Source organism: Streptomyces cinnabarinus (assembly GCF_027270315.1).
GTDB lineage: Bacteria > Actinomycetota > Actinomycetes > Streptomycetales > Streptomycetaceae > Streptomyces > Streptomyces cinnabarinus.
This window is the reverse complement of sequence record NZ_CP114413.1, coordinates 3,818,943-3,932,975: the sequence shown is the minus strand read 5'-3', so window position 1 is coordinate 3,932,975 and position 114,033 is coordinate 3,818,943. Positions and strand designations below refer to the sequence as shown.

Sequence of the window (114,033 nt, the reverse complement as noted above, 5' to 3'; positions counted from 1 at the left end):
GGGTGCGGGTGCGGGAGGAGGCCGGGGAGCGGCGCAAGGAGGCGATCGCCGCGGTGGCGGTGGAGGCGGGGCTGCCCAAGCGGGTCGTCTTCGACGCGGTGGTGGCGGCCAAGACCCGCTGACCTCGTCCGGCGGCACGTTGTGCCACGCCGGGGTAAAGGGGCACGGGCGTTTCGGCAAGGAACGTCCAAGGCGGAACCAACAGTGCACAGCACACGTGCTTTCGCCCGGATCGAGGAGTCCACTGGAAGTGAGGGGCGTACCCCGCCCCACCAGCGGACCATCTGGAGCCGGCATGAGCGAAATCGCAGGGCAGACCCGCCTCCGCAACGCGGCGACCCCCGTCGTCCACGAGTCGTATTCCTTCGCCTGCATGCGCTGCGGGCACGGCTGGGAACAGTCGTACGAGATCGAGCACCACACGGACGGCGAGGGGCAGGAGTTCGTCCTGTACGTGGCCGACGGTGAGATCGTCCCCTCCCCGCTGAGCCGGCCCACGTGCCACAACTGCGACGGCCATGTCGTACGGATCATGCGCGCGGGGCAGGTCTCGTCGGTGCGCGGCGCGGAGCGCGCCCACGGGCCGGCCGGGGAGCGGCACCACTGGCATCTGTCGGATCTGCTGCACCCGTTCCAGCGCAAGGCGGGCTGAGCCCGCTCGGCCGCGGGGAGGGCATGCCCCTTTCGTAGGATCGGGGCATGCCTTCCTCCAGCGAGAAGAACGCGGCGCCGCCGCTCCCGGAGCCGCTCCGGGTGCCCGTCGCCGACTCCCACACCCACCTCGACATGCAGTCCGGCACGGTGGCGGAAGGGCTCGCGAAGGCCGCGTCGGTCGGGGTGACGACGGTGGTGCAGGTCGGCTGTGACGTACGGGGCTCGCAGTGGGCCGCGGACACGGCCGCGGAGTTCGAGAACGTCCACGCCGCCGTCGCGCTGCACCCCAACGAGGCCCCGCGCATCGTCCTCGGCGATCCCGACGGCTGGTCCCGGCAGGGGGCGCGCGTGCCGGGCGGTGACGCCGGACTCGACGCGGCGCTCGCCGAGATCGACCGACTGGCCGCCCTGCCGCACGTGAAGGCCGTCGGTGAGACGGGCCTGGACTACTTCCGCACCGGCGACGAGGGCAAGGAGGCGCAGGAGCGCTCCTTCCGCGCCCACATCGAGATCGCCAAGCGGCACGGCAAGGCGCTGGTCATCCACGACCGCGACGCGCACGCCGATGTGCTGCGGGTGCTGAAGGAGGAGGGCGCGCCGGAGCGGACCGTCTTCCACTGCTACTCCGGCGACGCCGGGATGGCGGAGGTCTGCGCCCGCGCCGGATACTTCATGTCCTTCGCCGGCAACGTCACCTTCAAGAACGCCCAGGACCTGCGGGACGCGGTCGCCGTCGCCCCCCTGGAGCTGCTCCTGGTGGAGACCGACGCGCCCTTCCTCACCCCGGCGCCCTACCGCGGACGGCCCAACGCCCCGTATCTCATTCCGGTCACGGTGCGCGCGATGGCAGCCGTGCGCGGGATCGACGAGGACGCGCTGGCGACGGCCCTCGGCGCGAACACGGCGCGCGCCTTCGCCTACTGAGCGCCGGCCCAGCCTGCGCGCGCCCACCTTCCTACAACTGTGCGTAGTCGCGTCGCTTTGGAGAGTGACACTCGCTCCGCTAGGTTCTGGGGGCCCGATCGGGACCCCTCTGGCCCTCTGGAGCGTGGCGACGTGAGCAGCAACTCGCAGTACGAGACGTATGAGGCGCCACCGGCGTACGGCGGCCTCGACGCGCCCCCCGGGGATCTGCACAGCGCGGAGACGCTGGCGTACGGGCAGGTGTACACGGACACCTACCGCCCGGCGTACGAAGGGGACGACTGGCGCGCGCCGGACGAAGGGGCGCTCGCACCTGTCGTGCACGCCGGAGCGGGGCGGCGGGGCGCACGCCGTCGGAAGACGCGGTACGCGGGGAGTGCGGACGGTTCCATGCGCCGTCTGCTGCCGCAGGCGCTGGTCGTCGCCTTCCTCGCGGGCGGCACCTCCGCCTTCGTCGCCAAGGACAAGGCGATCGAGCTGAGCGTCGACGGCCGCCCGCGCACCCTGCACACCTTCGCCGACGACGTGAGCGAGCTGCTCGCGCAGGAAGGTGTGGAGCTGGGGGCGCACGACGTGGTTGCGCCCGCCCCCGGCACGGAGCTGAGCAGCGGGGACGAGATCGAGGTGCGCTACGGCCGCCCGGTGCGGCTCACGCTGGACGGGGAGCGCCACGAGGTGTGGACGACGGCGCGCACGGTGGACGAGGCGCTCGAAGAATGGGGAGTGCGTGCGGAGGGGGCGTACTTGTCCACCGCGCGCTCCCTGCGGATCGGGCGCGCCGGGCTCGCGCTCGATGTGCGCACCGAGCGCTCCGTGACGGTCATGGCGGACGGGCGCGCCCGCACGGTGCGCACGAACGCGGCGAGCGTGCGGGAGGTCGTCGCGGAGGCCGGGATCACCCTGCGCGGACAGGACACCACCTCCGTCCCGCTCGACAGCTTCCCGCGCGACGGACAGACGGTGACCGTGCTGCGGATCACCGGCACCAAGGAGGTCCGCGAGGAGGAGATCCCCTTCGGCGTGCGGCGGACCGAGGACCCGGCGCTGTTCCGGGGGACCGAGGTCGTCGAGCGGGCCGGGCAGCCGGGGCTGCGGCGGGACACGTACTCCCTGCGCACGGTCAACGGCGTGCGGCAGAAGCCGCGCCGGATCAGGACCGAGATCGTGCGCGAGCCGCGCACCCAGGTCGTCAAGGTCGGCACCAGGCCCATGCCGACGTCCGTGCGCGGCGCTGACGGACTGGACTGGCAGGGGCTCGCGGCGTGCGAGTCGGGCGGCCGGGCGGGCGCTGTGGACCCCTCGGGGACGTACGGCGGGCTGTATCAGTTCGACACCCGGACCTGGCGGAGCCTCGGCGGCAGCGGCCGCCCCCAGGACGCCCCGGCCGCGGAGCAGACGCTCCGCGCGAAGAAGCTGTACGTCCAGCGCGGGGCGAGCCCCTGGCCGCACTGCGGGGCCCGGCTGCACGGGTGAGCGTGGGTGGTACGCGCACCCCCGTACCCTTGTCCCGTGAGCACCAGCCCCACCCCCGACGCCCTTCTGGGCCCCGCCGACATCCGTGAGCTCGCGGACGTGCTCGGTGTGCGGCCCACCAAGCAGCGCGGTCAGAACTTCGTGATCGACGCGAACACCGTGCGCCGTATCGTCCGTACCGCGGACGTACGGCCCGACGACGTGGTCGTGGAGGTCGGGCCGGGGCTCGGTTCGCTCACGCTCGCGCTGCTGGAGGCGGCCGACCGGGTCACCGCCGTGGAGATCGACGACGTCCTCGCGGGCGCGCTGCCCGCCACCGTCGCCGCCCGGATGCCCGGGCGCGCCGACCGGTTCGCGCTCGTCCACTCCGACGCCATGCACGTCACCGAGCTGCCCGGCCCCGCGCCGACCGCGCTGGTGGCGAACCTGCCGTACAACGTCGCCGTACCCGTGCTGCTGCACATGCTCGCCACCTTCCCGAGCATCGAGCGCACCCTCGTCATGGTGCAGGCCGAGGTCGCCGACCGGCTGGCCGCGGCGCCCGGCTCGAAGGTGTACGGCGTGCCGTCGGTGAAGGCGAACTGGTACGCCGAGGTCAAGCGGGCCGGGGCCATCGGCCGCAATGTCTTCTGGCCGGCGCCGAACGTCGACAGCGGGCTGGTCTCGCTGGTCCGCCGCGCCGAGCCGCTCAAGACCACCGCCTCCCAGAAGGAGGTGTTCGCCGTGGTCGACGCCGCGTTCGCGCAGCGGCGCAAGACCCTGCGGGCCGCGCTGGCCGGGTGGGCCGGTTCCGCGCCGGCCGCGGAGGCGGCGCTCGTCGCGGCGGGGGTCTCGCCGCAGGCGCGCGGGGAGTCCCTGACGGTCGAGGAGTTCGCGCGGATCGCCGAGCACAAGGTCAGCGAGGAGAACAGCTAAGTGGCCGTCACCGTACGCGTCCCCGCCAAGGTCAACGTCCAGCTCGCGGTGGGCGCCGCCCGCCCCGACGGCTTCCACGACCTGGCCAACGTCTTCCTCGCGGTCGGCCTGTACGACGAGGTCACCGTCACCGCGTCCCCGGGCGGCCCGAAGGTCACCTGCGAGGGGCCGGACGCCGCTCAGGTCCCCCTCGACGGGACGAACCTCGCGGTCCGCGCGGCCGAGGCGCTCGCCACGCGCCACGGCCGTACGCCGGACGTCCACATCCACATCGCCAAGGACATCCCGGTCGCGGGCGGCATGGCGGGCGGCAGTGCGGACGGCGCGGGCGCCCTGCTGGCCTGCGACGCGCTGTGGGGCACCGGCGCCTCCCGTGACGAATTGCTCGACATCTGCGCCGAGCTGGGCAGCGATGTGCCGTTCAGCCTGGTCGGCGGGGCCGCGCTCGGCACCGGGCGGGGCGAGAAGCTGCGCGCGCTGGAGACCGGCGGGACCTTCCACTGGGTGTTCGCGATGGCCGCGCGCGGGCTGTCGACCCCGGCCGTGTTCCGTGAGTTCGACCGGCTGGCCGAGGGGCTGGACATCCCCGGGCCCGTCGCCTCCGAGGACCTCCTCGGCGCGCTCGCCGAGGGCGACCCGGACGCGCTCGCCGCGGCCGTCTCCAACGACCTGCAGCCCGCCGCGCTCTCCCTCTTCCCCGAACTGGCCGACACCCTCGCCGCGGGCCGGTCCGCCGGTGCGCTCACGGGGCTGGTCTCCGGCTCGGGCCCGACCACGGCCTTCCTCACGCGGGACCCCGAGTCGGCGGCGAAGGTGGCCGAGTCCCTGCGCTCCTCCGGCACCTGCCGCGCGGTGCGTGTGGCGTCGGGCCCCGCCCCGGGCGCCACGGTGGTCTCCGCGTAGGAACCGGCCCCCAAAAGCTCCCACCGACCGCGGTCCCGGGCAGCCGGTCCGTCGCCCCGCGCGCCCGACTACCCTGGAGGGTCGATCGATCCCCCTGGGCAGGAGAGAAATGGCCGTCAATCTGGTCAATGTCGAGAACGTCAGCAAGGTGTACGGCACCCGTGCCCTGCTCGACGGTGTCTCGCTCGGCGTCTCCGAGGGGGACCGGATCGGGGTCGTCGGCCGCAACGGCGACGGCAAGACCACCCTGATCCGGATGCTGGCCAGGCTGGAGGAGGCCGACACCGGCCGGGTCACGCACTCCGGCGGGCTGCGCATCGGCGTGCTCACCCAGCACGACTCCCTGGACTCGGCCGCCACCGTGCGGCACGAGGTCATCCGGGACATGGCCGACCACGAGTGGGCGGGCAACGCCAAGGTCAGGGACGTGCTGACCGGACTCTTCGGCGGCCTGGACCTGCCCGGCTTCCCGCAGGGCCTGGACACCGTCATCGGACCGCTCTCCGGCGGTGAGCGCCGCCGTATCGCGCTCGCCAAGCTGCTCATCGAGGAACAGGACCTGATCGTCCTCGACGAGCCGACCAACCACCTCGACGTCGAGGGCATCTCCTGGCTCGCCCAGCACCTGCGCGAGCGGCGCTCGGCGCTGGTGTGCGTGACCCACGACCGCTGGTTCCTGGACCAGGTCTGCACGCGGATGTGGGACGTGCAGCGCGGCGACGTCTTCGAGTACGAGGGCGGCTACTCCGACTACGTCTTCGCGCGGGCCGAGCGGGAGCGGATCGCCGCCACCGAGGAGACCAAGCGGCAGAACCTGGTCCGCAAGGAGCTGGCCTGGCTGCGCCGGGGTGCCCCCGCGCGGACGTCCAAGCCGCGCTTCCGCGTGGAGGCCGCCAACGAGCTGATCAAGGACGTGCCGCCGCCGCGGGACAGCAGCGAGCTGATGAAGTTCGCCTCCTCCCGGCTCGGCAAGACCGTCTTCGACCTGGAGGACGTGACCGTCCAGGCGGGCCCCAAGGTGCTGCTCAAGCACGTCACCTGGCAGCTCGGCCCCGGCGACCGGATCGGCCTGGTCGGCGTCAACGGCGCGGGCAAGACCTCCCTGCTGCGGGCCATGGCCGAGGCGGCCCGCACCGAGGGCGAGACCCAGCCCGCGGGCGGCCGGGTCGCCGTGGGCAAGACCGTCAAGCTCGCCTACCTCTCCCAGGAGGTCGCCGAACTCGACCCGGACATGCGGGTCCTGGAGGCCGTGCAGCAGGTCCGCGAGCGCGTCGACCTCGGCAAGGGGCGCGAGATGACGGCCGGACAGCTCTGCGAGACGTTCGGCTTCAACAAGGAGAAGCAGTGGACGCCGGTCGGCGACCTCTCCGGTGGTGAGCGCCGCCGCCTCCAGCTGCTCCGGCTGCTCATGGACGAGCCGAACGTCCTCTTCCTCGACGAGCCCACCAACGACCTCGACATCCAGACCCTCACCCAGCTGGAGGACCTCCTCGACGGCTGGCCCGGCTCGATGATCGTCATCTCCCACGACCGGTTCTTCGTCGAGCGGACCACGGACCGCGTCTTCGCCCTCCTGGGTGACGCCACCCTGCGGATGCTCCCGCGCGGGATCGACGAGTACATCGAGCGCCGCCACCGCATGGAGGAGGCGGTCGCCGCCGCGGCCCCCGCGGTGGAGAAGGCAGCGCCCGAGAAGAGCGCCGCCGACCAGCGGGCCGCCAAGAAGGAGTTGCAGAAGATCGAGCGCCAGCTCGACAAGGTCGCCGAGAAGGAGACCAAGCTGCACGCCCAAATCGCCGAGAACGCCACCGACTTCGCGAAAGTGGCGGAACTCGACGCCGAGCTGCGGGACTTGGCGGGGCAGCGCGAGGAGCTGGAGCTGCGCTGGCTCGAACTCGCGGAGGACGCGTAAGCGGCGTGAAGGGCGCGTGAAGGCGCGTAACGGCGGTATCACGGGCCGGTCGTCCCTTGGGAACAGGGGGTGACCGGCCCGGTGGGTTGTCGGTGCCGAGTGATAGAAAGAGCCGTCTGAGAACCGTCTGAGAACAACGGGTGTGGCGGAAACGCAGCGCCAGGGAGCGCGGCGCCACAGCAGTGCCACAGAGCGCGGCGCCACATCGGTCACAAGGGGGAAACCGCTGATGAGCCAGCCGCCCAACCAGCCGCCGAACGGCGGCTTCGGCGCGCCGCAGGACCCGCCGCCGCAGGGAGGTTTCGGCGCACCGCAGCCGCCGCAGCAGCCCCCGGCCCAGGCCCCGCAGCCCCCGGCCCAGCCGGCCCAGACACCCCCGCCGCCGCAGGGCGCGCCGCAGCCCGGCTACGGCTACCCGCAGCAGCCGCCCACCCCGGCCCCCGGCCCCTACGGCCAGCCCCAGCAGCCGGGCCCGTACGCCCAGCCCGGCCCCTACGGCACCCCGGCTCCCGGCCCTTACGGCCAGCCCCAGCAGCCCGGTCCGTACGGCCAGCAGCCCGGTTACGGCTACCCGCAGCAGCCGCAGTACCCGGGCGCGCCCACTCCGCCGCCCGGTGGTTCCCGCAACCCCTTCAAGGGCAAGCCCGCGCTCGTCGTCGGTGCCGCGGTGGCGGCGCTGCTGGTCATCGGCGGCACCGTGTTCGCGGTCACCAGTGGTGACGACGGCGGCGGCAAGAAGAAGAAGCCCGTCGCGCAGAAGAGCGACGACCCCAAGGCCTCCGAGGACCCGGTCAACCCGGGCGACGGCAGCGGTGACGGCGGCGACGACCCGGAGAACCTCAACGAGGGCCGCAAGGCCGGTGAGGCGAAGGTGCTCTGGTACAAGTCGGCGCCCGACGCGCCCGGTTCCGGCGCTGACGCGCCCGGACTGTGGATCACCGACAAGACGGCGGTGAAGGCGGCGTACAAGCAGGTCTTCGCCTACAACGTGGACGACGGCGCCCCGGCCTGGGACGCGATCACCTTCGAGCAGAAGATCTGCGCGGTCACCCCGCAGAAGACGGCCGACGACAAGGTCGTCGTCGCGTACATGAGCGGCAGCAGTGACAGCGCCGAGTGCAACCAGCTCCAGGAACTCGACCTGAACACCGGCGAGAAGGGCTGGACGGCCGAGGTCGCCGACGGCGAACTCTTCGACTCCACGCTCCAGATCGAGATGTCGATCACCGGCTCCACGCTGATGGTGGGCCGCTCGCAGTCCGGCACGGCGTACGACGTCACCTCCGGCAAGAAGATCTGGGACAAGAAGAAGTACGGCGACGCCTGCTTCCCGGCCGCCTTCGCGGGCGGCGAGAAGCTGATCGCCGTCTCGTCCTGCGGCGCGGGCGGCAACAACGAGCACGACGAGCTCCAGGAGCTCGACCCGAAGACCGGCAAGGTCAAGTGGACCTGGAAGCCCGACAAGGGCTGGCAGGTCGGCCGGGTCTACTCCCTGAACCCGGTCGTGGTCTACAGCACCAACGAGGACAAGGACGCGTGGAACATCTCCACGCTCGGCTCCGGCGGCACCATCGCCTCGCAGGTCGATGTCGACGAGAGCTTCACCCCGGAGTGCGGCTGGGCCGTCCTCCAGCGTGACCTCCAGGGCTGCCAGGGCGTGGCCTCCGACGGCAAGACCCTCTACCTGCCCACCGAGGCCACCACCGGCGCCAACGAGATCGTCGCGATCAGCCTTGCCAACGGCAAGGAGAAGTGGCGCGTGAAGTCCCCGGTGGAGGAGTCGATGCTGCCCCTGAAGATCGAGGGCGGCAAGCTCATCGCCTACGTCAAGCCCTCCTGGGAGGACGGCGGCCAGGTCGTGTCGATCCCGACCACGGGCAGCGGCCACACCCCGGTCAAGCTCCTCCAGCACCCGGCCGGCACCGCGGACATCGAGGACAGCTTCTACTCCGGGACCTACGACTGGGTCGACGGCCGGTTCTACCTGTCGACCACGCGACTGTCCGGCAACGACGAGACGAAGGAGAAGCTGATGCTCGCCTTCGGCAAGTGAGCCACTCGCCACTCGTCCGTCCCGTTCCGAGCCGTCCCCTTCCGAGGTAGCCACACCATGACCACGCCCCCTCCGCCGCCGCCCAACCAGCCCCCGCAGGGGGGCGGTTTCGGCCCACCGCAGGACGAGCCGCAGCAGCCGGTTCAGCCCCCTGCTCAGCCTCCCGCCCAGCAGCCCGGCTTCGGCGCGCCCCAACCCCCCGCCCCGCAGGGAGGTTTCGGCGCCCCCCAGGCCCCGCAGCAGCCCCCGACCCCGCCGCAGGGTTACGGCTACCCGCAGACGCCCCCGCAGGGCTACGGCTACCCCCAGGCACCCCAGCCGCAGCAGGGCTACGGCTACCCGGGCCAGCCGGGTCAGCCCCCCACCCCGCCCTATGGCCAGCAGCCCGGCTACGGCTACCCGCAGCCGACCATGCCGATGCAGCCGCAGGCGGGCGGCCCGTCCGGCGGCCGGAGGATCAACCCGCAGCTGGCCATCATCGTGGCCGCCGTCGTGGCCATCGCCCTGATCGTCGGCGGCGGCTTCTGGTACGCCTCCTCCTCCGACGACAAGGGCGGCAAGGACGACACCGCGAACTCCAGCGGCGGCACCGGCGGCGACAAGGGCGGCGACACCGGGGGCACCGGCGGTACCGGCGGCACGGGTGGCACCCAGTCCGGCAAGGCGACCGAGAAGGCCCCCGCCGACCCCAACTCCAAGGTCCTCTTCCAGGTGCCGGCCCCCGAGGTGAAGGACGACCGGACCATCCCCACCGTCGGCTCCTGGGTGACGGACAAGGTGTACGCCAAGAGCGGCGTCGCCGAGGTCGTCGGCTACGACCTCGACAAGGGCACCGAGCTGTGGACGATCAAGCTTCCCGGCCCGGTCTGCCAGGGCAGCAACCACACCACCGAGGACAACCGGACGGCGATCACCTACCAGCCGAAGATGCCCACCAAGGCCACGCCCTCCTACGGGTGCACCCAGGTCGCGGGCATCGACCTCGACACCGGCAAGAAGCTGTGGACCAAGACCGCGAAGAGCGGCACCGAGCCGATCAGCTTCGACAACGTCACGGTCAGCGCGAGCACCGTCGCGGTCGGCAGCACCAGCGGTGGCGCCGCCTTCGACATCGCCACCGGCGACCAGCTGTGGGCGCCGAAGCCCACCGACACCTGCTATGACGCCGGTTACGGGGGCGGCCCCAAGCTGGTGGCGGTGCGCAAGTGCGGCGGGTACGGCGAGCGTCAGCTGAGCATCCAGACCATCGACCCGAAGTCCGGGAAGGTGATCACGGAGTACAAGATGGCCAAGGGCATCGAGTACGCCAGCGTGGTCTCCACCGAGCCGCTGGTCGTGGCCGCCGACGTCGGTGACTCCGCCGGTGACGGCAGCGGTATCTCGGACTTCTTCTCCATCGACAACAAGACCGGCAAGCTGCGCACCCGGATCTCCGCGCCGGGCGAGCAGTACAACGCCAGCTGCGACGGCATCACCAAGGTCGAGGAGTGCCGCCTGCTCGCCGTCGGCAACGACAAGCTGTATCTGCCGACCGAGAAGCACGAGGGCACCGGCGAGTACAGCGACACCAACGAGATCGTTGCCTTCGACCTGGCCACCGGCAAGCAGACCGGCCAGCGGGCCGACGCCGGTGACGACTACGAGCTGGTCCCGCTGCGCATGGACGGCCCGAACCTGATCGCGTACAAGCGCGGCCCGTACGACAAGGGCGGCCAGGTCGTGTCCATCGACGGCGGCTCCTTCAAGGAGACGAAGCTGCTGGAGAACCCGGCCGACGAGGCGGTGATGGACGTGGAGCGCAGCATGCTCCCCGACTACGCCGAGATCCTGTACACCCAGGGCCGGCTGTTCATGTCCGACGTCTTCGCCAGTGAGCTCGGCAGCACCGGCGAGGAGGAGTACCTGGTGATCGCGTTCGGCGCGAAGTAGCCACTCGAACGCCTGTGTTCACGGCCCCGCCCCTGCTCAGGGGCGGGGCCGTTCACGTACCGCTCATCACCCTCGAATGAGAGGATTTTCGGCGATCCGGGGCACTTCTCTCCAGTAGGGGGAGCGCAACGTCGAACAAGCGTGTAGCTTCCGGGGGCATCCACGGGGGTGTGTCTGTGGATGTGTGGGGATCCATTGGGGGGACTGGGGGGTTGCTCGATGGGAGTTCGGCTCATGGTGGTCGACGACCACCGATTGCTCGCCGAGGCGCTGGCCTCGGCACTGAAACTGAGGGGGCACCGAGTGCTGGCAGCGGCGGCACCCGCCGCGGGGGCGGCGGAGCTGGTGATCACACGCGCACCGGAGGTGTGCCTGCTGGGAACGGCCACGCCGGCCGAACCGGGGATGTTCGACCCGGTGGTGAAGATCAAGCGGGAACGTCCGCAGGTCGCGGTGCTGGTCCTGGGCCCGGTGCCGAGCCCGCGCGGCATCGCGGCGGCGTTCGCTGCGGGGGCGTCGGGCTATGTCCGCCATGACGAGCGCATCGAGGGTGTGGAACGAGCCATCATGAAGGCGAGGGCGGGCGAGGCCGCGGTGGCCCCCCAACTGCTCCAAGGGGCCTTCAGCGAACTGCTCAACCCGGCGGCCCAGCCGGACGACGAGGGCCAGCGCCTGCTCCAGATGCTGACGCCCAGGGAGGTGGAGGTCCTGGTCCGGGTCGCCGACGGCGAGGACACCCGGCTGATCGCGGCGGGCATGGGCATCGCCCCTTCCACCGCCCGGACCCACGTCCAGCGGGTCCTGATGAAACTGGGCGTCGGCTCCCGCCTGGAGGCGGCGGCCCTGGCGGCGCGCACGGGGCTGCTGGACCGGGCGGGGCCGCTCGAACCGCGGGACCCGGAGTCCTGACAGTGCCGTGCACGAGGGGCCGGAGTCCCGCAGGACCCCGGCCCGTCGCTCGCGTCACCTCGGCTGCTCGTCCTCGGCCGTCGACGTCGTCGGGGCCGGCGGGGTCGGCGGCGGTGTGGGCCGCAGCTTCAGCCAGGCCAGGAAGAAGATGCCGAGCAGCAGCATGCCCAGGCCGGTCCAGAGGTTGATGTTGATGCCCTCGGCCTTGTCGAGGGTGGCGTCCGAGGGGTTGATCCCGGCGATCGTGACGATCACGCCGTAGACCACGAAGAGGCCGCCGATGATGCGGCGCAGGTCGAAGATGCGGGCCGCGGTGGCCGACTGGGCCTCCAGTTCGGTGACTTCCCGCTGGACGTCCTCTTCGGAGTATCCGTGGTGCTCAGACATGGTCTCTCCAGTCTCCCGCGAATCCGGGGATCAGAACGAGAACGGGATGTAGCAGGCGGCGGCGAGGATGATCGCTCCCCAGCCCAGCAGCGCGGGCCTGCGATACCAGGCGTCGTCGCCCTCGGCCGGTGCCTCGGCCATGCCGGGCGAGCGGGTGCCGTAGACCAGGCCCTGGAGTTCCGCCATCGGCTTCGGGGCGGTGAACATCGAGACGACGAACATGACCACCGCGCCCGCCACGAAGCCGACGATCGCGGAGACGAAGTTGGCGCCCTGGTCGGTGGGGATGTCGACGATGCCCTGCTTGTAGATCCAGAAGTAGTTGAGCATCGCGGCGACCGTGCCCGCGAGCAGGCCCCAGAAGCCGGACACCACCGAGGCCCGCTTCCAGAACATGCCGATGATGAAGACGACGAACATCGGCACGTTGAAGAAGGAGAACAGGGTCTGGAGGTAGCTCATGATGTTGGAGAAGGATGACGCCAGGAAGGCCGTGCCCACCGACGCGCAGACGCCGATCACCGTGATCAGCCGGCCGAATCCGACGTAGTAGGTGTCCTCGCGGTCCTTCACCACGTACCGCGCCCAGATGTCGTTCGTGAACACCGTGTTGAAGGACGACACGTTCGCCGCCATGCCGGCCATGAAGGCGGCCAGCAGGCCGGTCACCGCGATGCCGAGGACACCGTTGGGCAGGAGCTGTTCCATCAGGTAGGGGATGGCGTCGTTGTACTGGTAGCCCGACTCCTCGGTGCCGAAGCCGGGGACCAGCGCCGCCGCCGTCAGGCCCGGGAGCATCACCAGGAAGACGATGAAGATCTTCGGGTACGCGGCGATCAGGGGAGTGCGCTGGGCCGCCGACAGGTTCTTCGCCGACAGGGCGCGCTGGACCTCGGCGAAGTTGGTCGTCCAGTAGCCGAAGGACAGCACGAAACCCAGGCCCAGCACGATGGTCAGCCAGTTCGCGCCCAGCGGGTTGTCGCTGCCGATGCCCGTGCCGCCCCAGGCGGTGGTGAAGTCGGAGCCGTGGGTCTTCGTGAGGGAGTCCGTGAGGCCGTCCCAGCCGCCGACCTTCTTCATCCCGAGCACGACGAGCGGGATCAGGGCCGCGAGGATCACGAAGAACTGAAGGACCTCGTTGTAGATCGCCGAGGACAGGCCGCCGAGGGTGATGTACGCCAGCACGAAGGCGCCGGCCACCACGATCGCCACCCACTGCGGCCAGCCCAGCAGCGCCTCCACGACGATCGCGAGGGCGTACAGGTTCACACCGGAGATGAGGATCGCGGCGAAGGCGAACAGCGCAGAGCTCAACAGATGCGCCCATTTGTCGAAGCGCAGCAGCAGCATCTCGGGGACCGAGCGGACCTTCGACCCGTAGTAGAAGGGCATCATCACGAGGCCCAGGAAGACCATCGCCGGGATGGCGCCGATCCAGTACCAGTGCACGGTGTAGACGCCGTACTGCGCGCTGTTGGCGGCCATGCCCAGGATCTCGGTGGCGGCCAGGTTGGCGGAGATGAACGCGAGGCCGGTGATCCAGGCCGGCAGTGAGCGCCCGGAGAGAAAGAAGTCGAGGCTCGTCCTCACCGAGCGGCGGGCGGCGAAGCCGATGCCCAGGACGACGACGAAGTAGATGCCCAGGATCGTGTAGTCGAGCCAGTTGGTGGGGAGCCGTAGCTCAGCGGCGAAGTATGCGGCGTTTGTGCGGCTTTGCATCCCGTTATTGAACCCTTCCGGCGTTCAACTTTGTTTGATTCCGGCGTTGACCTGACTGTCGAGTTATGGTTACTTGTGTTTGGTTCTGTTTGAGTGAAGGAGTGCGGTGGTGAAGAAGACCTCGACCCGGCTGGCCGACGGTCGCGAGCTGATCTACTACGACCTGCGCGACGACACCGTGCGCGACGCGGTGGACCGGCGGCCTCTGGAACGCACCGTCACCACCTCCGAGGTCCGGCGGGATCCGCTGCTCGGTGACTCCGTCGCCATCGCCTCGCACCGGCAGGGCCGCACCTACCACCCCCCGGCCGACGAGTGCCCGCTGTGCCCCTCCGAGGGCGACCGGCTGAGCGAGATCCCGGACTCCTCGTACGACGTCGTGGTCTTCGAGAACCGCTTCCCCTCGCTGGCCGGTGACTCCGGCCGCTGTGAGGTCGTCTGCTTCACCTCCGACCACCACGCGGCCTTCGCCGACCTCACCGAGGAGCAGGCGCGGCTGGTGCTGGACGCGTGGACGGACCGCACCTCGGAGTTGTCCCATCTGCCCGCCGTGGAGCAGGTGTTCTGCTTCGAGAACCGCGGCGCCGAGATCGGCGTCACCCTCGGGCATCCGCACGGGCAGATCTACGCGTACCCCTTCACCACCCCGCGTACCGCGCTGATGCTGGGCCAACTCGCCCAGCACAAGGAGGCGACCGGCGGGGGGAACCTCTTCGACGCCGTCCTGGAGCGTGAACTCGCCGGCGAGCGGGTCGTCCTCACGAGTGAACACTGGGCCGCCTTCGTGCCCTACGCCGCGCACTGGCCCTACGAGGTCCACCTGTACCCGCGGCGCCGGGTGCCGGACCTGCTGGCCCTGGACGAGGCGGCGCGCTCAGAGTTCCCCCAGGTTTATCTGGAACTCTTGAAGCGCTTCGACCGGATCTTCGGTGACGGTGAGCCTCCGACGCCGTACATCTCCGCCTGGCACCAGGCGCCGTTCGGCGCGCTGGAGGACTTCGAGGGTGTGGCCCGTGAGGACTTCGCGCTCCACCTCGAGCTTTTCACCGTCCGCCGCACCTCCGGCAAGCTGAAGTTTCTCGCGGGTTCCGAGTCCGGCATGAGCGTGTTCATCAACGACGTGCCGCCGGAGCGCGCGGCCGAGCGACTGCGAGAGGTAGCGAGTTGATGAAGTACCTGGTGACGGGCGGGGCGGGTTACGTCGGCAGTGTGGTCTCCCAGCACCTGCTGGAGGCGGGGCACGAGGTGACCGTGCTCGACAACCTCTCCACCGGCTTCCGCGAGGGCGTCCCCGCGGGCGCCGCCTTCGTCGAGGGCGACATCCGCGACGCCGCCAAGTGGCTGGACGCCTCCTACGACGCGGTGCTGCACTTCGCCGCCTCCTCCCAGGTCGGCGAGTCGGTCGCGCGGCCCGAGAAGTACTGGGACAACAACGTCGGCGGCACCATGGCCCTGCTCGGCGCCATGCGCGAGGCCGGGGTCCGCAGCCTGGTCTTCTCCTCCACGGCCGCCACCTACGGCGAGCCCGAGCAGGTCCCGATCGTCGAGACCGCGCGGACCGAGCCCACCAACCCCTACGGCGCCACCAAGCTGGCCGTGGACCACATGATCACCGGCGAGGCGGCCGCCCACGGCCTGGCCGCGGTGTCGCTGCGCTACTTCAACGTGGCCGGTGCCTACGGCGAGTTCGGCGAGCGCCACGACCCCGAGTCGCACCTCATCCCGCTGGTCCTCCAGGTCGCCCAGGGCCGCCGGGACGCCATCTCGGTCTTCGGCGACGACTACCCGACGCCGGACGGCACCTGCGTGCGCGACTACATCCATGTCGCCGACCTGGCCGAGGCCCATCTGCTGGCCCTGGTGGCCGCCCAGCCCGGCGAGCACCTGATCTGCAACCTCGGCAACGGCAGCGGCTTCTCCGTGCGCGAGGTCATCGAGACGGTCCGCGAGGTGACCGGGCACCCGGTCCCCGAGGTCGTGGCCCCCCGCCGGGGCGGCGATCCGGCGGTCCTGGTGGCGTCCGCCGCCACGGCCCGCGAGAAGCTGGGCTGGAACCCGTCGCGCGCCGACCTCACGGGGATCGTCGCGGACGCCTGGGAGTTCGCGCAGAAGATCACAAGGGAGCAGTAGTGGGGCAGCAGGTGCGGGACGGTTTCGTCGAGCTCTACAAAACGGCGCCCGAAGGAGTCTGGTCGGCGCCCGGCCGCGTCAACCTCATCGGTGAGCACACCGACTACAACGACGGCTTCGTGATGCCCTTCGCGCTGCCGCACACGGCGGTCGCGGCCGTCTCCAGGCGCACAGACGGCGTCCTGCGCCTGCACTCGGCGGACGTCGCCGGCGGCGTGGTGGAGCTGCGCCTGGACGACCTCGTGCCGGGGACCGACCGGAAGTGGACGGCGTACCCGGCCGGTGTCGTCTGGGCCCTGCGCGAGGCCGGTCACCCGGTCACCGGCGCGGACGTCCACCTCGCCTCGACGGTCCCGGCGGGCGCGGGCCTGTCCTCCTCGGCGGCCCTGGAGGTCGTCGTCGCGCTGGCCCTGAACGACCTGTACGAACTCGGCCTCCAGCGCTGGCAGCTGGCCCGCCTGTGCCAGCGCGCCGAGAACGTCTACGTCGGCGCCCCCACCGGGATCATGGACCAGACCGCCTCCGCCTGCTGCGAGGAGGGCCACGCGCTCTTCCTCGACACCCGGGACCTGTCCCAGAAGCAGATCCCCTTCGACCTCGCGGCCGAGGGCATGCGCCTGCTGGTCGTGGACACCCGCGTCAAGCACGCCCACAACGAGGGCGAGTACGGCAAGCGCCGTGCGGGCTGTGAGCGCGGAGCGGCGCTGCTGGGCGTGGACGCGCTGAGGGACGTGCCGTACGACGGACTCGGCGCGGCGCTTCAGCGGCTCGGCGACGACGAGGAGGCGGTCCGGCTGGTCCGGCACGTCGTCACCGAGGACGAGCGGGTGGAGCGGGCCGTCGCCCTGCTGGAGGCGGGCGAGACCCGGGCGATCGGCCCGGTGCTGGTGGCGGGCCACGCCTCGCTGCGCGACGACTTCCGGGTCTCCTGCCCCGAGCTGGACCTGGTCGTCGACACCGCCGTCGCGGCCGGCGCGCTCGGCGCCCGGATGACCGGCGGCGGCTTCGGCGGCTCGGCGATCGTGCTGGCCGAGGCGGCCGACGTGGACACCGTCACCAAGGCGGTCCTGGAGGCCTTCGCCGCGGCGGGCCGCACCGCCCCCCGCGTCTTCGAGGCGGTCCCCGCCGCGGGCGCCCGCCGCCTCAGCTGAGGCGCTTGGTCAGCGTGAACTCCGTGATCCCCGGCGGGTAGTCGGGGATCACGCACACCACGTCGTACCCCTGCCGTTTGTAGAACTCCGGTGCCTGGAAGTCCCATGTCTCCAGGCGTACGGCGGCACAGCCCCGCTCCTCGCGGGCGGACCGCTCCGCCTCGGCGAGCAGTCGCGAACCGAGCCCCGCCCCGCGGTGGCGTTCGTCGACCCAGAGGTACTGCACATGGAGCCAGCCCGCCCAGGTGTGACCGACGAGCCCGCCGGCGAGGCCGCCCGCGGCGTCCATCATCCAGAGGTGGAGCGGAAGTTCACGTTCACCTGGGGTTCCGCGCATCGCGTTGAGGACCGGGGAGGCCGCGGTGTTGGTCTCCCGCAGCCGGGCACGAAGAAGATCGCGCCGTTCTTTGTCGACTTCTGTCTCCATTCGGAACATGCGGCACACCATAAACGCGTCGGCAGGCCAGTTCTGCAAATTGCCTTCCGCTCCCGGCCCCCGCCCGTACTCTGATGAGCAGCGCCGGTGGGGGCCGGTGCTGATCAGGGGGCGAGACAGTCGGGTACGACGTCCGCGGTGGGGGTACCAGTTTCTGCACGGCGGCGGCCGTGTGGCTGTGACCGTCCGTGGGCGTCGTGCCTGCGCCGGTCGTCGTTCTCCGGACCAGTGGGGGTTTCAGTGGTTCGCATCCGAGTCCTGGTCGTCGACGACCACCGTATCTTCGCCGAGTCGCTCGCTGCCGCGCTGGCCGCCGAGCCCGACGTCGACGTCTCCGCCGCGGGCAGCGGTCCGGCCGCCCTGCGCAGCCTGGAGCGCGCGGCCGCCGAGGGGCGCCGCTACGACGTCCTGCTCGTCGACGCCGACCTGGGCGCCGGGGTGCCGGGCATACGGCCCGCGCCACCGGTCCAGGAGGTGGGGGAGGACGGTCTGGTCGACGGCATCTCCCTGGTCGCCGGGGTGCGTTCGGCGCAGCCCGGGGTGCGGATCGTGGTGCTCGCCGAGAAGGACGAACCGCGGCGGGCGGCGCTGGCGCTCCAGGCCGGGGCGTCGGGCTGGGTGGCCAAGGACTGCTCGCTGTCCCGGCTGCTCACCGTCATCCGCGGGGTGCTGCGCGAGGAGACGCACCTCCCGCCCGCCCTTCTCACCGGTGTGCTCCGCGAGTTGACCGCCGCGCGCAAGCACCGCACCGAGAGCGAGCGCCTGGTGGAGTCGCTGACTCCGCGCGAACGGGAGGTCCTGCGCTGCATGGTGGCGGGCCTGGGCCGCAAGGCGGTCGCCGAGCGCCTGTTCCTCTCCCCGCACACCGTCCGCACCCATATGCAGAACGTCCTGGGCAAGTTGGGCGTCCACAGCACGCTCGCAGCGGTGGCGCTGGCGCGAAGGGCCGGGGTGGGCCCGGTGGATCTGGCGGGGGATGTGGTGGAGCGGGGCGGTCAACTGGCTTGAGGGGAGCGGGGAAGGGGCTATCCGGGGATGTTGTCGAACGGCGCCGTCAACTGCCGTAGCAGCCCCGCCAGTTCCCCTCGCTGCCCGCGCGAGAGCTCCGCGAGGATCGCGCGCTCCTGATCCAGCAGCCCCGCCAGCGCCTGATCCGCCCGGTCCTGCCCCTCCTCGGTGAGCCGGACCAGCACACCCCGCCGGTCACTGGGGTCCGGAAGCCGCTCCACCAGCCCCTTCTTGGCCAGCCGGTCGATACGGTTGGTCATCGTGCCGGAGGTGACCAGCGTCTGCGTCAGCAGCTGCCCCGGGGAGAGCTGATACGGCGAGCCCGCGCGTCGCAGCGCGGTGAGCACGTCGAACTCCCAGGGCTCCAGGCTGTGCTCGGAGAAGGCCAGCCGGCGCGCGCGGTCCAGGTGCCGGGCCAGCCTGCTGACGCGGCTGAGCACTTCCAGCGGTTCCACGTCGAGGTCCGGGCGCTCCCGACGCCACGCCGCGACCAGCCGATCGACCTCGTCCTCCATGACGATCAGTGTAGTGGTTGTGTCGATGTGAAGTCTCTTGATGTCGAGCATCTTGATATGAAGCTAAATCTGCGGGAAGGTGGCAGTCATGACGACTCCCACCTGGGATCCCGCCCAGTACCTGCGTCACGCCGGCCACCGCGCCCGGCCCTTCATGGACCTCCTGGCCCGGATCCCCGACCTCCCCGGCGACCGGCCCCGCATCGCCGACCTGGGTTGCGGCCCCGGAAACGCGACGGCGCTCCTCGCGAGCCGCTGGCCGACGGCACACGTCACCGGGTACGACAACTCCCCCGAGATGCTCTCCCGCGCCCAGGCGCACGCCGGTCCGCGGCTCGACTTCGCGCACGCCGACGTACGCACCTGGGCACCCGGGGAGCCGTACGACCTGATCGTCAGCAATGCCACGCTCCACTGGGTCCCGGGCCACGCGGACCGCTTCGCGAGCTGGATCGACGGGCTCGCCCCCGGCGGCACCCTCGCCTTCCAGGTCCCCGGCAACTTCGACTCCCCGAGCCACCGTCTGATGCGCGAGCAGGCCGAGGCGTACGGCCTGACCGACGCCCTCCGTCACGACGGGGCGATCCTCACCCCGCGGGCCTATCTGGACCGCCTGACCGGCCTCGGCTGCGCGGTGGACGTCTGGGAGACCACGTACGTCCATCTCCTGACCGGCGAGGATCCGGTGCTGGACTGGGTGAAGGGCACGGGCCTGCTGCCCGTGCTCACGGCCCTCGCGGACGAGCCGGAGACCAGGGAGAGGTTCGTGGAGGAGTACCGCAAGGCGCTGCGCGAGGCGTACCCGCCCGGCCCGCACGGCACCCCGTTCCCGTTCCGCCGCGTCTTCGCCGTGGCCCGGAAGGAGGCGTGATGATCAGTGGGCTCGACCACGTCCAGCTCGCCGCGCCGCCCGGCTCCGAGGACCGGCTGCGGGCGTACTACGTCGAGGTCCTCGGTATGACCGAGCTCCCCAAGCCGCCCGTGCTCGCGGCGCGCGGCGGCTGCTGGTTCCGGGCGGGGGCCGTACAGCTGCATCTGGGGATCGAGAACGACTTCCGGCCCGCCCGCAAGGCCCACCCCGGCCTTCGCGTCACCGGGATCGAGGCGTACGCCGCCCGGCTGGAGTCCCGGGGAGCGGCGGTGGCCTGGGACGCGAACCTGCCCGGCCACCGGCGCTTCTACTCCACGGACCCCGTGGGCAACCGCCTGGAGTTCCTGGAACCTAGCTCTTCCGGCGCCCTATGAGATGCGGCTTGGCCTCCAGGCCGTCCAGACCGTGCCAGGCCAGGTTCACCAGGTGGGCCGCGACCTCCGCCTTCTTCGGGCGGCGGACGTCCAGCCACCACTGGCCGGTCAGCGCGACCATGCCGACCAGGGCCTGGGCGTAGAGGGGGGCCAGCTTCGGGTCGAAGCCGCGGAGCTTGAACTCGCGGCCCAGGATGTCCTCCACCTGGGTGGCGATGTCCGAGATGAGGGAGGCGAAGGAGCCCGTGGACTGCGGGATGGGGGAGTCGCGGACCAGGATGCGGAAGCCGTCCGTGTTCTCCTCGATGTAGTCCAGGAGCGCGAAGGCGGCCTGTTCGCACAGCTCACGGGGGTGGCCCGCGGTCAGGGAACTGGTCACCATGTCCAGCAGCCGGCGCATCTCGCGGTCCACCACCACCGCGTACAGGCCCTCCTTGCCGCCGAAGTGCTCGTAGACCACCGGCTTGGACACCCCGGCCTTCGCCGCGATCTCCTCCACCGACGTGCCCTCGAAGCCCTTCGCGGCGAAGAGGGTGCGACCGATCTCCAGCAACTGCTGGCGGCGCTCCGCACCGGTCATCCGGGTGCGACGCGCACGCCGCGGCTTCTCGTTGCTCGGGGTACTGCTGGAGTCGGTCGCCACGGCGTCAATCATGCCGCGTTCGCGGCCTTGGTCCCGCGCCGGGAGCTGTCTTCCTCGGTGTTCCGGCGGGAATCGATACGTGAGCGTGACGGCCAGCGCACGTCGTACGCCCAGCCCGCGAGCTCGAACCAGCGGATCAGACGGGCGCTCGAATCGATCTGCCCGCGCATCACACCGTGCCGCGCCGAGGTCGGGTCGGCGTGGTGCAGGTTGTGCCAGGACTCGCCGCAGGACAGGACCGCCAGCCACCACACGTTGCCCGACCTGTCCCGTGACTTGAAGGGGCGCTTGCCGACCGCGTGGCAGATGGAGTTGATCGACCAGGTCACGTGGTGCAGCAGGGCCACCCGGACCAGCGAGCCCCAGAAGAAGCCGGTGAACGCGCCCCACCAGGACCAGGTCACCAGCCCGCCGATCACCGCGGGCAGCGCCAGCGACAGCATCGTCCAGTAGATGAACTGCCGGGAGATCGCCCTGAGCGCCGGGTCCTTGACCAGATCGGGGGCGTACTTCTCCTGCGGGGTCTGCTCCTCGTCGAACATCCAGCCGATATGGGCCCACCACAGGCCCTTCATCAGCGCGGGCAGGGTTTCGCCGTACTTCCACGGCGAGTGCGGGTCGCCCTCGGCGTCGGAGAACTTGTGGTGCTTGCGGTGGTCGGCGACCCAGCGGACCAGGGGGCCCTCGACCGCCATCGACCCGGCGATCGCCAGCGCGATCTTCAGGGGCCGCTTCGCCTTGAAGGAGCCGTGGGTGAAGTGACGGTGGAAACCGATCGTGATGCCGTGGCAGCCCAGGTAGTAGAAGAACACCAGCAGGCCGAGGTCGAGCCAGCTCACTCCCCAGCCCCAGGCCAGCGGCACCGCCGCCAGCAGCGCCACGAACGGGACGGCGATGAACAGCAGCAGCGCGATCTGCTCGATCGAGCCCTTCTGCTCGCCTCCGAGCGTGGCGGAGGTGGTCGTGGTGTCGTCGTTCGCCCGCGGGGCGTCTTCGATCACATCGGAGCTCGTGGTCATGGGCGTCCCCTGTGGGGTCGAGGGTGGTGAAGGCAGATGCCGGGTGGCTGAAGGGAAACGTTCCCTGGTTCCGTTACAACGGTCCCTACGGTTCCGTAACCTACGGCGTCGTAAGTATGGCAGCGCGTTGCCGGGCGGCAAGAGCCCGTGAGCCTGCGCGTCCGCACCGGCACCTATCCTTGTGTCGGTCGGACAGCGCGGTCCGCTCTGATTTCTTCCCGGATGTCCGTCCCGTATGCGGCAGCCGCCGCGCGGGACGTGCCCCCGGGTTCCCTCCAGACGAGCTTCAACACTGCAAGGAGCCGCACCTGTGAGCAGTGCCGACGACCTGACTACGAGCACCACGTCGACCAGCAGCGAGCTGCGCGCCGACATCAGGCGCCTGGGTGATCTCCTCGGCGAGACCCTCGTCCGGCAGGAGGGTCCAGACCTTCTCGAGCTGGTCGAGAGGGTGCGCCGACTGACCCGCGAGGACGGCGAGGCCGCCGCCGAGCTGCTGCGCGGCACCGAACTCGACACCGCGGCCAAGCTGGTCCGCGCCTTCTCCACCTACTTCCACCTCGCCAACGTCACCGAGCAGGTGCACCGCGGCCGCGAGCTGCGCGCCAAGCGGGCCGCCGAGGGCGGACTGCTCGCCCGTACGGCCGACCGGCTCAAGGACGCCGACCCCGAGCACCTGCGCGCCACGGTCAAGCACCTCAACGTCCGCCCGGTCTTCACCGCCCACCCCACCGAGGCCGCGCGCCGGTCGGTGCTGAACAAGCTCCGGCGCATCGCGACGCTTCTGGAGACCCCGGTCATCGAGGCCGACCGCCGGCGCTACGACACCCGTCTGGCGGAGAACATCGACCTCGTCTGGCAGACCGACGAGCTGCGCGTGGTGCGTCCCGAGCCCGCCGACGAGGCGCGCAACGCCATCTACTACCTGGACGAGCTGCACGCGGGCGCCGTCGGCGACGTCCTGGAGGACCTCACCGCCGAGCTGGAGCGGGTCGGCGTGAAGCTCCCGGACGACACCCGGCCGCTCACCTTCGGCACCTGGATCGGCGGCGACCGCGACGGCAACCCCAACGTCACCCCGCAGGTCACCTGGGACGTGCTGATCCTCCAGCACGAGCACGGCATCAACGACGCCCTGGAGATGATCGACGAGCTGCGCGGCTTCCTGTCGAACTCCATCCGCTACACCGGCGCCACCCAGGAGCTGCTGGACTCGCTGACGGCGGACCTGGAGCGCCTGCCGGAGATCAGCCCCCGCTACAAGCGGCTGAACGCCGAGGAGCCGTACCGGCTCAAGGCCACCTGCATCCGGCAGAAGCTGGAGAACACCAAGACGCGCCTGGCCAGGGGCATCCCGCACGAGGAGGGCCACGACTACCTGGGCACCAGCGAGCTGCTGGCCGACCTCACGCTGATCCAGACCTCGCTGCGCGAGCACCGCGGCGGACTGTTCGCCGACGGCCGGATGGACCGCACGATCCGCACGCTGGCCGCCTTCGGCCTCCAGCTCGCCACGATGGACGTCCGCGAGCACGCCGACGCCCACCACCACGCCCTCGGCCAGCTCTTCGACCGGCTCGGCGAGGAGTCCTGGCGGTACACCGACATGCCGCGCGACTACCGGGCCAAGCTGCTCGCCAAGGAGCTCAGGTCCCGCCGTCCCCTCGCGCCCACCCCGGCGCCGGTGGACGCGGCCGGCGAGAAGACCCTCGGGGTCTTCCAGACCGTCAAGCGGGCGCTGGAGGTCTTCGGGCCCGAGGTGATCGAGTCGTACATCATCTCGATGTGCCAGGGCGCCGACGACGTCTTCGCGGCCGCCGTGCTGGCGCGCGAGGCCGGGCTGATCGATCTGCACGCCGGCTGGGCGAAGATCGGCATCGTGCCGCTGCTGGAGACCACCGACGAGCTCAAGGCCGCCGACACGATCCTGGAGGACATGCTCTCGGACCCGTCCTACCGGCGCCTGGTCGCGCTGCGGGGCGATGTCCAGGAGGTCATGCTCGGCTACTCCGACTCCTCCAAGTTCGGCGGCATCACCACCTCGCAGTGGGAGATCCACCGCGCCCAGCGCCGGCTGCGCGACGTGGCCCACCGTTACGGCGTACGGCTGCGGCTCTTCCACGGCCGTGGCGGCACCGTCGGCCGCGGCGGCGGCCCCTCGCACGACGCGATCCTCGCCCAGCCCTGGGGAACCCTGGAGGGCGAGATCAAGGTGACCGAGCAGGGCGAGGTCATCTCCGACAAGTACCTGGTGCCGTCGCTGGCCCGGGAGAACCTGGAGCTGACCGTCGCGGCCACGCTCCAGGCGTCCGCGCTGCACACCGCCCCCCGCCAGTCCGACGAGGCGCTGGCCCGCTGGGACGCGGCGATGGACGTCGTCTCGGACGCCGCGCACGCCGCGTACCGCAGGCTCGTCGAGGACCCGGACCTGCCGACGTACTTCCTCGCGTCGACGCCGGTGGACCAGCTCGCCGACCTGCACCTCGGCTCACGGCCCTCCCGCCGCCCCGGCTCGGGCGTCTCCCTCGACGGACTGCGCGCCATCCCGTGGGTGTTCGGCTGGACCCAGTCGCGGCAGATCGTGCCGGGCTGGTTCGGCGTCGGCTCGGGCCTCAAGGCGCTGCGCGAGGCGGGCCTGGACACGGTCCTGGACGAGATGCACGAGCAGTGGCACTTCTTCCGCAACTTCATCTCCAACGTGGAGATGACGCTCGCGAAGACGGACCTGCGCATCGCCCAGCACTACGTCGACACCCTGGTCCCGGACGAGCTCAAGCATGTCTTCGACACCATCAGGGCCGAGCACGAGCTGACCGTGCGCGAGGTGCTGAAGGTGACCGGCGAGGCGGACCTGCTGGACGCGACCCCGGTGCTGAAGCAGACCTTCAGCATCCGGGACGCCTACCTGGACCCGATCTCGTACCTCCAGGTCGCCCTGCTCAAGCGCCAGCGCGACGCGGCGGCCGCGGGCGAGCAGGCGGACCCGCTGCTGTCGCGGGCGCTGCTGCTGACCGTGAACGGTGTGGCGGCGGGTCTGCGGAACACCGGCTGACCCCGGCCGCCCGAAACGGGACGGCGCCCCCCGAGGCTCTCGGGGGGCGCCGTTCGCGTGGTGCGTCAGGCCTTGCGGCGGCGGTACATCAGGAAGCCGCCCGTGCCGACCAGCGCGGCGGCGACCGCGCTCAGCAGGCCCACCGGGGCGCCGTTGCCGGTCTCGGCGAGGTCGCCCCCGGGGGTGTCGCCCTGGGCCGAGGGGGCCGCGGAGGGGGAGGCGGAACCGGCCGGCGCCTCCCCGGAGGCGCTGGGGGCGGCCGAGGGCTCGGCGCTCGGCGCGGGGCTGCCGGACTCCCCGGTGCCTCCGTCGGAGCCGTCCGAGCCGTCCGAGTCGTCGCAGTCCGTCCAGAACACCTTGTGCTTGGCCTTGCCGTGCTCGCCGTCGAAGTTCCAGAACAGCTTGTAGTGGCCGTCCGGCAGGGTCATGTCCTCGGTACGGCCGTGGCCCTCGGCGTCCAGGGCCAGCTCACCGGACTTCACCGTCTCGCCCTTGACGCCGGCCGTCGGGGCCCAGGACTCGATGTGCCAGTCGACCTGCTGCCCGCCGTCGAAGCCGAAGGCATCGAGGTAGAAGGAGCAGACATGAGGTTCGTTCTTGCGGAGCTCCTCGCCGGTGCCGGCGTCGTGGATCTTCACGGTGCCGTTGTCGCCGGGCGGGGTGGCATGGGCGGCGGGGGCGAGGAGCAGGGCCGCCGCGGCGACGGCGGACAGGGCGCCGGCGCGAGTGAGGGTACGCATGGGGCAGTCCATCTTCGTGACATGAACGGGAAGATGTGGAGGGGGCGGCTCAGCTTCCAGCCACCGCTGACCCCGGGTCAATCACGAACAGACAACACTCGGTTTCTTCACAGGAATCCCGGCCGTACCGGTCACATCGTCAGGAACGCGCCCGTGAGCAGCGCGATCCCCGTGCCGGCCAGCGCCCAGGCGGCACGCGTGTGCCGCAGGCCGCCCGCCACCACGACCGACGCGAGCAGCAGCGCGCCGCCGAGCGGCACCCACGCGTAGAGGACACCGGCCGGTCCGGAGCGGACGACGTCGTCGGAGCCGGGCTTGACGACGACCGTGTACGTCTGCCCCTTGCGCACCGCGGCCGTGTGCTCGATGGAGACCCGGTCCCGGGGCTGCGAGCCCCGCGAGACGGGGGTGTAGGAGCCGGTGCAGACGTCCCCGGCGCAGCGGGTCACCGTGACGGTGCCGCTCTCGCGCCCCTTGGTGAGCATCACGTGCTGGGCGGTGCCCCAGGACGCCCAGACGCCCGCGATGAGGATCAGCGTCGCGACCGTACCCATCGCCGCCACGCGCCCGAACCGCAGTGCGGACACGGCGCCCTGGCTGGACATCACGGCTGTTGGCATGGCCGCGATCCTTGGCCATCGCCTTGCCGAAAGTCAATGTCAGTCTTGGCGGGAACTCCAGCGGCCCCTGCCGACTTTCTTAAAATGAACGGATGGTGACCGGCACCGCGCTGCCGTGAGACGGGGGAGACCGATGAGCACTCTGCTGTTCGTCCATGGCACGGGTGTGCGCCGGTTCGCCTACACCGGGATGCTGACCCTCCTGCGCGACACCATGGCCGTGCACGCTCCCCGCGCGCGGGTCGAGGCGTGCTACTGGGGCGACGACTTCGGAGTGTCGATCGGCGTGGGCGCCAGGGCGCTGCCCGGGGCCGAACCCGCGCGGACCGAGGCCGATGCGGATGCCGACACCGGGACCGAGGGCGAATCCGGCGCCGAATCCGGCGCCGAGGCCCCGTCGGTCACCGAGCACTGGCTGAGAGCCGCATCCTTCCCCACCGGCGACCTCCCCGACGACGACCGCGACGCCCTCGCCTGGGGACTGCTCTACGAGGACCCGCTCTCCGCGCTGCGCCGCCCCGAGGAGGGCGCCTTCCGCGGCCGGGTCGCCGACCGCACCGGCCCCCAGGTCGCCCGGCGCGCCCGTGCCCTCGCCGCCGAACCGCCCGAGCCCCTCGCCGCCCTGCTCGCCGCCCCGCGCGTACGGCGGGAGTTCGCCGTCTCCGTCGTCACCGTCCTCGACAGCCCCGAGGGCCAGGACGCCGTCGCCCGCGGCCTCGGCCCGGGAGAACTGCCCGCCGCCCTCGCCACCGCCGTCGTCGCCCACCTCCTGGGCGGCGCCCAGCACCGCGGCAACCCCGTGCTGTGGAGCACCGACCAGCGCGACGACGCCGTCCGCGCCCTCACCACCGCCCTCGGCGGCGTCCCGCGCGGGGCCGTCGACCGGACCCTGCTGCGCGCCTCCTGGTGGACCGTCCGCCGGTTCGGGTTGCTCGGCCGCGTCCAGAAGAGCCGCGCCGAGATCATGACCGGCGTCCACCCCCAGGTGGGTGACGTCCTCAAGTACCTGGCCCGCGGCCACCAGTTGCGCGACTTCATCAAGAACCGGCTCGCGGAGGTCGACGGCCCCGTCGTGCTGCTCGGGCACAGCCTCGGCGGGATCGCCGCCGTCGACCTGCTCGCCGAGGGGAAGCTCAGCGGCGTCCAGCACCTCGTCACCGTCGGCACCCAGGCCGCCCACCTCTACGAGATCGACGCCCTGCCCGGCCTCGACCAGGGCAAACCGCTGCCCGAGCACTTCCCCGCCTGGACCAACTTCTACGACAAGCGCGACCTGCTCGGCTTCGCCGCCGCCCCCGTCTTCCCGCGCCGCGTCGAGGACTGCGAGATCAACACCCGGCAGCCCTTCCCGGCCGCCCACAGCGCCTACTTCGCCGCACCCGAGTTCCAGCGGCGGCTGGCCGGCATCCTGCGGGCGGGCGCGTGAGCGAGCTGTCGGGGATCACCCCCGAACGCACCCGGGCGATCCTCGTCGGCGTGGAGAGCTACGCCGACGGCCCCTTCCACGACCTCGACGGCTCCGCCCAGGACGCCCTCGGCCACGCCCGCTGGCTGCGCGAGAACGGCGTGCCCGCCGAGCACATCCGGCTCTGCGTCTCCCCGCTCGACAGCCGCCGCGAGCAGACCGCCGCCACCGCCCGCGCCCTCGGCATCCCCCTGCTCGGCGCCGACCACGAGACGGTCCGACGGATCATCCGGGACGAACTGCCCGAGTGGGACGCCGATCTGCTCTGGCTCACCTGGAGCGGACACGGCGCCATCACCTCCGGCACCTCCCGCCACCTCCTCATCCACGCCGACGCCAGACCGTACGAGGAAGCCGCCCTCGACACCGCCAACCTCCAGAACGCCCTGCTGTACAACCCGCGTTACCAGCGCATCCGGCACAAGGTCGTCAGCATCGACGCCTGCCGCAACCACGTGGAGACCCTGGACACCTTCGGCGAGAGCCGCATCGGCACCGGCCCCCCGACCCCGACCGCCGGCCGCCTGTTACTGCTGCACGCCACCCAGGACGGCGATATCTCCTACGGCGACGAACGCGGCGGCGCCTTCACCCGCGCCCTGCTCGCCGAGCTCGACGCCGCCGAAGAGGCCTGGCCGCCCGACCCCCGGCCGCTGATCGCGCAGGTCCGCGGCCGCATGGCCGCAGACGCCGACGTACCCCAGATCCCCTCGATCGACGCCCGCACCTGGGACGCCGAGCCCCTGCACTACGCCGGCTACCGCTCCCGTACCCGCCCCTCCTGGCTGCTGACCACCGACGAGGTCCTGCGCCGCCTCGGCAACCGCGGCACCTACCTCACCAACGACGCCCTGCCCTACGTCGCCCCCGAGGACCCCGCCCACCCGGCCCGCCCCGAGAACCTCCTCGTCCGTCTCGACGACCCCGGGCGCGGCCGCCTCGGCGCACCCGGCTGCGGACTGCTCCTGACCGGCCTGGCCGGCGCTGGGAAGACCCGTACCTGTCTGGAGATCGCCGCCCTCGCCGAGCGAAGCGGCTGGCAGGTGCTGCACATCCACGACGCGGGCGCGCTCTCCGCGCGGGTGCTGTTCGAGGAGATCCAGGAGGAGTTGAAGGACCGTCAGGACCAGCGGCTGCTGCTGGTCCTGGACTACCTCGACCAGCACATCCGCGACCGGTCCAGCCTCGACCTGCGCGACCTCGCCGACCTGCTGCACGCCGAGCGGGCCGGGGGCGCCCGGATCGCCTGCCTCGCCTCCGTCCGCCCCGGCGCCCTGGCCGAAGTCCGCGAACGCGGCTCGCGCACCCTGTTCGAGGAGGTCGAGCTCGAACAGGCCGAGGCCCATCTGCGGACCGTCGCCGCCCGCATCTTCGAGGAGGTCGCCCCGAACGCCTTCGGCCTCTGGGGCGCCGACGACATGGCCCGGATCTGCGGCACCCGGCCCATCCTCGCGCTGCTGCTGGCCATCGCCTTCGAGCGAACCCTCGACCAGCAGGACGGCGACCGGCCCGCCGTACCGCCCCCCTCGGAACTGGTCGACTGGCTCAACCGCCGCACCCGCCGGGACATCGCCTCCGCCGGCGGCGCCACCCGCGGGGAACCCGACCCGGTGCTGGTCCGGGCCAGCACGCTCGCCACCCTCGCCTGCGTCCAGCGGCGCGCCGCCGTCGAGGACGCCGTCGACCGCTTCCTGGAGCGGCAGCCCGGCACCCATCACACCGGCGAGAGCATTGTCGACAACCTGGAGGCGCTGGGCTGGCTGGTCACCACCACCGACGGACCCGACACCGTCGACACCATCCACGACATCGTCACCGACCAGCTCCTCGAACAGAGCTGTCTGCCCCAGGCCCTCACCGTCGACACGCCCGTCCTGCGCGCCTTCCTCGACGCCCTGCTCGGCGACGTCACCACCTTCCGCCGGGCCGTCGGCCACCTCAGCCGCTGGGCGCACGACCAGAGCGAAGCCGTACGCAAGAGGCTCGCCGCCACCCTGTCCACGTGGCTCACCCGGCAGGCCGCCGACGTCCTCGCGCTGCTGCTGTCCAAGCCCGACCAGGGCATGCGCACCCTCGTCTCGATGAGCTCCGCCACCCCCTGGCAGCAGGCCGTCATCGACACCTGGGACGACCTCGCCGGGCCCTGGATCGCCCGGACCACCCAGCCGGGGCTGGTCCGGGTCCTGCTGACCGACGCGATCCGCAACAGCCCGCGGCCCGTCCCGCCCGTCCTCCTCGACCAGGCCCGCGCCTGGCTCGACGAGCACACCGCCACCGACCTCGACGCCCTCCAGCTCATCAGCGCCCTGCGCCGCACCGAGGACCCGGACGCCCCCGCCGACGAGCGCCGCGAGCACCTCGACGCCCTCACCCGCACCTGGCTCGAAGCCCACGGCGGCGCCCGCGAGGCGCGTTACGCCCTGCTCGCGCTGCTCACCTCCCAGCGCGACGGCGCCCCCGCGCCCGGCCCCGCCGTCATCGAGCGGGCCACCCGCACCACCATCGCCCTCGCCCACCAGCTGCGCGGCCAGCCGGACACCGAGCGGCTCATCACCGCCCTGATGCGCACCGCCCGCACCGACGAGGACGACAGCAACCTCCTGCACACCGCCGCCCGCGACTGGCTCGCCCTGTACCGCGGCCGGGAACGCGCCACCTTCCTGATCTCCGCCACTCTGCGCCGCCGCGACCCCGACGTCCGGCCCGGCCTCGCCGAGCACCTCGGCCGCTACGCCCTGGACTGGCTGGTCGTCCACGGCCGCCGGGAGAAGGCCTGCTTCGTCCTGCACGACGTCCTCAGCCGCCGCGGCCAGTCGGTGACCATGGAGCGGCGCGCCGTCGAGCACGCCCTGAAGTGGCTCGCCCGCAACGGCCACACCCCGCAGGCGTCCTTCGTCCTCCAGCCGCTCCTCCAGGTGCTGCGCCGACAGCGCGCGAGCGCCGACCCCGACCAGCTCACCCAGGCCGTCGACCGGGCCTTGACCTGGACGGACCTCCACCCCACCGTCCCCGGCGCCGACTTCGTCATACGCAACCTCCTCGAATGGCAGGGCCTGGCCACCCGGCAGCACGACGAGTCCACCATCATCCGCAGAACCCTCGAACCCGCCATCGACTGGCTGGACTCCTTCGGTGTCGACGCCGCCGACGACCGGCTCCTCAAAGCCGTCTTCTTCCGCACCCACGCCCTGACCGGGGAACAGACCGCACGCGTCACCGCCATAGCCCTGAACCGGTTGCCCGCGGTCCCCGAGGAGAGCGACCGCCACATCATCGGCGGCCTGCTGCGCGCCGCCGGACCCCTGCCCGTGGCGACGAAGAACGCCGCGCTCACCCGTGCGACCGCCTGGCTCACCGCCCACGGCACCGGCCTGGAGGCATCCCTGGTCCTCGGCCCCTACCTGCTGCTCGCCCAGCCCGCCGACATACCCGCCGCCACCCGGAAGACCGGCGCCGGCCTCGCCCTGGACTGGCTCGGGACCCACAGCCGCACCCCGCAGGCCTTCGCCGTGCTGCGCAAGATGCTCTTCTACTGGGACGTGCCCACCGACACCCTCGACGCCGGCCAGGTCATGCACACCACCATCGACCACATCCTCGACTGGCTGGAGGACCCCGAGGCGCACAGCCCGCGCCCCGCCGCCCCGGAGGGCACCGGCGACCCGGGCGACTCCGGCGACGACGAACCCGCCGTACGCACCCCGGACGACACCGAGGCCGAGGACGCCGCCGACCCGGCCGGCTACCGGCGGCAGGTCCTCGTCCGCGTCCTGTTCCGCTTCGGCGCCCGCCTGACCACCGCTCAGGCCCAGCGCGCCGCGGACATCGCGCTGCGCCTCTACCGCGACCGCTCACGCGAGGAGATCGGCGAGGACAGCGCCCTGCACTATCTGCACCGGCTGCCGCCGCTGCCCGGACAGACCGAGCAGCGGCTGCTCCGCCAGGTCCGGCGGGTGCTCACCCCCGGCCTCACCAACCCCGGCGACGCCCGACTCCTCCAGGCCGCGGTACGACGGCTGCGCGGCGCCGAGGAACCCGATCCGCGGATCGTCGTACGGGCGGTGAAGTGGCTGGACCGCCACCACCGCATCCCGGAGGCCGGATTCGTGCTGTGCCATCTGCTCCAGTTCGAGAACCTGCCGAAGGACGCCGAGCAGCCCACGCTCACCCACGCCTGGAACTGGCTGAGAAAGTACGCCGACACCGAGAACGCCGCCTATGTCCTCGCCCCCCTGCTGCTCCGCAGGGAACAGGCCGGCGCACCCGACGACGGCATCGTCGGCCAGGCCCTCGGCTGGCTGGCCGAACACGGGACCAGCGAACCCGCCTGGCGCGTGATCTCCCGCCTCGCCGACTACACCCCGGCCGCTGACCACCGCGACACCCTGCACGGACACGCCCTCGCCTGGGCCGCCGCCAACCCCGGCACGGCCGACCCCGAGCGGCTGATCGCGGCCTTCACGACGGAGTCCGCCGAGCCCGCGGAGACTACGAGTTGTACGTCCCCTGAGCCCGCTCCAGCCCCTCGATGACCAGGCACTCCACCGCGTCCGCCGCCCGGTCCACGAAGTAGTCCAGCTCCTTGCGCTCGGTGGCGGAGAAGTCCTTCAGCACGAAGTCGGCGACCTGCATCCGCCCCGGCGGACGGCCGATCCCGAACCGCACCCGGTGATAGTCCGAGCCCATCGCCTTCGTCATCGACTTCAGGCCGTTGTGCCCGTTGTCCCCGCCGCCGATCTTCAGCCGCAGCGTGCCGTGGTCGATGTCCAGCTCGTCGTGGATGGCGACGATGTTCGCCACCGGCACCTTGTAGAAGTCCTTCAGCGCGTTCACCGGCCCGCCCGACAGGTTCATGAACGACATCGGCTTGGCCAGGATCACCCGCCGGTTCATCGGCCCCGGCGGCCCGATCCGCCCCTCCACGACCTGCGCCTGCGCCTTCCCGGCCCGCTTGAACCTCCCCCCGATCCGCTCGGCCAGCAGGTCCACCACCATGAACCCGACGTTGTGCCGGTTCATGGCGTACTCGGGTCCGGGATTGCCGAGGCCGACGATCAGCCAGGGGGCGCTCGGATCGGAAGTCACGTCCATGTCTCCTTGATATGCCACAGCCGCCGCTTCCGGACAGGAAACGGCGGCTGGGTCGATACGGCTACCGCTGCGGGCGTCCGCCCACAGGGATCAGGCTCAGGCCTCCGCCGCCGCTTCGCCCTCGGTGGCCTCGCCCTCCGGGGCCTCCTCGGCCTGCGCGGCCAGGACCTGGAGGACGACCGCGTCCTCGTCGACGGCCAGGGTCACACCGCTGGGGAGCTTGATGTCCTTGGCGAGGACGGAGGCGCCGGCCTCCAGGCCCTCGACGGACACGGTGACGCCCTCGGGGATGTGCGTGGCCTCGGCCTCGACCGGAAGCGCGTTGAGCACGTGCTCCAGCAGGTTGCCGCCGGCGGCCAGCTCGCCCTCGGCGTGGACCGGGATCTCGACGGTGACCTTCTCGCCGCGCTTCACGAGCAGCAGGTCGACGTGCTCCAGGAAGCCCTTGATCGGGTCACGCTGCACGGACTTCGGGATCGCCAGCTCGTTGGTCTTGCCGTCGATGTCCAGGGAGATCAGGACGTTCGGCGTACGCAGCGCGAGCAGCAGCTCGTGGCCCGGCAGGGTCAGGTGCAGCGGGTCCGAGCCGTGACCGTAGAGGACACCGGGGACCTTGTTGTCACGGCGGACGCGACGGGCGGCACCCTTGCCGAACTCGGTGCGGGTCTGGGCGGCGAGCTTGACCTCGGACATATGGATCACTCCTCGTATGGGTGAGAGACGGACACGGTCACCCGGCCACGAACGGCCTGCTACGAAGAGCGCGTCGATAACGGACCGCCGTACACAAAGGCGTACGGCCTCCCTCGCCGAGCAACTTGGGCAGTCTACTCGGCAGGAGAGGCCGTACAGAAATCGATCAAGCGGCTGACCGCTCGGCGGCTTACTGCTCGTCGAACAGGCTCGTCACCGAACCGTCCTCGAACACCTCGCGCACCGCGCTCGCGATCGTCGGGGCGATCGAGAGGACCGTGAGCTTGTCGAGGTCGTCCGCCAGCTCACCCGGCGTCGGCAGGGTGTTGGTGAAGACGAACTCGCTGACCCGGGAGTTCTTCAGCCGGTCCGCGGCCGGGCCGGAGAGCACACCGTGCGTGGCCGTCACGATGACGTCCTCCGCGCCGTGCGCGAACAGCGCGTCCGCCGCGGCGCAGATCGTGCCGCCGGTGTCGATCATGTCGTCGACCAGCACGCACACCCGGCCCTTGACCTCACCGACGACCTCGTGGACGGTCACCTGGTTGGCCACGTCCTTGTCGCGCCGCTTGTGCACGATCGCCAGCGGCGCGCCGAGCCGGTCGCACCAGCGGTCGGCGACCCGCACCCGGCCGGCGTCCGGGGAGACCACCGTCAGCTTCTCGCGGTCCACCTTGCGGCCCACGTAGTCCGCCAGCAGCGGCAGCGCGAACAGGTGGTCCACCGGGCCGTCGAAGAAGCCCTGGATCTGGTCGGTGTGCAGATCGACCGTGAGGATGCGGTCGGCACCGGCCGTCTTCATCAGGTCCGCGATCAGACGCGCCGAGATCGGTTCACGCCCACGGTGCTTCTTGTCCTGCCGGGCGTAACCGTAGAACGGCACGATGACCGTGATGGAACGGGCCGACGCGCGCTTCAGCGCGTCGATCATGATCAGCTGCTCCATGATCCACTGGTTGATCGGAGCCGTGTGGCTCTGGATCACGAAGCAGTCCGCACCACGCGCCGACTCCTGATAGCGGACGTAGATCTCGCCGTTGGCGAAGTCGAAGGCCTTCGTCGGGACGACCCCGACACCCAGCTGGTGGGCGACCTCCTCGGCAAGCTCGGGGTGGGCGCGGCCGGAGAAGAACATCATCTTCTTCTCGCCGGTCGTCTTGATCCCGGTCACAGCACTGTCTCCTCAGAGGTGTCTCAGCTGGATGCGAGAGGGGCCGCACCAGCCCGTCCCGGCTGGCACGAGCGGCCGTCTCAGCTGGTTAGGTGCGGATGTGCACTTATCACGGTACGCCGTCGCAGACGCGCCTGTTTCCAGTCAGCTTTCGCCTTCTGGCTCCCGGGACGCCGCCTCGGCGGCCTTCGCCGCGGCGCTCCCCGGACGCTTACGGGCCACCCAGCCCTCGATATTCCGCTGCTGACCACGGGCCACGGCCAGCGAACCGGGCGGCACGTCCTTGGTGATCACGGACCCGGCGGCGGTGTACGCGCCGTCCCCGACCGTGACAGGAGCCACAAACATGTTGTCCGAACCCGTCCGGCAGTGCGACCCGACGGTGGTGTGGTGTTTGTCCTGTCCGTCGTAGTTCACGAAGACGCTGGCCGCGCCGATGTTGGTGTACTCGCCGATCGTCGCGTCCCCGACGTAGGACAGATGCGGAATCTTCGTCCCCTCGCCGATGGATGCGTTCTTCGTCTCGACGTACGTCCCGATCTTGCCCTTCGCCCCGAGCCGGGTGCCCGGCCGCAGATAGGCGAACGGTCCCACGGTCGCCGCCGCGCCCACGTCGGCCCGGTCCGCCACCGAGTTGTCGACCCGCGCGCCCGCACCCACCCGGGTGTCGGTCAGCCGGCAGTTCGGGCCCACCTCCGCGCCCTCGCCGAGATGCGTGGCGCCCAGGAGCTGCGTCCCCGGCTGCACCACGGCGTCCTGCTCGAAGGTCACCGTCACGTCGATCCAGGTGGTCGCCGGGTCCACCACCGTCACTCCGGCCAGCATCGCGTCGGTCAGCAGCCGGTCGTTGAGGATCCGCCGGGCCTCGGCGAGCTGCACCCGGTTGTTGATGCCCGCGATCTCGCGGTGGTCGCCGGCCACCGAGGCGCCGACCCGGTGCCCCGCCTCGCGCAGGATCCCGAGGACGTCGGTCAGATACTCCTCGCCCTGGCTGTTGTCGGTACGGACCTTCTTCAGGGCGTCGGACAGCAGGGCGCCGTCGAAGGCGAAGACGCCGGAGTTGATCTCCCGGATCGCCCGCTGCGCCTCGTCGGCGTCCTTGTGCTCCACGATCGCGGTCACGGCGCCGGAGGCCGCGTCCCGCACGATCCGGCCGTAGCCGGTGGCGTCCGGCACCTCGGCGGTCAGCACGGTCACGGCGTTGCCGTCCGCGGCGTGGGTGGCGGCGAGCGCCTGGAGGGTGGCGCCGGTGAGCAGCGGGGTGTCACCGCAGACGACGATGACGGTGCCCTCGACCGGACCGCCGAGCTCGTCGAGGCCCATCCGGACGGCGTGCCCGGTGCCGTTCTGCTCCGCCTGTACGGCCGTACGCACCTCGGCGTCGACCTCGGCGAGATGCGCGGTGACCTTCTCACGGGCGTGCCCGACGACCACGACGAGCTGCTCGGGCCGCAACTCACGGGCGGCGGCGAGCACATGACCCACGAGGCTGCGTCCGCAGATCTCGTGCAGAACCTTGGGTGTGGTCGACTTCATACGGGTGCCCTCACCCGCTGCGAGAACGACGACGGCTGCCGGGCGAATGGCGCTCACGGGGTTGCCCTTCGGCTTTTGGGATGGTGAGGGGTGGACATCCGCAGGATACCGGGGCGTTTCGTGAGGGATATGAGAGCGGGCCCCGACTGCGGTGTGCACAGTCAAGGGCCCGAATGGGGAAAGGCTCCCCCGCCAGGACTCGAACCCGGACAGATGGCACCAAAAGCCACAGTGCTGCCAATTACACCACGGGGGAAAATCTCGACTAAGCCGGACAATTGGTCTGGCCGTCGAGCGGTGGCCTCCCACTATGCCGTACCGGGCGCCTTCCGTGCGACGGTTCAACTCGCCGTCCACCGGGCCGCGCCGCCCGGAATAGTCGGTTCCGGGGCTGAACGACGTGGTGTAGGCCAGTCGGCGAAACTCGCCGGAAAAGCGGTGGCCTACGCCCGTAGGCTGGAGGCATGACCACGACGGGGGAAGACCACGCCGGGGCCCATGCCGGGCCGTGGTGGTGGGCGAGGTGGCGCAGTGCCGTGCTGGACATAAGTCTGGCCGCGGTGTCCGCGCTGGAGTGCGGGGCGAAAGGGTTCAGCTTCGCCGCGGACGCGGGGATACCGCGGGTTCTGGGTGTGCTGTTCGGGGTGCTGGCCGGTTCGGTCCTGGTGGTGCGGCGGCGGTGGCCCATCGCCGTCGTCCTGGTCTCGATCGCCGTCATGCCGGCCCAGATGGGCTTCCTGATGATCATCGTCGGCCTGTACACCCTGGCCGCCTCGGAAGCGCCCCGCCGGATCATCGCGGCGCTGGCCGGGATGTCCCAGGTCGGCATGCTGATCGTGACGTTCGTATGGCTGCGGCAGGGTGTGGACCAGGGCGACCTCCAATTCGGCGACTGGTTCGTGCCGTTCGGCGCGATCACCACCTCGCTGGGGATGACCGCGCCGCCGCTGCTGCTCGGGCTGTACGTGGGCGCCCGGCGCCGCCTGATGGAGTCGCTCAGGGAACGGGCGGACAGCCTGGAGCGGGAGCTGCAACTGCTCGCGGAGCGCGCCGAGGAACGGGCCGAGTGGGCCCGCGGCGAGGAGCGGACCCGGATCGCGCGGGAGATGCACGACGTGGTGGCGCACCGGGTGAGCCTGATGGTCGTCCACGCCGCAGCGCTCCAGGCCGTCGCGCGCAAGGACCCGGAGAAGGCGGTCAAGAACGCTGCCCTGGTCGGCGACATGGGCCGGCAGGCGCTCACCGAGCTGCGGGAGATGCTCGGGGTGCTGCGCGCCGGGGACGGGGTGGCCGAGCGGCGTCCGACGGTGCCGCTGGCGGCGGTGGGCGCGGCGGCCGCGGCGGCCGCCTCCCGGGCCGCGGAGGAGGCCGAGGGGCCCTGTCTGTCCGAACTGGACGAGCTGATCGGACAGTCCGCCGCGGCGGGGATGGTGGTGGACCTCTCGGTCGAGGGGGACGTACGGGACTACGCGCCCGAGGTGGAGCAGACCGCGTACCGCGTCGTGCAGGAGGCGCTCACCAACGTCCACAAGCACGCGGCGGGCGCGAAGACGTATGTCCGGCTGGCGCACCGGGTGGCGGAGATCGCGATGCAGGTGGAGAACGAGCCGCCCCCGGAGGCGGCGTCCTCGGCACGGCTGCCCTCGGGCGGCAACGGCCTGGTGGGGATGAAGGAACGGGTCTCCGCGCTGGGTGGGGTGTTCGTGTCGGGGCCGACCGATGCCGGGGGGTTCCGGGTGTCCGCGGTGATTCCGGCGGTGTGAGGTTCTTGAGGTGTGCGGTTTCTACGGCGCTCAGGGCGCCGTGAGCCGTACCGGTTCGGTGCCCGCGACCAGCGTGGTCAGGGCCGTGTCGATGTCCGCGCCGAGGTACCAGTCCCCGGTGTGGTCGAGGGTGTAGACGCGGCCCTCGGTGTCGATGGCGAGCAGGGCCTGGGTGTCGGTCTCGGCGCCGAGCGGGCAGACCTCGGTGTCCAGGGCGCGGCCGAGGTCGCCGAGGGTGCGGGCCATGTGCAGTCCGTGCAGCGGGTCGAGGTGCACCTGCGCCGGGGCGACCTGGCGGCCGGGACCGGGCGGGGTGATGTGCAGTCCGCCGAACTCGGCCCACGCCTCCACCGCGGCGGGGAAGACGGTGTGCCGGTGCCCGGCCGGCGAGGCGTGCTCGCGCAGGACGTCGGCCCAGATCTCGGCCTGCTTGATGTCCCAGCGCCCGGGCTGCCAGCCGGCGGCGCGCAGGGCGGCGTCGACGGGCACGGGGAAGCGGGTCGTGGAGGTGCGGTCCGGTTGCATCTGCCCTCGATCGTGCGGGTGTCGGGAATGGCGTCGGTGGTCAGTCGTCGGCGTTGGCGGGGTCGACGACTCGGACGCCGAAGTGCGCGCTGAGGGCGGCGCAGGCGCGGCAGGGGGCGGCGAAGCCGCCGTGCAGCGGATCACCGTCCTCGCGGATGCGGCGGGCGGTGAGCTTGGCCTGCCTGAGTGCCTTGCGCGCTTCGCCGTTGGTCATCGGTTTGCGGGCGGCACGTTTGCTGCGGGTGGCGTCGACGTTGTGGATGTGCCGGGAGATCAGGATCGCCTCGGCGCAGCGGCCGGTGAACCGGTCGCGCTGGGCGCTGCCGAGCGTGTCCAGGAAGTCCTGCACGAGCGGGTGCAGCGCGGGCGGCTGGTCGCCGCGGGCGGCGGTGCCGGTGAGGGTGGCGCCGCGGACCGAGAGGGCGGCGGCGACGGTGGGGAGTATGCCGTCACGACGGTGGCGCAGAGTGGGCGCGTGCGGGGCCTCGGTGGCGCTCCAGCCGATCCGGGGGTCGCCGGACGCCTGGCTCACGGCGGTGCCGGATTTGGCGCCCCCGTGCGGTCCTGTCTGCGTCGCATTCATGATCGTCATCCCCTCCCGAGCATCCCCCCGGACGACACAGAGTGCCAAATGGCGTGGCTGGTGCGGAAGCTGGGGCGGTGCGACACGCCCGGGTTTGGGCGGGCTGTCACGGCAAGGTGACGGCTGGTCACGGAAGCGGAAGGGCCCTGACCGGTGCCCGGTGACCCGTGTCGTCGTACCGCATAGGCTGTCGGCACCGCGATCCATGCGGTTGACGCGTGGAGAGAAGTCGATACGGGGCGTAATGGCCGAGGAGGGTCATCGCGTGCCGTACCAGAACGCCGCAGGGGGCAACCGCCATGACGACAGGTCGGCTCGGGCAGCGAGCCGTGCCGCCGAACGCGGCCTACGCCGGGCAGGTCGTGCATTTCCCGGACCCGGTCAGAGCCACCCGTCACCCGAGAGGGGTACGGATGGACGAGCACGGCTATCCCGACTTCTCGGCGTACGCGCGGGCGGCCGCGGAGATCGCGGAGCCGCCGGAGGGTTTCGGCGTCGACGAACTGCGGCTGACGGACTACGTGTCGGCGAACGCGGCCCTCGCGGCCACCGGGCACGAGCTGTGGGACACCATCCCGCCGGTGGCGACACCGCACGGCTGGACCTGGCACCACGTGGCGGGCACCCGGCGGCTGGAACTGGTCCCGGTCGAGGTCAAGGCGCTGCTGCGGCATCACGGCGGGATCGCCACGGCGGCCGTGGACCAGAACAAGCGGGGCACGCGGCCGCTCCAGGAGACGCGACCCGCGCACGTCGGACTGCCCAAGTCCGGGGTGGCGGTGAGCGAGTCGCAGGTGCTGGGCGTCGAGGAGGAACTCGGGTACCGGCTGCCGGGCGCCTACCGCTCCTTCCTGAAGGCCGCGGGCGGCTGCGCGCCGGTGGGCACCGCGCTCGACGCGGAGCTGGGGCTCCTGATCGACCAGCCGTTCTTCACGGTGCGGGACGAGGCGGCGGTCAATGACCTGGTCTACGTCAACAAGTGCCTGCGGGACCATCTGACCAAGGACTACCTGGGCGTCGGCTTCGTCCAGGGCGGCCTGCTGGCCGTGAAGGTGAAGGGCGAGCGGATCGGATCGGTCTGGTTCTGCGCGTACGACGACGCGCGGGACGTCGATCCGTCCTGGGCGCCGGCGGACCGCGTGGAGCGGCTGCTGCTGCCCTGCGGTGACGACTTCGACGTCTTCCTCTCCCGTCTGGCGGGTTCGCCGCCGGAGTTGGAGACGGTGGCGAATCTGATGGTCGACGGTGGTTTCGCCCGTTCCGTGCCCGTGGCCGGTGCGGTGTCCGATTCCGTGTCCGATTCCGTGTCCGACTACGTGTCGGGGGAGTGATTTTCGCGATGGTGACGTTCGCTCAGGCGCAGGAGCGCGCGGAGGAGTGGGTCAACGGCGAGGTGCCGTCGTACCAGCACCGCGAGGTGCGAGTACGGGAGTTCGAGCTCGGCTTCGTGGTCTGGGCCGAGGACCGCTCGGACGGTCCGCGCTCGGACGGCGGCGCACAGCGGCTGGTCATCGCCCGGGACAGCGGCGAGGCCACGCTCTGGCCCGCCCTTCCGGTCGGCGAGGTGATCCGCCGGTACGAGGAGGAGTACGGCCGTCCCGACGCGGAGCAGGAGCCCGCGCCGGCGGCTCCCGCGCGCGTGGATCTGAACCAGACATCGTTCCTGCTGACTCCGCCGGAGTGGTTGCAGGAGGCGGCGGACCAGATGGGGATTCCGGGACGCCGGGGTGGGGACACCTCGGGGGGTGCCGCGGGTGCCGGTGCCGGAGTGGGTGCCGGGTCCGGGTCCGGGTCGCTTCCGGAGACGCAGGCCGGGGTGCCGGGGGCTGGTTTCGGTGCGGGTGGTGCGGCTGCCGCTGGTGCGCCTACGCCCGCGCCGGGGGCGCATTTCGCGTCCGGGGGGAGTGCGGCTTGGCCGGACGCCGGGGCGAGTGACAGTGGCGGGGGCGCGGGCGCGCCCGCGAGGGCGCCTGGTGGCGCGAGTGCGCCGGGAGTGCCCGCTGGGGCTCCGGCCGGGGCGACTCCCTGGGCCGGTACGGACACCAACGCGGACGCCGGCGAGGACCGCTCCGTCCCGCTGCCCGCGACCGTGTTCGCGCCGCCGCTGAGCGAGATCGACGACAACACCCCACCGCCTGCCGCGCCGGACGCGAAGACGGCGCTGATCTCTGGCGGCAGCCAGCTGCCGCGGACGGCGGTCGCACCGGCGCTCGACAACTCGAACGCGCCGGGCGTGCTGGGCGGTACGCCCGCGCCCGGAGTTCCGGGTGCGCCGTCGTACGGATATCCGCAGGGGCCGGGTGGTGCGGGCGGGCCGGGTACGCCCCCTCCGGGCGCCCCCGCGCCGGGTGCCACGCCTCCGCCTCACGCGGGCGCGCCCTCCGGTTACCCGCAGGCCGGCCCCGAAGGTACGCCGGGCCGGCCCCTCGCGGCGAATGCCGGGGACATCGCCGATGCCGCGACGAGCAAGGCGGCGCCTCCGCCGAACCGCGCGCGAGGCGGCGTGAATCCTCCGCCTCCGCCGAGTGCCCCGGGCGCGCCGGGTGCGCGTCCGGGCGCCACACCGCCGCCCGCGCCGTCGGGTCCCGGTGCGCCGGGTACACCGGCGGGCGGCTACGTGCCCACGCAACTCATCTCCGCGCTCGGCCCCGAGGGGCCCGACGGCCCCGCCGGTCCGGGCGCACCGCAGCCCCCCGGCGCACCGACTCCGCCGGGCGCCCCCAAGCCGCCCGGTGCGCCGGGCGCGCCTGGCGGCACGCCTCCGGGTGGTGTGCACCACGCGGCCACGATGCTGGCGGACCCGAGCCAGTTGGGCGGGGGAGGGGGCGTGCCCCAGCCTCCGGGCGCCCCTGGCGTACCGGGCGCTCCCGGCGTGCAGGGTGCGCCGAGCGCCCCGGGCATGCCGAACCCGCCGGGCGCGCCCGGGATCCCGGGCGCCCCTGGTGCACCTGGCGCCCCCGGCGCACCGCAGCCTCCGGGCGCCCCCGGCATGCCCGGTGCCCCCGGCGCCGGTGGGCCCGCCAGTAGTGGGCGCGGTGCCGTGCACCACGCCGAGACCGTGTTGTCGGCGCCCCCGGTGGGCGGCCCCGGCGCGCCCCCACCGCCGCACGCCCCCGGCGTACCCGGTGCTCCGGGCGCCCCTCAGGCGCCGATGCCCCCCGGTGCGATGCCGCCGCCCGGTCAGCCCATGCCCGGTCAGCAGCCTCCGGCGTACGGCTATCCGCAGCAGCCCACCGGTCAGCCGACCGTGGGCCCGGGCTACCAGGCCGTGCTGCGGTACCGCGCGCAGGACGGCTCCGAGCAGCAGCTGATCCGGCGTTCGGCGCCGGGTACGCCGCACCCGGAGTGGCAGATCTTCCACGAGCTGCGCGCCATGAACGTGCCGCCGGACCAGGTGCTGGAGCTGCACACCGAGTTGGAGTCGTGCGAGCTGCCGGGCGCCTACTGCGCGCGGATGATCCGGGAGCAGTGGCCGCAGGCGCGGATCACGAGCATCGCGCCGTACGGCACGGACCACGCGAGCCGGCAGCAGGGCATGCAGCAATTGCTGGCGCACCAGGGTGAACTGCACCAGGTGGCGGACGGTCCCGCGCGGCTCGCGCCGGTGCGGGCGCCGTTCCAGCAGGTGCAGCCCACTCCGCCGGTCCCCCCGGAGGGGATCGCGCAGGAGATGGCGGGCGCGTTCGGGCCGGGGGTCTTCCGGTTCGAGCAGGCCGCCGTGTCCCGGCAGGGTGTGCCGCCGATCGTGGCGCACACCCTGGTCGCCGCGGGCCTGCCGATGGACATGGGCCCCTTCTTCTGGGCGCAGGCCCAGCCGGGGCGGCCGGTGCCGACGCTGGCGGAGCTGGCGGCCGAGCGCGGGGTGCAGCCGGCCGCGGACGCGGGCTCCTACCTCGTGATGGGCAGCGACTTCGGCCGGGCGATCTGTGTGCAGTACGGGACGGCCAACATCGTCGCCGTGCCGGTGGAGGCGGGTCCGGGCGGTGCCCCGGTGCCGCCGCAGTTCGTGAACACCGGACTGCCCGAGTTCCAGCGCTGCCTGGCGCTGCTCGGCCGGATGTGGCGGCTGAGGTTCGGGCTGAACCAGGAGCAGGCAGGCCGCTGGACCGTCGACTTCCAGGCCCAGCTCGCCTCCCTCGACCCGGCGGCGCTCGGCTCGCCGGAGAGCTGGTGGTCGGTGCTGCTGGAGCAGATGTGGGACGGCCTGTTGTGACGCACCGCCGCTGAGCGGCACGCACGCGTGGAAGCCGGGTTCGGTCGCGAAGACCGGGCCCGGCTTTCGCGTGCCTGGAGCTTCCGAGGCCCCTGGCGCTCGGTACCGCCGAAGGGGGTCGACCGTGACCTGCACCCGGAGTGTCGCGTTATGCACCTCTCTTTCCGATACATCAAGATGGCCGCGAAATCATGACTTTGCGTCCGTCCGATGGAGAGGGGTTCCCGCATGAGCGGCACACCGGTCCGGCCTCGCGGCTTCCTGGCCGTACGGGGGCGTGGCTACCGTCCCGAGCAGGTCGACGCCTACGCTGCCGCGCTCTCCCAGGACCGGGACGCCGCCTGGGAACGCGCCGCCCGGCTGACCGTGCTCGCCAGGGAGATGGAGGCCGAGGCGGTACGGCTGCGCGAGACCGTGGCGCGGCTCGCGCCGCAGACGTACGACTCGCTCGGGGAGCGCGCGCGGCTCGTCTTCCAGCTCGGTCTTGAAGAGGCCGCCGCCGTGCGCGAGGGCGCCCACCAGGAGGCGCAGCGCCTTGAGGAGGCGGCGCAGGCGCACTCGGACGGCGTGCACGGCGCGGCTCAGGCGCACGCCGACACCGTACGAGCCGAGGCGGAGGAGCGCGCCGGGCAGCGCCTGCTCACCGCGCGCGCCGAGGCGGACGAGACCCGGGTCGCGGCCCGGCGTGCGGTCAAGGAGTGCCGCGGCGAAGCGCTCACGGCCCTGCGTGAGATGCGCCAGCGCACCTCCGGCATGCTCGCCGAGCAGGCCAAGGAACACGCCGAACGCTGGGCCGAACTCGAGCGCCGGACCGAGGCGCGCGTGACCGCGGCCGAGGCCCGGCACGCCGAGCAGGTCGCCCGCGCGGAGGCCGCGCTGTCCGACGCCGAGCAGGCGCTCGCCGACGCCGAGGCGGCGGGGCGACGGCGCCAGGAGGAGGCCCGCGCGCGGGCGGCGGAGTTGCTCGCGGCGGCGCATGCGCGCGAGGAGCGCATCGCGCGCGAGACCGAGCGCGTGCTGCGCGAGCACGGGGAGCGCTGGGACGACGTGAGCGCCCACATGGATCACGTACGCAACAGCCTCATCACTCTCACCGGGCGGGCCGCGGCGGAGTAATGAGGGGGCGCCCGGGCCCCGTGCCCCGGGCGCCCCCCGCTCAGCTCACTGGTACGTGATGTCCGAGGCGCTGTAGCGGCAGTACGTGCCGTCCGCGCCCTCGCCCAGTGAGGTCGGCTCGGCGCCGGAGCTGTTGCCCTTGAACCGCTCGCAGATGGTGAGGTCCTGGTCCCCCACGACGGTCACGCCGGAGAGGGTGGCCGTGTCGCCGTAGTTGGAGTTGATGCCCACCAGGACCTTGCCGGGGGCGGTCGCCTTCACCTTGCTGATGACGATGTGCCGCTGGTACTGCGTGGAGCAGTTGCCGCACGAGCGGACCAGCTTGCCGAAGTCCTCGACCTGGAAGTTCCGGATGGTGAGGGTGCCGGCGCCGTTGAACTGGAGGACCTTGTCGTCGGCCTTGCGGGCGCCGCCGCCGTCCACGAGGTACTTCGCCGACGTCGACTTGCCCTTGAAGGAGGCGGCGTCCTCGCCGACGTCCTCCCACCAGACGTTCTGGAGTGTGCAGCTGCCGAGGCAGTGGACGCCGTCGGCGGCCGGGGAGCCGAGGACGACGTTCTTCAGGACGGCGCCGTCGGCGAGTTCGAACAGCGGGCCCTGGCTCTCCGACTGACCGTCGCTGCCGAGGTCGCCGGAGCCGTAGAAGCGCTTGAGGGCGCCGTCGTAGGTGCCGGACACCTCGATCGTGGAGCTCACCGCCTGCTCCGCGGTGGGCGTCGGCCAGGCACCGAGAGCGGTACCGCTGGACGCGGACGCGGAAGGCGCCGTAGAAGCGGAGGGAGAAGGGGAAGTCGTAGTCGATGCGGACGCCGATGCCGACGGCACCGTCTCCTCCTCCGTGACCAGCGTCCAGCTTTTGCTGCTCGCCTTGTCGCAGGAGTTCTGCTGCACCAGCGCCGACTTGACGTTCAGGCACTTCGCGCTGTTCGCGTTGACCAGGTGAAAGGCGTCTCCGACCACGCTGAGCTGCCACACCTGCGCCGCGCCGCCGTCGCAGGTCTGCTGCTGGACCGCCTTGCCGGCCGACTTCGACGCGCCCTTCACCGTGGCGCACAGCCCACCGCTCGCGGCCTTGACGGTGAAACCGCCGTCCGCGTCCGCCAGGTGCCAGACCTGCGCGCCCGCGCCGTCGTCGCACGCGGCCGTGGCCAGCTGGCTGCCGGACGCCGGGACGGTCAGGCAGGTGCTGTCGGCGGCGTTGACCAGCCGGTAGGTGCCCGCGCCGGGCCCGGAGGCGGAGGCTGTCATCAGCCTGCCGCCGGTGACGGCGCCCGCGCCCAGGGCGGTGACGAGACCGCCGATCAGTACCACCCTGCGGCGGTTCGCCTTCCTGCGCCGCGGCCGGTGCCTGCGGGCAACTGCTCTCTCGCTCACGTCGTCGCTCTCGTTCGGAGGTTCGGGGGAGACGGAAGATCAAGTGCGTTTCCGTCCCCCTGTCGCCACCGAGCGCGCAAAGGGTTGCCGGGGACATCGGCCCCCTCCGGGACCTCACCCCCGTCGCCGCGCCGCCCCCGCCAGGATCCACCCCTCCACCGCTTCGTACTGCCGCCGCTGTTCCTCGGCCTTCGGGCCCTCGGAGACCACGGTCCCCAGCCAGCCGAACAGGAACCCGGCGGGAATGGAGAGGAGGCCCGTCGTCGTGAACGGGAACCAGTTGAAGTCGGACTCGGGGAACGCCGAGAAGGGCGACCCGGAGACGAGATTCGTGAACGGCATCACCAGCAGGACCACCAGCGATCCGCCGATCAGCGTGCTGAGCAGGCCGGTTCGGGTGTAGCGGCGCCAGAAGAGGCTGTAGACGAGGGCGGGCGCGATGGCCGAGGCACCGAGACAGAACGCCAGCGTGATCAGCGGCTGGAGACTGCGGTGCTGCACCATCGTGGCCAGCAGGATCGCCGGTGCCCCGACGGCCAGCGCGGACAGCCGCGCGACCATCATCTCGCGCGGAGCGGACAACTCCCGTACCTGTGTGGCGAACACGTCGTGGGCGAGGGAGTTGGCGCAGGACAGGATCATCCCGGCGACCGAGGCGAGCAGGGTGAGGAAGATGGCGGTGGTGACCGTGGTGAAGAGCAAGGTCTCCGCCGTGGACACCTCGGTGCCGAACGCGGCCTGCGAGCCGAGCAGATAGGCGGTGTTGCCCTGCGGGTCGGCCCCGGCGATCACCGAGCGTCCGATCAGCGCGGTCGCGCCGAATCCGACGACCGTGATGACCAGCACGAACAGCACCACCGCGGAGACCGCCCAGGACATCGAGCGGCGTACCTGGCGGGCGCTGGAGGCGGTGTACATGCGCATGGTGACGTGCGGCAGACAGGCGCCGCCGAGGACGACGGCGAGCTGCGAGCTGACCATGTCCAGGCCCGGCGCGGGCCCGCCGGAGAACTGGAGCCCGGAGTTGAGGAAGGCGGGGCCCACCCCGCTCCCCTTGGCGGCCGCGTCGAACAGGGCTGCCGGGTTCCAGTCGAACCTGCTCAGCATCAGTACGGCGACGATCGCGCCGGAGCCGAGCAGCATCACCATCTTCAGGATCTGGATGAGGGCGGTGCCCTTCATGCCGCCGATCGCCGCGTAGCTGATCATCAGCGCGCCCAGCCCGATGATGCAGCCCGTCTTCAGGGAGCTGCTGGAGAAGCCGAGGAGGAAGGCCATGAGCTGGCCGGTGCCCGCGAGCTGGACGACCATCAGCGGCAGCAGGGCGGCGATGGTCACCGCGCACGCCGCGATCCGTACGCCGCGTCCGGGCATCCGGCGGGTCAGCGCGTCGCCCATGGTGAACCGGCCCGCGTTGCGCAGGGGTTCGGCCAGCAGGAACATCAGCAGCATCAGCGACAGCGCGGTGCTGAGGGCGAGGACGATGCCGTCGTAGCCGTACAGCGCGATGACGCCGGTGGTGCCGAGCACGGTCGCGGCGGATATGTAGTCGCCGCCTATGGCCAGGCCGTTGCGCATGGGGGACAAAGACCCATAGCCGGTGTAGAACTCGTCCAGGTCGTCCCGGTCGGGGCCGGTCATCACGCACAGCAGCAGGGTGATCGTGACGACGGCGGAGAAGGCGACCAGGGACATCGTCTGGGTGTCGCCGCTGAACTGGGAGGTCATCGGACCGCCTCCCCGCGCCGGGCGTCCACCTCGGCCTGCTTGCGGATGCGGTCCGCGAGCGGGTCGACGTAACGGCGTGCGGTGTGCTCGTAGACGCCGATGGCCAGCACGGTGACGGGGAGCTGGAGCAGGGCGAGGAGCAGTCCGGTGGGCAGGCCGTCGGTGACGGTGCTCGTCATGAAGGACGGCGCGGACGCCGACAGGACGAGGAACAGCACGAAGTAGCCGAGCGCGGTGAGCGTGGCGGTGCGCCGCTGCCAGCGGTAGGCGCCGCGCAGGATCCGCAGATCGCTGTGGTGTCCGAGCGGGGCCTGGCGTGGGGGGTGGTACTGCGGGTGCTCGGCGGGGGCGGGCGGCTGCCAGGGGTAGGTGGCGTACGGCTGCTGCGGCTGGTGGGGGTACGGCGGATACGGGTCGGAGGACATCCCGTGCTCCTTGCGTGCGGGCTCGGGTCCGTGGCGGACCGCAGGGAGGTGGGGGGCGGGTCGAGCGGTGACGCACGTTACTCGTTGGTAGCTCCAAGTGCGAGGGTTTCCGCAAACTGGTTGGTCGGTATGCGCTTACTTTCGCTTAGACCGGTCTGACCAGGGGTGTTACCCCCGTTAACTCAGACTTTTCGCGAGTCGGACGGGAAGCTTTCCGGGGGCCGCTTTGCTCCAGGGCCGCGCTACAGCGCGCGGCGATAGGCGATTCCCGGCCGGCCGTCGACCGTGAGTTCACCCGCGGGCGTGAAGGCGTTGCGCTCCAGCACGGTTCGCGAGGCGAGGTTGTCCAGCGTGGTGATCGCGGTGAGCGCGCTGAGCCCGTACGCGCGCGCCGCCAGCCCGCACATCGCGCCGACCGCGGCCGTCGCCACGCCCTGGCCCGCCGCGCTCTCCCCTATGCGGTAGCCGAGTTCGGCGCTGCCGTCCTCGACGTCCATCAGGTTGACCCGGCCGACCAGCCGGTCCTCGTCGTCGAAGAGCACATGGAAATGGCAGACGCCGAGGCCCTGTTCGGTCAGCAGGGACCGAAGGCGGGCAGCGAACCCGGCAGGTGTGAAAAACGTGTCGCCGCGATCGGGGACCGTACGGGCGAAATACGCCCGGTTCTCCCGCTCGAAGGCCAGTAGCGCGTCCGCGTGATCCGGCCGCAGCCGCTCCAACCTCACCATGGGGCCCAGGATACGGACGGGTCAGTCGACGATCACTGGAAAACGGCGCGGAGCCAGCGTGAGCAGTACGAAAAACGCCAGCGCGGCAGCGCAGGCCGCCCCGAAGTACACCGCGTGCACGGCGTGCGCGATGGCGTGCCGGGTCGCCTCGTGCGCCGTACCGGCGTCCAGCGCGCGGGTCACCGAGTCCAGGTCGCTCGCCCCGCCGAGGCGCGTGGCGAGGACGCCGTTGGCGACCGCGCCGAACATCGCCGCGCCCAGCGTCTGCCCGGTCTGCCGGCAGAACAGCACGGACGCCGTGGTGGTGCCCCGCTCCGACCAGCCCACGGTCGACTGCACGCCCACGATCAGCGGCAGCTGGAACAGCCCGAGCGCGCCGCCGAGCAGCAGCATCAGCAGCGTCGGCTGCCAGGCCTGGCCGGGATACGGCAGGAACGGGAAGGCGAAGAGGATCAGCGCCGAGGCCCCCATGCCGAGCAGCGCGGTGTCCCGGAAGCCGATCCTGCGGTACACGTGCTGGCTGAACGCGGCCGACACCGGCCAGCTCAACGTCCACACCGACAGCACGAATCCGGCGGCCACCGGGCCGAGGCCCAGCACCGACTGGGCGTAGGTGGGCAGGAACACGGTCGGCGCGACCATCAGCAGGCCCAGCGCGCCGAGCGCCAGGTTCACCGCGGCGATCGTACGGCGGCGCCACACCCAGCCCGGGATGATCGGCTCCGCCGCCCGGCGCTCCACCAGCACCACGACCCCCACGAGCCCGAGCCCCGCGGCCAGCAGGGCGATCGAGGGCGCCGACAGCCAGGGCCAGGCCACCCCGCCCTGCACCAGCGCCGTCAACAGCACGCCACCGCAGGCGAACACCGCGAGCGCGCCCGCCCAGTCGACCCGCGCGCGTGCGGGCGTCTTCCGCTCCGGCTCGTGCAGATGACGCACGATCAGCCACAGCGCCACCGCCCCGATGGGCAGGTTGACCAGGAAGATCCACCGCCAGTCCGCGTACGCGGCCAGCAGTCCGCCGATGCCGGGGCCGGCGACCGCGGACACCGCCCACACCGTCGACAGCTTGGACTGGATCCTGGGGCGCTCCTTGAGCGGGTACAGATCGGCGGCGAGCGTCTGCACCGTGCCCTGGAGGGCGCCGCCGCCGAGGCCCTGCACGATCCGGAAGGCGATCAGCGCCGCCATGCTCCAGGCGACGGCGCACAGCAGCGAGCCGAGCAGGAACACGGCCGCCCCCGCCACCAGCACCGGCTTGCGGCCGAAGGTGTCGGAGAGCTTGCCGTAGACGGGGAGCGAGACCGTCACGGCCAGCAGATAGCCGGAGAAGAGCCAGGAGAAGTAGGAGAAGCCGCCGAGGTCGCCGACGATCTGCGGGACGGCGGTGGAGACGATGGTGGCGTCGAGGGCCGCGAGTGCCATCGCCAGCATCAGGGCCGCCACCACGGCGCCGCGGCGCTCGGTCCCGGTGTGCTGCGCGGAGTCGCGTATCGCAGGTCTCGTATCGCCGCCCACCGGATTCCTTCCCCCTGCACCTATCTGCCGTCGACCAGCTTCCCACTTGACCCTTACGTCGCGGGAGGTATGAGGCTTGCCGAGACCGAAGGAGGAGGCGACCCCGAGAAGAGGTCCACCGAAGGGTGGACTGCCCCTAGGGGTACCTCCGTACCAGGGCTCGGGGAGGGTTCGTACCGGCGGAGGACGAGACCGGCCCCTGGTCGTCCTTAACCTGGCTTTACGCCGCTCGGGGGCGGCTGACCGGCCTGGCGGGGGTGGGGTTTTCCCCCGCAAAAGACTGCGCTGGGCACCAGCGCGCCGAAGCCCCTTCCGACACCAGACTTCTCGACGTACCGCTTCGCACGACCCATCTGCTGACCGACATAGGAGACTTGCCATGACATCGGCCGTAACCATTCCCAGGCACGGGGGCGCTGGAGGACGTACGGCCGCTGCCGCCCGCGCGCGGCAGGTCGTGAAGGCGTACGGGTCGGGGGAGACCCGGGTCGTCGCGCTGGACCATGTCGATGTGGACATCGAGCGGGGTCAGTTCACCGCGATCATGGGTCCCTCGGGCTCCGGCAAGTCCACCCTCATGCACTGCCTCGCCGGTCTCGACACCGTCACCGGCGGGCAGATCTTCCTGGACGAGACCGAGATCACCGGTCTGAAGGACAAGAAGCTCACGCGGCTGCGCCGGGACCGGATCGGCTTCATCTTCCAGGCGTTCAACCTGCTCCCGACGCTGAACGCGATCGAGAACATCACCCTGCCCATGGACATCGCGGGCCGGAAGCCGGACCAGGAGTGGCTGACGCGCGTCGTCGAGACGGTTGGACTTTCCGACCGACTCAAGCACCGGCCCACCCAGCTCTCCGGCGGCCAGCAGCAGCGTGTCGCCGTGGCGCGGGCGCTGGCGGCCCGGCCGGAGATCATCTTCGGTGACGAGCCGACCGGAAACCTCGACTCCCGCGCGGGGGCGGAGGTTCTGGGATTCCTGCGCCGTTCGGTCGACGAGCTCGGCCAGACCATCGTGATGGTCACCCACGACCCGGTCGCCGCCTCCTACGCGGACCGTGTGCTGTACCTCGCCGACGGCCGCATCGTCGATGAGATGTACAAGCCGACCGCCGAGGCCGTCCTGGACCGCATGAAGGACTTCGACGCCCGGGGGCGTACGTCATGACCGTCATGAAGACCTCGATGCGCAACTTCTTCGCGCACAAGGGACGCATGGCCCTGTCGGCCGTCGCCGTGCTGCTGTCGGTCGCGTTCGTGTGCGGAACCCTGGTGTTCACCGACACCATGAACACCACCTTCGACAAGCTCTTCGCCGCCACCTCCTCCGATGTGACGGTGAGTTCGAAGGACGCCTCGGACACCGGCGAGACCACCAACGACACCGGGAAGCCGCCGGTCATGCCGGCCTCCGTGGTGGAGAAGGTGCGCGGCGCGCAGGGCGTGAAGTCCGCGGAGGGCACCGTCTTCTCCACCTCCGTCACCGTCGTCGACGCCGAGAAGGACAGCCTCTCGCCGACCAGCGGTGCCCCGACCATCGTCGGCAGCTGGAACGCCAACGAGGCCCGCACCATGAAGATCACCTCCGGTACGGCGCCCAAGGGCCCCGACCAGGTGATGGTCGACGCGGACACCGTCGACAAGCACGACCTGAAGCTCGGCGACGAGATCGGCGTGATCACCGCCGTCGGCACGCACACCGCGCGGATCTCCGCCATAGCCGACTTCCAGGTCACCAACCCCGGCGCGGCCATCTTCTACCTGGACACCAGGACCGCCCAGGAGACGCTGGTCGGCGAGCCGGACGTCTACACCAACGTCAACGTCACCGCGGCGGCCGGTGTCAGCGACGCGCAGCTGAAGAAGAACGTGCTCGCCGCGACCGATGGCGCCTACAAGGTGCAGACGGCCAAGGAGACCGCCGACGCCAACCAGAAGGACGTCGCGGGCTTCATGAACGTCATGAAGTACGCGATGCTCGGCTTCGCCGGGATCGCCTTCCTCGTCGGCATCTTCCTGATCATCAACACCTTCTCCATGCTGGTCGCCCAGCGCACCCGGGAGATCGGCCTGATGCGGGCCATCGGCTCCAGCCGCAAGCAGGTCAACCGGTCGGTGCTGGTGGAGGCGCTGCTGCTGGGCGTCTTCGGCTCGGTCCTCGGTGTCGGCGCGGGCGTCGGACTCGCCATCGGCCTGATGAAGCTGATGGGCTCCATGGGCATGGAGCTGTCCACCTCCGACCTCACCATCGCCTGGACGACTCCGGTGGTCGGCCTGGTCCTCGGCGTGGTCGTCACCGTCCTCGCTGCCTATCTGCCGGCCCGCCGCGCGGGCAAGGTCTCCCCGATGGCAGCCCTGCGCGACGCGGGCGCACCGGCGGACGCCAAGGCGGGCGTCGTGCGCGCCGTGCTCGGCACGCTCCTCACCGCGGGCGGCGGCTACGCCCTCTACCTCGCCGCGTCGGCCGACAAGGCCAAGGAGGGCTCGCTCTGGCTCGGCCTCGGTGTGGTCCTGTCCCTGATCGGCTTCGTCGTCATCGGCCCGCTCCTCGCGGGCGGTGTGGTGCGGGTGCTGGGCGCCCTGATCCTGCGGGTCTTCGGCCCCGTGGGCCGCATGGCCGAGCGCAACGCGCTGCGCAACCCGCGCCGTACGGGAGCCACGGGCGCCGCCCTGATGATCGGGCTCGCGCTGGTCGCCTGTCTGTCGGTGGTCGGCTCCTCGATGGTCGCCTCGGCCACGGACCAGCTCGACAAGACCGTCGGCACGGACTTCATCATCCAGTCCGACAGCGGTCAGCTGGTCACCCCGCAGGCCGTGCAGGCGGTCAAGTCGACGCCGGGCCTCGACCACGTCACCCAGTACAAGATCGCCGAGGCGGACTACACCACGCCCGACGGCAAGACGCTCAAGGACACCGACATCACGGCGGCGGACGCGTCCTACGCGCGGGACCTGCGCACCAAGACGGTCGCGGGCAACCTCGCCGACGCCTACAAGCCGGACTCGATGTCCGTCCACGAGAAGTTCGCCAAGGACCACGGCATTCGCCTCGGCTCGAAGATCGAGGTCGCCTTCAAGGGCGGCGAGACGGCCGAGCTGACGGTCCGCGCGATCACCAGCAGTGACGTCGTCATCGACGCCGGCTCCAAGTACACCTCCATCGCCACCCTCGCCAAGTACCTGCCGGCCGACAAGATGCCGCTCGACCAGCTGGTCTTCGCCTCGGCGAAGGACGGGCAGCAGGACGCCGCGTACAAGTCCCTGAAGTCGGCGCTGCACGACTACCCGCAGTACACCGTGCGCGACCAGACCGACTACAAGGAAGCGCTGAAGGACCAGATCGGCCAGCTCCTGAACATGATCTACGGCCTGCTCGCCCTCGCGATCATCGTGGCGATCCTGGGTGTCGTGAACACCCTCGCCCTGTCGGTGGTGGAGCGGACCCGGGAGATCGGCCTGATGCGCGCCATCGGCCTCTCGCGCCGCCAGCTGCGCCGCATGATCCGCATGGAGTCCGTGGTCATCGCCCTCTTCGGCGCCCTGCTGGGCCTCGGCCTGGGCATGGGCTGGGGCGCCACCGCCCAGCAGCTGCTCGCCCTGGAGGGCCTGAAGGTGCTGGAGATCCCCTGGGTCACCATCGGCGGCGTCTTCATCGGCTCGGCCTTCGTGGGCCTGTTCGCCGCCCTGATCCCGGCCTTCCGGGCAGGCCGGATGAACGTCCTGAACGCGATCGCCACGGACTGAATCCGGCCGAACAGCCACCGCACACGGGGGTTGCGGGGGAACCGGCGCCGGGAAGCCTTGGGGGGCTTCCCGGCGCCGGGCTTTTCCATGCCTGCCCGGCGTTGTCCACAGGCCCCGGCGCCCGGCACCGCCCCGTCGTACGCTGGAGACCCCCGGCCCGTTCGACGAGTCGGGTCCTTCGCGTTGCCCACCCCCGGACGGAAGCTCCCTCCACATGAGCCTGCACGGTCTGCTCGACGCCGTCGTCAAGGACACCGCCCTCGCGGAAGCGATCACCGCTGCCGCCGACGGCAACCGCATGCACGTCGACCTCGTCGGCCCCCCGGCGGCCCGCCCCTTCGCGGTCGCCGCCCTGGCCCGCGAGGCCGGCCGCACGGTGCTGGCGGTGACGGCGACCGGCCGGGAGGCCGAGGACCTGGCGGCCGCCCTGCGCACCCTCCTCCCGCCGGAGGGCGTCGTCGAGTACCCCTCCTGGGAGACCCTCCCGCACGAGCGCCTCAGCCCCCGCAGCGACACCGTCGGCCGTCGCCTCGCCGTCCTGCGGCGGCTTGCCCACCCGCGCCCCGACGACCCCGAGACCGGCCCGGTCTCCGTCGTCGTCGCCCCCGTGCGCTCGGTCCTCCAGCCGCAGGTCAAGGGCCTCGGCGACCTGGAACCGGTCGCCCTGCGCACCGGCCGGACCGCCGACCTGAACACCATCGTGGAGGCCCTGGCCGCCGCCGCGTACTCCCGAGTCGAGCTGGTCGAGAAGCGCGGCGAGTTCGCCGTACGCGGCGGCATCCTCGATGTGTTCCCGCCGACCGAGGAACACCCCCTGCGCATCGAGTTCTGGGGCGACGACGTCGAGGAGATCCGCTACTTCAAGGTCGCCGACCAGCGCTCCCTGGAAGTCGCCGAGCACGGCCTGTGGGCGCCGCCCTGCCGCGAGCTGCTGCTCACCGAGGACGTCCGGGCACGCGCGCGTGCCCTCGCCGAAGCGCACCCGGAGCTCGGCGAGCTGCTCGGCAAGATCGCCGAGGGGATCGCCGTGGAGGGCATGGAATCCCTGGCGCCGGTTCTCGTCGACGACATGGAGCTGCTGCTCGACGTCCTGCCCAAGGGCGCCATGGCCCTGGTCTGCGACCCGGAGCGGGTACGCACGCGTGCCGCCGATCTCGTCGCCACCAGCCAGGAGTTCCTCCAGGCGTCCTGGGCGGCCACCGCGGGCGGCGGCGAGGCGCCCATCGACGTCGGCGCGGCCTCCCTGTGGTCCATCGCGGACGTCCGCGACCGCGCGCGCGAGCTGGACATGATGTGGTGGTCGGTGTCGCCGTTCGCGGCGGACCTCGAACTGGAGGCGGACACCCTCCAGCTGGGCATGCACGCGCCCGAGACCTACCGCGGGGACACCGCCAAGGCGCTCGCCGACACCAAGGGCTGGCTCGCCGACGGCTGGCGCGCGGTCTACGTCACCGAGGCCCACGGCCCCGCGGCCCGCACCGTCGAGGTGCTCGGCGGCGAGGGCATCGCCGCCCGCCTGGACGCCGACCTGACCGCGCTCAGCCCATCCGTCGTCCATGTGGCGTGCGGCTCGATCGACTACGGCTTCGTCGACCCGGCACTGAAGCTCGCCGTCCTCACCGAGACCGACCTGTCCGGGCAGAAGGCGGCCGGCAAGGACGGCGCCCGCATGCCCGCGCGGCGCCGCAAGACCATCGACCCGCTCACGCTGGAGTCCGGCGACTACATCGTCCACGAGCAGCACGGCGTCGGCCGCTACATCGAGATGGTCCAGCGGACCGTGCAGGGCGCCACGCGCGAGTACCTCGTCGTGGAGTACGCCCCCGCCAAGCGCGGCCAGCCCGGTGACCGGCTCTACATCCCCACCGACCAGCTGGAGCAGATCACCAAGTACGTCGGCGGCGAGGCGCCCACGCTGCACCGCCTGGGCGGCGCGGACTGGACGAAGACCAAGGCCCGCGCGAAGAAGGCCGTCAAGGAGATCGCGGCCGACCTGATCAAGCTGTACAGCGCGCGGATGGCGGCGCCCGGCCACACCTTCGCGGCCGACACGCCCTGGCAGCGCGAGCTGGAGGACGCCTTCCCCTACGCGGAGACCCCGGACCAGCTCACCACCATCGCCGAGGTCAAGGAGGACATGGAGAAGTCGGTCCCGATGGACCGGCTGATCTGCGGCGATGTCGGCTACGGCAAGACGGAGATCGCGGTCCGGGCCGCCTTCAAGGCCGTGCAGGACGGCAAGCAGGCAGCCGTGCTGGTGCCGACGACCCTGCTGGTGCAGCAGCACTTCGGGACGTTCTCCGAGCGGTACTCCCAGTTCCCGGTCAACGTCCGCGCGCTCAGCCGCTTCCAGTCGGACACCGAGGCGAAGGCGGTCCTGGAGGGGCTGAAGGAGGGCTCCGTGGACGTCGTCATCGGCACCCACCGGCTGTTCTCCTCGGAGACCAAGTTCAAGGACCTCGGCCTGGTCATCGTCGACGAGGAGCAGCGCTTCGGCGTCGAGCACAAGGAGCAGCTGAAGAAGCTGCGCGCCAACGTGGACGTGCTGACGATGTCCGCGACGCCGATCCCGCGGACCCTGGAGATGGCGGTGACGGGCATCCGCGAGATGTCCACGATCACCACCCCGCCGGAGGAGCGCCACCCGGTCCTGACCTTCGTCGGCCCCTACGAGGAGAAGCAGATCGGCGCCGCCATCCGCCGTGAACTCCTGCGCGAGGGCCAGGTCTTCTACATCCACAACCGGGTCGAGTCGATCGACCGCGCGGCCGCCCGGCTCCGCGAGATCGTCCCCGAGGCGCGGATCGCGACCGCCCACGGCCAGATGTCGGAGTCGGCGCTGGAGCAGGTCGTCGTCGACTTCTGGGAGAAGAAGTTCGACGTCCTGGTCTCCACGACGATCGTCGAGTCGGGCATCGACATCTCCAACGCCAACACCCTGATCGTGGAGCGCGGCGACAACTTCGGCCTCTCCCAGCTGCACCAGCTGCGCGGCCGCGTCGGCCGTGGCCGCGAGCGCGGTTACGCCTACTTCCTGTACCCGCCGGAGAAGCCGCTCACGGAGACCGCGCACGAGCGTCTGGCGACCATCGCCCAGCACACCGAGATGGGCGCGGGCATGTACGTCGCGATGAAGGACCTGGAGATCCGCGGCGCGGGCAACCTCCTGGGCGGTGAGCAGTCCGGCCATATCGCGGGCGTCGGCTTCGACCTGTACGTCCGGATGGTCGGCGAGGCGGTGGCGGACTACCGCGCGTCCCTGGAGGGCGGCGTGGAGGAGGAGCCGCCGCTGGAGGTCAAGATCGAGCTCCCGGTCGACGCGCACGTCCCGCACGACTACGCCCCGGGCGAGCGGCTGCGCCTCCAGGCCTACCGCTCCATCGCCTCCGCCAACACCGAGGAGGACATCAAGGCCGTACGCGAGGAACTCGTCGACCGCTACGGCAAGTTGCCCGAGCCGGTGGAGAACCTCCTCCTCGTCGCGGGCCTGCGCATGCTGGCACGCGCGTGCGGGGTCGGCGAGATCGTCCTGCAGGGCACCAACATCCGCTTCGCCCCGGTGGAGCTGCGCGAGTCCCAGGAACTCCGCCTCAAGCGCCTGTACCCCGGCACGGTCATCAAGCCGGCGGTCCACCAGGTGCTGGTCCCCCGCCCGAAGACGGCGAAGGTCGGCGGCAAGCCGCTGGTCGGACGGGAACTGCTGGGCTGGGTGGGGGAGTTCCTGGCGTCGATCCTGGGGTCGTAGCGCGGCCGGGCCGGCGGCGGTGGGGCCGGCGGGGCCGAGAGCCGTGGCCGGTGCGGGCCGTGGCTCCGGTCAGTCCTCCGTGACGATGCCGCCGGTGCGGAACAGCGTCGCCGCCAAGGTCCGGAACACCTCCTCCGGGTCCCGGTCGCCCACCGGGCCGTCCAGGTTGTGGCCGAGCAGCAGCGTGGCGAAGCCGTGGGCCAGGGACCAGGCGGCGACTCCGGCGAGGCGGCTGTCGATGCCGAGGCCGTCGGGGCGTACGGCGGCGATGGCCTCGCGCAGGGCGTCCCCGGCGAGGGCGCGGGCGGTGGTGAGTTCGAGGTCGTCGGCGCGCAGCAGCCCGGGTGTGAACATCACCTGGAAGTGCGCGGGGTGCGCGCGGGCGAAGCGGACGTAGCGGACGCCCGCGTCCTTCAGGTCCTCGCCCTGCCTCAGCTCGGCCGCGAGCAGCCCGAAGCCCTCCGCCGCGATCGCCGTCAGCAGACCCGTGCGGTCCTTGAAGTGGTGCGCGGGCGCCGCGTGCGAGACCCCGGCGCGGCGGGCCAGATCGCGCAGGCTCAGCCCGGCGGGGCCGTCGTCGGCGATGACGTCGAGCGCGGCGGTGAGGATGGCGCGTCGCAGGTCACCGTGGTGGTACGGGCGTTCGGTGGACTTCTTGGCCGGTGCGGGGGTCATGCCCAGCAGCGTACGCAGAATCTAGGCATTGACAAGTTCGGGCGGCCCGGGCAATCTAGTCAGTGTCAAGTTGCGAGGCGGGGTCCAGGCACCGGCCTTCGCGGCCCGGGGTGCGAGGGGGATTCACCATGTCGACGTACGAAGAAGCAGGCGGCGGGATCGAACCGGCCCGCGTCCGTCAGCTCTGGCATCTGCTGGAGCCTCTGCATGCGGTGCTGTATTACGCGCCGGAGGTCTTCGCGGAGGCCGCCGCGCTCGGGTACGACACGCAGGAGCGCTGGCCGAGCTACTTCCCCTTCCGGGCGGCGCCGTTGGGCCCGGCCGGCGGCGAGCGGGTGACCTCCGCCTTCTACAGCTTCAGCCCCCGCATGGTCGCCGAGCACATCGACCCGGCGTGGAAGACCGCGAGCCCTGACGAGGTGCTGAGGGCGAGAGCGCGCGGGATGGACCGGGCGTACCGCGCCCTGTTCGGCGACCGCGTCGACAGTCCGGAGCTGGCGGAGGCCGCCGCCCTCGCCCGGCGCGCGGCCGAGGCGGCGAACACGGCGGGCCGCCCGCTTGCCGCGGCCAACGCCGAGTCGGACTGGCCCGAACCGCCCCACCTCCAGCTGTGGCACGCGGCGACGATCCTGCGCGAACACCGTGGCGACGGCCACCTCGCCGCGCTGCTCCTGGCCGGCCTCGACCCGGTCGAGTCGCTCGTCTCCTTCGCCGCGATAGGCGCCGCGTCCGCCGAGCGCTTCGAGAGCCGGGGCTGGAGCGCGACGCAGTGGGCGGCCGCCCGCGAACGCCTCGTCGCGCGCGGCCTGTTGCACACCGACGGCACGGCGACCGAGGCGGGCCACGCCCTGCGCCGGGACATCGAGGACCACACCGACCGCCTCGCCGCAGGACCCTGGCGCGCGCTCGCGGTCCAGGACATCGACCGACTCGCCGACCTGCTCGGCGAGTTCTGGGTCGCGGTGCTCTCCTCGGGCCTGCTGCCCTCGGAAACGACGCTGGGGATAGGCAAGGTCTGAGCCTCGGCACCCCGCGCTTCCGGGTGTGCGAAGCCGCCCGCGGGGTGGTGGGGCTCCGCGGACGGCCTCTGTTTCACGATGGTTCAGGGCGCCCGGCTGGGCGTGCGCGCCCCATGGTGGGGCGGACTGCCCGGCGGGTCTGCAGGACCGCCGTGGGTCAACGGGTTATGGCTGTTCGGGCCTGTCGCGGTCCATGCCGAGCGCGCCTTCACCTCTCCGCTGCGCGTCGTCGACCTGGCTCTCGTACTTGTTGCCCGTCTTCTCGTTGACCTGCTTCTCCGCGGTGTCGGACATGTTCTTGGCTTTGTCCTGCATTCCGCGGTGGCTCTTGAACCTGTCGAGGATGCCCATCCAGAGCTCCTTCCGGAGGCGACTCAGAACCGACGATACGCCCGTGATGCGAGGAATGCGCATTTTCCACCGATATGGCCTGGACCTCTGGGCCGCTACCGTGAGAGGAGCAATCCGGCACGCAGGGGAGGGGCGCACCGTGATGCGTCTGAGGGGCGGGGCGGCGGTCTGTGCCGCGGTACTCGGGACGGCGCTCGTGCTCACGGGCTGCGAGGACATGGGCGACCTGCCCCTGGACGACTCGGCCTCCGGCTCCACGCAAGGTTCCGAGGGGGGACGCGCTGTCAGCCCGCTGGGCAACCCCGACGGCACCGAGCCGGGCCTGGCGGCCATCACCTCGGACGCCGACCGGGCCGAGGCCCGGGCGCTGATCGAGAAGGTGGCGACCAAGGGCCGTGGTCCCAGGACCGGGTACGACCGGGACGAGTTCGGCTACGCCTGGATGGACTCCGCTCCCGGCGTCCCGTACGCCCGCAACGGCTGCGACACCCGCAACGACCTTCTGCGCCGGGACGGCGAGGAACTGCGCTTCAGGTCCGGCTCGGACTGCGTCGTGATGTCGATGCGGCTGGACGACCCGTACACCGGCCGGACCATCGACTGGACCAAGGCCCGCGCCACGGAGGTCCAGATCGACCACGTCATGCCGCTCTCCTACGACTGGCAGATGGGCGCCTCACGCTGGACCGAGGGCGAGCGCGAGGCCATCGCCAACGACCCGCTGAACCTGATGCCGGTCGACGGCCCGGCCAACAGCTCCAAGGGCGACTCGGGACCGGCCTCCTGGCTCCCCCCGAACAAGCGGATCCGATGCTCCTACGCGGTGCGCTTCGCGCAGGTCTCGCTGAAGTACGAGCTGCCTGTGACGGCACCGGACAAGCAGATGATGCTGCGCCAGTGCGGGGGCTGACACCAGCCGCAAAACGATCTGGGTCGCTGGAGCAATGGCGCGAGTGGACCGGGCTGCCCTTCGACGCCCCGGGCGACATCGAGGTGCCCGGGGCGCTGGTGCCGGTGCGCTGCGAACCGGAGCGCGGATACGCGGTGTACGTCGAGCCCAGCGTGTGGATGCGGCACGCCCGGTGGGGCGCCCGGATCAGGCGCCGAGCGCGTCCAGGTCCAGGATCTCGCCGGTGGGCTTGTCCGCCGGGACCGGCTCGTCGTAGTCGCTGAAGGTGAGCGAGCCCTCGTCCGAGGGGGTGGTGCTGACCAGCCGCAGCACATACGGCTCACCCTCGGTGGCGACGTAGAGGGTGAAGCTCTCCTTGCCGTCCTTCTCGTACAGGGTGATCGCGGGCGTGCCGTCGACCGTGGTGGTCTTGCCGCGCGTGGCGTCCGACTCGGCGTCGGTGGCACCGCCGAGGACCGTGTCCATGTCGCAGAAGTCCGCGAAGGCCTTGGCGTCCGAGCCCTTCGCGGACATCTTGGTCCACTTGCCGGCCAGCAGCGTGACCGTGGCGTCGACCTCCGCCTCGGGCGCGCCCTCGCTCTGGGCGCGCAGGAAGTCCTCGTCGTACTTCATGTAGAGGGTGTCACCGGTCTTGATCAGATCAGCGCGGCCCTCGCCGCCGATGCTCATGTTGCCGGCGCAGTCGCCCTTGCGGTCCAGGGCCATGTCCATGGTGATGGTGCCGCCGGACTCCTCGTCCGGGATGTCGCCCTTCATACGGAAGGAGTCGGCGTCGAAGGTGGCCTTCACCGCCCGGTCGGCGATCTCCCCGCCGGTCAGCCCGGCGAACGGTTCCTTCGGCTTGTCGGCCGGAGCGGACCGGTCGGACTGCCCGGCGCCGGGCTTGTCCTTGGCCTTGCCCTCGGCTTTGTCCTCGCCCTGGCAGCCGGTGACGGCCAGAGAGGCGACGGCGGTGAGGCAGAGAGCGGCAAAAGCTGTGCGACGCATGGGGGTTCCTCGGTGAAGACGGAGCGCGCGGGGCGCTGGGGGTGAGTTGACGCGGTGGGCCGCCCTCGGGGTGGGCGGCGCAGTGTCGCGGGCGGGGCGGGGCGGGGCGGGGCGGCGGGACGCCGTGGCGTCACGGCGGTGGTGCTGGGGTGCCGCGCCCCGCGCGGCGACGAATCGGCCTGGCGGCCGGATCAGACCGGTGGCCGGATCATGCGGACTTCTTCCAGTCCTGGCAGCCGGACGTCTTGAAGTAGGCGTCCGAGGCGGCGATGGTGACGACGGCCGTGCCGCTCACGTTGTTGTTGGCGATGATCGACTCGAGGGAGTGGTCGGCGTCCTTGTCGCGCTCCCAGTAGCAGGCGTCATCGGTGTTGCCGGTGGACTTGTAGGTGCCGGGGGCGATGTCGACGCCGACTCTGAGCATTCCGGCGTCGCCGGACATCTTCGAGGCCGGGGAGCCCTTGGCCTTCTCGTCGACGGCTTCCCAGTCGTTGCAGTCGCTGGACGTGAAGAGCTTGTCGGTGCCCTTGACGGTCACGTAACTCGTGCCCGTCACATTGTCGTTGGCCAGCAGCGAGTCCATCTCCCCGGAGGCGTCCTTGGCCCGCTCCCAGTAGCACATGCCGTCGGTGTTGCCGGTGGTGCGATAGGTGCCGGGCTTGATGTCCGAACCGACCTGGAAGTCCCCGTCCCCCGCGAATGCGACCTTCTTCTCGGCGACGTCCGCCGTGTCCGACTTCTTCTTCCCGTCCGTGCCACGGTCCGTGGACACCGAAGACCCCTTGCCGGTGGAGTTGTTGCCGCTGCTGTCGCTGCCGCTCCCGGCGTTCGCCGACACGGCGCCGATGACGACGATCCCCACGACGGCGCCCAGCGTGATCTTGCCCTTCATGCCCATGACTGGATCCCCTCCCCTGAGCGGCGACCGTCCCCTCCGGCGGTCGCTCGTTCGATGGGTCAATAAGAACAGAGCCTGTGAACCGAGTCAACACGATTCACGCGGTGAGTTGTGTACACGGCCGTGAATGCCTGGATCTCGCATACGTCGGTATGCTCGGCGCCACAGACCACATGCGGGGCGTAAGTCGGGGCGGCGAGGGGAGCCGGGCGGTGCAGGACAACGCGACAGAGGTGACCGCGGCCGGAATCGCACGGCTGGCCGGCGTGGGCCGGGCCGCCGTGAGCAACTGGCGGCGCCGGCACGCCGACTTCCCCAAGCCCGTGGGCGGCACCGAGACCAGCCCCTCCTTCGCACTCGCCGAGGTCGAGGACTGGCTGCGCCGCCAGGGAAAACTCGACGAAGTCCCGCTGCGGGAACGGGTCTGGCAGCAGCTCGCCGGGCAGCCCGAGGGCCCGGTCACCGCGCTCACCCACGCCGGCTGTGTCCTGCTGCTGATCCATGACCGGCCCAGGCTCTGGCTGGAGGTGAGCGCGGGCTCCGACGAACGGCTCGCGGCGATGCTCCCGGAGGCGCTGGAGCAGGTGGTCACGGCGCGGTTCGGGGTGACCTCGGCGCGACGGGGCTCGACGGCTGTGAACTCGCGCTCGGCTGTGAACTCCGCCAGCGCTGTGAACAGATCGGGTGCCGGGAACGCGGTCGACGCCCTGAACACCGCCGACGGCGTGAACGCCACCGCGAACAGCCCGGCTGTGAACACCCCGCCCACCGTTCACACGGCAGCCCTACACGCGCCGGGCGTACTCACCCCGGCGGTACACACCCCCACCGGCCCCGAAGTCCTCCCCTCCGCCCCCCTCCTCCGCGGCGCCGCCGAACTCGCCGCTGAGCTGGGCGGCGCCCGCCAGGCCTTCGAGTTCCTGCTGGGCCGGCACCTCGACGCCAACCCGCGCCAGTACACGCTCACCCCCGCCGAACTCGCCGGCCTCATGGCCGACCTGGCGGGCCCGGCCCGCACCGTCCTCGACCCGGCCTGCGGCACCGGCGCCCTCCTACGCGCCGTCGACTCCCGCCCCGAGCAGGAGCTGTACGCGCAGGACAGCGCCACCGACCTGGCCGCCGTCACCGCGCTCCGGCTCGCCCTGCGCGGCCGCGCCACCGTGCGCGCCGCCGTCGGCGACACCCTGCGCGCCGACGCGTTCCCCGCACTGAGCGCCGAGGCCGTCCTGTGCCACCCGCCGTTCAACGAGCGCAACTGGGGCCACGACGAACTCGCCTACGACCCGCGCTGGGAGTACGGCTTCCCCGCGCGCACCGAGTCCGAGCTGGCCTGGGTGCAGCACGCGCTCGCGCGCCTGAAGGACGGCGGCACCGCCGTGCTGCTCATGCCGCCCGCCGCCGCCTCCCGCCGCTCCGGCCGCCGTATCCGCGCCGACCTGCTGCGGCGCGGTGCGCTGCGCGCCGTCGTCGCGCTGCCGGTCGGCGCCGCGCCGCCGTACAACATCCCGCTCCACCTGTGGGTGCTGCGGCGGCCCGACAAGGCGCCGGCGCAGCCCGAGGTGCTGCTCGCGGATGCCGGGCAGTTCGCGACGGAGGGACGCGGCGGGCCCGACTGGCGGGCCGTGCGGGACGCCGTGCTCGACGCCTGGCGGGTCTTCGACCGGACCGGCACCCTCGACGAGCGGCCGGGCCTCGCCCGCGCGTTGCCCGTCATCGACCTGCTCGACGACGACGTCGATCTCGCCCCGGCGCGCCATCTGCCGCCCGCCACCGCGGCCGACGGCGCCGAGGCGCTCACGGCGGTCCGCGAGCGCCTGGGGGAGACGCTGGGGCTCGCCGGCACGCTCACGCCCCCGCCCCCCGCCGGTACGCGCCCCGTGCGCTGGCCGCTCACCACCGTCGGCGAACTCGCGCGCGGGGGCGCCCTGGTGCTGCGTACCGGCGGGAACGGCGGCCACGCGCGCGTACCCGTGCTCACCGACCATGACGTCCTCGCCGGGACGGCACCCTCGGGAACGCTGCCCGAGAGCGACGAGGAGCCGGTGCTGACCGAGCCGGGCGATGTCGTCGTGCCGGTGCTCGGCGGCGGTTCGGTGGCGCGCGTGATCGACGACGCGACGGGGGGCGCCGCCCTGGGGCGCAACCTCGTGCTCCTGCGCCCCGATCGCACGGCGCTCGACGCGTGGTTCCTCGCCGGGTTCCTGCGCGGCACCGCCAACAACCGCCAGGCCAGCAGTTATGCCTCCACGGCCACGCGCCTGGACGTGCGCCGCCTCCAGCTGCCCCGGCTCCCGCTCGACGAACAACGGCGCTACGGCGCGCGCTTCCGCGCACTCGACGAATTCGAGCGGGCGCTCAGGCACGCGAGCCGGCTCGGGGACCAGCTCGTGCGCGGGATGTACGACGGCCTGACCGACGGGACGGTCGCGCCGGACTGAGCCGGGAAGTGATCAGTACAACAACGGTTCGGTACAACCCGGGACCGGTTGTCCGTGTCGGCCTATACGCTCGAACTCTGTCATTCGCTCGTCCGTCCCCATCGGCCCACCGGTCCAGGAGCAGTCATGTACGGCCACGGCGCGGCGCCGCCCACCCGCAGCGCGGCAACCGTCATCTCCCTGCGCGTGCTGTTCGCCGCCGCCGGCTTCCTGTCCTGCGGGATCCTCGCGTGCGTGCCGCTGTTCCGGGTGGCCATCCTGCGCGGGCGGTGGCCGGACTGGCTGCTGGCGTGGGTGAGCCTGCCGGTGTCCATCGCGTGTTTCGCGGTGGTCGGTTCGGTGCCGGAGTCGGACCCGCGCTCGGACGTCGCGCTGGGCCTGGTTCTGCTGCTCGGGGCGTTCAGCGCCGTGTACTTCCTGGTGATGGACATCCGCCACCACAACGCGCTCAGCCGGCAGTACGGCGGCGGGTACGCCCAGGCGCACGCCACCACGGTCCACGCCCCGAACGGCCCGGCGGGCTACGGCTATCCGCAGCCGCCGTCGCCGTACACGACCGCGCCCGTGCAGCCGCCCCCGGCGCAGCAGCCGCCCGCGCCGATCCCGCACACCCCGGTTCCCCACCCGCCGCTGCCGCAGGACGCTGCGCCCCCCGGCCCGGCGCCGACGCCCCCGCCGCCGCAGCGGCCCGCGCCCGCGCGTATCGACCAGGTGCGGGCCGAGCTCGACGAGCTCAGTGACTATCTGCGCCACCACGACGGCCGCGGCGGCGGCGGTCACGAGGGCGGAAGGTGACCGTGACGACAGGGCGTGTCGTCGCCGGCCGTTATGAACTGTCCACGCTCATCGGACAGGGAGGCATGGGCCAGGTCTGGACGGCGTACGACCAGCGGCTGGACCGGCGCGTGGCGGTGAAGCTGCTGCGCCCGGACAAGGTGGCGGGGCAGGAGGCGGAGGAGCTGCGCCGCCGGTTCGTGCGTGAGTGTCGGGTGACCGCGCAGGTCGACCACCCCGGTCTGGTCACCGTGCACGACGCGGGCAGCGAGGGCGAGGAGCTGTTCCTCGTCATGCAGTACGTCGATGGCGCGGACCTCTCCGACCATCTCGCCGAGCACGACCCGTACCCCTGGCAGTGGGCGGTCGCGGTCGCCGCGCAACTGTGCGCCGTGCTGAGCGCCGTGCACGCCGTGCCGATCGTCCACCGCGACCTCAAGCCGCGGAACGTGATGGTGAAGCAGGACGGCACGGTCACCGTGCTCGACCTCGGCGTCGCTTCCGTCATGGACGCCGACACCACCCGTCTCACCCACACCGGTACCCCCATCGGCTCGCCCGCGTACATGGCGCCCGAGCAGGCCATGGGCGGCGCGGTCGGCCCGTACACCGACCTGTACGCGCTCGGTGTGCTCCTCCACGAACTGCTCAGCGGTGACGTGCCGTTCTCCGGCTCCACGGCGCTCGGCGTGCTGCACCGGCATCTGTACGAGCCCCCGCTGCCCGTGCGCCGGATGCGCCCCGAGGTGCCCGAGGGGCTCGAAGCGCTGGTCCTGCGCCTGCTCGCCAAGGACCCGCAGCACCGCCCGGCGTCCGCGCAGGAGGTGTACGAGGACCTGGCGCAGCTCCTGCCCGCGCGCGGGACGCCCACCGGGGCGCCCCTCGACCCCACGCGCCCCTTCCTGCGCCCGCACGCCCCCTGGCCGGACCGCGCGCGGACCCCCGCGCCCCAGCCCGCTCCCGTCACGCCCGTCACCCCGGTCGCCGAGAAGCCGGACGTCGCCCGCGCCGTCGACGAGGTCAAGCGCCTGCTCGGCGAGGGCCGCATCACCCAGGCCGTCGACATCCTCGGCGCGATCCTCCCGGTCGCCGCAGAGCAGCACGGCGAGCACTCCCCCGTGGTGCGCACCCTGCGCAAGCAGTACGCGGCCACGCTCATGGACGATGGCCAGTACCGGCGCGCGCTCCCGGTCCTGCGCTCCCTGGCCGCCGAACGCGCCGCCGAGGCGGGTCACGCCGACCCCCAGTCCCTGCGCTTCCGCTACGACGCGGCCCAGTGCCTGGAGCAGCTCGGCGACCCGGCGGCGGCGCTCAGCGAGTACCGCTCGCTGCTGCCGTACTACGAGAACCAGTACGTGGCCGGCGACCCCGAGCTCGCGCACGACGTCCGCCGCCGTATCGGCCATCTCCTGCTCGCCCTCGGCGACCGGGTCGCCGCCCACGACACGCTCGTACGCCTGCTGCACGACGTGGAGCGCCTCAACGGCCCCGGTCACCCCCTGGCGGCGGACATCCGGCGGACGCTCCAGTGGCTGGGGCAGATGCGTGGCTAGCGAGGACGGGCGCCCGGATCCCGCAGGCCGGGAGGCGATCGAGCGGATCATCGCCCCGCTGGACGCGAACATGCCCGAGGCCGGGGACTTCGGCTTCGAGGCGATCCAGCGGATGGGCAACCCGGTGCCGATGCTCGTGCAGAACGACGGCGCCCAGTGGCTGAAGCTCCGGCTGGAGCCGTTCGGGCAGGACTACTGGCTGGAGCCGGGCGAGGCGGTGCACGTGACCTCGTACGGGGTGTGGAACGACCACCCGTTCGAGACGGTCCATGAGCCGGGCTGTCTGACCGTCTGGGCCACGTCCTGGTTCGCCACCGTCTCCGACCGCGACGGCAACGAGTTCCCTCCCGGCGCCAGGGGCGAGGCCCGCGGCTAGCGTGCCGGTGCCCGAAGTCCTGGTGAATCGTTGGTCGAATGGGTTGGCCAGAGCTTGGCCACTGCCTACCATCGATCATCGCAAGACTTTGTGCACCGTCGCACAAGCTCCTCGGGAGGTTTCCTTGCACCGCCGCAATCGCCGCCGTCGCACCGCGCTCCTCCTCTCCGCCGCCATCGCGGCGGCGCCTCTTCTCACCGCCTGCGGAAACGATGCGCATCCCGGCGCGGCAGCCGTCGTCGGCGACCAGCGGATCACCGTCTCCCAGCTGGAGAACAGGGTGAACGAGGTGCGCGCGGCGCAGCGCGCGGCCGTGGGGGACGAGGCGCAGTACGCCCAGGCCGTGGCCCGGACCGGCAGCCTCACCCGCGACACCCTGCACGGCATGGTCCTGGACCGGGTGCTGCACCAGGCCGCCGAGGACGCCGGCGTCACCGTCAGCCGCAAGGAGATCCAGCAGATGCGCAGCGGCCTGGAACAGCAGGCCGGCGGCGCCGAGGCGCTGGAGACGGCCTGGCTCCAGGAGTACGGCGTCGCCCCGGAGCGTCTGGACGAGAACCTCCGGCTCCAGCTGGAGGCCCAGAAGCTCGCCGCCGCGCTCGGCACCGACACCAGCCGCCCGGAGTTCTGGAAGGCCCTGTCGGAGGCCTCCGAGAAGCTCGACGTCGACCTCAACCCGCGCTACGGCACCTGGGACGTCGAGAAGAGCAGCCGTGTGGACGCCAAGACGCCATGGGTGCGCGAGGTGACGGCGGCGGGGGCGCAGCAGCCGGCGTAGGAGGGGGAGGAGCGCGGGCCGCGGCGCAGGGCTGGGGACTCCCGGCGGTGGACTCCGGGCGGTGGCCGATGGTCGACGGATGCGGTCATACGATCACACCCGCCACCCCCACCTGTGGATAACCACACCGACCCCGTCCCACCCGTGCGTTAGCTTCGAACCGTGAACACCACCAGCCCCGAAGCCGCCCCGGCCGCCCCCGGCCGGATCGTCCTGCTCACCACCAGCCACCGCGTCGCCCCCGGCCTGCTGTCCTGGCCGGCCTGGGAGGTGCTGCGCTCCGCCGACAGCGTGCTGTGCGCGGACGGCGCGCACCCCCAGCTGCCGTATCTGCGCGAGGCCGGGATACGGGTGGCCGAGGCGTCCCCGACCGCCGAGGAACTGGTCGGCGCCTGCGCCGGCGGCCGCACCGTCGTGGTCGTCGCGACCGGCGAGGGCGAACCGGCACTGACCGACGGCCTCGCCCGCCTCGCCGGCTCCGGCCGGGTCAGCATGCCGGAGCTGGAGCTGCTCCCCGCCTCCTACGACCTGCCGGGCGCCCGGCTGCTCGACCTCGTCCAGGTCATGGACCGCATCCGCGCCGAATGCCCCTGGTCCTCGCAGCAGACCCACAAGGGGCTGGCCAAGTACGGCATCGAGGAGGCGTACGAACTCGTCGAGGCGATCGAGGAGGGGGACCGCGACGAACTGCGCGAGGAACTGGGGGACGTACTCCTCCAGGTGGTCTTCCACGCCCGTATCGCCGAGGAGGACCCCGACGCCCCCTTCTCCATCGACGATGTCGCGGGCACCATCGTCACCAAGCTGATCCACCGCCACCCGCATGTGTTCGGGGACGAGACGGCCAGTACCCCCGAGGAGGTCAAGGCGCACTGGCTGCGCACCAAGGCCGAGGAGAAGAGAAGGGAGTCGGTCACCGACGGCGTCCCGCTCGGCCAGCCCGGTCTCGCCCTCGCGGCGAAGCTGGCCTCCCGGGTCAGAACGGCCGGACTGGACGTCCCCCTGCCGCGGACCGACGGCATCGGCTACGAGCTGCTCGCCCTGGCGGTGCGCGCCGAGGCCGAGGGCGTCGACCCGGAGGCGGCGCTCAGGGCCGCGGGACGCGCGTACCGGGACGCCGTGCGGGCTGCCGAGGGCCTGGAAGGTTAGTACGGTTACCCACAGGGCTGGCTCTGGGGCACGGGGGCTTGTATGTCGGGCGTGTTGGACGATCTGGCGGCTGCGGCGGCCGGGGTTCTGGTGTCGTCGATGGGCGACGAGGACTGGGAGGAGCGGGCCAAACCGGCGTTCGTCGGGATCTACGAGCAGGCCATGCATCAGGACGTGGGTCCGATGCTGGAGGGCCACCGGAGCGAGATGCGCGGCGGGACACTGTCCCCGCGGGACGCGGCTCACATCTGGAAGGACAAGATCCGTGAGGCGTTCAGGAAGGCGATCATCGCCGGGGAGATCGACCGGTTCATAAAGGACTTCCGGCAGATCACCCTCACCTCCTGCCCCTCCTGCGCGGGCCCGGTGGAGCTCCACGACATCTACTGCGGGGGGTGCGGTGACGTCCTGGGTGCCCCCGCCCCCGCCCCACCCGCCCCTGCACCCGCTCCCACCCCCACCCCGGTGAGCGTCCCCGTCTCGATCTCCCCGGACTCCCTCTCCGCCCAGCTCATCCCGGGCCTCGCCCCCACCCCGTTCCCCCAGGACCACGTCGACTTCCGGCAGGCCAGCTTCAACGCCCCCGTCATCGGCGTCCAGAACAACTACGGCGCCATGGGCCCCGCGCCCGCGGACGGCTGGCCCCGGCTCGGCGAGTTACGGCGGCGCGCGCTGGGCATACGGCCCGTCAGTTCCTTCGGGGACGAGCCAGCGCTGCCGCCGTACATCCCGCGGGACCGGGACGCGGAACTCGACCGGCTGGTCGCGCAGGGGCTGTGGGAGGGCGGTCTGGTCGTCGTCACCGGTGAGCCGCTGGCCGGGAAGACGGCCACTGCCTGGGCCGCGCTGCATCGCAAGGCCGACGACCACACCCGGCTCTTCAACGCCCACGCCGGGACGGATCTGCGCGAGCTGCCCGCGGCCCTGCGCGGACGGGATCCCTCCGGCACACATGTGGTGTGGCTCGACGACCTGGAGCGCCATTTCGACGAACGGGGCCTGGTGGCGGGGCCGTTGGCGCAGCTCGCGCATGAGGGCGTGCTGGTGCTGGCGACGATGCGGGACGCGGCGTACGAGGCGCACCGCTTCGGGGACCATCCGACGGCGCATGCGCTGCGCGGTGCCCGCACGGTGGATCTGACCTGTGAGTGGAGCGCGGCCGAGCTCGCGCGGCTCGCGCAGTCGGACGACCCGCGACTGGTGGACGCGGTGCGATGGCGGGGCGAGCTGGGGGTCACTCAGTTCCTGTCCATGGGACCGGAGTTGTGGGAGGAGTGGCGTCGGGCGAGTCGGCCCGGCGGGCGGTGGAGCGGCCAGCTGCTGGTGCGGGCGGCCATCGACGCGGCCCGCTGCGGAGCCACCAGCGGGCTCTCGGCCGAGGCGTGGGAGTTCTTGATCAACGATCGTCAGATCTACGGGGGCGGCACCACCCTGGACATCCCGGTCCCGCCGGACGATCTGGAGTGGGCGTCCAGACCCCGGCTGGGTGTCGCCGGGCTGCTGGTGCCCGGTGCGGAGGAGGGCACCTGGCGGGCGTGCGGGACGCTGGTCGCGGACGCGATCCGCTGCCCGGACCTGCCGCCCTTCACCCCGCATCTGTGGGGGTCCATGGCCTGGATGGCGGGGAAGTACGACCTGCCCGAGCGCGCCGAGGTGTCCCGGGCGGCCCGGGACGCCGTGCGGGTCGACGCCGAGGCGGGCGACTCCACGGCGCCGGTGATCCTCGGCGTCCTGTCGACCTGGGCGGGTAACGCCCCCGAAGCACGGTACTGGTGGGGCAGGGTCGCGGAGGAGAACGACCGCGAGGCGCACATGCTCGGGCGGTATCTCCTGCTCGAACAGGGCGAGCTGACCGAAGCACTGCCGCACATCCAGAGAGCGGCCGAGGCGGGCAACCCCGAACCCGCGCAGGAACTCGGGTTCCTTCTGCTGGCGCGCGCCCAGCACTGGCTCTCGGTGGCGGCGGAGAACGGCAACGCCTCGGCGGCGGAGGTCCTCCCCGTGCTGATGAAGACGCTCCGGGACGAGAACCTCCAGGCCGCCCTGGCGCGGCACCGGACCCCCGCCACGACGCCGCCCACCATCCCCGGCCCTCCGCTGTCGTCCGAGCGCGCCATCGCCGTCGCCCTCGACACGCTCCTCGGCCGTCGCCCCGACCTGACACACGAAGCGAGCCCCGCCACCCCGCCGGATACCGTCAAGGAGTGACCGACCACCCCACCCCCGCGCCGCACGCGGCCACCCCCGTCCCGGCGGCCTCCCCGGCCCCCGACCTCTTCACCTGGGAGTTCGCCGCCGACCCCTACCCCGCCTACGCCTGGCTGCGCGAGCACGCCCCCGTGCACCGGACCACGCTGCCCAGCGGGGTGGAGGCCTGGCTGGTCACGCGTCACGCCGATGCCAAGCAGGCCCTGGCCGACCAGCGGCTCAGCAAGAACCCCGCGCATCACGCCGAGCCCGCGCACGCCAAGGGCAAGACCGGTATCCCCGGTGAGCGCAAGGCCGAGCTGATGACGCATCTGCTCAACATCGACCCGCCGGACCACACCCGGCTGCGACGGCTCGTCAGCAAGGCGTTCACGCCCCGCCGGGTCGCGGAGTTCGCGCCCCGGGTGCAGGAGCTGACCGACCAGCTGATCGACCGGTTCGCCGCGGAGGGCAGCGCCGACCTCATCCATGAGTTCGCCTTCCCGCTCCCCATCTACGCGATCTGCGATCTGCTCGGTGTGCCCCGCGAGGACCAGGACGACTTCCGGGACTGGGCGGGCATGATGATCCGCCACCAGGGCGGCCCGCGGGGCGGGGTCGCGCGGTCGGTGAAGAAGATGCGCGGCTATCTCGCCGACCTCATCCACCGCAAGCGCGAGGCGCTGCCCGCCGAACCCGCCCCCGGCGAGGATCTGATCTCGGGCCTGATCCGGGCCTCCGACCACGGCGAGCACCTCACCGAGAACGAGGCCGCCGCCATGGCCTTCATCCTGCTGTTCGCGGGGTTCGAGACCACCGTGAACCTCATCGGCAACGGCACCTACGCCCTGCTCACCCACCCCGAACAACGGACCCGCCTCCAGGAGTCGCTGGCCGCCGAGGACACCGCCCTGCTCGAAACCGGCGTGGAGGAACTCCTGCGCTACGACGGCCCGGTCGAGCTGGCCACCTGGCGGTTCGCCACCCGGCCCCTGACCATCGGCGGCCAGGACATCGCCCCCGGTGACCCGGTGCTCGTCGTCCTCGCCGCCGCCGACCGGGACCCGGAGCGGTTCGCCGACCCCGATCGCCTCGACCTCGCCCGCCGCGACAACCAGCACCTCGGCTACGGCCACGGCATCCACTACTGCCTGGGCGCCCCGCTCGCCCGTCTGGAGGGCCAGACCGCGCTGGCCACCCTCCTCACCCGCCTCCCGGACCTCCGGCTCGCGGCGGAACCGGCCGAGCTGCGCTGGCGCGGCGGCCTCATCATGCGCGGACTGCGCACCCTGCCGGTCGAGTTCACACCGGGCCGCTGACAACTCCAGCGCGTAGCAAGTCAGAGGCGAGCCGTATCCGACACAAACGTGACACACCCTCAAGTCCGTGATCTTCACGTGATCTGTGCGGCATTAACTTGTGACAAGTGATCGTCTGCCGATACGTTCACTCGACAGCGCGGCGCCTCGCCTCACCGGTACCGCGCCGCTCCCCGCTGTCTTCGAAAGGCCCCCGCATGCTCTCCGGGAACGGTCGTCACCGTCGCCCCCGCCAGGCCCCGGCTCTCATCGTCGCGGCCGGCGTGACCGGCTCCGCCATCGCCATCCCGCTCCTCGGCGCCACCGGTGCCAGCGCGGCCGAGGGCAACACCTGGGACAGGGTCGCGGAATGCGAGAGCGGCGGCTCCTGGAGCGAGGACAACGGCAACGGCTACTACGGCGGCCTCCAGGTCACCCAGGAGAACTGGGAACGCTACGGCGGCACGACGTACGCCGAGAGTGCGGACCAGGCCAGCCGCTCCCAGCAGATAGCCGTCGCCGAGCGCATCCTCGACGACCAGGGGCTCGCCGCCTGGCCGACCTGCGGCCCGCTCTCCGGCCTCGACGCCGACTCCGGTTCGGTCGGCGTCGACACGGGTCTTGAAGAGGACGGCGATTCGACCGACTCGTCCGAATCATCCAACTCATCCGGTTCGGCCGGTCTGCTGGACACCGTCGGTGGCGGCGCCTCCGCGGGCGACGAGGACGCCGACTCCGAGGCGGACCCCAGCGCATCCACGTCACCCGGAGCGTCGGGCGACTCGAAGGGGGTGAAGGGGTCGAAGGGGTCGAAGGACGCAACAGAGTCGGCGAATCCGAGTAAGTCGGATAAGTCGAGCAAGTCGGACAAGTCTCCCGAGTCGGCGCGGGCTTCCGAGGGTGAGGAGTCGGAGGGCTCGTCCGACTCCTCCGGGAGTGTCCCCTCGGGTGTGGCCGACGGTCTGTTCACCGGCATATCCGGACTGGACAATTCGGGCAACATCCTCTGGGTCGGGGGCGATTCCACCCTCATCGACACCGGCGTCGGCCGTCATCGCGGCCAGCCCGCGGACGAGGGCGGGGTGGAGCGTTCGTACGTCGTCCGCAACGGCGACACGCTCGCGAGCATCGCCGACTCCCTTGACCTCGACGGCGGATGGCGTGGGCTCTACGCCGACAACAGGTCGGCCATCGGCGCCGACCCCAGCCGTATCACTCCCGGTCAGACCCTTGAAGTAGGGGACGAATCGGTCGGAAACCAGGGCTAGTTCACGTCGCACTTCGCACCTGAATGTCCGCTTTGGTGAAAGTGTGGGATGAGTCTCAGAAGCCCTGATCGTCTTTGAAATTCCCCGGATCGCCTGCCTACGGTCGTGACCGCTCGCAGCAGCGGGCCCCGACCGCCGCACGCCGAATCCTGCCGGTGGCCGTACGGGAACAGTCGTCGCGTCATGCGCCGTAGGCAGGAGCGGGGGACCCAAGGTAAGCGCCGGGTCCGGAGGTTGAGGCGACTCGACACCGGAACCGGCTTGGGGTGAAGCCGCGCACTCGACAGACTGCGCGGCCGGGCAACTCAACCGGCCCGAACCCGACAGCTCACCTCGCAGGCGTCGGTGAGGGGATCGATCCATGCTGTTTTCCGGCAAGGGCAAGCACCGTCGTCCGTCCAAGGCCACCCGCGCCATCGCGATCGCCGGTGTCACCGGCGCCGCCGTCGCCGCTCCGCTGATGGCGGCCGGCAGCGCCTCCGCCGCCACCGCCTCCGAGTGGGACGCCGTCGCCCAGTGCGAGTCCGGCGGCGACTGGTCCATCAACACCGGCAACGGCTACTACGGCGGTCTGCAGTTCTCGGCCTCCACCTGGGCCGCGTACGGCGGCACGCAGTACGCCTCCACCGCCGACCAGGCCAGCAAGTCCCAGCAGATCGAGATCGCCGAGAAGGTCCTCGCGGGCCAGGGCAAGGGCGCCTGGCCGTCCTGCGGCGTCGGTCTGTCCAGCGCCACCTACACCGGCGGCTCCACCGGGAGCGGCACCACGAGCAACACCGAGACCCGTTCGACCGAGGAGCAGACCGCCTCCCGCTCGACCGAGCGTCCGGCTCAGAAGGCCGACAAGGCCGAGAAGGCCAAGAAGACCGTGACCACCCCGACCGGCAAGAAGGTCAAGAAGGGTGACGGCGAGTACAAGGTCGTCAAGGGCGACACCCTCAGCACCATCGCCGAGGAGCACGACGTCAAGGGCGGCTGGGAGAAGCTCTTCAAGCTGAACAAGGGCATCGTCGAGGACGCTGACCTGATCTACCCCGGTCAGCAGCTGCACCTCAAGTAATCCCTTAGCCGGACCACAGGGTCCTCATACCGGCCTCCTCCATACTGGAGGCCCCGTGAGGGTCACCCCCCGTCCCCACGGGCTCCCCGCCCCGGTGCGTTCTCCCCCGTACGCACCGGGGCGGGGTCTTCTTTTTCCCGGTAGTTCACCGCTCCTTTGTTCCGTAGAGAAACAATGGGTACCGTCTGTCCTTGTCCACGGGACGGTCGGTCGGCTGGCCGATGTCCCTCAGGCGGTTAGGCTCTAGTCGCAAGGCTCAAGTGCCCCGCACTTCCAGCGTCACATCCCATGAAGGAGATGCTCGTGCCGTCCATCGACGTCGTCGTAGCCCGGGAAATCCTGGACTCCCGAGGCAACCCCACGGTCGAGGTCGAGGTCGGCCTCGACGACGGCAGCACGGGTCGTGCCGCCGTTCCGTCCGGTGCCTCCACCGGTGCCTTCGAGGCCATCGAGCTCCGTGACGGCGACCCCAACCGCTACCTCGGCAAGGGTGTCGAGAAGGCCGTCCTCGCCGTCATCGAGCAGATCGGCCCGGAGCTCGTCGGCTACGACGCCACCGAGCAGCGCCTGATCGACCAGGCGATGTTCGACCTGGACGCCACCGACAACAAGGGCTCGCTCGGCGCCAACGCCATCCTCGGCGTCTCCCTCGCCGTCGCCCACGCCGCCTCCGAGGCCAGCGACCTGCCGCTCTTCCGCTACCTGGGCGGCCCGAACGCGCACCTGCTGCCCGTTCCGATGATGAACATCCTGAACGGCGGCTCGCACGCCGACTCCAACGTGGACATCCAGGAGTTCATGATCGCCCCCATCGGCGCGGAGTCCTTCTCCGAGGCCCTGCGCTGGGGCGCCGAGGTCTACCACACCCTCAAGAAGGTGCTGAAGACCAAGGGCCTGTCCACCGGCCTCGGCGACGAGGGCGGCTTCGCCCCGAACCTGGAGTCCAACCGCGCCGCCCTGGACCTCATCATCGAGGCCATCAAGGAGGCCGGTTACACCCCCGGCGAGCAGATCGCCCTCGCCCTCGACGTGGCCGCCTCCGAGTTCTACAAGGACGGCGTCTACACCTTCGAGGGCAAGGACCGCTCCGCCGCCGAGATGACGGAGTACTACGCCGAGCTCGTCGAGGCGTACCCGCTCGTCTCCATCGAGGACCCGCTGTTCGAGGACGACTGGGCCGGCTGGAACACCATCACCGCCAAGCTCGGTGACAAGGTCCAGATCGTCGGCGACGACCTCTTCGTCACCAACCCCGAGCGTCTCGCCCGCGGCATCGAGGAGGGCTCCGCCAACGCCCTGCTCGTCAAGGTGAACCAGATCGGCTCGCTGACCGAGACCCTGGACGCCGTCGAGATGGCCCAGCGCAACGGCTTCAAGTGCATGATGTCCCACCGCTCCGGTGAGACCGAGGACGTCACCATCGCCGACCTCGCCGTCGCCGTGAACTGCGGTCAGATCAAGACCGGCGCCCCGGCCCGCTCGGACCGCGTCGCCAAGTACAACCAGCTGCTGCGCATCGAGGAGATCCTCGACGACGCCGCGGTGTACGCGGGCCGCTCGGCGTTCCCGCGCTTCAAGGGCTGATCCCGGTAAGGGCCTAGCCAGTCGTACGTACGTCCCCGTACTCGGTCCCGTACCGTGTGCGGGGACGTACGCGCGTGTGGAACGGGAGGCGGGAACATGGCCGTGAAGGACCGGGACCGGTTCTCCACCGCGACCAGGATCCGGTTGCTCGGTGAGCAGACGGCGGCCCGGGTCTACCGTTCCCAGACCAAACGGCAGGCCCGCCGTTCCCGGCTGACCGGCCGCGCGGCCCTGCTCGCCCTCGTCGTCTGCTCCCTGGTCGTCGCCCTCGCCTACCCGATAAGGCAGTACGTCGCCCAGCGCGCCGAGATCGCCGATCTGGAACGCAAGCGGGAGCAGGCCCGGGAGCGGGTGGAGGAGCTGCGCGATCTCAAGGCACGCTGGAAGGACGACGCGTACGCGGAGCAGCGGATCCGGGAGCGGCTGCACTATGTGATGCCGGGTGAGACCGGGTTCGTGGTGATCGACCCGGACGCCGCGAAGCAGACGCGCACCGATCTCGGCGCGGCCGACCGGGCCTGGTACGCCAACGTCTGGGACGGGGTCGACAAGTCCGACGCCGCCGACCGTTGACGAAGGCCGCCGACGGTGACGTACGCCGCCGACCGATGGACAGAGACGAAAGACTGTAAAGGCTGTTATGGAAACGCCCCCGCCCTCCACTCCGCGCACCGAGCCGACCGACGCCGACGTCGAGGCCTTCAAGCAGCAGCTCGGCCGGCCGCCGCGCGGGCTGCGCGCCATCACGCACCGCTGCCCCTGCGGGCAGCCGGACGTGGTGGAGACGGCGCCCCGGCTGCCGGACGGTACGCCTTTCCCGACGCTGTACTACCTGACGTGCCCCAAGGCGAACTCCGCCATCGGCACGCTGGAGGCGGAGGGTGTCATGAAGGAGATGACGGAGCGGCTCCAGACGGATCCCGAGCTGGCCGCCGCCTACCGGGCCGCGCACGAGGACTACATCCGGCGCCGGGACGAGATCGAGGAGCTGACGGGCTTCCCGAGCGCGGGCGGCATGCCTGACCGGGTGAAGTGCCTGCACGTCCTGGTCGCGCACTCGCTGGCCGCCGGGCCCGGGGTGAACCCGCTGGGCGACGAGGCGCTCGCGATGCTGCCGGAGTGGTGGCGCAAGGGCGCGTGTGTGACGCAGGTTCAGGAGGAGGGCCGGTGACCCGGGTCGCCGCCATCGACTGCGGTACGAACTCCATCCGCCTCCTTGTCGCCGACTGCGACCCGGCGACGGGCGAACTGGTCGACCTGGACCGCCGGATGACCATCGTGCGGCTCGGCCAGGGCGTCGACCGCACCGGGCGGCTCGCCCCCGAGGCGCTGGAGCGGACCTTCGCCGCGTGCCGGGAGTACGCGGAGATCATCAAGGAGCACGGCGCGGAGCGGCTGCGGTTCGTGGCCACCTCCGCCTCCCGGGACGCCGAGAACCGGGACGACTTCGTGCGCGGGGTGATGGACATCCTGGGCGTCGAGCCCGAGGTCATCAGCGGGGACCAGGAGGCGGAGTTCTCCTTCACCGGCGCCACCAGGGAGCTGGCGGAACACGACCATCTCCCCAAGCCCTATCTCGTCGTGGACATCGGCGGGGGATCCACTGAGTTCGTCGTCGGCGAGGAGCATGTGCGCGCCGCCCGCTCGGTCGACGTCGGGTGCGTGCGGATGACCGAGCGGCATCTGGTGCGGGACGGCGTCGTCTCCGATCCGCCCACCGAGGAGCAGGTCGCGGCCATGCGGGCGGACATCGAGGCCGCCCTCGACCTCGCCGAGCTGACCGTGCCGTTGCGCGAGGCGCACACCCTGGTCGGGCTCGCCGGGTCGGTGACGACGGTGTCGGCCATCGCCCAGGAGCTGCCCGAGTACGACTCCGCCCGGATCCACCACTCCCGTGTCTCCCACGACCGGGTCCGTGAGATCACCGAGTGGCTGCTGCGCTCCACCCACGCCGAGCGCGCCGCCGTGCCCTCCATGCACCCGGGGCGCGTGGACGTGATCGCCGCCGGGGCCCTCGTACTGCTGGCGATCATGGAGCGGATCGGTGCCGAGGAGGTCGTCGTGAGCGAGCACGACATCCTCGACGGCATCGCATGGTCGGTGGCATAGCTCTCCTTTGTTACCGCTCGGTAGCATCGGTTGAGCAGGTCATGTAGCGTCTGAGCACGTTCGAGGGGCCCTTGAGGGCCCCTCGTCGGCGTTCCGGCGAGAAAGTTCGTGAAGTTCTTCACAAGGAATTGGGCCCCGGTGTTGCACGGAAAGGGTCCGGTTGGCCCTTCTGGGGGCTCAACACCCCCTTGAACATGTTCAGAAGGGGTGCAGGGGGGTTCCGGAGGGCGGGTTCGCACGGGGGTGTTTCGAGGGGCTCACGGCGGCTCTGAATGCCCAGAGAGGCAGCTCACGCGGCCTTGACAGCCACCCGCACTACACCGCGGGACTCCCCGCCGCCATGACCTGGATCACGCGGGTCGCGGAGGATAGCACACCCCCTGGACAAGCTTGTGAAGGGGCGCACGAGCGACCCCCCTGAGGCGGGTGGATACTCGATGGCATGAGCACCACGGAGCGTCCCAGGATCCTCGTAGTAGGCGGTGGGTACGTAGGCCTGTACGCAGCTCGGCGCATCCTCAAGCAGATGCGCTACGGAGAGGCGACCGTCACGGTCGTCGACCCCCGGTCGTACATGACCTACCAGCCCTTCCTCCCCGAAACCGCCGCCGGCAGCATCTCCCCGCGCCACGTCGTCGTCCCGCTGCGACGCGTGCTGCCCAAGGCGGAGGTCCTCACCGGCCGGGTCACCACCATCGACCAGGACCGCAAGGTCGCCACGATCGCCCCGCTGGTGGGCGAGGCGTACGAGCTGCCCTTCGACTACCTGGTCATCGCGATGGGCGCGGTCTCCCGCACCTTCCCGATCCCCGGCCTCGCCGAGCAGGGCATCGGCATGAAGGGCATCGAGGAGGCCATCGGCCTGCGCAACCACGTGCTGGAGCAGCTCGACAAGGCCGACTCCACCACCGACGAGGAGATCCGCCGCAAGGCGCTCACCTTCGTCTTCATCGGCGGCGGCTTCGCGGGCGCGGAGACCATCGGTGAGGTCGAGGACATGGCCCGCGACGCGGCCAAGTACTACACCAGCGTCTCCCGCGAGGACATGCGGTTCGTCCTCGTCGACGCCGCCGACAAGATCCTGCCCGAGGTCGGCCCCAAGCTCGGCCAGTACGGCAAGGAGCACCTGGAGGCCCGTGGCGTCGAGGTCTACCTCTCGACCTCCATGGACTCCTGCGTCGACGGCCACGTCGTGCTGAAGAACGGCCTTGAGGTCGACTCCAACACCATCGTGTGGACGGCCGGTGTGAAGCCGAACCCGGCTCTCGCCCGCTTCGGTCTGCCGCTCGGCCCGCGCGGTCACGTCGACTGCCAGTCGACCCTCCAGGTCACCGGCACCGACTACATCTGGGCCGCCGGCGACAACGCCCAGGTCCCGGACCTCATCGGCCGCAAGGCCGGCAACGAGAACGCCTGGTGCCCGCCGAACGCGCAGCACGCGCTGCGGCAGGCCAAGGTCCTCGGCGACAACGTGATCTCCGGTATGCGGGGCTTCCCGCAGAAGGACTACAGCCACGCCAACAAGGGTGCGGTGGCCGGTCTCGGCCTCCACAAGGGCGTCGCGATGATCGTCATGGGCAAGGTGAAGATCAAGCTCAAGGGCCGTCTCGCCTGGTACATGCACCGTGGCTACCACGGCATGGCGATGCCGACCTTCAACCGCAAGATCCGCGTCTTCGCCGACTGGACCCTCGGCATGTTCCTCAAGCGCGAGGTCGTGGCGCTCGGCGCGCTGGAGTCCCCGCGCGAGGAGTTCTACGAGGCGGCCAAGCCCGCCCCGGCTCCCCAGGCCGCCGCGCCGAAGACCGAGGAGAAGGCCAAGGCCTCCTGACCTCCGGTCACTGATCGATCCGAAGGGCCTCCCGCCATCCGTGGTGCGGGAGGCCCTTCGGCGTCCCCGGGAGCACCGGACTCTTAACGCAGATGGGGGACTGCGCCGCCGCCCCGTTGGTGTTTACGTGGGTACCTGGACATTCCGGTATCTCCGTCATGGAGGTGTGCGCCATGGCAGACGCCGCGGTGCGGCTGAAGGGCCTCGTCGAACAACTGGTGGGAGCACCGCTCCCCGTGCGCGTCCGCGCCTGGGACGGTTCACAGGCGGGTCCGCCGGGCGCACCGGTGCTGGTGGTCCGCAACCGCCGGGCCGTCCGCCGGCTGCTGTGGCGGCCGGGCGAACTGGGCCTCGCCCGCGCCTGGGTGGCCGGCGACCTGGACATCGAGGGCGACCTCTACGCCGGCCTCGACCTGCTCTCCGGCCTGATCTGGGAGCGCGGCGAGGACACCCGCTCGCTCACCGAGGCGCTGCGCGATCCCGAGGTGCGCTCGGCGGTCAGAGGGCTCTTCGCGATGGCCCGGTCACCGCTCCCGCCCGCGCCCCCCGAGGAGGAGGTCAGGCGCCGCGGCCACCTCCACACCAAGCGCACCGACCGCCGCGCCATCAGCCACCACTACGACGTCGGCAACGACTTCTACGAGATCGTCCTCGGCCCCTCCATGGTGTACTCCTGCGCCTACTGGCAGACCCCGGACAGCACCCTCGAAGCGGCCCAGCACGACAAGCTCGACCTGGTCTGCCGCAAACTCGGCCTGGAGCCCGGTGTGCGGCTCCTCGACGTCGGCTGCGGCTGGGGCTCGCTGGCGGCCCACGCCGCCCGGCGGTACGGCGTGCACGTCGTCGGCATCACGCTGTCCCAGGAGCAGGCGGCGTACGCCCGCAAGCGCGCCGCCGACGAGGGGCTGACCGACCGGATCGAGATCCGGGTGCAGGACTACCGGGACGTCATGGACGGGCCCTACGACGCGATCTCCTCCATCGGCATGGCCGAACACGTCGGCGCCGACCGGTACCTGGAGTACGCCACCGACCTCCACCGGCTCCTCGAACCCGGCGGGCGGCTCCTCAACCACCAGATCGCCCGGCGCCCGCAGCGCGACGAATCGACATACCACGTGGACGAGTTCATCGACGCCTACGTCTTCCCCGACGGCGAACTCCAGCCCATCGGCGTTACCGTCGGGCAGCTGGAGCGCGCCGGGTTCGAAGTGCGGGACGTCGAGTCGATCCGGGAGCACTACGCCCTGACCCTGCGCCACTGGGTGGCCCGCCTGGAGGACGACTGGCCCCGGGCGGTACGGCTGACCAGCCCCGGCCGGGCCCGGGTGTGGCGCCTGTACATGGCCGCCTCCGCGCTCGCCTTCGAGCACAACCAGATCGGCGTCAACCAGGTCCTGGCGGTCCGCACCCCCGGCTCCGGCGCCTCCGGAATGCCCCTGAGATCCCGCACCTGGAACTGACGAAGGGCCCCGCCCCCAGAAGGAAGCGGGGCCCAACATCTCTGCCGCTACTCCGACTTGATCGCCGTCAGCATGTTCAGCCGCGCCGCCCGCCGGGCCGGCCACAGCGCCGCCAGCACGCCCACGGTCGCCGCCAGCAGCAGGAAGACGCCCATCCGGGCCCAGGGCAGGACCAGTTCGTACGTCGCCATCCTCGACGCCAGCAGCTCGCCGGCCGCCCAGCCGAAGAACATGCCGAGCCCGATGCCCAGCACCCCGCCGAACAGCGAGATCACCAGGGACTCCAGACGGACCATCCGCTTGATGCCCTTGCGGTCCAGGCCGATCGCGCGGAGCATGCCGATCTCCTGGGAGCGCTCGAACACCGACATCGCCAGGGTGTTGATGACCCCGAGGACCGCCACGATCACCGCCATGGCGAGCAGGCCGTAGACCATGTTCAGGATCAGCGTGAACATCTGCGCGATCTCATTGGAGATGTCCTGCTTGTCCTGGACCCGGATGGCCGGGTTGGAGCCGAGGGCCTTCTCCAGCGCGTCCTTCGTCGCCTCCGAGGCGCCGTCGGCCGTCTTCACCATGACCTGCATGTCGCCCGGGTCGGTGAGGTGCGGGGTGAGGACGCGGTTGTCGAGCATGATCCCGCGGATCATCTCGTTGCCCTGGTAGACCCCGGCGACCGTCAGCCGCTGCGCCTCGCCGTCCTCGTAGTGCGCGGTGAACGTCGAACCGGCCCGCCAGCCATGGGCCTCCGCGGTGTCGTCGTCGACCACCACCTGGCCGCCGCCGACCTGGAACGCGCCGCCGTCCAGGGGCAGTTCGGTCAGCTCGCCGATGGAGGAGCCGTCGACACCGGTGAGGTACTCCGTCTCGCCGTCGATCCGGGAGGGCGCGTTGCGCAGCGGGCTGGTGGCGGTGACGCCGTCCAGCGCGCGCAGCTTCCTGTCGACGTCCGTGGAGAGCTCGTTGCCGTTGGCCATGGAGACCACGTAGTCCGCGCGCAGCGACGAGGAGGCCATCTTGTCGATGCCCTGCTGGAGGCTGCCCGCCATCACCGTCATCCCGGTGATCAGGGTGAGCCCGATCATCAGCGCGGAGGCGGTGGCGGCCGTACGGCGGGGGTTGCGCACCGAGTTCTGCCGGGCGAGCTTGCCCGACACCCCGAAGATCCGCATGAGCGGCGCCGCCGCCGCGATCAGCGGGCGGGACAGCAGCGGCGTCAGGATGAAGACACCGATGATCAGCAGCACCGCGCCGAGCCCCATCGGGGCCTGGCCGTCCGAGCCCTCCATCGCGGTCGCCGCCAGGACGACCGCCACACCCGCGCCGGAGAACAGTGCGCCGAGGGTGTTGCGCAGCACCAGGGACTTGGTGGTCGCCTGGGCGTGCAGGCTGCTCATCGCCGCCACCGGCGGGATCTTCGCGGCCCGTCGGCCCGGCAGCCAGGCCGCCAGCATGGTGATCACCACGCCGACCGCGAGGGCGGTCCCGATCGTGCCGGTGGAGACGACCAGCGGCCCGTCGGGGACGGTCGCGCCGAGCGTGCCCATCAATGAGCGCAGGCCCGCGCCGATGCCGATGCCCGCGACCAGACCGGCCACCGCGGCCACCGCGCCGACCACGAACGCCTCGATCAGCACCGACCGCGTGACCTGGCGGCGCGAGGCGCCGACGGCGCGCAGCAGCGCGAGTTCCTTGGTGCGCTGGGCGACCAGCATGGTGAAGGTGTTGGCGATGATGAAGGTGCCGACGAACAGCGAGATCCCGGCGAAGACCAGCATCCCCTGCTTCAGACCGCTCATCGACGAGGAGATCACCTCGGCCTGCTCGTCGGCGAGTTCGGTGCCGGTGGTGGTCTCCACCTGCCCCTTGGGCAGCGCCTTGTCCAGCGCGGCCTTGAGCGCCTCCTCGCTGGTCCCGGCCGCGGCCCGGACGTCGATCTCGTCGTACGTGCCGGTCTTGCCGAACAGCTTCTGCGCCGTCGCCGTGTCGAACAGGGCGAGGCTGCCACCGGCGGCGACATTGCCGTCGTCGGTGGTGAAGACACCCACGACGGTCGGCGCGATCACGGGCCCGTCGACGGAGAGCCGTACGGTGTCGCCGACCTCGTACCCGGCGCGCTTCGCGGTCTCGGAGTCGATCAGGACCTCGTCCGCGCCGCTCGGGGCGTGCCCGTCGACCAGCGGGTACCGGGTGTCCTTGGCACCCCAGTAGTTGCCGCCCTGGGACTGGAAGCCGCCGCCGATGAGCTTGCCGTCCTTGTCGGCGAGGGCGGTGAAGCCGTTCACCACGCCGATCGCGGAGGCGGCGCCCGGCACTTGGGCGCTCCGGTCGAGGAGGGACTCGGTCAGCTCGGGCGTCTTGCCGATCGTATTGCCCTTGTCCTCCTGGGACTTGGCGGTCACGGCGACGTCGACCTGGTCGAAGCCCTTGGCCGAGCTGTTCTGGAGGGCGTTGGAGAGGGTGTTGGTGAAGACCAGGGTCCCGGAGACGAACGCGACGCCGAGCATGACGGCGAGCACGGTCATCAGGAGCCGGGCCTTGTGCGCGAGGACGTTGCGCAGGGCGGTGCGGAACATCAGCTGGTGCGGCCCTTCGCGTCGAACTCGGGGGTCTGGGGGTTCCCCCCAGAAAAGCGCAGCATGAAATCAAGCACGCCATCCGCCGTGGGGCGGTACATCTCGTCCACCACCCGGCCGTCGGCGAGGAAGACCACCCGGTCCGCGTAGGCCGCGGCCACCGGGTCATGGGTCACCATCACCACGGTCTGCCCCAACTCCCGTACGGAGTTGCGCAGGAAGCCCAGCACCTCGGCGCCGGAACGGGAATCGAGGTTTCCGGTCGGTTCGTCGCCGAAGATGATGTCCGGCTTGGAGGCGAGGGCCCGGGCTACCGCGACGCGCTGCTGCTGACCGCCGGAGAGCTGGGAGGGGCGGTGCCCGAGGCGGTCCCGCAGGCCCACCATCTGGATGACGGAGTCCAGCCACTGCTGGTCCGCCTTGCGGCCCGCGATGTCCATCGGGAGGGTGATGTTCTCCAGCGCCGTCAGCGTCGGCAGCAGGTTGAACGCCTGGAAGATGAAGCCGATCTTGTCCCGGCGCAACTTGGTGAGCTGCTTGTCCTTCAGCGAGCCCAGCTCGGTGTCGCCGATGCGCACGGAGCCGGAGGAGAAGGTGTCCAGACCGGCGACGCAGTGCATCAGGGTGGACTTGCCGGAGCCGGACGGGCCCATGATCGCGGTGAACTCGCCCTGCCGGAACTCGACGGAGACCCGGTCCAGGGCGACCACCTGGGTCTCGCCCTGTCCGTAGATCTTCGACAGATCCGTGGCGCACGCGGCCACGGACGTGGCCCGGCCGGCGATGGATGCGGTGGTCACGAGAAGGCGCTCCTCGATGGATGACGGGTTCGGGGGACTCATCCATCGTCACGGCCGCAAGTCTTCGTGTAGTCAGCCGCTGTTCCGGTTCCGAAGGCAGACTCCGGTCGCACCGGGCGCGGCCGTGTCATACCTGGGGATGACGGCGCCCCGGAGAGCGGATGTGTCGAGAACAGGTGGAGCGTCCTTGTTCGGGCGGTGAAATTCCGTCATTCCCCATGCGTGGCCGTGCGTCGCACGCAAGGCTATTGGCAAGTGCGGATGGCTCGTTCCGCGGGCTGATGCACCCTCAGACGTCAATAAAATAAGACAACATCGGGTCGTCCCTCCGCTGTTCGGGGGATGCGTCCCGATAGGCTCGGAACCTCGACGCGGAGCCCATGGCCTGCCCGGATGGTGGAATGCAGACACGGCGAGCTTAAACCTCGCTGCCCCTCGCGGGCGTACCGGTTCAAGTCCGGTTCCGGGCACCTCCGACACCTGCACCGTCCATTGAAGAGTTCACCGCATGACCGTTGACAGCGGCGCGGATGCGGTCGGAAACTCATGCCTCAAGGTCAGTGAAACAAACTTCACTAAGCGAACGCATCTGAACGGAGCCTCGATGCGCACCACCGTCGGCATCATCGGAGCCGGCCCCGCCGGCCTCCTGCTCGCCCGGCTCCTGTACCGCGCCGGTATCGACTCGGTCGTCCTGGAGAGCCGCGACCGTGCCTATGTCGAGCAGCGGCAGCGGGCCGGGATCCTGGAGCAGGGCACGGTCGACGTCCTGCGCGCGGCCGGCGCGGGTGAGCGCATGGACCGCGAGGGCCTGCGCCACGACGGGGTGGAACTGCGCTACGACCGCACCCGCCACCGCGTCGACTTCCCCGCGCTCACCGGTGGCCGGTCGGTGACGGTCTACGCCCAGACCGAGGTCTGCAAGGACCTCATCGCCCTCCAGCTGAAGGAGGGTCACCCGCTGATGTTCGAGGCGGAGGCCCTGGCCGTGGAGGACGCGGACACCGACCACCCGCGCGTCCGCTTCCGGACGGAAGGCCGCGAGGAGGTTCTGGAGTGCGACTACGTCGTCGGCTGCGACGGCCACTGGGGCGTGGCGCGCAAGGCGATCCCCGAGCAGCTGACCCGCACCTTCGAACGGACGTACCCCTTTGCCTGGCTCGGCATCCTGGCCGACGTACCGCCCTCGCACGACGAGCTGGTCTACGCCCGGCACGACCGGGGCTTCGCCCTGCTGTCCATGCGCTCCCCGTCCGTCTCCCGCCTCTACCTCCAGGTCCCTGAGGGCACCGACCCCGAGTCCTGGCCGGACGACGCGATCTGGGCCGAGCTGGAGCGCCGCTTCGAGACGGACGACGACTGGCGCCTCGCCCGCGGCCCGATCACCCAGAAGTCGGTGACCCCGATGCGCTCCTATGTCCACGAGCCCATGCGCCACGGCCGGCTCTTCCTCGCCGGTGACGCCGCGCACATCGTGCCGCCGACCGGGGCCAAGGGGCTCAACCTGGCCGTGGGGGACGTCGTCACCTTCGCGCGGGCGCTGACGTACGAGAGGGAGACCGGTTCGGCCGAGCTGCTCGACGGGTACTCGGCGACCTGTCTGCGGCGGGTGTGGCAGGCCGAGCGGTTCTCCTGCGACATGACGACCCTGCTCCACCGGGCCCCGGACGCCACCCCGTTCGAGGACCGGCTCCAGCTCGCCCGGCTGGCGCGGATCGCCTCCTCGCGGGCCGCCGGGACCGATCTGGCGGAGGCGTACACGGGGTTCCCGTTCGGCTGATCACCGACGGGTTCCGGACGTGTCGCGGGTTGGTCATGAATGGGCCCCTCCGGTGCCGGGAATCAGGGACCCACGTAGCGTGTTGCGCAGCATGACAAGGGAAAGATCCTCCCCAAGCAGTAGAGTCTTTCTTTTGCCTTTCCATTACTCTTGAGCCCAAGGCTGCGCAAGGTGGCCATGGAGGAGTGAAATGAGGAGCAGCAACCCGGTCTTCTCGCGACGGGGGTTCAGCCGCGACAACGGCTATGCGGGATTCAACGCCCAGCCGCAGGCCGGGGGCGCCGCTGTGGGCACGCAGGGCAACCCGTACGCCCAGCCGCAGGGCGGTAACCCGTACGCCCAGAACCCCTACGCCCAGCAGGACCTTCAGTACGGCGCGCCGCCGCAGGCCCCGGTCACCACCGGCCGGATGACGATGGACGACGTCGTCATGCGCACCGGCACGACCCTCGGCGTGCTGGTCGTCACCGCCGCGCTCGCCTGGGCGCTGCTGCCGGTCGACGACGCCAACATCAGCCGCTCGTACGGCATCGCCATCGGTGCCGGTCTGCTCGGCATGGTCCTGGCGCTGGTGCAGTCCTTCAAGCGCAAGGCCTCGCCCGCGCTGATCCTTTCCTACGCCGCGTTCGAGGGTGTGTTCCTCGGTGTGGTCTCCAGCGTGGTCGACAACCGCATCGCGGACGGCGCGGCCATGCAGGCCGTGCTCGGCACGATGGGTGTCTTCCTCAGCGTGCTGATCGCCTACAAGGCGGGCTGGATCCGCGTCAACCGCCGCTTCGTCGGCTTCGTGATGGCGGCCGCGCTCGGCTTCATCATGCTGATGGCGGTCAACCTGCTGTTCGCGGTCTTCGGCGGCGGTGACGGCCTCGGCTTCCGCAGCGGCCCGCTCGGCATCCTCATGGGCGTCGTCGGCATCCTGCTCGGCGCGGCCTTCCTGGCCCTGGACTTCAAGCAGGTCGAGGACGGCATCGCCTACGGTGCCCCGCGCGAGGAGGCCTGGCTCGCCGCCTTCGGCCTCACGCTGACGCTGGTCTGGATCTACATGGAGTTCCTGAGGCTCATCTCGATCCTCAACAGCAGCGACTGATCCGCGACCGGATCACAGGAAAGGGCCCCGGGTTCCGACCCGGGGCCCTTCGCCGTCTGTGCGTTCGTCTGTGCGCGCCTAGAGGAACTTGCGCGCCGCCCTCCTCAGGTCGTACTCGTGGACGATCGCCTTCGCGTGGCCGTACGCGAGATCGTATTCGTGGCGAAGCCAGCTGACCTTCTCCTCGAAACGAACGAGGGCGGGGCCGTCTTCTACGGTGCGGAGCCAGTCGGAGACTTCACGACCGGTGCAGTGGGGGATGCGGGCGAGCATGTTGCGGTGGGTCTCCTCGGAGAGGACGTGGGACATCGGCGCCTCCGGACGCAAAGGGGATGTAAGCCGGTCCTTCAGGTCACCGTGCCTGAGCGTTCGCGTGTTGGCAACAGTCCCGGTTCGGCGCGTACGGTTGCGGCGTGGTGGATACGACGCGTCTGACCCAGGCTGTGGATCACTTCGCCGACCGGTTGCGGGCGGCGCCGCAGTCCCGTCTGCAACGGGGGGCCGCCGCGGAAGCGCTGGCGCTGGCCAGGGAGTTGGCTCGGAGGGCGCAGGTTCTTGAAGGGTGCTCGGAGGAGCCTCGGGTGATGCCGGATGCGGGGATGTTTGCCGCGGCTGATCAAATCACCGTTGCCGTGCATGACTTGGCGCTCGTGTTGACGGACGATGGCCAGGTTTCCGAGGCTGTGCGGTTGGTGGAGGATGCGCAGAAGAGGGCGGGGGTCTGAGGTGCGCTGGCGGCCGACGGTCTGTTGTGGCTGGTCGCGCAGTTCCCCGCGCCCCTAGGTACCTTTCCCGCCCCGCCGCTTACAGGCTCGCTATGACCCGGTCCGCCAGGATGTACACGTTCTCCTCGCCGCACCGGAACGTCAGCGTGTACGCGCCCGAGATGCCCGAGCCGCCCAGCAGGACCGGGGTCTCGCCGGTGCGGAGGGCCCCGGCGAGGCGTTCCGCCGTTTCGCGGTGGCCCGGGGTCATGCACAGGGTCGTGCCGTCGGCGAAGACGTAGACGTCGAGGGTGCCGAGCGGGCCGGGGCGCACGTCGGTCAGTTCGGTGGCGGAGGAGGCCAGGTCCTCCAGGGCGGCGACCGTGCGTTCGTGGTCGTTCACGACCGGTGACTGGACCGGTACGAAGTCCGGGTGCGAGGGGTGCCGACGGCGGGCCGCGGCCAGTTCGGGGGAGTCCCCGGCGAACTCCTCGGCGTCCGCGGGCGGCTCGGTGACCGGCTCCAGCGGCTCAAGGCCCACGAAGTCGGTCTGCCGGGGCAGGAACAGCTCGCTGTCGCTCAGGCCGAGCAGGGTCGGGGCGTCGGAGGCGTCACGGGCCTCCTGGGCCGCCCAGAACGCGCGCGCCTCGGCCAGCTCCCGCTCCCGCTCCTCCGCCAGGGCCTCGGCCACGGCGGCGCGTATCTCATCGGTGTCCGCGGCCGCACGCGCGGCCGGCACCAGACCCCGGGCCGCCGCCGCGTTGTTCGCGGCCAGCTCGGTGTGCAGGGCCGCGACCTGTCGGCGCAGCACCATGAGGGTGCGCAGGACGGCGACGCCCACGGCGCCGGTGGCGGCCGTGGTGAGCAGCAGGGCGATCGGCATGGCGCTCACTGACGTACTCCCGGTTCAAAGTCGACCCCCGACTTCCTACATCAGCTTGAAGGGTGGACTATCAATCTGTCAGTGCGTAACGTCACGAACCGGACAGGGCTTTGGGTCCGGCGAGACGGGTGAGACGCCCCTGACCTGCGGAAATCCCTCGACTGAGGGAGATAGGTCACATCCTGGGGGAGATTGGATCACAAACAGGCCCGGAACCTGGGCTGTTACCGGGTTCCGGGCCTGTGCGTCACTCAGGGTCTCGCGACGGCTACGGTCAGCTCAGTCGCTCGATGACCATCGCCATGCCCTGGCCGCCACCGACGCACATGGTCTCCAGACCGAACTGCTTGTCGTGGAACTGCAGGGAGTTGATGAGCGTGCCGGTGATGCGGGCGCCGGTCATGCCGAAGGGGTGGCCGACGGCGATGGCGCCGCCGTTGACGTTCAGCTTGTCCAGGTCGATGCCCAGGTCGCGGTAGGAGGGGATCACCTGCGCGGCGAACGCCTCGTTGATCTCGACCAGGTCGATGTCGTCGATGGTGAGGCCGGCGCGGCGCAGCGCCTGCTGGGACGCCTCGACCGGGCCGAGGCCCATGATCTCGGGGGAGAGGCCGGAGACGCCGGTCGACACGATGCGGGCGAGGGGCGTGAGGCCGAGCTCGCGGGCCTTGGTGTCGCTCATGATGACGACCGCGGCGGCGCCGTCGTTCAGCGGGCAGCAGTTGGCGGCGGTGACCAGGCCGTCGGGGCGGAAGACGGGCTTGAGGCCCGAGACGCCCTCCAGGGTGACGCCCGCGCGCGGGCCGTCGTCCTTGCTGACGACGGTGCCGTCGGGGAGGGTCACCGGGGTGATCTCGCGCTCCCAGAAGCCGTTCTTGATGGCTTCCTCGGCGAGGTTCTGCGAGCGGACGCCGAACTCGTCCATGTCCGCGCGGGTGACGCCCTTCGAGCGGGCGAGGTTCTCGGCGGTCTGGCCCATCGCGATGTAGGCGTCCGGGACGAGCCCGTCCTCGCGCGGGTCGTGCCAGGTCGAGCCCTCCTGCTGGGCGACGGCCGCGGTGCGGGCCTCGGCCTCGGCGAAGAAGGGGTTGTGGGTGTCCGGCAGGGAGTCGGAGTTGCCCTTGGCGAAGCTGGAGACCACCTCGACACCGGCCGAGATGAAGACGTCGCCCTCACCGGCCTTGATGGCGTGCAGGGCCATCCGCGAGGTCTGGAGGGAGGACGAGCAGTACCGGGTGATGGTGCAGCCCGGGAGGTGGTCCATGCCCATCTGCACGGCCACGATCCGGCCGAGGTTGTTGCCCTGCTCGCCGCCGGGGAGGCCGCAGCCGAGCATCAGGTCGTCGATGTCGCGCGGGTCCAGCTCGGGGACCTTGGCGAGGGCGGCCTGGATGATCGTGGCCGTGAGGTCGTCCGGGCGGAGGTCCTTCAGGGAGCCCTTGAAGGCGCGGCCGATGGGGGAGCGGGCGGTCGAGACGATCACGGCTTCGGGCATCACGGCTCCAGACGACGACGGAAGAGGGTGTACGGGCAAGTTACCTGTACGTAAGGCTTCGGTCACCGCCATCCGGGTGTGATGCGGACCTCTTTTCCAAGCGCTTGCTTAGGGGTGGAGCCGGCGGGTCCGCGGGGTCCGTCGGCGTGGGCGCGGCGGGCGCCGCGAACAGCCAGTCCACCGACGGCTTGGTCAGCGGCCGCACCAGTCGCCGTACCCACGGCGAACCGAGCACCGCCGCGAGCAGCACCCCGCACACCATCAGGGCGAGCAGCTCCAGGTGAGTGTCGGCGCGCGCGATGTGGCCCCGCTCCCGGAACGGCAGGATGACCAGCGGATGCAGCAGGTAGATGGTGAAGCCGCCGGAGCCCAGGGCGGAGACGAACGGCAGCCGCCGCCTCGGTATCAGCCGCAGCAGACACAGCACCAGCGCCGCAGCCGAGGCCAGCACCAGCAGCCGGATCACCCAGGCGCCCTCCATGCCCAGCCGGGTGTCGGCCCGGTACGCGTGCCGCATCGACAGCCAGGTGCCGAGGACCTTCGTGTGCCAGAGCCAGCCCACCGTGAACGAGGCGAGCACCCCCGCCACGGCCACCGGCAGGCTCCAGCGGGCCCGGAACCAGTCCTGGAGCCACCCCTGGCCCAGCCGCCATCCCAGGTAGAACAGCGGCAGGTACACCAGGGTCCGGCTGGCCGAGAACTGCATGCCGAACTCGTCCACGTACCCGACCGCCAGCGAGACGACCGTGGTGACCAGCAGGGGATGCCGCAGCTGGACCACCAGGGGCAGCAGCAGCCGCCAGAAGAACAGCGACATCAGGAACCACAGCGTCCAGGGGAGCTGGGTGATGTGCGGGGTGAAACGGCCGCCGAGCGCGTACACCTCCAGCGAGTACAGCAGGCTGAAGATCAGGGCGGGCAGGGCGATGCTGCTCAGCAGGGTGCGCAGGTGGCGCGGGCCGAGCGGGCCGCCGCTGCTGAAGACGCCGGCCAGGATGACGAAGAGCGGCACCCGGAAGGCCCAGGTGCCGATGTGGTACGCCCCGAGCACGTCGTAGCGGCTCATCAGGCTGCCCACGGTGTGCAGGACCACGATCAGGGCGGCGGAGACGAACCGGGCGTTGTCCCACCAGGGGTCACGGGACCGTACGGTGACTCCGGGGGTCGGCTTTTCCATCGCGGGGGCGTGCTCCTGACAGCGGCGTGACAGCGAAAGCACACCCTCGCCAAAGCCGGGGGTGATCCGGTGACCGCACCCCGTTCGCACGGTGAACTGTGTGTGTACGGAAGACGGCTCGCGGGGAGGAGCGGATTCCGCTTCACACCCCCGACGCGCTGGTCGGCGAGGGTTCCGTCGCCCCGACCCGCCGCCTGCGCCGCCGCTTGAGCAGCGCCCACGGACCCCGCGGTCCCGTGGGCATCGCCGCCGCGACCTCCGTGCCCGCCTCGGACGCCGCCTCCGCCGCGGCCCGCGCCACCGGCAGGAAGCCCTCGCGGCGGGAGACGTCCGGCCGCTCCTCCTCCGCGGGCCACAGACCGAGCGCCGCGCAGACCGTCGGCAGGACGGCCATCGCCGCGGTGGCGTAGCCCTCCGCCGAGGGGTGGTAGCTGTCGGGGCCGAACAGCTCGCGCGGGTTCGCCGCGAACTCCGGGCCCAGCAGATCGCCCAGCGAGACCGTACGGCCGCCCTGCTCGACCACGCCGATGGTCTGGGCGGCGGCGAGCTGACGGGAGGCCCGGCGGGCCAGCCAGCGCAGGGGCTGCTGGACCGGCTCGATGGTGCCGAGGTCGGGGCAGGTGCCGACGACCACCTCGGCGCCGGCCGTGCGCAGCCGTCGTACCGCCGTGGCCAGACAGCGCACCGAGCGGGTCGCGGGCATGCGGTGGGTGACGTCATTGGCGCCGATCATGATCACGCAGATGTCGGGCACCTGGCCGGAGTCGGCCAGCGCCTGCGACACCTGGCGTTCCAGGTCGTCGGAGCGGGCACCGGGAAGGGCGACATTGCGCAGCCGCACCGGGCGCTCCGCCACCGCCGCGAGGCCCGACGCCAGCAGCGCCCCCGGCGTCTGCCCGGCCCGCCGTACGCCCTGGCCCGCGGCCGTGGAGTCGCCCAGCATCAGCAGCAGGAGCGGGGGCTCGTCCGCGGTCGTCATGCCGTCGCCGTACAGGCCCTCCGCGCTCGGCGGGTGCGGGGCCGTGCCGCCGTTGCCCACGGCGCGTTTGGCGAGCTGGACCTCCGCCAGCACCAGACCCACGGCGGCCGCCCCGGCCAGCCCGATCCCGCCGCCGCCGTACGCGGCGCCGGCCGCGATCCGGCGGGCCACCCTCGCCCTCGACATGCTCGTCATGCCCTGCCGCCACCTCCTCGAACCCGTACATCCACTGCTTGCCCCGCACGGACCGTGGCCCAATCCCAACGGGCAGTGAACGACCGTCATGGGTGCCAGGCAGGCCATAGGCTGGCTTCACCACTAACGACCGCATCTTTTGCAGCATCCGGAGACAACGGTGCAATTCCACGACTCGATGATCAGTCTCGTCGGCAACACCCCGCTGGTGAGGCTCAACAGCGTGACCAAGGGCATCAAGGCGACCGTCCTGGCCAAGGTGGAGTACTTCAACCCGGGCGGATCGGTGAAGGACCGGATCGCCCTGCGCATGATCGAGGCCGCCGAGGAGAGCGGCGCGCTCAAGCCCGGCGGCACCATCGTCGAGCCGACCAGCGGCAACACCGGGGTCGGGCTCGCCATCGTGGCCCAGCAGAAGGGCTACAAGTGCATCTTCGTCTGCCCCGACAAGGTCAGCACCGACAAGATCAATGTGCTGCGGGCCTACGGGGCGGAGGTCGTCGTCTGCCCGACCGCAGTCGACCCGGAGCACCCGGACTCGTACTACAACGTCTCCGACCGGCTGGTGCGTGAGACGCCCGGCGCCTGGAAGCCCGACCAGTACTCCAACCCCAACAACCCGGCCTCCCACTACCACTCCACCGGCCCCGAGCTGTGGGAGCAGACGGAGGGGCGGATCACCCACTTCGTGGCGGGCGTGGGCACCGGCGGCACCATCTCCGGCACCGGCCGCTATCTGAAGGACGCCAGCGACGGCAAGGTGCAGGTGGTCGGCGCCGACCCGGAGGGCTCGGTCTACTCGGGCGGTTCCGGGCGGCCGTATCTCGTCGAGGGCGTCGGTGAGGACTTCTGGCCGACCGCCTACGACCGCACCGTCGCCGACGAGATCGTCGCCGTGTCCGACAAGGACTCCTTCCAGATGACCCGCCGGCTGGCCAAGGAGGAGGGCCTCCTGGTCGGCGGCTCCTGCGGCATGGCCGTGGTCGCCGCGCTGCGGGTCGCCGAGCGCCTCGAGGAGGACGACGTGGTCGTCGTCCTGCTGCCGGACAGCGGCCGCGGCTACCTCAGCAAGATCTTCAACGACGAGTGGATGGCCGACTACGGCTTCCTGGAGGACGAGGGCCCGAGCGCCCGCGTCGCCGACGTGCTCAACGACAAGGAGCACGGCGCGATTCCGTCCCTCGTCCACATGCACCCCGACGAGACGGTCGGTCAGGCCATCGAGGTGCTGCGGGAGTACGGCGTCTCGCAGATGCCGATCGTCAAGCCCGGCGCCGGTCACCCCGACGTGATGGCGGCCGAGGTCGTCGGCTCCGTCGTGGAACGGGAGTTGCTGGACGCCCTGTTCGCCAAGCGGGCCTCGCTGGAGGACCCGCTGGAGAAGCACATGTCGGCCCCGCTGCCGCAGGTCGGCTCCGGCGAACCGGTGGGCGACCTGATGACCGTGCTCGGTACGGCGGACGCGGCGATCGTCCTCGTCGAGGGCAAGCCCACCGGGGTGATCGGCCGTCAGGACCTGCTGGCCTTCCTCGCCAAGGGCGGGAAGTAGCGGCGAACGTGCGGTGAACGGACCGTGTCGGCGGCGAACTTGCGGTGATCAGCAGCCTTCGTCGCTTCGCGGAAGTGGTACGAGCGCGTCACGTCCGCGCAGCACCCGCTTAACACGAGTCCGGCACATTAGTGGGTGTCGGCAGGGCGGGAGCGGCTCCCCGCCCCGGCCGGCGCCGAACGTCCAAGGACCTCCGGAGCGGCTCCCGGACCTCCATGGACGCCGGACGTGAGACCCGGTCCTGACCCGGTCCACGTCCCTCGCGGGGACCGCCGTCGTCCCGCCCCCCGGCAACGGGGGTGCGGCGGTCCCCGCGCATTCTTTTCTCACCGGGTGCCCGTAGTGCCCGTGGTGGCCCAACTCCCCAGCAGCGCAAGGCGTTCCGCCGTCTCCGAGTCCGGTTCCGGGGCGTAGAACACGACTGTCTGGTCCGGTGCCACCGTGAAGGTGTCGTACGGCAGGACCAGCAGGCCCGCGACCGGGTGCCGGAGGCGTTTGACGCCGCAGCCGCAGGGCTTGACCAGGTGGTCGGCCCACAGGCGGCGGAAGTCCTCGCTGCGGGCGGAGAGTTCGCCGACGAGGGCGCCCAACTCGCGGTCGTGGGGGTGATGGCCGGCGTTCATCCGGAGGTGGGCGGCGGTCTGGGCGGCGATCGTGGGCCAGTCCGGGTAGAGGGAGCGGCTTGCCGGGTCGAGGAAGGCGCGGCGCGGCATGTTGAGCCCAGCCGGACGGTCCGGTCCGCCGAAGTCGAGCACCGCGTCGGCGAGGGCGTTCCAGGCCAGTACGTCCATCCGGTGGTCCAGGACGTACGCGGGGTTGCGGTCCATGCCGTCCAGCAGCAGTTGGACGCTCCGGCTCACCCGGGGCGGTTCCACCGGGGCGGCCCCCTCGCGGCGGGGCCGGGCGATGGTGTGCAGGTAGTCGCGCTCGGCCGGGCCCAGCCGCAGCGCCCGCGCGACGGCGTCCAGTACGGCGTCCGAGACGCTCGGCCCGCGGCCCTGTTCCAGCCGGACGTAGTAGTCGACGCTCACCCCGGCCAGCTGCGCCACCTCCTCGCGGCGCAGGCCGGGGACGCGGCGGCGGCCGTAGCTGGGCAGGCCCACCTCCTGAGGCTGGATACGGGCGCGGCGTGTGCGCAGGAAGTCTCCGAGTTCCCCGTCCATGCCCTCGATCGTAGGGCGGTTGCGGGCCGGGAACCTGGTTCTGTCAGACCCAGGAAAGGTTCAGCCCTGGGTACGGCCGCGGCGGGCGCGCAGGGTGGGCGGTGCCGCCGGGGAGAGGCCCCGGCCGCGACCGAGGGAGACCGCGATGTCGTACGAGAATCTGGCCGGGCGTACCGCCGTCGTCACCGGAGCCGCCAGCGGGATCGGCGAGGCCGTCGCCGTGCTGCTGGCCCGGCACGGGGCGCGGGTGGCGCTGCTGTCCCGGCGCGCGGAGCGGCTCGACGCGCTCGCCGGGAAGATCCGGGCCGACGGGGGCGAGGCGCTGGCGGTGGCGGCGGACGTCACCGGTGAGGCGTCCGTGGCGGTGGCCGCGGGGCGGGTGCGCGAGGTGTACGGGGCCGTCGACCTGGTCGTCAACTCCGCCGGGGTGATGCTGCCGAGCCCCGTCGAGGCGGGGGACACGGCCGCCTGGCAGCTGATGATCGACACCAATGTGAGCGGAGTGCTGCGCGTGACCCGGGCGTTCACCGCCGACCTTGTGGACGCCGCCGCCGACGGCCGTACGGCGGACCTGGTGAACATCTCCTCCATCGCCGCGCATCTGACCTTCCCCAACTACGCGGTGTACAGCGCCACGAAGGCCGCGGTGACCCATCTCTCCCAGTCGCTGCGCACCGAGCTGGGCCCGAAGGACGTCCGGATCACCAACGTCGAGCCGGGCTTCACCGAGAGCGAGCTGCGCGGCCATGTCACCGACCCGGAGCGGGCCGGCGAGCTGGACGCCATGGTGTCGGCGGTGGGCACGCTGACCTCCGCGGAGGTCGCGGACCTGGTGGCCTACGCCGTGAGCCGGTCCCGCCAGGTCAATCTGCGCCAGGTGATGGTGCTGCCCACCCGGCAGGCCTGAGCCCCGGCTCAGTTCTCCCAGTCGCTGTCCGGCCGGGACTTGCGGCGGCGGAACAGGTCCGGGTGGGTGCGGGCGGCCTGCACGACGTTCACCCCGACGATGCCCGCCCAGGCGACCAGCAGGCCGGGCAGATGGGCAACGCCGCCGCCGATGGCGGACAGCGGGATCGCCAGGACCAGCGAGACGATGCCGAAGCCGAAGCGCTCGCCCCAGGAGTCCGTCGGCTTCGGTGACCGGGAGCCCCGGGCCACCACCATCTGCTGCTCGGCGAGCTGCCGGCGCACCCGGCGCTCGACCGCTCCGTCGATGCGCTGGTCGACCTTCTCCAGGAACGAGTCGACCAGCGCGGACTCGTACTCCTCACCCAGCTCCCTGCGGGCCTGCAAGGTGGCGTTGAGTTCCTTCTTGATCTCGGTGTCCCGCGCGTCCATTCCCGTCATGAGGACAACCGTAGGCAGCGGGGGCGGTCCGGGCACTGGGGATATCCCCCCTGTTGGACCTGGGGGTGGCGCATCCGTCGGCGGGCCGCGTTGTTGCCTGGCTGCATAACGTCATGCAAGATTCTTGGTGGCTGAATAGCCGAGGGCTGAACGCTGGACGTTCGAAGGCTGAGCGACGGTCGATGGGGGTTCGGGACTGATGTCGTCTCCGGTCGTGGACGGGCCCGCGGTCGTGGACACCGGGTCGGTGCTCCTCGACGGCCGGGGGCTCTCCGTCGCCGACGTGGTGCGCCTCGCGGACGGGGCCGCCCGGCCGGTCCCGCAGGACGAGGCGATGAAGCGGGCCACCCGCTCCTGGGACGCCGCCCGGCGGATCGCCGCGACCGGACGCGTCTACGGCCGGTCCACCGGCGTCGGCGCCAACCGGAACGAGGACGTGCCCACCGAGGCCGCCGCGGAGCACGGGCTGCGGCTGCTGCGCAGCCACGCGGGCGGCATCGGCGAGGAACTCCCCGCCCGGCAGGTGCGGGCCATGCTCGCCGTACGGGCGAACCAGCTGCTCGCGGGCGGCGCCGGACTCCGCCCGACCGTGGTCACGGCGCTGTGCGAGGCGCTGGAGAGCGGGGCGCATCCGGTCGTCAACGAGTTCGGATCCGTCGGTACGGGGGATCTCACCGCGCTCGCCCAGGCCGGGCTGGCGCTGGTGGGGGAGCATCCCTGGCGCGGCGCCGGCGCCCCCGAGCCGCAGCCGCTCGACAACAACGACGCGCTCGCCCTGATCAGCAGCAACGCCCTCACCCTCGGCCAGGCCGCGCTCGCCCTGCACGAACTGCGCGGGCTCATCGCCGCCACTCAGGTCGTCGCCGCCCTCTCGCTGCTGGCCGTCGACGGCTCGCACGAGCCCTACGCCGCCCCCGTCCACCAGGCCCGTCCGCACCGCGGTGCCGGCGAAGTCGCGCGCCGGATGCGGGAGTTGATCGGTGCCGCGGACCGGCCCACACCTCCGCTGGGCCGGATCCAGGACCCGTACGGCTTCCGCTGTCTGCCCCAGATCCACGGGCCCGCGCACGACGCGGCGGACGCCCTGGAGGCGGTGCTCGCGGTGGAGCTCAACGCCGCCGCCGAGAACCCGCTGATCGCGGCCGACGACCTGGCCGCCTACCACCACGGCGGCTTCTACCAGGCCGGGCTCGCCCTCGCCCTGGACCACTTCCGGCTGGCGGTCACCCAGGTGGCCCGGCTGTCCACCTCCCGGCTCTCCACCCTCAACGAGCCCGCTTACACCCGGCTGAGACCCTTCCTCGCCGACCACGAGCCCGCCTCGTCCGGCGTGATGATCCTGGAGTACTCCGCCGCGGCCGCCCTCGGTGACCTGCGGGCCTTCTCGGCGCCCGCCTCCCTCGGCCACGCTGTACTCTCCCGGGGCGTCGAGGAACAGGCCAGTTTCGCCTCGCTCGCCGCCCGGCAGACGCTGCGCGCGTGCGGCGCGTACCGTCTCGTCGTCGGCTGCGAACTCGTCGCCGCCGTACGGGCGCTGCGCCAGCGCGACCTCAGGCCCGAGCCGGGACTTCCGGCGGGCCGCGCGCTGGAGCTCGCCGAGGCGGTGCTCGACGACGACCAGGCCGACCGGCCGCTCACGGACGACGTGACGGCGGCGGCGCGGCTGCTCGACCGGTTCACGGAGATCTGGAGGGGGAACGGCGCATGAGCGCGGAGAGCGACACGGCGGAGGGCACGGCGAGGGCCGCGGACACCCCCGCGGCACGGTTGCAGACGCTCTTCGAGGGGCACCGGCTCACCCCGACCCAGCGGCGCATCGCGCACAGCATGGTGCGCCGGGCCGCCGACGTGCCCTTCCTCTCCAGCGTCGAACTGGCCGAACTGGCCGGGGTCAGCCAGCCATCGGTGACCCGCTTCGCCGTCGCCCTCGGCTTCGACGGCTACCCGGCGCTGCGCAAGCACCTGCGCGAAGTCGCGCCCGCCGAACCGGTGGCCGCCGCGGGCACCTACAACGAGTACCAGCAGGCCGTCGAGGCCGAGATCGAGAACCTGCGCCATCTGGCGGAGCTGCTCGCCGACCCGCGCCCGGTGCGGAAGGCGGGCCGGCTGCTGGCCGCCTCCCGCCCGCTGCCGGTGCTCGGCCTGCGCGCCGCGGCCTCCCAGGCGTACGGCTTCGCCTACTTCGCGGCCAAGGTCCACCCCGACGTCCGGCTGCTGCACGAGGGCGGCACGATGGTCCACGACCGGATCGACGCCTGCGTCCGGGCGGGCGCCTCGGCGCTGCTCTGCTTCGCACTGCCCCGGCATCCGCGCGAGGTCCTGGACACCCTCGGCTACGCCAGGCAGGCCGGCCTCACCGTGGTCACCGTCGCCGACTCCGCCTTCGCGCCGGTCGCCCGGGCCTCCGATCTGCTGCTGCCCGCGGCCGTCGGCACCGGGCTCGCCTTCGACACCGCCTGCGCGCCGATGCTGCTGGGCCGGGTACTGCTGGAGGCGATGTGCGACGACCTGCCGGAGGCGCAGGCCCGGCTGGAGGAGTTCGACGCGCGGGCGGCGGCCCGCGGGCTGTTCGTGGAGTGAGCCGGGCTTCTCACGCTGGTCTCACCTACGCCCGCTAGTCTCCCGGCCACTGTCCGGGACGACGAGGAGGCGGAACGTGGCACGCGGAGGTCAGGGACTCGCTCGGGTGGCCGTCGTCGTACGGGCCGGAGCGGCACCGCTGTTCTGGCTCGGGCTGTGCGCGGCCGGGATCGGCGTACTGGTGCCCGGGGTGACCGGGCGCCGGATCGGGGTGATGGCGGGCGCGGCGCTGTTCCTCGTCACCGCGGCGGTGGTGGCGTACCGGCGGCGCGGGCGGTACGGCGCCCTCATGAGCGGGGCGGCCCGCGCGGGCAAGCACGATGTGCTCCAGGACCGCGCGGTGACCGTACGCGCCTGGCGCCGCGGCCACCGCTGGTGGCTGGTGCTCGCCTTCGCGGCCGCACTCGGCAGCGCGTTCGCGGCGCCCGCGGCGGGCGGCATGCTGCTCGCCGGAGCGGGCACCGGGCTCTGGCTCAAGTCCGCCTGGATCGGCCGCCGCGAACGGACCGACGACACCCTGCTGTGGGTGCGCGCGGACTGGCTCACGGCGCGCGGCGGACGGCCCGCCGGGAAGGCGGTCAGGGCCTACCGCGGCACCGGTATCGCGGCGGGCGACGCGGCCCCGGGCGGGGCCCGCCGCCGCGCCGACGCGCTGGTCTGACCGGGCCCGCTAGACCTCCAGGTCCTGCTCGATCCTCCTCAGCTGGTGGCGGGCCATCGCCAGGTTGGACCGCTTGGCGTCGAGCACCAGGTACAGGAAGAGGCCGTTGCCGCTGCGGCCCTTGATCAGGCGGATCATGTGGTACTGGTCGGCCAGGGTGATCAGGATGTCCTCGATCTCGCTCTTGAGGCCGAGATGCTCCATGGTGCGCATCTTGGCGCGCACCACATCGGTGTTGCCGGCGGCGGCCACGTTCAGGTCGAAGCTCTTGCCGCCGCCCATGGTGCCCAGCGCCATGCCGCTGGTGTAGTCGACGAGCGCGACGCCGGTGGCGCCCTCGATCGAGGTCAGCGCCTCTTTCAGCGAGGTCTCGGTGTTCGCCATGATGGATTTTCCTCTCAACTTTCCGTGCTGGTGCGCGGTTGGGTGGATCGCGGTGGTGTGGTCCGGGGCTCGGTGGAGCGCGGTTGGGCCGAGCGCGACTGGGTCGCCCGTGGCTCGGTGGCGCGTGGCTCGGTGGCGCGCGGCTGGGCGGAAGCGGTGCGCCGCGGGGCCTTCGCCCGTGTGGCCGGGGTCCGTGCGGGAGCGCGGCTCTTGGTCTCGTCCGCCGTCTCGTCGACCAGCTCGCCGATCCGGGCGGCGGCGCGGCGGCCCTCCAGGTGCAGCCGGCCGACGCTGACGTCGTCCTGGGCGAGCAGGGTCAGCACGGCGGCGTGGCCCGCCGCGTACGTCGCCACATAGCCGTCCCGTCCGCGCACGAGCAGTTCACGCAGCTCCCCGCGGCCGGTGACGTCCGACAGCCGTACGGCCACCCCGAGCGCGGCGGCGGTGAGCGCGGCCACGCCCTCCGGCTCCACGTCCGGCGCGTCCTCGGCGACGACCAGACCGTCGACGCTGGCCGCGAGGGAGCCGGTCAGCTGCGGGATGCGAGCTCTGAGCCGGTGGAGCTCGTCGAGTATCGGCGCCTCGGCGGCCATCAGGTTTCTCCTCTGTCGGTCAAAGGGCCTCCAGCGCATCCCGGACTCTCTTCAGCAGGGCGACGTCGGGGTCGTCGAGCGCGAGGCGCTCCGCGGGGGACGGGGGGTTCGGGTGGCCCGCTCGCACGGGCAGCGGCGGGGGCGCGGCGGCCGGGGACGGCGGGGCGCTCCGGGCGGCGTCGCCGTGGTGGGGTGCCCAGGCGGGCGCTGCCGGGTCGGGCGGCGCAGGGTCGGGCGGGGCGCTCCGGGTGGCGTCGGCCGCGGGATGCTCGGCGGGCGCCGGGACCCGCGGGCCCGGGTCGGGAGTCTCGGGGCGTGGCCTCAGGACGCCCGCCGCTGCCAGGCGTCGTATGTCCACCAGGGTGTGGAACGTCGGACGGCCCAGGGCGCGCGCTATGTCCGACGCCGTGCGGACGCCGTCCAGCAGGGCTACCACGGCTTGCTGGCGGGCGGTGAGAACCGGGACCCGGGGCGGGTCGGCGCGGGCCAGGGGCGCGCTGTCCGTGTCCGGGTCGGGCCAGATGCGGTGCAGCAGGTCGCGGCGGCGCAGGGTCTCGCGCTCCAGGGCGGACACCGGCACCGGGCGCACGGGCCCGAGCCAGTGCCCGGTGCCGTAGCGGAAGCGGCCCGGGGTGCTGCTGGGCGCGAGCGCGAAGAACGCGGCGTCGAACAGCGCGCTCAGATGGCAGAGCTCCAGGATGCCCGGGGTGAGCCGCCCGCTGTCGACGAGGAGCCGGGCGGCGCCGTGCCGTTCGTCGGCCTGGGCGACGGCGTCCCGCCAGGCGGCGGGGGAGAGGGTGCCGTGCGCGGTGAGCAGGACGTCAAGACCGGGGGCGGCCGGGCTCTCGGCGTGCACCACCCGGCCCTCGGCCAGATACAGCGTGCCCCGCTCGCGCAGCAGTACCCCGGTGGCCCGCTCGGCGGCGAGCCGGCTCAGCATCGGCGACAGGCCCCGCGGCACCCGTTCCGCGGCCGTGCTCCGGTCCCGCACCGGCAGCCGGGGCGGCAGACCGGCCGGGGTGGCGTGCAGCGCGGTCATCCCAGCACCAGCCGTCCGGCCAGCTCCCCGAGCCGGATCCGGGCCAGCGCGAGATTGCCTTCCTCGCGGCCCAGCCACAGATGCAGGAACACGCTGCTGTCGAACGACGTCCACACGAACCGCAGCACGTGGTAGCTGTCCCGGTTGCTGAGGATCAGATCCTCCACCGGCGGATCCGTGCCGTCCTCCGGGTCCGCGTCCTCGCCGGTCCCCTCGGCCGGTGCGAACGCCCGGTGCTCCGCGGCCAGCCGGGCCAGCTCGGCCGTCTCCGCCGCGCTCGCCTCCGGATCGCCGCCCGGGGACTCGCCGACCGTGCCCAGGGCCAGTCCGCTGGTCCAGTCGACCAGCGCCGCGCCCCGCGCACCGGGCAGCCGCATGGCCTCCAGCAGACACTCGTCGATTCCGGGCACCCTGGCTTCCCTCCCACCTTGGGTTCGGCTGAGTGACGCCGAAACTACGCACCGTGTGGGCGGGGAGTGAGGGATATGGCATTTTCCGGCGGAACATGCGACGGATGACTAGGGTGGGTCAACTGACCATGTTTCCGGTCCCGTTGAACCGCGGATCCGTAGGAGTGCGTCAAGGGTTTCCGGGTGCGCGGAGGGTGGTGAGCGCGGACGCGTGCGCCCCGCCGGCTTCGGCCACGATCGCGTCGAGGCTCTGCGCCGCCCGGACCGTCGCGAAGGCGACACCCCCGGAACCGTCCGGCACGAAGCCGTGAATGCCGGGCCGGGCCAGGGAGTTGTATGCGTAGTGGTGCGCGAAGTAGTACGCGCCCGTGTCCAGCGCCGCCACCAGATCCCCCTGCTCAAGGCGCGGCAGCGCCCGCGCCTCGGCCAGCAGGTCACCGGCGAAACAGGCGGGCCCGGCCACGTCCTGCACCACCTCGGCCCCCGTCTTCGGCCGCCCCTTCGCGTCGTACGCGGCGATCCGCAGCGGCCAGGCCGCCGGCGCGTACACCGTCCGCGTGGCCACCTGTACGCCCGCGTGCGTCACCGCGACCGCCCGCCCGCCCGCGCTCTTGGTGTACTCCACCCGCGCCAGCACCGTCCCGTGCTTGGCCAGCAGCGACCGCCCGAACTCGGTGACCAGTCCGTACCGCCCATCGAACAGCCCCGGTACCGCCTCGCTCAGCAGTCGCGCGTACTGCGCGTACGTCGGAGTGGTGGCGTCGGAGGAGAAGTTCACCGGCAGTCCGCCGCCGATGTCGACGGTGCCGATCTGCCGCCGCCCGAGCCGTTCGTTGATCTCCTCGGCCAGCGCGTACGTCTCCGCCACGCCCCGCGCCATCAGCGACAGCGGGACGCCCTGGGAGCCGGTGTGCGCGTGCAGCCGGGTCAGCCACGGCCGCTCCAGATACGCCCGCACCACCCACTCCCGCGCCCCCTCGTCGCGCAGCGCCACCCCGAACTTCGAGGTGGCCGTCGCCGTCGACAGCGCCTCGATGGCACCCGCGCCCACCTGCGGGTTGACCCGTATGCCGAGCGGCGAGCGGCTCGGCGCGGACCGCATCAGCGCGTCGATACGGTCCAGCTCCTGCGGGTTGTCGGCGTTGACCGCGATCCCGAGCGCCAGCGCATCCCGCAGCTCGGCGGGCGTCTTCGCGGGCGAGTCCAGCACAGTACGCTCCGGCGCCAGCCCCGCCGCCCGCGCCAGTGCCAGCTCCCCGGGGCTCGCCACCTCCGCGCCGATCCCGGCCTCGCGCAGCAGCCGCAGCACCGGCACCAGCGGGGTCGCCTTGACCGCGAAGGCGTGCAGCACCGGGGTGCCGGGCGCGGTGACCGCGTCGAACGCCGCCCGCAGCGCAGCCGCAGACTCCCGGATGCCGGTGACGTCCAGCAGGCCCACGATGGGGCAGTCCGGCCCCAGCAGCCCCTGTTCCACGGCGGCCCGCACGGCCTCGTCCCGGCGCGCCGCCCGCTCCTCGTCGTCCGTCCGCCCGACCTTGACGCTGTCCACCGCATCCCCCGTCGTGTCGTTCCCCGTGACCACGTATCCAGACAAACACCCGCGGCGCGGTCCCGCTGGCGCACCCACGTATTGACTAGCTCTATTCAGGAAGTCAGGATGTGAATAACGGCAGCAACAATCCGGCAGCACCATCCGCTAGGAGGCAGACCATGTCAGGACCCCGCCCCGTACGAGCGCCGCGCGGTACGGAACTGAGTGCCCTGGGATGGCAGCAGGAAGCCGCCCTGCGGATGCTCCAGAACAACCTCGACCCCGAGGTCGCCGAGCACCCCGACAAGCTCGTCGTCTACGGCGGCACCGGCAAGGCGGCCCGCGACTGGCGCTCCTTCGACGCCATGGTCCGCACGCTGCGCACCCTGAAGCAGGACGAGACCATGCTGGTCCAGTCCGGCCGCCCGGTCGGCGTGATGCAGACCCACGAGTGGGCCCCGCGCGTCCTCATCGCCAACTCCAACCTGGTCGGCGACTGGGCGAACTGGGAGGAGTTCCGCCGCCTGGAGCAGCTCGGCCTGACCATGTACGGCCAGATGACCGCCGGCTCCTGGATCTACATCGGCACCCAGGGCATCCTCCAGGGCACCTACGAGACCTTCGCCGCCGTCGCCGCGAAGAAGTTCGGCGGCACCCTTGCCGGGACGATCACCCTCACCGCCGGACTCGGCGGCATGGGCGGCGCCCAGCCGCTCGCCGTGACCATGAACGACGGTGTCGCGATCTGTATCGACTGCGACCCGCGCGCCATCGAGCGGCGCATCGAGCACCGCTACCTCGATGTGCGGGCCGACAGCCTGGAGCACGCCCTCCAGCTCGCCGTCGAGGCCCGGGACGCCCGCCGCCCGCTCTCCATCGGCCTGCTCGGCAACGCGGCGGAGCTGCTGCCGCGGATGCTCGCCGAGGGCGCCCCCGTCGACATCGTCACCGACCAGACCTCGGCGCACGACCCGCTGGCGTACCTGCCCGTCGGCGTCGACTTCGACGACATGGCCTCCTACGCGGCGAAGGACCCGGCCGGGTTCACCACCCGCGCGCGGGAGTCCATGGCGCGGCACGTGGAGGCGATGGTCGGCTTCATGGACGCGGGTGCCGAGGTCTTCGACTACGGCAACTCCATCCGCGGCGAGGCCCAGCTCGCGGGCTACGACCGGGCGTTCGCCTTCCCCGGCTTCGTCCCCGCCTACATCCGCCCGCTGTTCTGCGAGGGCAAGGGCCCCTTCCGGTGGGCCGCGCTCTCCGGCGACCCGGCCGACATCGCCAAGACCGACAAGGCGATCCTGGACCTCTTCCCGGAGAACGAGTCCCTCGCCCGCTGGATCAAGATGGCCGGTGAGCGCGTCCACTTCCAGGGCCTGCCCGCGCGCATCTGCTGGCTCGGCTACGGCGAGCGGGACAAGGCCGGTGAGCGGTTCAACGAGATGGTCGCCGACGGCACCCTCCAGGCGCCGCTCGCCATCGGCCGGGACCACCTCGACTGCGGTTCCGTCGCCTCTCCGTACCGCGAGACCGAGGCCATGCTCGACGGCTCCGACGCGATCGCCGACTGGCCGCTGCTGAACGCCATGGTCAACGTGGCGTCCGGGGCCTCCTGGGTCTCCCTCCACCACGGCGGCGGCGTCGGCATGGGCCGCTCCATCCACGCCGGCCAGGTCACGGTCGCCGACGGCACGAAGCTGGGCGGCGAGAAGATCCGGCGCGTGCTGACCAACGACCCCGGCATGGGCGTCATCCGGCACGTGGACGCGGGCTACGACATCGCCGAGTCCGTGGCGGACGACAAGGGTGTACGGGTGCCGATGCGCGAAGGTGACGACGCGTGACCGAAAGCGGCAGCTCTCCGACCGGGAGCTCCTTCCACTCCATGTGGCGCGAGCTGCTCCCCATCGGGCGGCACTCCGAGTCTCACGGGTATCGGCGTTACGCCTGGACCGGTGCCGATCTCGACTGCCGGGCCTGGTTCAAGGCACAGGCCGAGGCGCGGGGGCTGGCCTACGAGGTCGACCGGAACGGGAACCAGTGGGCCTGGCTCGGGGACCCGGGCGCCGGGGACGCCGTGGTCACCGGGTCGCATCTGGACTCCGTGCCCGACGGGGGCGCCTTCGACGGGCCCCTGGGGGTCGTGTCCTCCTTCGCCGCGCTCGACGAACTGCGCTCCCGGGGCGCCGAGTTCAGCAAGCCCTTCGCCATCGTCAACTTCGGTGACGAGGAGGGCGCCCGGTTCGGGCTCGCCTGCGTCGGGTCCCGGCTGGCCGCCGGGCAGCTCACCGTGGACGGCGCCCACCGGCTGACCGACGGGGACGGCGTCAGCCTCCCGGAGGCCATGGAGGCCGCCGGGTACGACCCCGAGGCCATCGGCCCCGACCCCGAGCGGTTCTCCCGGATCGGCGCCTTCGTCGAGCTGCATGTCGAGCAGGGCCGGGCGCTGGACCTGTCCGGGGACCGGGTCGGCATCGCCAGCGCCATCTGGCCGCACGGGCGCTGGCGGTTCGACTTCCGGGGCGAGGCCAACCACGCCGGGACCACCCGGCTGGTGGACCGGCGCGACCCGATGCTGCCGTACGCCGAGACCGTCCTCGCCGCCCGCCGGGAGGCCGAACTCGCCGGTGCCGTCGCCACCTTCGGCAAGATCTCCGTCGAGCCGAACGGCGTCAACGCCATCCCCTCCCTGGTGCGCGGCTGGCTCGACTCCCGCGCCGCGGACCAGGCGAGCCTCGACCAGGTGGTCGGCGGCATCGAGAAGGCGGCCCGGGAGTACGCGGCGGCGCACGGCATCGACCTCGGCGTCGTCCGGGAGTCCTTCACCCCCGTCGTCGAGTTCGACCACGCCCTGCGCGACGAACTCGGCCGCATCCTCGGCAAGGACACCGGCCTGACCGTGCCCGTCCTCGGCACCGGCGCCGGACACGACGCCGGAATCCTGTCCGGGACGATCCCGACCGCCATGCTGTTCGTACGCAACCCCACCGGCGTCTCGCACTCCCCGGCCGAGTCCGCGACCGAGGACGACTGCGTGGCCGGGGTCCTCGCGCTCGCCGACGTACTGGAAGGACTGGCCTGCACGTGACGCCGACGCAGACGTTCTGGCTGGAGCATGCCTGGCTCGACACCCACGTCGAGCCGGGTGTGGCCGTGACTGTGTCCACAAGCGGCTCCGCCGCGGGGGCGGACGGCCGTATCACCGCCGTCCGCACCGGCACCCCGGCCCCGCCGCCCGGCGCCGAGATCCTGCGCGGGCTCACCCTCCCGGGCCTCGCCAACGCCCACTCGCACGCCTTCCACCGCGCCCTGCGCGGCACCGTCCAGGTCGGCTCCGGGACTTTCTGGACCTGGCGCGAGGTCATGTACGCGACCGCCGGACGGCTCACCCCGGACAGCTACCACGCCCTGGCGCGGGCGGTGTACGCCGAGATGGCGCTCGCCGGGATCACGGCCGTGGGCGAGTTCCACTACCTCCACCACGCCCCGGGCGGGACCCCCTACGCCGACCTCAACGCCATGGGCGAGGCGCTCATCGCGGCCGCCGCCGACGCCGGTATCCGCATCACCCTCCTCGACACCGCCTATCTCTCCGCCGGCTTCGGACAGCCGCCCAACACCCACCAGCTCCGCTTCTCCGACGGCAGCGCGGACGCCTGGGCCGAACGCTGTTCAGTTCTCAAGGAACGGGATCACGCGCGGATCGGGGCGGCCGTCCACTCCGTACGGGCGGTGCCCGCCGACCAGTTGGAGACCGTGGCCCGCTGGGCCGAGGAGCGGCGGGCCCCGCTCCATGTGCACCTGTCGGAGCAGACCGCCGAGAACGAGGCGTGCCTGGAGGTCCACGGCTGCACCCCCACCCAGCTCCTGGCCCTCCACGGCGTCCTCGGGCCGCGCACCACCGGCGTCCACAACACCCACCTCACCGCCGAGGACATCTCCCTCATCGGCGGCAGCGGCACCGGCACCTGCATGTGCCCGACCACCGAGCGGGACCTCGCGGACGGCATCGGTCCGGCCGTCGCCCTGCAGAACGAGGGCTCCCCGCTCTCCCTCGGCTCCGACAGCCACGCCGTCATCGACCTGCTCGAAGAGGCACGCGCGATGGAGCTGAACGAGCGCCTGCGCACCCGCACCCGAGGTCACTGGACGGCGGCGGCCCTCCTGCGGGCGGCCTCGGCCGACGGCCACGCGGCCCTCGGCTGGGACGGCCTGGGCACCCTGGAGGCGGGCGCCCGCGCCGACTTCACGACGATCGCGCTCGACTCGGTCAGAACGGCGGGGCCGCTGCCACGGCTCGGCGCCGAGACGGCCGTATTCGCGGCGACCGCGGCGGACGTACGGCACACGGTCGTCGCGGGCCGGCACATCGTGCGCGACGGGGCCCACACGCTCGTACCCGATGTGCCGCAAGCCCTGTCGCGGGCAGTCGAAGCCCTGCGCGCCTGACGACCACCCACGAGGACGCCATGAGCAGCACAGTCATCACCAACATCGCCGCACTCGTCACCAACGACCCCTCCCTGGGATGGGGGTCCCCCCGCTCGAGCAAATTCGAGAGTGGGGGAGGATCCCCCCTCGGTCTGATCCAGGACGCGGCCGTCGTCATCGACGGCGACCACGTCGTGTGGACCGGTGAATCAAGCAAAGCACCCGCCACTGACAATCGGGTCGACGCCGGGGGCCGGGCCGTCCTCCCGGGCTTCGTGGACTCCCACTCCCACCTGGTCTTCGCGGGCGACCGGACGCAGGAGTTCAACGCCCGTATGTCGGGCCGCTCCTACAGCGCGGGCGGCATCCGCACCACGGTCGCGGCGACCCGGGCGGCCACCGACGCCGAGCTGGAGGCCAACCTCACCCGCTACCTCGCCGAGGCCCTGCGCCAGGGCACCACGACCTTCGAGACCAAGTCGGGCTACGGACTGACCACCGAGGACGAGGCCCGCGCCCTGCGCATCGCCGCCGCCCACACCGACGAGGTCACCTACCTCGGCGCCCACATCGTCTCCCCGGACTACGCCGACGACCCGGCCGCCTATGTCGCCCTGGTCACCGGCGAGATGCTCGACGCCTGCGCGCCGCACGCCCGCTGGATCGACGTGTTCTGCGAGAAGGGCGCCTTCGACGGCGACCAGGCCCGCGCCGTCCTCACCGCGGGCAGGGCCAAGGGCCTGCACCCCCGCATCCACGCCAACCAGCTCTCCTACGGCCCCGGCGTCCAGCTCGCCGTCGAGCTCGACGCGGCCAGTGCCGACCACTGCACCCACCTCACCGACGCCGACGTCGACGCGCTGGCCAGTGGCAGCACCGTCGCCACCCTGCTGCCCGGCGCCGAGTTCTCCACCCGCGCCGAGTGGCCGGACGCCCGGCGCCTGCTCGACGCGGGGGTCACCGTCGCCCTGTCCACCGACTGCAACCCGGGCTCGTCCTTCACCTCGTCGGTGCCGTTCTGTATCGCGCTCGCCGTACGGGACATGGGCATGACCCCGGACGAGGCGGTCTGGTCGGCCACCGCGGGCGGCGCCGCGGCCCTGCGCCGCACGGACATCGGCCGCATCACGCCCGGCGCCCGCGCCGACCTCACCCTCCTGGACGCCCCGAGCCATGTGCACCTGGCCTACCGGCCGGGCGTACCCCTGGTCAGCGGGGTATGGCGGCGCGGCGAACGAGTCGTCTGATCACCCGGCCCGCCACCGCTGCCCCGACCCCCCGCTCTCCGTCACCAGCGCCACCCCGTCGCCCCCGACCGGCGTCACCGCGTGCCCGGGGGCGATGCCCGGACGGATGAAGCCACGGGAGTCGACCGCGAACCGCAGGTTCTGGCCGTTGCTCCCGTAGACCGAGTCACACGTCCAGATGCCGACACCGCGCTCCACCGAACCCCGGCTGTCCAGGCAGAACTCGGGATCGGCGGCCGACTGCACCACACCCCGCTCGGCGTCGACGCGCCACTGCTGGCTGCGGGACGAGGAGCAGGGCGCCGTGATGACGTCCGTCCCCTTCTCGAAGTCGTCGTCACGCACGTCCAGGCACAGCCCGCTGGACAGGTTCACCACGCGCGCGTACGAGGCGCCGGGCGGCCGGTACGACGGAGTGGGCGTCGCCGTCGGGGTCCGGGACGGCTTCGCCGAACTCCGTGTGGGGGACGGCGACTTGGACGGGGAGGGGGTGGGAGAGGGCGACGGGGTCGCGGACACCGTCGCCGTGACCGTCACCGGCGGCGGGGCCACCGGGCCGGCCGAGGTGGCCGAACTCACCGGTTCCTGGCCGTCGTCGGCGGAGTCGGCCTGCGCGACCAGGAAGACCAGCAGCGGCACCAGCGCCACCCCGAGCGCCGCCGACACCAGCGCGATCCGCCGGGACGGCGGCCAGTCGGCGGCCGCGGCACGGGGGCCGGGATCCCGGGGCGCCGGGTCGTCCAGGACGTACGCCGCCCCCGCCCACGGCAACAGGCCCTCGCCGAGGGTGCGGCGGGGGTCGTCGCGCAGGGCGGAGAGCTCCTCGTGGGCGGTCGTACAGGTCGCGCAGTGGGCCATGTGGGTGTGCAGATCGGCGCTGCCGCGCGGGGTGTCCGGACGTACCGACTCCTCGATCAGCCGGTGGAAGTCACGGCAGTCGGGGTCGGCGGAGGTCGCCAGGCGGGCGCGCAGCACCGCGCGGGCGAGCTGGTGCAGCGCCGCGCCCGCGCCGTGGGTCACGTCCTCGCGGGTGAGGCCGAGGAAGGCGGCCGTACGGTCGTCCGGTTCGCGTTCCACGACGGCGTACCAGATCACGCCCTGCGCGCGGGCGGGCAGGGACTGGAAGGCGCCCAGCATGGGCGGCACCGGGCCGCCCGGACCCGCCGTGCTGAGCACCAGCAGCAGTCCCGGGTCGAGCCCCGCCGACCGTTCGTCCCCGGCCCAGGAGGCGGCCAGCCGCCCGGTGAGCAGCAGCAGCCGGTGCCGCCAGGGCCCGCCGGGGTCGATACCGCGGGCCGTCTCCCGGGCCGCCAGGGCGAAGACCTGTCCGGCCAGCTGCCGGGCCACCGAGTCGCTGGTGGCGCAGAGCCGGGCGTAGGCCAGGACGGCGGGCAGGTGGCGGGCGCGCAGCTCCTGGAGCGCGCTGTACGCGGTGGCGGAGTCGGCGCGCAGCAGCTCGGTCAGCCGTGCGTCGGACCCTCCGTCGTCGGCCCGCACCATCAACCCGCCTCCTCGATGAGCCGTCACACCGGCCGGATCTTGGACCTACCGGCGGGTATGACGGCTCATAGTGGAGGAAGGGAACTCCGGAGGAAAGGGTTTCTGTGGGTAACCCATGAACCAGTGCAGGTCACCCGGAAACCGGCGGAGGAGTCACTCCTCCAGCGTGAGCCCCTTGTGCAGCCGCACCAACGTCCGTGACAGCAGCCGGGAGACATGCATCTGCGAGATGCCCAGTTCCTCACCGATCTCCGACTGGGTCATGCCGGCGACGAAGCGCAGGGAGAGGATCTGCCGGTCCCGGGGCGGAAGTTCGGCGATCAGCGGCTTCAAGGACTCGACGTACTCGATGCCTTCGAGTCCGTGGTCCTCGTAGCCGATCCGGTCGGCGAGCGCGCCCTCGGCGTCGTCCTCCTCGGGCTGGGCGTCCAGCGAGGAGGCGGTGTAGGCGTTCGACGCGGCCATGCCCTCGACGACCTCGTCGGCGGAGATCCCGAGGCGCTCGGCGAGCTCGGCCACCGTCGGGGCGCGGTCGAGCTTCTGGGCCAGTTCGTCGCCCGCCTTGGCCAGGTCGAGCCGGAGTTCCTGGAGTCGGCGCGGCACGCGCACGGACCAGGAGGTGTCCCTGAAGAAACGCTTGATCTCGCCCACGATGGTGGGCATCGCGAAGGTGGGGAACTCCACTCCGCGGCTGAGCTCGAAGCGGTCGATCGCCTTGATCAGGCCGATCGTGCCGACCTGGATGATGTCCTCCATGGGCTCGCTGCGCGAGCGGAACCGGGAGGCGGCGAACTTGACCAGCGCGAGGTTGAGTTCGACGAGCGTGTTGCGGACGTACGAGTACTCGTGGGTCCCTTCCTCCAGCGACTCCAGCCGCTCGAAGAGGGTCTTGGACAGGGCCCGTGCGTCCACCGGCCCCACTTCGTCGTACGGGGGTATCTCCGGTAGTCCGGCGAGTACGTCGTCCTGCTCGATGGGAGCCAGCTGTTCCGGGGGGGATGTCGACGTCGCCTTGTCGGTATGCGGTGCGTCGAGCCGGGGTGACATGATGTCCTCCATCGTTCTCGGCATATTTGCGGCTGCCGAAGCCTGTGCGTGCACTGCCGTGTGCGGCGCCTCCAAAGCCGGCCGTGTCGGTTACGTGTCTCTACTAGCCCTACCCGTTTTCCCGAGTGCATCGCAAGTGTGTTCTGTGGTGAAATGTCCGTTTTCGGGTGGTTGTTCGGGTATCGAAGAGTGGAGGTAGGGCGTAGGGTTCGAGGGCGCCAGTCAGCCACGACGTCGGGAGTGAGAGACGGCATGGACCGCGGGACAGTCGGCAGTGCACAGTCCGGCCGACTTCTGGTGGAGGTGCGGGAAGAGGGCTCCAGTGCCGTCGTGATTCCTGTGGGTGAGTTGGATCACCACACCGCCGATTTGTTGCGTGAGCCACTCGAGGACTGCCTCGGCCGGGGGTTCA

Annotated in this window: 96 protein-coding genes, 2 tRNA genes, 2 pseudogenes and 1 riboswitch (2 of these 101 running past the window's edge); of the genes and pseudogenes, 59 read left to right on the top strand and 41 right to left on the bottom strand. The window is 71.7% G+C overall.

Features of this window, described 5'->3' with window-relative positions; genetic code table 11:
- The 10 genes from rsmI to STRCI_RS17540 form a co-directional block, all read left to right on the top strand.
- On the top strand, positions 1–122 hold the 3' portion of the coding sequence (rsmI, locus tag STRCI_RS17585; protein WP_269659899.1) for a 16S rRNA (cytidine(1402)-2'-O)-methyltransferase. Its footprint begins 730 nt before the window's first position; 122 of the gene's 852 nt are visible here — the last part of the coding sequence; the start codon falls outside the window, past its left edge; the stop codon is at positions 120–122.
- Between the two features lie 173 nt (positions 123–295).
- Positions 296–652 carry a hypothetical protein gene (locus STRCI_RS17580; RefSeq protein ID WP_269659898.1) on the top strand — a complete coding sequence of 119 codons (357 nt, stop codon included), beginning with the start codon at positions 296–298 and terminating at the stop codon, positions 650–652.
- A 47-nt stretch (positions 653–699) separates the two neighbouring features.
- Complete coding sequence (locus tag STRCI_RS17575) at positions 700–1,578, top strand: TatD family hydrolase (RefSeq protein WP_269659897.1); 879 nt, start codon at positions 700–702, stop codon at positions 1,576–1,578.
- Between the two features lie 132 nt (positions 1,579–1,710).
- Positions 1,711–3,051, top strand: a complete 1,341-nt coding sequence (locus tag STRCI_RS17570; RefSeq protein ID WP_269659896.1) for a resuscitation-promoting factor — start codon at positions 1,711–1,713, stop codon at positions 3,049–3,051.
- Positions 3,052–3,087: 36 nt separating this feature from the next.
- Positions 3,088–3,966, top strand: coding sequence for a 16S rRNA (adenine(1518)-N(6)/adenine(1519)-N(6))-dimethyltransferase RsmA (rsmA, locus tag STRCI_RS17565; RefSeq protein WP_269659895.1), 879 nt, complete (start codon positions 3,088–3,090; stop codon positions 3,964–3,966).
- On the top strand, positions 3,967–4,869 hold the full coding sequence (locus STRCI_RS17560) for a 4-(cytidine 5'-diphospho)-2-C-methyl-D-erythritol kinase (protein WP_269659894.1): 903 nt from the start codon (positions 3,967–3,969) through the stop codon (positions 4,867–4,869).
- A 109-nt stretch (positions 4,870–4,978) separates the two neighbouring features.
- Positions 4,979–6,781, top strand: coding sequence for an ABC-F family ATP-binding cassette domain-containing protein (locus STRCI_RS17555; protein ID WP_269659893.1), 1,803 nt, complete (start codon positions 4,979–4,981; stop codon positions 6,779–6,781).
- Positions 6,782–7,010: 229 nt separating this feature from the next.
- Positions 7,011–8,834 carry an outer membrane protein assembly factor BamB family protein gene (locus STRCI_RS17550; protein ID WP_269659892.1) on the top strand — a complete coding sequence of 608 codons (1,824 nt, stop codon included), beginning with the start codon at positions 7,011–7,013 and terminating at the stop codon, positions 8,832–8,834.
- A 57-nt stretch (positions 8,835–8,891) separates the two neighbouring features.
- Positions 8,892–10,763, top strand: coding sequence for an outer membrane protein assembly factor BamB family protein (locus STRCI_RS17545; RefSeq protein ID WP_269659891.1), 1,872 nt, complete (start codon positions 8,892–8,894; stop codon positions 10,761–10,763).
- 219 nt (positions 10,764–10,982) lie between these two features.
- A complete protein-coding gene (locus STRCI_RS17540; RefSeq protein WP_078598874.1) occupies positions 10,983–11,672 on the top strand; it encodes a helix-turn-helix transcriptional regulator in 690 nt (229 codons plus the stop codon).
- A gap of 54 nt (positions 11,673–11,726) precedes the next feature.
- On the opposite strand, the gene STRCI_RS17535 is transcribed toward STRCI_RS17540, so the two are convergent.
- Entirely contained in the window at positions 11,727–12,059 is a 333-nt protein-coding gene (locus STRCI_RS17535; protein ID WP_269659890.1) for a hypothetical protein, read from the bottom strand.
- 30 nt (positions 12,060–12,089) lie between these two features.
- Entirely contained in the window at positions 12,090–13,778 is a 1,689-nt protein-coding gene (locus STRCI_RS17530) for a sodium:solute symporter family protein (RefSeq protein ID WP_269659889.1), read from the bottom strand.
- A 109-nt stretch (positions 13,779–13,887) separates the two neighbouring features.
- Between STRCI_RS17530 and galT the strand changes: the two genes are divergently transcribed.
- The 3 genes from galT to galK are packed head-to-tail and all read left to right on the top strand — an operon-like array spanning position 13,888 to position 17,059.
- A complete protein-coding gene (gene galT / locus STRCI_RS17525; RefSeq protein WP_269659888.1) occupies positions 13,888–14,946 on the top strand; it encodes a galactose-1-phosphate uridylyltransferase in 1,059 nt (352 codons plus the stop codon).
- A complete protein-coding gene (gene galE / locus STRCI_RS17520; RefSeq protein ID WP_269659887.1) occupies positions 14,946–15,908 on the top strand; it encodes a UDP-glucose 4-epimerase GalE in 963 nt (320 codons plus the stop codon). The genes galT and galE overlap by 1 nt, the downstream gene beginning before the upstream one ends.
- Positions 15,908–17,059 (top strand): galactokinase, encoded by a 1,152-nt coding sequence (gene galK, locus STRCI_RS17515; RefSeq protein ID WP_269659886.1) that lies wholly within the window; start codon positions 15,908–15,910, stop codon positions 17,057–17,059. The genes galE and galK overlap by 1 nt, the downstream gene beginning before the upstream one ends.
- Here galK and STRCI_RS17510 read toward each other — a convergent pair.
- Complete coding sequence (locus tag STRCI_RS17510; protein WP_269664572.1) at positions 17,052–17,507, bottom strand: GNAT family N-acetyltransferase; 456 nt, start codon at positions 17,505–17,507, stop codon at positions 17,052–17,054. The two genes, galK and STRCI_RS17510, sit on opposite strands and share 8 nt — an antisense overlap.
- A gap of 228 nt (positions 17,508–17,735) precedes the next feature.
- Between STRCI_RS17510 and STRCI_RS17505 the strand changes: the two genes are divergently transcribed.
- The gene (locus STRCI_RS17505) at positions 17,736–18,503 is read left to right on the top strand and encodes a LuxR C-terminal-related transcriptional regulator (RefSeq protein WP_269659885.1); all 768 of its coding nucleotides are present in this window, start codon (positions 17,736–17,738) and stop codon (positions 18,501–18,503) included.
- A 17-nt stretch (positions 18,504–18,520) separates the two neighbouring features.
- Here STRCI_RS17505 and STRCI_RS17500 read toward each other — a convergent pair whose 3' ends face one another.
- Positions 18,521–19,018 carry a MarR family winged helix-turn-helix transcriptional regulator gene (locus STRCI_RS17500; protein WP_269659884.1) on the bottom strand — a complete coding sequence of 166 codons (498 nt, stop codon included), beginning with the start codon at positions 19,016–19,018 and terminating at the stop codon, positions 18,521–18,523.
- An 88-nt stretch (positions 19,019–19,106) separates the two neighbouring features.
- Between STRCI_RS17500 and STRCI_RS17495 the strand changes: the two genes are divergently transcribed.
- Together STRCI_RS17495 and STRCI_RS17490 are read left to right on the top strand one after the other, a co-directional pair.
- Positions 19,107–19,889: a trans-aconitate 2-methyltransferase gene (locus STRCI_RS17495; RefSeq protein ID WP_269659883.1), complete on the top strand. Its 783-nt coding sequence runs from the start codon at positions 19,107–19,109 to the stop codon at positions 19,887–19,889.
- Entirely contained in the window at positions 19,889–20,263 is a 375-nt protein-coding gene (locus STRCI_RS17490; RefSeq protein WP_269659882.1) for a VOC family protein, read from the top strand. The genes STRCI_RS17495 and STRCI_RS17490 overlap by 1 nt, the downstream gene beginning before the upstream one ends.
- Here the strand turns inward: STRCI_RS17490 and STRCI_RS17485 are convergent.
- A complete protein-coding gene (locus STRCI_RS17485) occupies positions 20,241–20,918 on the bottom strand; it encodes a TetR/AcrR family transcriptional regulator (protein ID WP_015659863.1) in 678 nt (225 codons plus the stop codon). The genes STRCI_RS17490 and STRCI_RS17485 overlap by 23 nt on opposite strands.
- Positions 20,915–21,925, bottom strand: coding sequence for an acyl-CoA desaturase (locus tag STRCI_RS17480; protein ID WP_269659881.1), 1,011 nt, complete (start codon positions 21,923–21,925; stop codon positions 20,915–20,917). Before STRCI_RS17480 ends, STRCI_RS17485 begins: the two co-directional genes overlap by 4 nt.
- Before the next feature lie 310 nt (positions 21,926–22,235).
- On the opposite strand from STRCI_RS17480, the gene ppc reads away from it, so the two are divergent.
- Positions 22,236–24,977, top strand: a complete 2,742-nt coding sequence (gene ppc / locus STRCI_RS17475; RefSeq protein ID WP_269659880.1) for a phosphoenolpyruvate carboxylase — start codon at positions 22,236–22,238, stop codon at positions 24,975–24,977.
- 65 nt (positions 24,978–25,042) lie between these two features.
- Here ppc and STRCI_RS17470 read toward each other — a convergent pair whose 3' ends face one another.
- Both STRCI_RS17470 and STRCI_RS17465 read right to left on the bottom strand, forming a co-directional pair.
- Entirely contained in the window at positions 25,043–25,717 is a 675-nt protein-coding gene (locus STRCI_RS17470; RefSeq protein ID WP_269659879.1) for an LPXTG cell wall anchor domain-containing protein, read from the bottom strand.
- A 131-nt stretch (positions 25,718–25,848) separates the two neighbouring features.
- Positions 25,849–26,337: a hypothetical protein gene (locus STRCI_RS17465; protein WP_269659878.1), complete on the bottom strand. Its 489-nt coding sequence runs from the start codon at positions 26,335–26,337 to the stop codon at positions 25,849–25,851.
- Between the two features lie 133 nt (positions 26,338–26,470).
- Here STRCI_RS17465 and STRCI_RS17460 point away from each other — a divergent pair, with 133 nt between their 5' ends.
- Together STRCI_RS17460 and STRCI_RS17455 are read left to right on the top strand one after the other, a co-directional pair.
- Complete coding sequence (locus STRCI_RS17460) at positions 26,471–27,763, top strand: lipase family protein (protein WP_269659877.1); 1,293 nt, start codon at positions 26,471–26,473, stop codon at positions 27,761–27,763.
- Positions 27,760–32,334: a caspase family protein gene (locus STRCI_RS17455; protein WP_269659876.1), complete on the top strand. Its 4,575-nt coding sequence runs from the start codon at positions 27,760–27,762 to the stop codon at positions 32,332–32,334. The genes STRCI_RS17460 and STRCI_RS17455 overlap by 4 nt, the downstream gene beginning before the upstream one ends.
- Here the strand turns inward: STRCI_RS17455 and pth are convergent.
- From pth to STRCI_RS17430, 5 genes are all read right to left on the bottom strand, one after another.
- Complete coding sequence (gene pth / locus STRCI_RS17450) at positions 32,291–32,893, bottom strand: aminoacyl-tRNA hydrolase (protein WP_269659875.1); 603 nt, start codon at positions 32,891–32,893, stop codon at positions 32,291–32,293. The two genes, STRCI_RS17455 and pth, sit on opposite strands and share 44 nt — an antisense overlap.
- A gap of 96 nt (positions 32,894–32,989) precedes the next feature.
- Complete coding sequence (locus STRCI_RS17445) at positions 32,990–33,586, bottom strand: 50S ribosomal protein L25/general stress protein Ctc (protein WP_269659874.1); 597 nt, start codon at positions 33,584–33,586, stop codon at positions 32,990–32,992.
- Between the two features lie 190 nt (positions 33,587–33,776).
- Positions 33,777–34,757: a ribose-phosphate diphosphokinase gene (locus tag STRCI_RS17440; protein ID WP_015659872.1), complete on the bottom strand. Its 981-nt coding sequence runs from the start codon at positions 34,755–34,757 to the stop codon at positions 33,777–33,779.
- Between the two features lie 144 nt (positions 34,758–34,901).
- Positions 34,902–36,350, bottom strand: a complete 1,449-nt coding sequence (gene glmU, locus STRCI_RS17435; protein ID WP_269659873.1) for a bifunctional UDP-N-acetylglucosamine diphosphorylase/glucosamine-1-phosphate N-acetyltransferase GlmU — start codon at positions 36,348–36,350, stop codon at positions 34,902–34,904.
- A gap of 127 nt (positions 36,351–36,477) precedes the next feature.
- Positions 36,478–36,549, bottom strand: a tRNA-Gln gene (locus STRCI_RS17430).
- A gap of 208 nt (positions 36,550–36,757) precedes the next feature.
- On the opposite strand from STRCI_RS17430, the gene STRCI_RS17425 reads away from it, so the two are divergent.
- Positions 36,758–38,056: a sensor histidine kinase gene (locus STRCI_RS17425; protein WP_269659872.1), complete on the top strand. Its 1,299-nt coding sequence runs from the start codon at positions 36,758–36,760 to the stop codon at positions 38,054–38,056.
- Positions 38,057–38,086: 30 nt separating this feature from the next.
- Here STRCI_RS17425 and STRCI_RS17420 read toward each other — a convergent pair whose 3' ends face one another.
- Both STRCI_RS17420 and STRCI_RS17415 read right to left on the bottom strand, forming a co-directional pair.
- Positions 38,087–38,581 (bottom strand): SUKH-3 domain-containing protein, encoded by a 495-nt coding sequence (locus STRCI_RS17420; RefSeq protein ID WP_269659871.1) that lies wholly within the window; start codon positions 38,579–38,581, stop codon positions 38,087–38,089.
- Between the two features lie 40 nt (positions 38,582–38,621).
- Positions 38,622–39,173 (bottom strand): YwqJ-related putative deaminase, encoded by a 552-nt coding sequence (locus tag STRCI_RS17415; protein WP_269659870.1) that lies wholly within the window; start codon positions 39,171–39,173, stop codon positions 38,622–38,624.
- A 290-nt stretch (positions 39,174–39,463) separates the two neighbouring features.
- Between STRCI_RS17415 and STRCI_RS17410 the strand changes: the two genes are divergently transcribed.
- The 3 genes from STRCI_RS17410 (at position 39,464) to STRCI_RS17400 (ending at position 44,493) form a co-directional block, all read left to right on the top strand.
- Positions 39,464–40,495, top strand: coding sequence for an SMI1/KNR4 family protein (locus tag STRCI_RS17410; protein WP_269659869.1), 1,032 nt, complete (start codon positions 39,464–39,466; stop codon positions 40,493–40,495).
- Positions 40,496–40,503: 8 nt separating this feature from the next.
- Positions 40,504–43,377, top strand: coding sequence for an SUKH-4 family immunity protein (locus tag STRCI_RS17405; protein WP_269659868.1), 2,874 nt, complete (start codon positions 40,504–40,506; stop codon positions 43,375–43,377).
- Positions 43,378–43,605: 228 nt separating this feature from the next.
- Positions 43,606–44,493 carry a cellulose-binding protein gene (locus STRCI_RS17400; protein WP_269659867.1) on the top strand — a complete coding sequence of 296 codons (888 nt, stop codon included), beginning with the start codon at positions 43,606–43,608 and terminating at the stop codon, positions 44,491–44,493.
- 45 nt (positions 44,494–44,538) lie between these two features.
- Here STRCI_RS17400 and STRCI_RS17395 read toward each other — a convergent pair whose 3' ends face one another.
- The 6 genes and pseudogenes from STRCI_RS17395 to STRCI_RS17370 form a co-directional block, all read right to left on the bottom strand.
- Entirely contained in the window at positions 44,539–45,318 is a 780-nt protein-coding gene (locus STRCI_RS17395) for a pectate lyase (protein WP_418953465.1), read from the bottom strand.
- A 45-nt stretch (positions 45,319–45,363) separates the two neighbouring features.
- Positions 45,364–45,741: pseudogene (locus STRCI_RS17390) on the bottom strand (RICIN domain-containing protein); the annotation flags it as partial.
- A gap of 240 nt (positions 45,742–45,981) precedes the next feature.
- Entirely contained in the window at positions 45,982–47,595 is a 1,614-nt protein-coding gene (locus STRCI_RS17385; protein WP_269659866.1) for a sodium/solute symporter, read from the bottom strand.
- Positions 47,592–48,020 (bottom strand): DUF485 domain-containing protein, encoded by a 429-nt coding sequence (locus STRCI_RS17380; protein ID WP_269659865.1) that lies wholly within the window; start codon positions 48,018–48,020, stop codon positions 47,592–47,594. Before STRCI_RS17380 ends, STRCI_RS17385 begins: the two co-directional genes overlap by 4 nt.
- Before the next feature lie 242 nt (positions 48,021–48,262).
- Positions 48,263–48,748: a GNAT family N-acetyltransferase gene (locus tag STRCI_RS17375; RefSeq protein ID WP_269659864.1), complete on the bottom strand. Its 486-nt coding sequence runs from the start codon at positions 48,746–48,748 to the stop codon at positions 48,263–48,265.
- A gap of 21 nt (positions 48,749–48,769) precedes the next feature.
- Positions 48,770–50,266, bottom strand: coding sequence for an MFS transporter (locus STRCI_RS17370; protein WP_269659863.1), 1,497 nt, complete (start codon positions 50,264–50,266; stop codon positions 48,770–48,772).
- A gap of 379 nt (positions 50,267–50,645) precedes the next feature.
- On the opposite strand from STRCI_RS17370, the gene STRCI_RS17365 reads away from it, so the two are divergent.
- The 3 genes from STRCI_RS17365 (at position 50,646) to mfd (ending at position 57,755) form a co-directional block, all read left to right on the top strand.
- On the top strand, positions 50,646–51,434 hold the full coding sequence (locus STRCI_RS17365; protein ID WP_269659862.1) for an ABC transporter ATP-binding protein: 789 nt from the start codon (positions 50,646–50,648) through the stop codon (positions 51,432–51,434).
- Positions 51,431–54,010, top strand: coding sequence for an ABC transporter permease (locus STRCI_RS17360; RefSeq protein ID WP_269659861.1), 2,580 nt, complete (start codon positions 51,431–51,433; stop codon positions 54,008–54,010). Before STRCI_RS17365 ends, STRCI_RS17360 begins: the two co-directional genes overlap by 4 nt.
- A 214-nt stretch (positions 54,011–54,224) precedes the next feature.
- Positions 54,225–57,755 carry a transcription-repair coupling factor gene (gene mfd, locus STRCI_RS17355; protein ID WP_269659860.1) on the top strand — a complete coding sequence of 1,177 codons (3,531 nt, stop codon included), beginning with the start codon at positions 54,225–54,227 and terminating at the stop codon, positions 57,753–57,755.
- Between the two features lie 69 nt (positions 57,756–57,824).
- Here the strand turns inward: mfd and STRCI_RS17350 are convergent, their stop codons facing one another.
- Positions 57,825–58,430 carry a TetR/AcrR family transcriptional regulator gene (locus STRCI_RS17350; protein WP_269659859.1) on the bottom strand — a complete coding sequence of 202 codons (606 nt, stop codon included), beginning with the start codon at positions 58,428–58,430 and terminating at the stop codon, positions 57,825–57,827.
- A 128-nt stretch (positions 58,431–58,558) separates the two neighbouring features.
- Between STRCI_RS17350 and STRCI_RS17345 the strand changes: the two genes are divergently transcribed.
- Positions 58,559–59,449: an SCO6745 family protein gene (locus tag STRCI_RS17345; RefSeq protein WP_269659858.1), complete on the top strand. Its 891-nt coding sequence runs from the start codon at positions 58,559–58,561 to the stop codon at positions 59,447–59,449.
- 165 nt (positions 59,450–59,614) lie between these two features.
- Here STRCI_RS17345 and STRCI_RS17340 read toward each other — a convergent pair whose 3' ends face one another.
- Positions 59,615–59,800 (bottom strand): Rv0909 family putative TA system antitoxin, encoded by a 186-nt coding sequence (locus STRCI_RS17340; protein WP_269659857.1) that lies wholly within the window; start codon positions 59,798–59,800, stop codon positions 59,615–59,617.
- A 142-nt stretch (positions 59,801–59,942) separates the two neighbouring features.
- On the opposite strand from STRCI_RS17340, the gene STRCI_RS17335 reads away from it, so the two are divergent.
- Positions 59,943–60,710, top strand: coding sequence for an HNH endonuclease family protein (locus STRCI_RS17335; RefSeq protein WP_269664571.1), 768 nt, complete (start codon positions 59,943–59,945; stop codon positions 60,708–60,710).
- A 17-nt stretch (positions 60,711–60,727) separates the two neighbouring features.
- Positions 60,728–60,877, top strand: a pseudogene (locus STRCI_RS43550) (N-acetyltransferase); the annotation flags it as partial.
- Positions 60,878–60,896: 19 nt separating this feature from the next.
- On the opposite strand, the gene STRCI_RS17325 reads toward STRCI_RS43550, so the two are convergent.
- Both STRCI_RS17325 and STRCI_RS17320 read right to left on the bottom strand, forming a co-directional pair.
- Positions 60,897–61,697, bottom strand: a complete 801-nt coding sequence (locus STRCI_RS17325) for a hypothetical protein (RefSeq protein ID WP_269659856.1) — start codon at positions 61,695–61,697, stop codon at positions 60,897–60,899.
- A 208-nt stretch (positions 61,698–61,905) separates the two neighbouring features.
- Positions 61,906–62,595 (bottom strand): hypothetical protein, encoded by a 690-nt coding sequence (locus STRCI_RS17320; protein WP_269659855.1) that lies wholly within the window; start codon positions 62,593–62,595, stop codon positions 61,906–61,908.
- Positions 62,596–62,807: 212 nt separating this feature from the next.
- Here STRCI_RS17320 and STRCI_RS17315 point away from each other — a divergent pair, with 212 nt between their 5' ends.
- The 16 genes from STRCI_RS17315 (at position 62,808) to STRCI_RS17240 (ending at position 82,463) form a co-directional block, all read left to right on the top strand.
- The gene (locus STRCI_RS17315; protein ID WP_269659854.1) at positions 62,808–65,033 is read left to right on the top strand and encodes an N-6 DNA methylase; all 2,226 of its coding nucleotides are present in this window, start codon (positions 62,808–62,810) and stop codon (positions 65,031–65,033) included.
- A gap of 126 nt (positions 65,034–65,159) precedes the next feature.
- Positions 65,160–65,828, top strand: coding sequence for a hypothetical protein (locus tag STRCI_RS17310; protein WP_269659853.1), 669 nt, complete (start codon positions 65,160–65,162; stop codon positions 65,826–65,828).
- A gap of 38 nt (positions 65,829–65,866) precedes the next feature.
- Positions 65,867–67,360: a serine/threonine-protein kinase gene (locus STRCI_RS17305; protein WP_269664570.1), complete on the top strand. Its 1,494-nt coding sequence runs from the start codon at positions 65,867–65,869 to the stop codon at positions 67,358–67,360.
- Positions 67,353–67,736, top strand: coding sequence for a hypothetical protein (locus tag STRCI_RS17300; protein WP_269659852.1), 384 nt, complete (start codon positions 67,353–67,355; stop codon positions 67,734–67,736). The genes STRCI_RS17305 and STRCI_RS17300 overlap by 8 nt, the downstream gene beginning before the upstream one ends.
- Positions 67,737–67,860: 124 nt before the next feature.
- Positions 67,861–68,514, top strand: coding sequence for a SurA N-terminal domain-containing protein (locus STRCI_RS17295; RefSeq protein WP_269659851.1), 654 nt, complete (start codon positions 67,861–67,863; stop codon positions 68,512–68,514).
- A gap of 162 nt (positions 68,515–68,676) precedes the next feature.
- Positions 68,677–69,663 (top strand): nucleoside triphosphate pyrophosphohydrolase, encoded by a 987-nt coding sequence (locus tag STRCI_RS17290; protein WP_269659850.1) that lies wholly within the window; start codon positions 68,677–68,679, stop codon positions 69,661–69,663.
- A gap of 42 nt (positions 69,664–69,705) precedes the next feature.
- Positions 69,706–71,871, top strand: a complete 2,166-nt coding sequence (locus STRCI_RS17285) for a hypothetical protein (RefSeq protein ID WP_269659849.1) — start codon at positions 69,706–69,708, stop codon at positions 71,869–71,871.
- Positions 71,868–73,169, top strand: coding sequence for a cytochrome P450 family protein (locus tag STRCI_RS17280; protein ID WP_269659848.1), 1,302 nt, complete (start codon positions 71,868–71,870; stop codon positions 73,167–73,169). Before STRCI_RS17285 ends, STRCI_RS17280 begins: the two co-directional genes overlap by 4 nt.
- 263 nt (positions 73,170–73,432) lie before the next feature.
- The gene (locus STRCI_RS17275; protein ID WP_336298804.1) at positions 73,433–74,416 is read left to right on the top strand and encodes a transglycosylase family protein; all 984 of its coding nucleotides are present in this window, start codon (positions 73,433–73,435) and stop codon (positions 74,414–74,416) included.
- Positions 74,417–74,592: 176 nt separating this feature from the next.
- A riboswitch (cyclic di-AMP (ydaO/yuaA leader) is annotated at positions 74,593–74,773 on the top strand.
- Between the two features lie 4 nt (positions 74,774–74,777).
- Positions 74,778–75,476: a LysM peptidoglycan-binding domain-containing protein gene (locus tag STRCI_RS17270; RefSeq protein WP_269659846.1), complete on the top strand. Its 699-nt coding sequence runs from the start codon at positions 74,778–74,780 to the stop codon at positions 75,474–75,476.
- Between the two features lie 303 nt (positions 75,477–75,779).
- Positions 75,780–77,060: a phosphopyruvate hydratase gene (gene eno, locus STRCI_RS17265; protein ID WP_269664569.1), complete on the top strand. Its 1,281-nt coding sequence runs from the start codon at positions 75,780–75,782 to the stop codon at positions 77,058–77,060.
- A gap of 96 nt (positions 77,061–77,156) precedes the next feature.
- Positions 77,157–77,633, top strand: coding sequence for an FtsB family cell division protein (locus STRCI_RS17260; RefSeq protein WP_269659845.1), 477 nt, complete (start codon positions 77,157–77,159; stop codon positions 77,631–77,633).
- A gap of 67 nt (positions 77,634–77,700) precedes the next feature.
- Positions 77,701–78,231, top strand: coding sequence for a DUF501 domain-containing protein (locus STRCI_RS17255; RefSeq protein WP_269659844.1), 531 nt, complete (start codon positions 77,701–77,703; stop codon positions 78,229–78,231).
- Entirely contained in the window at positions 78,228–79,169 is a 942-nt protein-coding gene (locus tag STRCI_RS17250; protein ID WP_269659843.1) for a Ppx/GppA phosphatase family protein, read from the top strand. Before STRCI_RS17255 ends, STRCI_RS17250 begins: the two co-directional genes overlap by 4 nt.
- 442 nt (positions 79,170–79,611) lie before the next feature.
- Positions 79,612–81,000: an NAD(P)/FAD-dependent oxidoreductase gene (locus STRCI_RS17245; protein WP_269659842.1), complete on the top strand. Its 1,389-nt coding sequence runs from the start codon at positions 79,612–79,614 to the stop codon at positions 80,998–81,000.
- A 173-nt stretch (positions 81,001–81,173) separates the two neighbouring features.
- A complete protein-coding gene (locus tag STRCI_RS17240) occupies positions 81,174–82,463 on the top strand; it encodes an SAM-dependent methyltransferase (RefSeq protein ID WP_269659841.1) in 1,290 nt (429 codons plus the stop codon).
- A gap of 47 nt (positions 82,464–82,510) precedes the next feature.
- Here STRCI_RS17240 and STRCI_RS17235 read toward each other — a convergent pair whose 3' ends face one another.
- Both STRCI_RS17235 and STRCI_RS17230 read right to left on the bottom strand, forming a co-directional pair.
- A complete protein-coding gene (locus STRCI_RS17235; RefSeq protein WP_269659840.1) occupies positions 82,511–85,039 on the bottom strand; it encodes an ABC transporter permease in 2,529 nt (842 codons plus the stop codon).
- The gene (locus STRCI_RS17230; RefSeq protein WP_269659839.1) at positions 85,039–85,839 is read right to left on the bottom strand and encodes an ABC transporter ATP-binding protein; all 801 of its coding nucleotides are present in this window, start codon (positions 85,837–85,839) and stop codon (positions 85,039–85,041) included. Before STRCI_RS17230 ends, STRCI_RS17235 begins: the two co-directional genes overlap by 1 nt.
- A gap of 387 nt (positions 85,840–86,226) precedes the next feature.
- Here STRCI_RS17230 and STRCI_RS17225 point away from each other — a divergent pair.
- The 3 genes from STRCI_RS17225 (at position 86,227) to STRCI_RS17215 (ending at position 88,706) form a co-directional block, all read left to right on the top strand.
- A tRNA-Leu gene (locus STRCI_RS17225) sits at positions 86,227–86,309 on the top strand.
- Between the two features lie 134 nt (positions 86,310–86,443).
- Positions 86,444–87,619 (top strand): 4-hydroxybenzoate 3-monooxygenase, encoded by a 1,176-nt coding sequence (locus STRCI_RS17220; RefSeq protein ID WP_269659838.1) that lies wholly within the window; start codon positions 86,444–86,446, stop codon positions 87,617–87,619.
- A gap of 190 nt (positions 87,620–87,809) precedes the next feature.
- Positions 87,810–88,706 (top strand): Bax inhibitor-1/YccA family protein, encoded by an 897-nt coding sequence (locus STRCI_RS17215; RefSeq protein WP_269659837.1) that lies wholly within the window; start codon positions 87,810–87,812, stop codon positions 88,704–88,706.
- Positions 88,707–88,784: 78 nt separating this feature from the next.
- Here STRCI_RS17215 and STRCI_RS17210 read toward each other — a convergent pair whose 3' ends face one another.
- Entirely contained in the window at positions 88,785–89,015 is a 231-nt protein-coding gene (locus tag STRCI_RS17210; RefSeq protein WP_015659915.1) for a DUF4287 domain-containing protein, read from the bottom strand.
- A gap of 104 nt (positions 89,016–89,119) precedes the next feature.
- Between STRCI_RS17210 and STRCI_RS17205 the strand changes: the two genes are divergently transcribed.
- The gene (locus STRCI_RS17205; protein ID WP_269659836.1) at positions 89,120–89,431 is read left to right on the top strand and encodes a hypothetical protein; all 312 of its coding nucleotides are present in this window, start codon (positions 89,120–89,122) and stop codon (positions 89,429–89,431) included.
- A 79-nt stretch (positions 89,432–89,510) separates the two neighbouring features.
- On the opposite strand, the gene STRCI_RS17200 is transcribed toward STRCI_RS17205, so the two are convergent.
- The 4 genes from STRCI_RS17200 to STRCI_RS17185 all read right to left on the bottom strand — a co-directional run bounded on the left by STRCI_RS17200 (position 89,511) and on the right by STRCI_RS17185 (position 94,139).
- Positions 89,511–90,293, bottom strand: coding sequence for a hypothetical protein (locus STRCI_RS17200; protein WP_269664568.1), 783 nt, complete (start codon positions 90,291–90,293; stop codon positions 89,511–89,513).
- 274 nt (positions 90,294–90,567) lie between these two features.
- Positions 90,568–91,788, bottom strand: a complete 1,221-nt coding sequence (locus STRCI_RS17195; protein ID WP_269659835.1) for an acetyl-CoA C-acetyltransferase — start codon at positions 91,786–91,788, stop codon at positions 90,568–90,570.
- 40 nt (positions 91,789–91,828) lie between these two features.
- Positions 91,829–92,965: an acyltransferase family protein gene (locus tag STRCI_RS17190; protein WP_269659834.1), complete on the bottom strand. Its 1,137-nt coding sequence runs from the start codon at positions 92,963–92,965 to the stop codon at positions 91,829–91,831.
- A gap of 142 nt (positions 92,966–93,107) precedes the next feature.
- Positions 93,108–94,139 carry an SGNH/GDSL hydrolase family protein gene (locus STRCI_RS17185; RefSeq protein ID WP_269659833.1) on the bottom strand — a complete coding sequence of 344 codons (1,032 nt, stop codon included), beginning with the start codon at positions 94,137–94,139 and terminating at the stop codon, positions 93,108–93,110.
- A gap of 160 nt (positions 94,140–94,299) precedes the next feature.
- On the opposite strand from STRCI_RS17185, the gene STRCI_RS17180 reads away from it, so the two are divergent.
- Complete coding sequence (locus STRCI_RS17180; protein WP_269659832.1) at positions 94,300–95,688, top strand: cystathionine beta-synthase; 1,389 nt, start codon at positions 94,300–94,302, stop codon at positions 95,686–95,688.
- A 326-nt stretch (positions 95,689–96,014) separates the two neighbouring features.
- Here the strand turns inward: STRCI_RS17180 and STRCI_RS17175 are convergent, their stop codons facing one another.
- Entirely contained in the window at positions 96,015–96,851 is an 837-nt protein-coding gene (locus STRCI_RS17175) for a helix-turn-helix transcriptional regulator (protein ID WP_269659831.1), read from the bottom strand.
- A 145-nt stretch (positions 96,852–96,996) separates the two neighbouring features.
- Between STRCI_RS17175 and STRCI_RS17170 the strand changes: the two genes are divergently transcribed.
- Positions 96,997–97,758, top strand: coding sequence for an SDR family oxidoreductase (locus STRCI_RS17170; protein WP_269659830.1), 762 nt, complete (start codon positions 96,997–96,999; stop codon positions 97,756–97,758).
- A gap of 8 nt (positions 97,759–97,766) precedes the next feature.
- Here STRCI_RS17170 and STRCI_RS17165 read toward each other — a convergent pair whose 3' ends face one another.
- A complete protein-coding gene (locus tag STRCI_RS17165) occupies positions 97,767–98,189 on the bottom strand; it encodes a hypothetical protein (RefSeq protein WP_269664567.1) in 423 nt (140 codons plus the stop codon).
- Positions 98,190–98,397: 208 nt separating this feature from the next.
- Between STRCI_RS17165 and STRCI_RS17160 the strand changes: the two genes are divergently transcribed.
- The 3 genes from STRCI_RS17160 (at position 98,398) to STRCI_RS17150 (ending at position 101,439) form a co-directional block, all read left to right on the top strand.
- Positions 98,398–99,906, top strand: a complete 1,509-nt coding sequence (locus tag STRCI_RS17160; RefSeq protein WP_269659829.1) for an aromatic amino acid ammonia-lyase — start codon at positions 98,398–98,400, stop codon at positions 99,904–99,906.
- Complete coding sequence (locus tag STRCI_RS17155; RefSeq protein ID WP_269659828.1) at positions 99,903–100,778, top strand: MurR/RpiR family transcriptional regulator; 876 nt, start codon at positions 99,903–99,905, stop codon at positions 100,776–100,778. The genes STRCI_RS17160 and STRCI_RS17155 overlap by 4 nt, the downstream gene beginning before the upstream one ends.
- Positions 100,779–100,854: 76 nt before the next feature.
- Complete coding sequence (locus tag STRCI_RS17150; RefSeq protein WP_269659827.1) at positions 100,855–101,439, top strand: hypothetical protein; 585 nt, start codon at positions 100,855–100,857, stop codon at positions 101,437–101,439.
- 9 nt (positions 101,440–101,448) lie between these two features.
- On the opposite strand, the gene STRCI_RS17145 is transcribed toward STRCI_RS17150, so the two are convergent.
- From STRCI_RS17145 to STRCI_RS17125, 5 genes are all read right to left on the bottom strand, one after another.
- Complete coding sequence (locus tag STRCI_RS17145; protein WP_269659826.1) at positions 101,449–101,823, bottom strand: roadblock/LC7 domain-containing protein; 375 nt, start codon at positions 101,821–101,823, stop codon at positions 101,449–101,451.
- Positions 101,824–101,837: 14 nt separating this feature from the next.
- Positions 101,838–102,416: a roadblock/LC7 domain-containing protein gene (locus STRCI_RS17140; protein ID WP_269659825.1), complete on the bottom strand. Its 579-nt coding sequence runs from the start codon at positions 102,414–102,416 to the stop codon at positions 101,838–101,840.
- Between the two features lie 19 nt (positions 102,417–102,435).
- Complete coding sequence (locus STRCI_RS17135) at positions 102,436–103,455, bottom strand: transcriptional regulator (protein ID WP_269659824.1); 1,020 nt, start codon at positions 103,453–103,455, stop codon at positions 102,436–102,438.
- The gene (locus STRCI_RS17130) at positions 103,452–103,865 is read right to left on the bottom strand and encodes a hypothetical protein (RefSeq protein WP_269659823.1); all 414 of its coding nucleotides are present in this window, start codon (positions 103,863–103,865) and stop codon (positions 103,452–103,454) included. The genes STRCI_RS17135 and STRCI_RS17130 overlap by 4 nt, the downstream gene beginning before the upstream one ends.
- Positions 103,866–104,034: 169 nt before the next feature.
- The gene (locus STRCI_RS17125; RefSeq protein WP_418953348.1) at positions 104,035–105,414 is read right to left on the bottom strand and encodes a type III PLP-dependent enzyme domain-containing protein; all 1,380 of its coding nucleotides are present in this window, start codon (positions 105,412–105,414) and stop codon (positions 104,035–104,037) included.
- Positions 105,415–105,575: 161 nt separating this feature from the next.
- Between STRCI_RS17125 and hutU the strand changes: the two genes are divergently transcribed.
- The 4 genes from hutU to hutI are packed head-to-tail and all read left to right on the top strand — an operon-like array spanning position 105,576 to position 111,074.
- A complete protein-coding gene (hutU, locus tag STRCI_RS17120) occupies positions 105,576–107,240 on the top strand; it encodes a urocanate hydratase (protein ID WP_269659821.1) in 1,665 nt (554 codons plus the stop codon).
- 41 nt (positions 107,241–107,281) lie between these two features.
- Positions 107,282–108,484 carry an allantoate amidohydrolase gene (locus STRCI_RS17115; RefSeq protein WP_269664566.1) on the top strand — a complete coding sequence of 401 codons (1,203 nt, stop codon included), beginning with the start codon at positions 107,282–107,284 and terminating at the stop codon, positions 108,482–108,484.
- Positions 108,481–109,845, top strand: a complete 1,365-nt coding sequence (locus tag STRCI_RS17110; protein ID WP_418953347.1) for a formimidoylglutamate deiminase — start codon at positions 108,481–108,483, stop codon at positions 109,843–109,845. The genes STRCI_RS17115 and STRCI_RS17110 overlap by 4 nt, the downstream gene beginning before the upstream one ends.
- Before the next feature lie 20 nt (positions 109,846–109,865).
- On the top strand, positions 109,866–111,074 hold the full coding sequence (hutI, locus tag STRCI_RS17105) for an imidazolonepropionase (RefSeq protein ID WP_269659820.1): 1,209 nt from the start codon (positions 109,866–109,868) through the stop codon (positions 111,072–111,074).
- Here hutI and STRCI_RS17100 read toward each other — a convergent pair whose 3' ends face one another.
- The gene (locus STRCI_RS17100) at positions 111,075–112,574 is read right to left on the bottom strand and encodes an RICIN domain-containing protein (protein WP_269659819.1); all 1,500 of its coding nucleotides are present in this window, start codon (positions 112,572–112,574) and stop codon (positions 111,075–111,077) included.
- A 153-nt stretch (positions 112,575–112,727) separates the two neighbouring features.
- Positions 112,728–113,633: an RNA polymerase sigma factor SigF gene (locus STRCI_RS17095; RefSeq protein ID WP_269659818.1), complete on the bottom strand. Its 906-nt coding sequence runs from the start codon at positions 113,631–113,633 to the stop codon at positions 112,728–112,730.
- A gap of 240 nt (positions 113,634–113,873) precedes the next feature.
- On the opposite strand from STRCI_RS17095, the gene STRCI_RS17090 reads away from it, so the two are divergent.
- Positions 113,874–114,033: the beginning of an STAS domain-containing protein gene (locus tag STRCI_RS17090; RefSeq protein WP_269659817.1), read on the top strand. 218 nt of this gene lie beyond the right edge of the window; 160 of the gene's 378 nt are visible here — the first part of the coding sequence; its start codon is at positions 113,874–113,876; its stop codon lies beyond the right edge, outside the window.

Excerpts from the sequence above, each read along its gene's own strand:
- STRCI_RS17580 (WP_269659898.1), top strand. The coding sequence starts at position 296 with ATGAGCGAAATCGCAGGGCAGACCCGCCTCCGCAACGCGGCGACCCCC.
- STRCI_RS17575 (WP_269659897.1), top strand. The coding sequence starts at position 700 with ATGCCTTCCTCCAGCGAGAAGAACGCGGCGCCGCCGCTCCCGGAGCCG.
- STRCI_RS17555 (WP_269659893.1), top strand. The coding sequence starts at position 4,979 with ATGGCCGTCAATCTGGTCAATGTCGAGAACGTCAGCAAGGTGTACGGC.
- STRCI_RS17550 (WP_269659892.1), top strand. The coding sequence starts at position 7,011 with ATGAGCCAGCCGCCCAACCAGCCGCCGAACGGCGGCTTCGGCGCGCCG.
- STRCI_RS17545 (WP_269659891.1), top strand. The coding sequence starts at position 8,892 with ATGACCACGCCCCCTCCGCCGCCGCCCAACCAGCCCCCGCAGGGGGGC.
- STRCI_RS17540 (WP_078598874.1), top strand. The coding sequence starts at position 10,983 with ATGGGAGTTCGGCTCATGGTGGTCGACGACCACCGATTGCTCGCCGAG.
- STRCI_RS17535 (WP_269659890.1), bottom strand. The coding sequence starts at position 12,059 with ATGTCTGAGCACCACGGATACTCCGAAGAGGACGTCCAGCGGGAAGTC.
- STRCI_RS17530 (WP_269659889.1), bottom strand. The coding sequence starts at position 13,778 with ATGCAAAGCCGCACAAACGCCGCATACTTCGCCGCTGAGCTACGGCTC.
- galE (WP_269659887.1), top strand. The coding sequence starts at position 14,946 with ATGAAGTACCTGGTGACGGGCGGGGCGGGTTACGTCGGCAGTGTGGTC.
- STRCI_RS17510 (WP_269664572.1), bottom strand. The coding sequence starts at position 17,507 with ATGGTGTGCCGCATGTTCCGAATGGAGACAGAAGTCGACAAAGAACGG.
- STRCI_RS17500 (WP_269659884.1), bottom strand. The coding sequence starts at position 19,018 with ATGGAGGACGAGGTCGATCGGCTGGTCGCGGCGTGGCGTCGGGAGCGC.
- STRCI_RS17495 (WP_269659883.1), top strand. The coding sequence starts at position 19,107 with ATGACGACTCCCACCTGGGATCCCGCCCAGTACCTGCGTCACGCCGGC.
- STRCI_RS17490 (WP_269659882.1), top strand. The coding sequence starts at position 19,889 with ATGATCAGTGGGCTCGACCACGTCCAGCTCGCCGCGCCGCCCGGCTCC.
- STRCI_RS17485 (WP_015659863.1), bottom strand. The coding sequence starts at position 20,918 with ATGATTGACGCCGTGGCGACCGACTCCAGCAGTACCCCGAGCAACGAG.
- STRCI_RS17480 (WP_269659881.1), bottom strand. The coding sequence starts at position 21,925 with ATGACCACGAGCTCCGATGTGATCGAAGACGCCCCGCGGGCGAACGAC.
- STRCI_RS17470 (WP_269659879.1), bottom strand. The coding sequence starts at position 25,717 with ATGCGTACCCTCACTCGCGCCGGCGCCCTGTCCGCCGTCGCCGCGGCG.
- STRCI_RS17465 (WP_269659878.1), bottom strand. The coding sequence starts at position 26,337 with ATGCCAACAGCCGTGATGTCCAGCCAGGGCGCCGTGTCCGCACTGCGG.
- STRCI_RS17460 (WP_269659877.1), top strand. The coding sequence starts at position 26,471 with ATGAGCACTCTGCTGTTCGTCCATGGCACGGGTGTGCGCCGGTTCGCC.
- pth (WP_269659875.1), bottom strand. The coding sequence starts at position 32,893 with ATGGACGTGACTTCCGATCCGAGCGCCCCCTGGCTGATCGTCGGCCTC.
- STRCI_RS17445 (WP_269659874.1), bottom strand. The coding sequence starts at position 33,586 with ATGTCCGAGGTCAAGCTCGCCGCCCAGACCCGCACCGAGTTCGGCAAG.
- STRCI_RS17425 (WP_269659872.1), top strand. The coding sequence starts at position 36,758 with ATGACCACGACGGGGGAAGACCACGCCGGGGCCCATGCCGGGCCGTGG.
- STRCI_RS17420 (WP_269659871.1), bottom strand. The coding sequence starts at position 38,581 with ATGCAACCGGACCGCACCTCCACGACCCGCTTCCCCGTGCCCGTCGAC.
- STRCI_RS17415 (WP_269659870.1), bottom strand. The coding sequence starts at position 39,173 with ATGACGATCATGAATGCGACGCAGACAGGACCGCACGGGGGCGCCAAA.
- STRCI_RS17410 (WP_269659869.1), top strand. The coding sequence starts at position 39,464 with ATGACGACAGGTCGGCTCGGGCAGCGAGCCGTGCCGCCGAACGCGGCC.
- STRCI_RS17405 (WP_269659868.1), top strand. The coding sequence starts at position 40,504 with ATGGTGACGTTCGCTCAGGCGCAGGAGCGCGCGGAGGAGTGGGTCAAC.
- STRCI_RS17400 (WP_269659867.1), top strand. The coding sequence starts at position 43,606 with ATGAGCGGCACACCGGTCCGGCCTCGCGGCTTCCTGGCCGTACGGGGG.
- STRCI_RS17385 (WP_269659866.1), bottom strand. The coding sequence starts at position 47,595 with ATGACCTCCCAGTTCAGCGGCGACACCCAGACGATGTCCCTGGTCGCC.
- STRCI_RS17380 (WP_269659865.1), bottom strand. The coding sequence starts at position 48,020 with ATGTCCTCCGACCCGTATCCGCCGTACCCCCACCAGCCGCAGCAGCCG.
- STRCI_RS17375 (WP_269659864.1), bottom strand. The coding sequence starts at position 48,748 with ATGGTGAGGTTGGAGCGGCTGCGGCCGGATCACGCGGACGCGCTACTG.
- STRCI_RS17365 (WP_269659862.1), top strand. The coding sequence starts at position 50,646 with ATGACATCGGCCGTAACCATTCCCAGGCACGGGGGCGCTGGAGGACGT.
- STRCI_RS17360 (WP_269659861.1), top strand. The coding sequence starts at position 51,431 with ATGACCGTCATGAAGACCTCGATGCGCAACTTCTTCGCGCACAAGGGA.
- mfd (WP_269659860.1), top strand. The coding sequence starts at position 54,225 with ATGAGCCTGCACGGTCTGCTCGACGCCGTCGTCAAGGACACCGCCCTC.
- STRCI_RS17350 (WP_269659859.1), bottom strand. The coding sequence starts at position 58,430 with ATGACCCCCGCACCGGCCAAGAAGTCCACCGAACGCCCGTACCACCAC.
- STRCI_RS17345 (WP_269659858.1), top strand. The coding sequence starts at position 58,559 with ATGTCGACGTACGAAGAAGCAGGCGGCGGGATCGAACCGGCCCGCGTC.
- STRCI_RS17340 (WP_269659857.1), bottom strand. The coding sequence starts at position 59,800 with ATGGGCATCCTCGACAGGTTCAAGAGCCACCGCGGAATGCAGGACAAA.
- STRCI_RS17335 (WP_269664571.1), top strand. The coding sequence starts at position 59,943 with ATGCGTCTGAGGGGCGGGGCGGCGGTCTGTGCCGCGGTACTCGGGACG.
- STRCI_RS17325 (WP_269659856.1), bottom strand. The coding sequence starts at position 61,697 with ATGCGTCGCACAGCTTTTGCCGCTCTCTGCCTCACCGCCGTCGCCTCT.
- STRCI_RS17320 (WP_269659855.1), bottom strand. The coding sequence starts at position 62,595 with ATGGGCATGAAGGGCAAGATCACGCTGGGCGCCGTCGTGGGGATCGTC.
- STRCI_RS17310 (WP_269659853.1), top strand. The coding sequence starts at position 65,160 with ATGTACGGCCACGGCGCGGCGCCGCCCACCCGCAGCGCGGCAACCGTC.
- STRCI_RS17285 (WP_269659849.1), top strand. The coding sequence starts at position 69,706 with ATGTCGGGCGTGTTGGACGATCTGGCGGCTGCGGCGGCCGGGGTTCTG.
- STRCI_RS17270 (WP_269659846.1), top strand. The coding sequence starts at position 74,778 with ATGCTGTTTTCCGGCAAGGGCAAGCACCGTCGTCCGTCCAAGGCCACC.
- STRCI_RS17260 (WP_269659845.1), top strand. The coding sequence starts at position 77,157 with ATGGCCGTGAAGGACCGGGACCGGTTCTCCACCGCGACCAGGATCCGG.
- STRCI_RS17255 (WP_269659844.1), top strand. The coding sequence starts at position 77,701 with ATGGAAACGCCCCCGCCCTCCACTCCGCGCACCGAGCCGACCGACGCC.
- STRCI_RS17245 (WP_269659842.1), top strand. The coding sequence starts at position 79,612 with ATGAGCACCACGGAGCGTCCCAGGATCCTCGTAGTAGGCGGTGGGTAC.
- STRCI_RS17240 (WP_269659841.1), top strand. The coding sequence starts at position 81,174 with ATGGCAGACGCCGCGGTGCGGCTGAAGGGCCTCGTCGAACAACTGGTG.
- STRCI_RS17235 (WP_269659840.1), bottom strand. The coding sequence starts at position 85,039 with ATGTTCCGCACCGCCCTGCGCAACGTCCTCGCGCACAAGGCCCGGCTC.
- STRCI_RS17220 (WP_269659838.1), top strand. The coding sequence starts at position 86,444 with ATGCGCACCACCGTCGGCATCATCGGAGCCGGCCCCGCCGGCCTCCTG.
- STRCI_RS17215 (WP_269659837.1), top strand. The coding sequence starts at position 87,810 with ATGAGGAGCAGCAACCCGGTCTTCTCGCGACGGGGGTTCAGCCGCGAC.
- STRCI_RS17210 (WP_015659915.1), bottom strand. The coding sequence starts at position 89,015 with ATGTCCCACGTCCTCTCCGAGGAGACCCACCGCAACATGCTCGCCCGC.
- STRCI_RS17200 (WP_269664568.1), bottom strand. The coding sequence starts at position 90,293 with ATGCCGATCGCCCTGCTGCTCACCACGGCCGCCACCGGCGCCGTGGGC.
- STRCI_RS17195 (WP_269659835.1), bottom strand. The coding sequence starts at position 91,788 with ATGCCCGAAGCCGTGATCGTCTCGACCGCCCGCTCCCCCATCGGCCGC.
- STRCI_RS17190 (WP_269659834.1), bottom strand. The coding sequence starts at position 92,965 with ATGGAAAAGCCGACCCCCGGAGTCACCGTACGGTCCCGTGACCCCTGG.
- STRCI_RS17185 (WP_269659833.1), bottom strand. The coding sequence starts at position 94,139 with ATGACGAGCATGTCGAGGGCGAGGGTGGCCCGCCGGATCGCGGCCGGC.
- STRCI_RS17175 (WP_269659831.1), bottom strand. The coding sequence starts at position 96,851 with ATGGACGGGGAACTCGGAGACTTCCTGCGCACACGCCGCGCCCGTATC.
- STRCI_RS17170 (WP_269659830.1), top strand. The coding sequence starts at position 96,997 with ATGTCGTACGAGAATCTGGCCGGGCGTACCGCCGTCGTCACCGGAGCC.
- STRCI_RS17165 (WP_269664567.1), bottom strand. The coding sequence starts at position 98,189 with ATGGACGCGCGGGACACCGAGATCAAGAAGGAACTCAACGCCACCTTG.
- STRCI_RS17160 (WP_269659829.1), top strand. The coding sequence starts at position 98,398 with ATGTCGTCTCCGGTCGTGGACGGGCCCGCGGTCGTGGACACCGGGTCG.
- STRCI_RS17155 (WP_269659828.1), top strand. The coding sequence starts at position 99,903 with ATGAGCGCGGAGAGCGACACGGCGGAGGGCACGGCGAGGGCCGCGGAC.
- STRCI_RS17145 (WP_269659826.1), bottom strand. The coding sequence starts at position 101,823 with ATGGCGAACACCGAGACCTCGCTGAAAGAGGCGCTGACCTCGATCGAG.
- STRCI_RS17140 (WP_269659825.1), bottom strand. The coding sequence starts at position 102,416 with ATGGCCGCCGAGGCGCCGATACTCGACGAGCTCCACCGGCTCAGAGCT.
- STRCI_RS17135 (WP_269659824.1), bottom strand. The coding sequence starts at position 103,455 with ATGACCGCGCTGCACGCCACCCCGGCCGGTCTGCCGCCCCGGCTGCCG.
- hutU (WP_269659821.1), top strand. The coding sequence starts at position 105,576 with ATGTCAGGACCCCGCCCCGTACGAGCGCCGCGCGGTACGGAACTGAGT.
- STRCI_RS17115 (WP_269664566.1), top strand. The coding sequence starts at position 107,282 with ATGTGGCGCGAGCTGCTCCCCATCGGGCGGCACTCCGAGTCTCACGGG.
- hutI (WP_269659820.1), top strand. The coding sequence starts at position 109,866 with ATGAGCAGCACAGTCATCACCAACATCGCCGCACTCGTCACCAACGAC.
- STRCI_RS17100 (WP_269659819.1), bottom strand. The coding sequence starts at position 112,574 with ATGGTGCGGGCCGACGACGGAGGGTCCGACGCACGGCTGACCGAGCTG.
- STRCI_RS17095 (WP_269659818.1), bottom strand. The coding sequence starts at position 113,633 with ATGGAGGACATCATGTCACCCCGGCTCGACGCACCGCATACCGACAAG.